General features: G+C 56.4%; 99 protein-coding genes (2 of these 99 only partly in view). 74 read left to right on the top strand and 25 right to left on the bottom strand.

Annotation, left to right across the window (positions count from 1 at the left end):
• The 7 genes from thrS to F1381_RS06560 form a co-directional block, all read left to right on the top strand.
• Positions 1-781, top strand: the end of a protein-coding gene (thrS, locus tag F1381_RS06530) for a threonine--tRNA ligase (RefSeq protein WP_151734018.1). Its footprint begins 1,133 nt before the window's first position; 781 of the gene's 1,914 nt are visible here — the last part of the coding sequence; its start codon lies beyond the left edge, outside the window; it ends in the stop codon at positions 779-781.
• A gap of 196 nt (positions 782-977) precedes the next feature.
• Complete coding sequence (locus F1381_RS06535; protein WP_246187929.1) at positions 978-1,580, top strand: GNAT family N-acetyltransferase; 603 nt, start codon at positions 978-980, stop codon at positions 1,578-1,580.
• A 240-nt stretch (positions 1,581-1,820) separates the two neighbouring features.
• The gene (locus F1381_RS06540) at positions 1,821-2,933 is read left to right on the top strand and encodes a Wadjet anti-phage system protein JetD domain-containing protein (protein ID WP_151734019.1); all 1,113 of its coding nucleotides are present in this window, start codon (positions 1,821-1,823) and stop codon (positions 2,931-2,933) included.
• On the top strand, positions 2,930-4,441 hold the full coding sequence (locus F1381_RS06545) for a hypothetical protein (RefSeq protein WP_151734020.1): 1,512 nt from the start codon (positions 2,930-2,932) through the stop codon (positions 4,439-4,441). The genes F1381_RS06540 and F1381_RS06545 overlap by 4 nt, the downstream gene beginning before the upstream one ends.
• A gap of 142 nt (positions 4,442-4,583) precedes the next feature.
• A complete protein-coding gene (locus F1381_RS06550) occupies positions 4,584-5,204 on the top strand; it encodes a DUF6063 family protein (RefSeq protein WP_187355222.1) in 621 nt (206 codons plus the stop codon).
• On the top strand, positions 5,191-9,690 hold the full coding sequence (locus tag F1381_RS06555; RefSeq protein ID WP_151734022.1) for a coiled-coil domain-containing protein: 4,500 nt from the start codon (positions 5,191-5,193) through the stop codon (positions 9,688-9,690). The genes F1381_RS06550 and F1381_RS06555 overlap by 14 nt, the downstream gene beginning before the upstream one ends.
• 30 nt (positions 9,691-9,720) lie before the next feature.
• Positions 9,721-10,545: an aldo/keto reductase gene (locus tag F1381_RS06560; RefSeq protein WP_151734023.1), complete on the top strand. Its 825-nt coding sequence runs from the start codon at positions 9,721-9,723 to the stop codon at positions 10,543-10,545.
• 362 nt (positions 10,546-10,907) lie between these two features.
• On the opposite strand, the gene F1381_RS06565 is transcribed toward F1381_RS06560, so the two are convergent.
• Positions 10,908-11,396: a cysteine hydrolase family protein gene (locus F1381_RS06565; RefSeq protein WP_151734024.1), complete on the bottom strand. Its 489-nt coding sequence runs from the start codon at positions 11,394-11,396 to the stop codon at positions 10,908-10,910.
• Between the two features lie 235 nt (positions 11,397-11,631).
• Here F1381_RS06565 and F1381_RS06570 point away from each other — a divergent pair, with 235 nt between their 5' ends.
• Complete coding sequence (locus tag F1381_RS06570) at positions 11,632-13,146, top strand: TPM domain-containing protein (protein ID WP_187355223.1); 1,515 nt, start codon at positions 11,632-11,634, stop codon at positions 13,144-13,146.
• A 92-nt stretch (positions 13,147-13,238) separates the two neighbouring features.
• Here F1381_RS06570 and F1381_RS06575 read toward each other — a convergent pair whose 3' ends face one another.
• Entirely contained in the window at positions 13,239-14,051 is an 813-nt protein-coding gene (locus F1381_RS06575) for a CPBP family glutamic-type intramembrane protease (protein ID WP_151734026.1), read from the bottom strand.
• Positions 14,052-14,283: 232 nt separating this feature from the next.
• Here F1381_RS06575 and F1381_RS06580 point away from each other — a divergent pair, with 232 nt between their 5' ends.
• The 3 genes from F1381_RS06580 (at position 14,284) to F1381_RS06590 (ending at position 17,623) form a co-directional block, all read left to right on the top strand.
• Positions 14,284-15,450 carry a phosphodiester glycosidase family protein gene (locus F1381_RS06580; RefSeq protein ID WP_425495251.1) on the top strand — a complete coding sequence of 389 codons (1,167 nt, stop codon included), beginning with the start codon at positions 14,284-14,286 and terminating at the stop codon, positions 15,448-15,450.
• Between the two features lie 106 nt (positions 15,451-15,556).
• Positions 15,557-16,489 (top strand): LysR family transcriptional regulator, encoded by a 933-nt coding sequence (locus F1381_RS06585; protein WP_151734028.1) that lies wholly within the window; start codon positions 15,557-15,559, stop codon positions 16,487-16,489.
• An 18-nt stretch (positions 16,490-16,507) separates the two neighbouring features.
• Positions 16,508-17,623, top strand: a complete 1,116-nt coding sequence (locus F1381_RS06590) for a 5-methyltetrahydropteroyltriglutamate--homocysteine S-methyltransferase (protein WP_151734029.1) — start codon at positions 16,508-16,510, stop codon at positions 17,621-17,623.
• Positions 17,624-17,722: 99 nt separating this feature from the next.
• Here F1381_RS06590 and F1381_RS06595 read toward each other — a convergent pair whose 3' ends face one another.
• Positions 17,723-17,971 carry a hypothetical protein gene (locus F1381_RS06595; RefSeq protein WP_151734030.1) on the bottom strand — a complete coding sequence of 83 codons (249 nt, stop codon included), beginning with the start codon at positions 17,969-17,971 and terminating at the stop codon, positions 17,723-17,725.
• A gap of 531 nt (positions 17,972-18,502) precedes the next feature.
• On the opposite strand from F1381_RS06595, the gene lysS reads away from it, so the two are divergent.
• From lysS to F1381_RS06610, 3 genes are all read left to right on the top strand, one after another.
• Entirely contained in the window at positions 18,503-20,056 is a 1,554-nt protein-coding gene (gene lysS, locus F1381_RS06600; protein ID WP_151734031.1) for a lysine--tRNA ligase, read from the top strand.
• 91 nt (positions 20,057-20,147) lie between these two features.
• Positions 20,148-20,867: a YebC/PmpR family DNA-binding transcriptional regulator gene (locus F1381_RS06605; protein ID WP_151734032.1), complete on the top strand. Its 720-nt coding sequence runs from the start codon at positions 20,148-20,150 to the stop codon at positions 20,865-20,867.
• Positions 20,868-21,087: 220 nt separating this feature from the next.
• A complete protein-coding gene (locus F1381_RS06610) occupies positions 21,088-21,267 on the top strand; it encodes a hypothetical protein (protein WP_151734033.1) in 180 nt (59 codons plus the stop codon).
• Positions 21,268-21,367: 100 nt separating this feature from the next.
• On the opposite strand, the gene F1381_RS06615 is transcribed toward F1381_RS06610, so the two are convergent.
• A complete protein-coding gene (locus tag F1381_RS06615; RefSeq protein ID WP_151734237.1) occupies positions 21,368-21,580 on the bottom strand; it encodes a helix-turn-helix domain-containing protein in 213 nt (70 codons plus the stop codon).
• A 10-nt stretch (positions 21,581-21,590) separates the two neighbouring features.
• On the bottom strand, positions 21,591-22,073 hold the full coding sequence (locus F1381_RS06620) for a DUF2975 domain-containing protein (RefSeq protein ID WP_151734034.1): 483 nt from the start codon (positions 22,071-22,073) through the stop codon (positions 21,591-21,593).
• A 199-nt stretch (positions 22,074-22,272) separates the two neighbouring features.
• On the opposite strand from F1381_RS06620, the gene F1381_RS06625 reads away from it, so the two are divergent.
• The 9 genes from F1381_RS06625 to F1381_RS06665 all read left to right on the top strand — a co-directional run bounded on the left by F1381_RS06625 (position 22,273) and on the right by F1381_RS06665 (position 31,190).
• Positions 22,273-22,710: an NUDIX hydrolase gene (locus F1381_RS06625; protein ID WP_246187931.1), complete on the top strand. Its 438-nt coding sequence runs from the start codon at positions 22,273-22,275 to the stop codon at positions 22,708-22,710.
• A gap of 93 nt (positions 22,711-22,803) precedes the next feature.
• Positions 22,804-23,568 carry a TSUP family transporter gene (locus tag F1381_RS06630; protein ID WP_151734035.1) on the top strand — a complete coding sequence of 255 codons (765 nt, stop codon included), beginning with the start codon at positions 22,804-22,806 and terminating at the stop codon, positions 23,566-23,568.
• 37 nt (positions 23,569-23,605) lie between these two features.
• Positions 23,606-24,049, top strand: a complete 444-nt coding sequence (locus tag F1381_RS06635) for a GNAT family N-acetyltransferase (protein ID WP_187355239.1) — start codon at positions 23,606-23,608, stop codon at positions 24,047-24,049.
• Positions 24,046-25,236, top strand: coding sequence for an alanyl-tRNA editing protein (locus F1381_RS06640; protein WP_151734036.1), 1,191 nt, complete (start codon positions 24,046-24,048; stop codon positions 25,234-25,236). Before F1381_RS06635 ends, F1381_RS06640 begins: the two co-directional genes overlap by 4 nt.
• A 158-nt stretch (positions 25,237-25,394) precedes the next feature.
• Complete coding sequence (locus tag F1381_RS06645) at positions 25,395-27,746, top strand: ABC transporter permease (protein ID WP_151734037.1); 2,352 nt, start codon at positions 25,395-25,397, stop codon at positions 27,744-27,746.
• Between the two features lie 86 nt (positions 27,747-27,832).
• Positions 27,833-28,609 carry an ABC transporter ATP-binding protein gene (locus F1381_RS06650; RefSeq protein WP_151734038.1) on the top strand — a complete coding sequence of 259 codons (777 nt, stop codon included), beginning with the start codon at positions 27,833-27,835 and terminating at the stop codon, positions 28,607-28,609.
• Positions 28,610-28,670: 61 nt separating this feature from the next.
• Positions 28,671-29,351 (top strand): response regulator transcription factor, encoded by a 681-nt coding sequence (locus F1381_RS06655; protein ID WP_151734039.1) that lies wholly within the window; start codon positions 28,671-28,673, stop codon positions 29,349-29,351.
• The gene (locus F1381_RS06660; RefSeq protein ID WP_151734040.1) at positions 29,338-30,621 is read left to right on the top strand and encodes a sensor histidine kinase; all 1,284 of its coding nucleotides are present in this window, start codon (positions 29,338-29,340) and stop codon (positions 30,619-30,621) included. Before F1381_RS06655 ends, F1381_RS06660 begins: the two co-directional genes overlap by 14 nt.
• A gap of 44 nt (positions 30,622-30,665) precedes the next feature.
• Positions 30,666-31,190 carry a cupin domain-containing protein gene (locus F1381_RS06665; RefSeq protein WP_151734041.1) on the top strand — a complete coding sequence of 175 codons (525 nt, stop codon included), beginning with the start codon at positions 30,666-30,668 and terminating at the stop codon, positions 31,188-31,190.
• 392 nt (positions 31,191-31,582) lie between these two features.
• Here F1381_RS06665 and F1381_RS06670 read toward each other — a convergent pair whose 3' ends face one another.
• Entirely contained in the window at positions 31,583-31,786 is a 204-nt protein-coding gene (locus tag F1381_RS06670; protein WP_151734042.1) for a TOBE domain-containing protein, read from the bottom strand.
• 288 nt (positions 31,787-32,074) lie between these two features.
• Here F1381_RS06670 and F1381_RS06675 point away from each other — a divergent pair, with 288 nt between their 5' ends.
• The 4 genes from F1381_RS06675 (at position 32,075) to F1381_RS06690 (ending at position 35,679) form a co-directional block, all read left to right on the top strand.
• Positions 32,075-33,058: an aldo/keto reductase gene (locus F1381_RS06675; protein ID WP_151734043.1), complete on the top strand. Its 984-nt coding sequence runs from the start codon at positions 32,075-32,077 to the stop codon at positions 33,056-33,058.
• 1,047 nt (positions 33,059-34,105) lie between these two features.
• Positions 34,106-34,507 carry an NUDIX hydrolase gene (locus tag F1381_RS06680; protein ID WP_151734044.1) on the top strand — a complete coding sequence of 134 codons (402 nt, stop codon included), beginning with the start codon at positions 34,106-34,108 and terminating at the stop codon, positions 34,505-34,507.
• Positions 34,508-34,665: 158 nt separating this feature from the next.
• Positions 34,666-35,091 carry a DMT family transporter gene (locus tag F1381_RS06685; protein ID WP_151734045.1) on the top strand — a complete coding sequence of 142 codons (426 nt, stop codon included), beginning with the start codon at positions 34,666-34,668 and terminating at the stop codon, positions 35,089-35,091.
• 84 nt (positions 35,092-35,175) lie between these two features.
• Positions 35,176-35,679: a DMT family transporter gene (locus F1381_RS06690; RefSeq protein ID WP_151734046.1), complete on the top strand. Its 504-nt coding sequence runs from the start codon at positions 35,176-35,178 to the stop codon at positions 35,677-35,679.
• Positions 35,680-36,057: 378 nt separating this feature from the next.
• Here F1381_RS06690 and F1381_RS06695 read toward each other — a convergent pair whose 3' ends face one another.
• Both F1381_RS06695 and F1381_RS06700 read right to left on the bottom strand, forming a co-directional pair.
• On the bottom strand, positions 36,058-37,104 hold the full coding sequence (locus F1381_RS06695; RefSeq protein ID WP_151734047.1) for an anthranilate phosphoribosyltransferase: 1,047 nt from the start codon (positions 37,102-37,104) through the stop codon (positions 36,058-36,060).
• Positions 37,105-37,116: 12 nt separating this feature from the next.
• On the bottom strand, positions 37,117-37,713 hold the full coding sequence (locus F1381_RS06700) for an ANTAR domain-containing response regulator (RefSeq protein ID WP_151734048.1): 597 nt from the start codon (positions 37,711-37,713) through the stop codon (positions 37,117-37,119).
• A gap of 350 nt (positions 37,714-38,063) precedes the next feature.
• On the opposite strand from F1381_RS06700, the gene nirB reads away from it, so the two are divergent.
• From nirB to F1381_RS06725, 5 genes are all read left to right on the top strand, one after another.
• Positions 38,064-40,487, top strand: coding sequence for a nitrite reductase large subunit NirB (nirB, locus tag F1381_RS06705; protein WP_151734049.1), 2,424 nt, complete (start codon positions 38,064-38,066; stop codon positions 40,485-40,487).
• Positions 40,488-40,514: 27 nt separating this feature from the next.
• On the top strand, positions 40,515-40,826 hold the full coding sequence (nirD, locus tag F1381_RS06710; RefSeq protein WP_151734240.1) for a nitrite reductase small subunit NirD: 312 nt from the start codon (positions 40,515-40,517) through the stop codon (positions 40,824-40,826).
• A 29-nt stretch (positions 40,827-40,855) separates the two neighbouring features.
• Positions 40,856-41,725 (top strand): formate/nitrite transporter family protein, encoded by an 870-nt coding sequence (locus F1381_RS06715; RefSeq protein WP_151734050.1) that lies wholly within the window; start codon positions 40,856-40,858, stop codon positions 41,723-41,725.
• The gene (gene cobA, locus F1381_RS06720) at positions 41,722-42,489 is read left to right on the top strand and encodes a uroporphyrinogen-III C-methyltransferase (RefSeq protein WP_151734051.1); all 768 of its coding nucleotides are present in this window, start codon (positions 41,722-41,724) and stop codon (positions 42,487-42,489) included. Before F1381_RS06715 ends, cobA begins: the two co-directional genes overlap by 4 nt.
• A 133-nt stretch (positions 42,490-42,622) precedes the next feature.
• Positions 42,623-42,943 (top strand): iron-sulfur cluster biosynthesis family protein, encoded by a 321-nt coding sequence (locus F1381_RS06725; RefSeq protein WP_151734052.1) that lies wholly within the window; start codon positions 42,623-42,625, stop codon positions 42,941-42,943.
• An 87-nt stretch (positions 42,944-43,030) separates the two neighbouring features.
• Here F1381_RS06725 and F1381_RS06730 read toward each other — a convergent pair whose 3' ends face one another.
• Both F1381_RS06730 and F1381_RS06735 read right to left on the bottom strand, forming a co-directional pair.
• Entirely contained in the window at positions 43,031-43,789 is a 759-nt protein-coding gene (locus F1381_RS06730; protein ID WP_151734053.1) for an SDR family oxidoreductase, read from the bottom strand.
• Positions 43,790-44,046: 257 nt separating this feature from the next.
• On the bottom strand, positions 44,047-44,805 hold the full coding sequence (locus F1381_RS06735) for an SDR family oxidoreductase (protein ID WP_151734054.1): 759 nt from the start codon (positions 44,803-44,805) through the stop codon (positions 44,047-44,049).
• A 213-nt stretch (positions 44,806-45,018) separates the two neighbouring features.
• Between F1381_RS06735 and F1381_RS06740 the strand changes: the two genes are divergently transcribed.
• The 6 genes from F1381_RS06740 (at position 45,019) to F1381_RS06765 (ending at position 51,373) form a co-directional block, all read left to right on the top strand.
• The gene (locus F1381_RS06740) at positions 45,019-45,636 is read left to right on the top strand and encodes a TetR/AcrR family transcriptional regulator (RefSeq protein ID WP_151734055.1); all 618 of its coding nucleotides are present in this window, start codon (positions 45,019-45,021) and stop codon (positions 45,634-45,636) included.
• Positions 45,637-45,669: 33 nt separating this feature from the next.
• On the top strand, positions 45,670-47,613 hold the full coding sequence (locus tag F1381_RS06745) for a sedoheptulokinase (RefSeq protein WP_246187945.1): 1,944 nt from the start codon (positions 45,670-45,672) through the stop codon (positions 47,611-47,613).
• A gap of 259 nt (positions 47,614-47,872) precedes the next feature.
• A complete protein-coding gene (locus tag F1381_RS06750) occupies positions 47,873-48,844 on the top strand; it encodes a metal ABC transporter solute-binding protein, Zn/Mn family (RefSeq protein ID WP_151734057.1) in 972 nt (323 codons plus the stop codon).
• A complete protein-coding gene (locus F1381_RS06755) occupies positions 48,837-49,565 on the top strand; it encodes a metal ABC transporter ATP-binding protein (RefSeq protein WP_151734058.1) in 729 nt (242 codons plus the stop codon). Before F1381_RS06750 ends, F1381_RS06755 begins: the two co-directional genes overlap by 8 nt.
• A 3-nt stretch (positions 49,566-49,568) precedes the next feature.
• Positions 49,569-50,489: a metal ABC transporter permease gene (locus tag F1381_RS06760; RefSeq protein ID WP_151734241.1), complete on the top strand. Its 921-nt coding sequence runs from the start codon at positions 49,569-49,571 to the stop codon at positions 50,487-50,489.
• Positions 50,486-51,373, top strand: coding sequence for a metal ABC transporter permease (locus F1381_RS06765; protein WP_151734059.1), 888 nt, complete (start codon positions 50,486-50,488; stop codon positions 51,371-51,373). Before F1381_RS06760 ends, F1381_RS06765 begins: the two co-directional genes overlap by 4 nt.
• Positions 51,374-51,500: 127 nt before the next feature.
• Here F1381_RS06765 and F1381_RS06770 read toward each other — a convergent pair whose 3' ends face one another.
• Positions 51,501-52,142 carry an acetylglutamate kinase gene (locus F1381_RS06770; protein WP_246187932.1) on the bottom strand — a complete coding sequence of 214 codons (642 nt, stop codon included), beginning with the start codon at positions 52,140-52,142 and terminating at the stop codon, positions 51,501-51,503.
• Between the two features lie 167 nt (positions 52,143-52,309).
• On the bottom strand, positions 52,310-55,411 hold the full coding sequence (gene lacZ, locus F1381_RS06775; protein ID WP_151734060.1) for a beta-galactosidase, LacZ type: 3,102 nt from the start codon (positions 55,409-55,411) through the stop codon (positions 52,310-52,312).
• An 855-nt stretch (positions 55,412-56,266) separates the two neighbouring features.
• On the opposite strand from lacZ, the gene F1381_RS06780 reads away from it, so the two are divergent.
• The 3 genes from F1381_RS06780 to F1381_RS06790 are packed head-to-tail and all read left to right on the top strand — an operon-like array spanning position 56,267 to position 58,204.
• Entirely contained in the window at positions 56,267-56,464 is a 198-nt protein-coding gene (locus F1381_RS06780) for a hypothetical protein (protein WP_151734061.1), read from the top strand.
• Positions 56,457-57,716: a DNA polymerase IV gene (locus tag F1381_RS06785; protein WP_151734062.1), complete on the top strand. Its 1,260-nt coding sequence runs from the start codon at positions 56,457-56,459 to the stop codon at positions 57,714-57,716. Before F1381_RS06780 ends, F1381_RS06785 begins: the two co-directional genes overlap by 8 nt.
• Positions 57,713-58,204 carry a YhjD family protein gene (locus F1381_RS06790; protein WP_151734063.1) on the top strand — a complete coding sequence of 164 codons (492 nt, stop codon included), beginning with the start codon at positions 57,713-57,715 and terminating at the stop codon, positions 58,202-58,204. Before F1381_RS06785 ends, F1381_RS06790 begins: the two co-directional genes overlap by 4 nt.
• A gap of 55 nt (positions 58,205-58,259) precedes the next feature.
• Here F1381_RS06790 and F1381_RS06795 read toward each other — a convergent pair whose 3' ends face one another.
• Positions 58,260-58,529 (bottom strand): hypothetical protein, encoded by a 270-nt coding sequence (locus tag F1381_RS06795; protein ID WP_151734064.1) that lies wholly within the window; start codon positions 58,527-58,529, stop codon positions 58,260-58,262.
• 258 nt (positions 58,530-58,787) lie between these two features.
• Between F1381_RS06795 and F1381_RS06800 the strand changes: the two genes are divergently transcribed.
• Together F1381_RS06800 and F1381_RS28150 are read left to right on the top strand one after the other, a co-directional pair.
• The gene (locus tag F1381_RS06800) at positions 58,788-59,519 is read left to right on the top strand and encodes a restriction endonuclease (protein ID WP_151734065.1); all 732 of its coding nucleotides are present in this window, start codon (positions 58,788-58,790) and stop codon (positions 59,517-59,519) included.
• Between the two features lie 12 nt (positions 59,520-59,531).
• A complete protein-coding gene (locus F1381_RS28150; protein WP_187355224.1) occupies positions 59,532-59,708 on the top strand; it encodes a hypothetical protein in 177 nt (58 codons plus the stop codon).
• On the opposite strand, the gene F1381_RS06805 is transcribed toward F1381_RS28150, so the two are convergent.
• Positions 59,692-60,570 (bottom strand): DMT family transporter, encoded by an 879-nt coding sequence (locus F1381_RS06805; RefSeq protein ID WP_281349886.1) that lies wholly within the window; start codon positions 60,568-60,570, stop codon positions 59,692-59,694. The genes F1381_RS28150 and F1381_RS06805 overlap by 17 nt on opposite strands.
• Positions 60,571-60,797: 227 nt before the next feature.
• Between F1381_RS06805 and F1381_RS06810 the strand changes: the two genes are divergently transcribed.
• Genes F1381_RS06810 through F1381_RS06820 form a run of 3 tightly spaced genes read left to right on the top strand, consistent with a single transcriptional unit; the run spans position 60,798 to position 63,115 of the window.
• On the top strand, positions 60,798-61,709 hold the full coding sequence (locus F1381_RS06810) for a helix-turn-helix transcriptional regulator (protein ID WP_151734067.1): 912 nt from the start codon (positions 60,798-60,800) through the stop codon (positions 61,707-61,709).
• A gap of 10 nt (positions 61,710-61,719) precedes the next feature.
• Positions 61,720-62,541, top strand: a complete 822-nt coding sequence (locus F1381_RS06815; RefSeq protein WP_151734068.1) for a helix-turn-helix transcriptional regulator — start codon at positions 61,720-61,722, stop codon at positions 62,539-62,541.
• A 58-nt stretch (positions 62,542-62,599) separates the two neighbouring features.
• Entirely contained in the window at positions 62,600-63,115 is a 516-nt protein-coding gene (locus F1381_RS06820) for a GNAT family N-acetyltransferase (protein WP_281349883.1), read from the top strand.
• On the opposite strand, the gene F1381_RS06825 is transcribed toward F1381_RS06820, so the two are convergent.
• Positions 63,103-63,690: a P-loop nucleotide/nucleoside kinase family protein gene (locus F1381_RS06825; RefSeq protein WP_151734070.1), complete on the bottom strand. Its 588-nt coding sequence runs from the start codon at positions 63,688-63,690 to the stop codon at positions 63,103-63,105. The two genes, F1381_RS06820 and F1381_RS06825, sit on opposite strands and share 13 nt — an antisense overlap.
• A gap of 126 nt (positions 63,691-63,816) precedes the next feature.
• Here F1381_RS06825 and F1381_RS06830 point away from each other — a divergent pair, with 126 nt between their 5' ends.
• Positions 63,817-64,188 (top strand): DUF488 domain-containing protein, encoded by a 372-nt coding sequence (locus F1381_RS06830; RefSeq protein ID WP_151734071.1) that lies wholly within the window; start codon positions 63,817-63,819, stop codon positions 64,186-64,188.
• Positions 64,189-64,379: 191 nt separating this feature from the next.
• On the opposite strand, the gene F1381_RS06835 is transcribed toward F1381_RS06830, so the two are convergent.
• Positions 64,380-65,165, bottom strand: a complete 786-nt coding sequence (locus F1381_RS06835; protein ID WP_151734072.1) for an MBL fold metallo-hydrolase — start codon at positions 65,163-65,165, stop codon at positions 64,380-64,382.
• Positions 65,166-65,995: 830 nt separating this feature from the next.
• Here F1381_RS06835 and F1381_RS06840 point away from each other — a divergent pair.
• From F1381_RS06840 to F1381_RS06870, 7 genes are all read left to right on the top strand, one after another.
• Complete coding sequence (locus tag F1381_RS06840; protein WP_151734073.1) at positions 65,996-68,269, top strand: amylo-alpha-1,6-glucosidase; 2,274 nt, start codon at positions 65,996-65,998, stop codon at positions 68,267-68,269.
• A complete protein-coding gene (locus F1381_RS06845) occupies positions 68,266-68,754 on the top strand; it encodes a GNAT family N-acetyltransferase (RefSeq protein ID WP_151734074.1) in 489 nt (162 codons plus the stop codon). The genes F1381_RS06840 and F1381_RS06845 overlap by 4 nt, the downstream gene beginning before the upstream one ends.
• Before the next feature lie 102 nt (positions 68,755-68,856).
• Positions 68,857-69,411 (top strand): TetR/AcrR family transcriptional regulator, encoded by a 555-nt coding sequence (locus F1381_RS06850; protein WP_151734075.1) that lies wholly within the window; start codon positions 68,857-68,859, stop codon positions 69,409-69,411.
• Entirely contained in the window at positions 69,408-69,737 is a 330-nt protein-coding gene (locus F1381_RS06855; RefSeq protein WP_151734076.1) for a DMT family transporter, read from the top strand. Before F1381_RS06850 ends, F1381_RS06855 begins: the two co-directional genes overlap by 4 nt.
• Positions 69,738-69,762: 25 nt before the next feature.
• The gene (locus tag F1381_RS06860; RefSeq protein WP_151734077.1) at positions 69,763-70,113 is read left to right on the top strand and encodes a DMT family transporter; all 351 of its coding nucleotides are present in this window, start codon (positions 69,763-69,765) and stop codon (positions 70,111-70,113) included.
• Positions 70,114-70,176: 63 nt separating this feature from the next.
• Positions 70,177-70,737 carry a 5' nucleotidase, NT5C type gene (locus tag F1381_RS06865; protein WP_151734078.1) on the top strand — a complete coding sequence of 187 codons (561 nt, stop codon included), beginning with the start codon at positions 70,177-70,179 and terminating at the stop codon, positions 70,735-70,737.
• A 91-nt stretch (positions 70,738-70,828) separates the two neighbouring features.
• The gene (locus F1381_RS06870; RefSeq protein ID WP_187355225.1) at positions 70,829-71,317 is read left to right on the top strand and encodes a phosphotransferase-like protein; all 489 of its coding nucleotides are present in this window, start codon (positions 70,829-70,831) and stop codon (positions 71,315-71,317) included.
• A 284-nt stretch (positions 71,318-71,601) separates the two neighbouring features.
• Here F1381_RS06870 and F1381_RS06875 read toward each other — a convergent pair whose 3' ends face one another.
• The gene (locus tag F1381_RS06875) at positions 71,602-72,891 is read right to left on the bottom strand and encodes a hypothetical protein (RefSeq protein ID WP_151734080.1); all 1,290 of its coding nucleotides are present in this window, start codon (positions 72,889-72,891) and stop codon (positions 71,602-71,604) included.
• Positions 72,857-75,427 (bottom strand): DUF2339 domain-containing protein, encoded by a 2,571-nt coding sequence (locus F1381_RS06880; RefSeq protein WP_151734081.1) that lies wholly within the window; start codon positions 75,425-75,427, stop codon positions 72,857-72,859. The genes F1381_RS06875 and F1381_RS06880 overlap by 35 nt, the downstream gene beginning before the upstream one ends.
• A gap of 178 nt (positions 75,428-75,605) precedes the next feature.
• Between F1381_RS06880 and F1381_RS06885 the strand changes: the two genes are divergently transcribed.
• Positions 75,606-76,163: a DEAD/DEAH box helicase family protein gene (locus tag F1381_RS06885; RefSeq protein ID WP_151734082.1), complete on the top strand. Its 558-nt coding sequence runs from the start codon at positions 75,606-75,608 to the stop codon at positions 76,161-76,163.
• 75 nt (positions 76,164-76,238) lie between these two features.
• On the opposite strand, the gene F1381_RS06890 is transcribed toward F1381_RS06885, so the two are convergent.
• Positions 76,239-77,273 (bottom strand): NADH:flavin oxidoreductase/NADH oxidase, encoded by a 1,035-nt coding sequence (locus F1381_RS06890; RefSeq protein ID WP_151734083.1) that lies wholly within the window; start codon positions 77,271-77,273, stop codon positions 76,239-76,241.
• Positions 77,274-77,462: 189 nt separating this feature from the next.
• On the opposite strand from F1381_RS06890, the gene F1381_RS06895 reads away from it, so the two are divergent.
• From F1381_RS06895 to F1381_RS06950, 12 genes are all read left to right on the top strand, one after another.
• The gene (locus F1381_RS06895) at positions 77,463-78,320 is read left to right on the top strand and encodes a helix-turn-helix domain-containing protein (protein WP_151734084.1); all 858 of its coding nucleotides are present in this window, start codon (positions 77,463-77,465) and stop codon (positions 78,318-78,320) included.
• 166 nt (positions 78,321-78,486) lie between these two features.
• A complete protein-coding gene (locus F1381_RS06900) occupies positions 78,487-78,669 on the top strand; it encodes a hypothetical protein (RefSeq protein ID WP_151734085.1) in 183 nt (60 codons plus the stop codon).
• A 632-nt stretch (positions 78,670-79,301) separates the two neighbouring features.
• On the top strand, positions 79,302-81,944 hold the full coding sequence (locus F1381_RS06905) for a beta-glucosidase (protein WP_151734086.1): 2,643 nt from the start codon (positions 79,302-79,304) through the stop codon (positions 81,942-81,944).
• A gap of 83 nt (positions 81,945-82,027) precedes the next feature.
• A complete protein-coding gene (locus F1381_RS06910) occupies positions 82,028-83,578 on the top strand; it encodes a glycoside hydrolase family 30 protein (protein ID WP_151734087.1) in 1,551 nt (516 codons plus the stop codon).
• Positions 83,579-83,769: 191 nt separating this feature from the next.
• Entirely contained in the window at positions 83,770-84,900 is a 1,131-nt protein-coding gene (locus F1381_RS06915) for a glycoside hydrolase family 88 protein (protein ID WP_151734088.1), read from the top strand.
• A complete protein-coding gene (locus F1381_RS06920) occupies positions 84,887-87,238 on the top strand; it encodes an alginate lyase family protein (protein ID WP_151734089.1) in 2,352 nt (783 codons plus the stop codon). Before F1381_RS06915 ends, F1381_RS06920 begins: the two co-directional genes overlap by 14 nt.
• 112 nt (positions 87,239-87,350) lie before the next feature.
• Entirely contained in the window at positions 87,351-89,090 is a 1,740-nt protein-coding gene (locus F1381_RS06925; RefSeq protein WP_151734090.1) for a sensor histidine kinase, read from the top strand.
• Positions 89,072-90,673 carry a response regulator transcription factor gene (locus F1381_RS06930; RefSeq protein WP_151734091.1) on the top strand — a complete coding sequence of 534 codons (1,602 nt, stop codon included), beginning with the start codon at positions 89,072-89,074 and terminating at the stop codon, positions 90,671-90,673. Before F1381_RS06925 ends, F1381_RS06930 begins: the two co-directional genes overlap by 19 nt.
• Positions 90,674-90,845: 172 nt before the next feature.
• A complete protein-coding gene (locus F1381_RS06935) occupies positions 90,846-91,787 on the top strand; it encodes a carbohydrate ABC transporter permease (RefSeq protein WP_187355241.1) in 942 nt (313 codons plus the stop codon).
• A gap of 15 nt (positions 91,788-91,802) precedes the next feature.
• Positions 91,803-92,639 (top strand): carbohydrate ABC transporter permease, encoded by an 837-nt coding sequence (locus F1381_RS06940; protein ID WP_151734093.1) that lies wholly within the window; start codon positions 91,803-91,805, stop codon positions 92,637-92,639.
• Positions 92,640-92,801: 162 nt separating this feature from the next.
• Complete coding sequence (locus tag F1381_RS06945; protein WP_151734094.1) at positions 92,802-94,202, top strand: ABC transporter substrate-binding protein; 1,401 nt, start codon at positions 92,802-92,804, stop codon at positions 94,200-94,202.
• A gap of 98 nt (positions 94,203-94,300) precedes the next feature.
• The gene (locus tag F1381_RS06950) at positions 94,301-96,463 is read left to right on the top strand and encodes a glycoside hydrolase family 35 protein (protein ID WP_246187933.1); all 2,163 of its coding nucleotides are present in this window, start codon (positions 94,301-94,303) and stop codon (positions 96,461-96,463) included.
• Positions 96,464-97,203: 740 nt separating this feature from the next.
• On the opposite strand, the gene F1381_RS06960 is transcribed toward F1381_RS06950, so the two are convergent.
• The 5 genes from F1381_RS06960 to F1381_RS06980 form a co-directional block, all read right to left on the bottom strand.
• Positions 97,204-98,235, bottom strand: coding sequence for an SGNH/GDSL hydrolase family protein (locus F1381_RS06960; protein ID WP_151734095.1), 1,032 nt, complete (start codon positions 98,233-98,235; stop codon positions 97,204-97,206).
• Between the two features lie 27 nt (positions 98,236-98,262).
• A complete protein-coding gene (locus F1381_RS06965) occupies positions 98,263-99,792 on the bottom strand; it encodes an ABC transporter substrate-binding protein (protein WP_187355226.1) in 1,530 nt (509 codons plus the stop codon).
• Positions 99,793-99,925: 133 nt separating this feature from the next.
• Positions 99,926-100,810 carry a carbohydrate ABC transporter permease gene (locus F1381_RS06970; protein WP_151734097.1) on the bottom strand — a complete coding sequence of 295 codons (885 nt, stop codon included), beginning with the start codon at positions 100,808-100,810 and terminating at the stop codon, positions 99,926-99,928.
• A 12-nt stretch (positions 100,811-100,822) separates the two neighbouring features.
• On the bottom strand, positions 100,823-101,803 hold the full coding sequence (locus F1381_RS06975; protein WP_151734098.1) for an ABC transporter permease: 981 nt from the start codon (positions 101,801-101,803) through the stop codon (positions 100,823-100,825).
• A 648-nt stretch (positions 101,804-102,451) separates the two neighbouring features.
• Positions 102,452-104,671: an AraC family transcriptional regulator gene (locus tag F1381_RS06980; RefSeq protein ID WP_151734099.1), complete on the bottom strand. Its 2,220-nt coding sequence runs from the start codon at positions 104,669-104,671 to the stop codon at positions 102,452-102,454.
• A gap of 211 nt (positions 104,672-104,882) precedes the next feature.
• On the opposite strand from F1381_RS06980, the gene F1381_RS06985 reads away from it, so the two are divergent.
• Positions 104,883-106,448 carry a glycoside hydrolase family 43 protein gene (locus F1381_RS06985; RefSeq protein WP_151734100.1) on the top strand — a complete coding sequence of 522 codons (1,566 nt, stop codon included), beginning with the start codon at positions 104,883-104,885 and terminating at the stop codon, positions 106,446-106,448.
• A gap of 16 nt (positions 106,449-106,464) precedes the next feature.
• Positions 106,465-107,937: a glycoside hydrolase family 28 protein gene (locus tag F1381_RS06990; protein ID WP_151734101.1), complete on the top strand. Its 1,473-nt coding sequence runs from the start codon at positions 106,465-106,467 to the stop codon at positions 107,935-107,937.
• Here the strand turns inward: F1381_RS06990 and F1381_RS06995 are convergent.
• Positions 107,934-108,821, bottom strand: a complete 888-nt coding sequence (locus tag F1381_RS06995) for a helix-turn-helix transcriptional regulator (protein WP_246187934.1) — start codon at positions 108,819-108,821, stop codon at positions 107,934-107,936. The genes F1381_RS06990 and F1381_RS06995 overlap by 4 nt on opposite strands.
• A gap of 74 nt (positions 108,822-108,895) precedes the next feature.
• Between F1381_RS06995 and F1381_RS07000 the strand changes: the two genes are divergently transcribed.
• The 5 genes from F1381_RS07000 to hydE all read left to right on the top strand — a co-directional run.
• Positions 108,896-109,789, top strand: coding sequence for a pectinesterase family protein (locus tag F1381_RS07000; RefSeq protein WP_151734102.1), 894 nt, complete (start codon positions 108,896-108,898; stop codon positions 109,787-109,789).
• Positions 109,790-109,822: 33 nt separating this feature from the next.
• Positions 109,823-110,926: an alpha/beta hydrolase family protein gene (locus tag F1381_RS07005; RefSeq protein ID WP_187355227.1), complete on the top strand. Its 1,104-nt coding sequence runs from the start codon at positions 109,823-109,825 to the stop codon at positions 110,924-110,926.
• Positions 110,913-112,046 (top strand): glycoside hydrolase family 88/105 protein, encoded by a 1,134-nt coding sequence (locus F1381_RS07010; protein WP_151734103.1) that lies wholly within the window; start codon positions 110,913-110,915, stop codon positions 112,044-112,046. Before F1381_RS07005 ends, F1381_RS07010 begins: the two co-directional genes overlap by 14 nt.
• The gene (locus tag F1381_RS07015) at positions 112,036-114,051 is read left to right on the top strand and encodes a GDSL-type esterase/lipase family protein (RefSeq protein WP_151734104.1); all 2,016 of its coding nucleotides are present in this window, start codon (positions 112,036-112,038) and stop codon (positions 114,049-114,051) included. The genes F1381_RS07010 and F1381_RS07015 overlap by 11 nt, the downstream gene beginning before the upstream one ends.
• Before the next feature lie 388 nt (positions 114,052-114,439).
• A protein-coding gene (hydE, locus tag F1381_RS07020; protein ID WP_151734105.1) for a [FeFe] hydrogenase H-cluster radical SAM maturase HydE crosses the window boundary here: on the top strand, positions 114,440-115,343 show its 5' portion. 152 nt of this gene lie beyond the right edge of the window; only the first 904 of its 1,056 coding nucleotides appear in the window; its start codon is at positions 114,440-114,442; its stop codon lies beyond the right edge, outside the window.

The raw sequence follows: 115,343 nt of genomic DNA on the forward strand, positions 1-115,343 counted from the left end.
CAGAACGTTCTGCCAGGATGACGCCCATCTGTTCGTGCTGCCGGAGCAGATTGAAGAGGAGATCGGCCGGGTGATCGACCTGATCGACCATATTTACCGGGTATTCGGCTTCTCCTATAAGGTCGAGCTGTCCACGCGGCCGGAAGATTTCATGGGTGCACCGGAGCTGTGGGACCGGGCGGAAGCTTCGCTGCAGCAGGTGCTGGAGAACCGCGGTCTGGAATACCGCGTCAATGCGGGCGACGGCGCGTTCTATGGGCCGAAGATCGACTTTCATATCCAGGACGCACTGAAGCGGAGCTGGCAGTGCGGGACGATCCAGCTGGATTTCCAGATGCCGGAGAAATTTGATCTGACTTACGTCGGCGCAGACGGCGGCAAGCACCGGCCGGTAGTCATTCACCGTGCCGTATACGGCTCAATCGACCGGTTCATGGGCATCCTCACTGAGCATTTCAGCGGCGCCTTTCCGCTGTGGCTGGCACCGGTGCAGGTCAAGCTGCTGCCCGTATCGGAGAATGATGTGGATTATGCGGTGCAGGTCAAGCGGGAGCTGGAACAGTCCGGCATCCGGGTGGAGCTGGATGCGCGGGGCGAGAAGCTGGGGCTGAAGATCCGGGAGGCCCGGCTGGAGCGTGTGCCTTACCTGCTGGTGCTGGGGGAACAGGAGAAGAGCTCGGCCCTGGTGTCGGTCCGCAAGCGCGGCACCGAGAAGCAGACCTCCTGCAGCGTACAGGAGCTTGCGGTTCAGCTCCGGCAGGAAGCTTCGGATAGACAGTAACAGGAAAGACATCCGCTGGAAAGTAAGCCGCCAGAGATCAGGTCGCCAAAGATCTGGGCAACCCGTATAAACAGGCCGCCCCGTTTACAAAGACGGGGCGGTATTTTAATCTTTTACGGCAGACAGCCTGGAGGCTTGTCATTTATAATCTGATAGAAACTTTATCTGTACAACAACATTTGGGAGGCCAATCTGCGTGAGTGCTACTGTAATGAGTATATTTAACGGCCAAGCCATCCGGCTGGTACCCCTGGAAGCAGAGCATAAGGCCGGTCTTGCCGCACTGCTGAACGATCCCCGGATCTGGGAATTCACCTGGCGCAAGATTAACAGCTTGCCTGAAGCCGAGCAACTGGTTGACACTGCGCTGGCCAACCGGGCCAAAGGGACGGAGCTGCCATTTGTAATGTTGGAGCAGGCAACCGGACGGATTGCCGGAACCTCGCGGATCATGCACCTGGACAGGGCACACCGGAGCGCCGAGATCGGCTGCACCTGGATATCGCCGGAGTATTGGCGGACTGCCGTGAACACCGAGGCCAAGGCCATGCTGCTGCGCCACTGTTTCGAGGAGCTGGGCCTGGTGCGGGTGAGCTTCACCATCGTCGAACACAACATCAGATCGCAACGGGCGATTGAACGGATCGGTGCCGTCCGGGAGGGCGTGCTGCGCAAGCACCGGGTGACATCGGACGGTACGAGCGTGAATAATGTGGTTTACAGTATTCTCGATGAGGAGTGGCCTGCGGTGAAGGCCAATCTGGAATACTTATTGAAGGAGAAATATTCGCAGCAGTAATAGTATAACAGTAACTCAAATCACTCCCTCTATTTCTGCAAAGCCGGACTATTGGACTTCCTCCGCAGAATTAGAGGGAGATTCCCTCCGGCTCCCCGCAAAACCACATTTTTCCTACTGATTCAAATACAAAGCGACTTTTCTCTGCTTACCAAAAAGACCCATGCAAACCGCAGCAATCATTGCTATAATAGAAACATATATTCGCCTGCCCATACCTCGCACCAGGAGCTATGGGTTATGCTATTTTTCGAGGGTGAGGCCATGAAGAAAGTTATAGTACAGCTGCTTGAAGGCAAATATGGAAGCGTCCGCAGCAGCAGAAAGAAAGTAAAGCTGAAGGATCTGGAGAAAGATCTGGAGCAATCCTATCCCAGCCGCGCGGATTATGCTGCTGAAGGACTGGGAAGGTTTGAGGACGCGGTCGCATCGCTCGTTGCCGAAGGCTATTTAACACCGCTTGCCAAGAGAACCGCCTACAAGACTACCAGCGTGGATGCGATGTACTGGCTAACGGCGAATGCTTCTGCACTCCCGCTATGGAGTGAAGCCGAAATACTGCGGATGATGGATCAGAAGCTGCTGAACTTTCGTTATTTTGTGAACCATCCTGAAGCACAGACAGCAGAGAACTGGTTATACATAACACGGGTGTACGATTTCCTGCGGACGGTTGACCGGAGAGACTGGGTTACCCGGGAAGAACGTTCGCTGGAGCTGTTCGACCGGGAGAAGTGGCTGGCCGAACCGAAGGGTAAACAGTTTCTGAGCCGGTTAGGACTTTCTTTGGAATCGCTTAAGGCTGAACATATCAGGGAGCCGTTTATCTTTTTCCGGATGCCGGAGACTGCGGTTTATTCCATCCTAATTGTAGAGAATCTGTCAATCTACACATCGGCGCGGAGAATACTGCGCAGTGGCGGTGCGGTCTGCGGTTACCGTCCGGAGATGCTCATCTACGGGGAAGGGTGGAAGATTGTACGGAGCCTTGAGTATCTGGAAGAGCTGGAAGGCGTGCATTGGGGAGCGGAGAACCCGGCAATTATTTATGCAGGCGATATGGATAAGGCCGGCTTTGATATTTACGGAAATTTGAAGCTGAGCTATCCCGGACTTAATTTGCAGCTGGGGCTGCCTTTTTACGAACAAATGGTGAATTGTGCCAAGCGGACTTACCCCTATGATGACGATAAGCGGCAGCAATGTAATCCGCAGCATCTGGAAGCCGTGCTGGAAGAAGCCGCGGGTTATCCTGATTTGAAGGCTTTCATCGGAAGATTAGTGGAAGAAGACCGGCGGCTTCCCCAAGAGGTTCTTAACTACGAAGTGATGGCGAGGTTGGCGAAGACATGAACTGGGCGGATTTTGGAGAACGCAACAAACGGCTGAATCCCTTGTGGAGTCTCGGGGCAGGAATGAATCTCGGCGAGCTGCAGCCGTACAAGGAGATGATCGCGCTCAGTGTACTGCTGCAGGTCTATTATCTGGAGCTGGAGTCCAGCGACCGGCGGACCAAGGAGGATATCACCCTGCTGGCCTGGAACTCGCTTGAGCGCTTCCGGATTTCCGGGCTGGCGCGGCCGGAGACGGTGGAGCGGCTGGTGGACGGACTGCTGTGGAGCGGTAACGGCGGTGATTTTGAAAGCTATTATTATGATGATGAGCAGCGCCGGGTGACCTCGCATAAATATAAGTATTTTACGGTGGACGAGGATGCGACGCGCACCAGCTGGGAAGAGAGCGGCAGGACGGTGTACCGCCTGTCCGAAACCGCGATGGAGCTGATCTTCATGAGCCATGAGATTATCGAGGAGTTTCAGATCAGCATCAAGCTGCTGGAAATTCAGATGCACATCAAGCATGGCCGGGTCACCCGGGCGACGCAGGATGTGAACGAGCTGATCTCGCGCGTGCGCAAGATGACCCAGCACCAGCAGGAATACCGCAGCGCGCTGCGCCGCAATCCGAAGCATCTGTTCAGCGAATACGGTGTGCTGCGGCACCGGCGGCTGGAGGAGATCCGGCGGCAGTTCGACGAAGAGCGCAAGCATTTCGACAACATCCACCGTTCGCTGGCCCGGCTGGCCAACGACGAGAGGGATGTCATCGACTTTAATGAGCTGCGCCAGCTCTCCGAACGCGTCGAGCTTTCCCGCCGGGTGCATGATGAGCTGGCGGGTGTCGTGCTCGGTATCTTCGAGCTGGAAACGAATTTGCGGCTGAACTTTCCCGAACTGTTCTGGGGAGCCGCAGGTTATAACTTCCGGAATAATGTGTGGGAGGAATGGATCAAGGCCGAAGGTCTGCCTGAAGCGACCGGGCTTGAACTCGTGATCGGCGGACTGTTTGCGCCGACCCAGGAGTTTATTTACCCGCTGGCCTGGGCCTGGGAGGAGCAGGAAGCCGGATTCCTGGTGGAAGAATACAGCGACTATCCGGAGGATGAGGCCGTGCAGGAGCCTGAGCCCTACGTACCGAAATCGGTGCCGTGGGAGACGGTCACGGCGCTCTGGCTGCCGGTATTCCGCGAGCTTGAACGTTCCGGCAGCTTTACTTTCGCAGCGGCTTCATTCTCGGCAGAGGAACAGCGGCTGTGGGCTGAGACGCCGGATGCCGTCGATCTGTGGATTCAGTTCTTCCACACAGAGGTGCTTGTTCCGGAACTGAACGAAAGCCCGGGCAGCGGAACCGACGAGTGCGGCCAACTGCTGCTGCGTCTGCTTGCCGCTGATTCCGGGCTGGAAGCCTTGCGTGGCAAACGGCTGCGCACAACCGCTGATCCTGTATCCGGCAGCGTAAAATGGCCGGGCCTGGAGATCAGCCCTTATACCATGTTAATAGTAGAAAGTGAAATGAGGTAGCATCATGAGCTATTCAATAGAGCAAGTACAGCTGGCTTCACGGCTGTTCTTCGACCTGCTGCGCCGTAAAGTGATTCATCTGGATGATCCGGCCGCAGCCGAATGCCTGTAGGATAACGGAGCCTACAGTGCCTTGGAATATATGGCCAGGGAAGGCGGGCTCCGTGTCATGAATTCCGGCCACCGCCTGCATCTGCTGGTCAATCCGCTCGGTTCCGGCTTTGCCACCAACTTCACCCAGCTGCGCAGCAAGTATTCACGCGTGGAGCGGAAGACCCATTTACATATCATCAACGTGATTATTCTGGTCTTTCTGGCTGAGATCGACCAGGACGAACAGCATTTCAAGCCGGGCGTAGACAGCATGTCCTATATCCAGCTGGCCGACCAGGTCTCCGCCCTGTTCCAGGCCTGGATCGGGATGGACAGCGAAGGATCATTCAGCAAGCAATGGCGGCTCGATGTCCAAGGCATGCACAAGGTGTGGAGCAGCCTCTATATGCAGACGAAGAGCCAGGAAGAAGGCGATACCCTCTCACGCGGCGCAGGCTCGCGGATCGGGCTGATCCACGAAGCGATGAAGCTGCTGGAGGACGAGCATCTGGCGTTTATCTCCGAGAGCGAGAAACGGGTCTTCCCGCGGGAGGAGCTGTACGAACGGATGCGGTATCTGTACCATGATGTGGACCGCTATAAGGAGCTGCGGGCGCTTGTCGCACGCACGTTAAGCGGAGAGGAGGCGGGGCAGGATGCCGCGTATTGAACGTATCCGGATCGCCGGACTCAAGTATGAGAAGATGCTGAAAAAATACGACGACATGATTCTGGACCTCTGCAATGAAGAGGGCCCGGCCAATACGCTGATTACGCTGATGAACGGCGGCGGCAAAGGCGTGCTGCTGCAGTCGATTTTTCAGCTGCTCATTCCGAAGACGCCCTGGGGCAAGGATAATGAGAACCAGGTGGAAGCTTTCTTCCATAATCATAAGAAGCAGCTCCGTCCTTATACCTTCCATGTCGCTATCGAATGGCGGCTCGATCACAGCGAGCATGCGGAGTATATGACCACGGGCATCGCTATGACCGCGCAGAGCTCGGCGGACCTGCTGGAGATCAAGGTGGATTACCTGCTGTACACACTGATGGATTACGACGAGCATGCCGAGCTGACGCTCTCGACCCTGCCGCTCTATAACCACGAGGCCGGAGCTCCCGTTGCCTTCGAAACGCTCCAGCAGTTCGTACGGGAGCGGCGCAATGAGATGGTGTATTACGGCAGCAGCAGCGCGGAACTGAACAAATATTACAGCTATCTGGCCGAGCGGGATATCCATATCGGCGAATGGCGGAATATGAAGAAGATCAACGGCGAGGAAGGCGGCATTAAGGGCTTCTTCAAGAAGCACGATGCTTTTACGAACCATAATCTGTTTGAGCGGCTGATCCTTCCGGAGATCGGTGCCAGCCTCAGCGAAGGACTGAGTAAAGACGAAGGTTCTTTGCAAAAAATGTTCGTAGATGCCGCCACCGTCGCCCAGCGCCTCCCGATGCTGGAGCAGCGGGAGAAGGCGTTTGCCGGGTTTACGGATCTTGCGGTACCCTTACACGGGCTGGTGCGTCAAGGGGTGGAGGCGGAAACGGATTTCCGGGATACCCAGCGGCTCGGCCGGCAAATCTACACGGTACTTCTGGATGAGCTGGCTGCGGCCGAGGCTGGACAAGCTGCGAAGCTGGGAGAAATGGCAGAGCTGGCTCAGGAGGGAAGGCAGCTGCGTTTTGAAAGCGACAATCTGAAATTTCTGCGCAGCAAGGAAGAGTATGACGCCAAGCAGCTGGAGTTCGACCGCGTTACCGGCGATCAGCTGCGGGCGAAGCAGCGGCTTGAAGATTCGCGGACGAAGGAGAAAAGCCTGGAAGCGGCCTTCCATCTGGCCAAGCGCAGGGGCGTTCTGCGCCACATAAGCCAGTGGCGGAAGGAGATTGAAGCCATTGAGGGGTCGCTTGAAATGCAGGAGCGCCAGCAGGTCATCCGCGCCGCCAGAGAAGAGCTGGACGGTCAATGGCCGGCAATCTCCCGGGCCTGGCAGAACAAGCAGCGGCGATTCCGTGACAGCCTCGGGGCGCTGCAGGCGGAGGAAGCTGCTGTGCGCAAGGAAAGGGAGCAGCTGCTGCTGGAGACCGGCGGTCTCGAAGGCAAAATCGGTGAGCTGACGGCGGCCATCCGGCAGTACAGCGAGGAAGCGGGTGCCTTTGCCGCGAAGTACGGCCACGAAGCGGCCGCCGCGCCTGCATCTGCCCTGCAGCGGTCCCTGCTTGCCGTCAGAAGCAATGTGGAGCGGCTTGTGGAGTGGTCCGGCAAACGAGCGGCTGCCGACGAGCGGCGGCTGGCGCTGCACAAGGCAGAAGCGGAAGGAACAGCCAAGCTCTCGGCACGCACCCAGCAGATGGAGGAGCTGGGGGCGCGGCTGGAGGCGCAGCTTGCCAGGGAATCGCAGCTGTGGTCACAGCTTGTGGTGCACCTGGAATTGTATGGGGAGCACCAGCGATACGGGGCCACCGGCTTGTTCGAAGCGAAGCAGGCCGCGGCCGAAGCGTTGATCCGCCGCAGTGAGGATGCGCTGCAGCAGGTTAAGAAGCTGCGCCGGGAGTATTATCACCAGCTGATGGACGTCGAGCTGCAGCAGGAAGCCTACTGGCTGCCGAATGCGGATCTGCTAACCGTTAAAGAGCGGCTGGAGCAGCTCAAGATTAGTGCCATGCTCGGCAGCGCCTACTTGAATGATCTGCCGTATTCCGCACGGGAAGAGGAGCTCGAGCGGCAGCCGCTGCTGCCTTACGGCTTGATTCTGACCCGCCGCGAGGCGGACAAGCTGCAGCCGGATATTCTGGCTGAATTTATCCTGAAGGCGCCGGTACCGGTCTTTGTGCGTGAGGAAATGAGCGCCTCCGCCGGAAATGCATTCCTGCTGCCGGCGGATGAAGGCCGGCAGCTGGCACTGCAGCCGGAGCGGTTCCGGGAATGGAAGCGCGGCAGCGCCGCCAGACTGCGGGAGCAGGAGGAAGAGCTGCGCGAGGCGGAGGCGTATCTTGCGAAGCTGAAAGCGGTGCAGCAGGAAGCAGAGCGGCTGTACCAGAGCGAGCACTCGCAGCAGCTTCAGAATAAGCTGCGCATACTTGAGCTTGGCCATCGGGAGCTGCTCGCGGATCAGGAGCGGCTGAATGCCGGGATCAGCAGCAATGAAGAAGAATGGAAGGCTGCACAGCAGCAATTGACGGAAGCTGAAGCCGAGAAGGCTGAGCTGGCCGGACGCATCCAGGCGCTGCGCGAATGGGAGCGGCGGGCCGTTCGCCAGGAGCGGGATTATAAAGACAAGCAGGCGGCGGTGGAGCGCAAGAACCGGCTGGCTAAAGATATCTCTGTGATGGACCAGCGGCTTGCCGTGCTGAAGATGGAGATGGAAGGTATCCACAAGCAGCGGGAGCAGTGGATGGGCGACACGCGGTACTCGCTGTTCCCGCGGCTGCAGAGCTGGCTGCCGGAGATTATTTTCCCGGCGGAGCAGGAAGCTGTGGCGGAAGAAGACATGGACCAGGAGCTGCTGGCAGCGGGTGCGCTATCTGTTGCCGACAGCCGGCTGCTGGAGCTGCTGAGCACGCTGGAGAGCCTGCAGCAATCGCTGACCCAGAACGAGCTGGAGATCCGCTTGCGCGAAGGAAATATCAAACGGGCGGGCGAGCAGCAGGCCGAGCTGGAAACGGAGCTGGCACAGCTGAACCCGGTCTGGCGTTCATTGCCGGAGCCGCAGGATTCTCCTGAAGCGATTATGGCGGCACGGAACCGCCAGAAGCATGAGAGCGGTGCGCTTGAAGAGGATTACCTGATGCTCCGGGAGAGTTATGTGCGCTGCCATACGGAGCTGGAGAATCTGGGCAAGGATAAGAATAAAGCGGAAAAAGCAATCAAAGAGAAGCATGAGCGGGCGCCCGAGCTGTGGCCGGGTCCGCTGGACGGCAAGGAGGAGGACATCCTCAGCCGCAGCAGGGATAATGAGTTCCGGCTGAACGAAGCCAAGAAGAGCCTGGTGGGATTTGAACGGCTGCTGCAAAGCCTTACCAGCCAGAGCAAAATGATGGAGCTGCATGCCGAAGGCCGGGCTGCGCTGCGCGAGGTGCCGGAGGATGTGCAGGAGCAGGTGCGCGGGAACAGCGATAGTGCCGTAGCCGGCTGGCTGCAGCGCAGCAAGGCGAGCCAGCAAGCCCGCAGCGAGATTACCCGCAGGGTGCAGGACGAGAAGAACAGTCTGCTGGAGAAGATTGCCGCCAGCGGCTGGAACCGTGAGCTGGAAAGCAAGCTGGTGGACCGGCTGGGCTCGGTTCACTGGGAAGACTTCCCGGTTGCGCTGCAGGTTCTGGAAGCCATGCTGCAAAGCTCGCACGACCAGATTGAAAGCATCCGCAACGACAAGGAAGGCATGGAGCTGTCACGGATGATGTGGACCGGCCGTGCGGCCAAGCGGGTCGTGCAGATTCTCGATATCCTGAAGCGTATGGAACGGCGGATGATCATTCATAATGAGAATGGACACGCCTTTCCGCTCGTTCGTCTGAATTACAAGCAGATGACTGTACCAAGGACGACTGAGGATATCGAACCGCTTGTCAGCGACTATTTCAACCGCTGTATCCATATGCTGCTGGAGAAATATCCGAAGATTGAACAGGTTCCGGCCGGAGCAATCAGAGAGCTGGTTAACGATGGAAAGATCGTCTACACGGCACTGCAGAACCGCTTCCCGGTGCTGCAGGTGTACAAGCCGGTGACGGAGAATTATTTCCTGTATGCCGCCCCGGAAGATTACCATTATTCGGATTGGGAGGTCATCAACCGGGGCGCACTGGATGAAGCGGTCGGCAGCGGCGGGCAGCGCCAGTCGGTGCAGCTGCTGGTAGCGATGATGATCATGACGCATAAACGCGTCAACCGTGAGAACAAGGGCTGGACGGTATTCCTCTATGATAATCCGTTCGGCGAAATGGTCTCCAACAATGTGCTGGACCCGGTATTCGAGATTTCCAGGGCGCTGCGCTTCCAGTGGCTGATCGTCACGCCGCCGGAACTGGTGAAGAACGATGTCAGCGTCCGGTTCGGTGTGTACTGGCAGCTGTATTTTGGCGGGGAAAAGGGCGAAATGCTGGAATCCACGCTTGTCAAGGGTGGACGCAAGCTGATCCCCGCCACTTTATTCTAAACAACATTTCATCTGAGGAGTGAATATCACATGAATTTGCAATCGACTGTAAAGCTGGCGAATGGGGTGGACATGCCTTGGCTGGGCCTGGGCGTATACAAGGTGAAGGAGGGGCAGGAGGTCATTGAGTCTGTGCAAGCGGCGATCCGCACCGGTTACAGAAGCATCGATACCGCCGCCCTGTACGGCAATGAAGAAGGCGTGGGCCAGGCGATCCGCGAATCCGGCGTCAGCCGTGAGGAGCTATTCATTACCACGAAGGTATGGAATTCTGACCAGGGCTACGAGTCCACATTGGCCGCCTTCGGGCAAAGTCTCAGCAAGCTGGGGCTGGACTATATCGACTTGTATCTGGTGCACTGGCCGGTAAAGGGCAAATACAAGTACACCTGGCGGGCACTGGAGAAGCTGTATGCGGACGGTAAGGTCCGGGCCATCGGTGTCTCCAACTTCCAGATCCATCATCTGGAGGACCTGCTGGGGGAAGCTACGGTCAAGCCGATGGTGAACCAGGTCGAGCTGCATCCGCTGCTGAGCCAGCTTGAGCTGCGGGAGTATTGCGCCAATCAGGGCATCCAGATTGAAGCCTGGGCACCGCTGGCGCAGGGCCAGCTTCTCGATAATGAGCTGCTGCAGCAGATTGCCGACACCCACGGCAAAAGCATCGCACAGGTGATTATCCGCTGGGATATCCAGAGCGGCATTGTGACGATCCCGAAATCGATCAAAGCGCAGCGGATCAGCGAGAATGCCGATGTGTTCGGCTTTGAGCTGTCAGCGGCGGAAATGGCGCAAATTGACGGCCTGAATATCAACCGCCGGATCGGCGCCGATCCGGACAATTTCAATTTCTAGACCGGCCGCTTGCGATAGCGCGGGACAGCAAACAAGACTCAGCCGCAGGCTGAGTCTTGTTCTTTTTGCAGAACGTCTAGATCAGTTGAACTTTTGAAATGCACATGAGGTGCTGCAACCCTGCGTTAGGGGGAAAGTTCTTTTGTTCAACCTAAATAGGTGGAAAATCGCTACCTAATTTCCCCTAAATGGAGCTTGCCGCAAATTTAGTTGGATTCCCGCCACTTAATAGGAACGACAATCGGTGATTCCGTTCAGATCGTCCAAATTAAGTTACGATAATCTACTTAGATGTATCCTAGCGGTGAAAACAGCTAAATTAGTGTGCAAAAATCAAACTAAATAAGTTGTGTTTGGGCTTTTTAGATCATACACTCGATCACATTGTACGAAACAATTTGCCGGTCGCGGTAGGCGGCGCTTACTGCTTCAGGCTGGCTGCTGCAGATTCCCTTTTGCAAAATTACTGCGTTGAACCCGCGTTCCACCGCCCCGTTCCAGGTGAAAGTCACACAATGCTCTGCCGCAAATCCGGCCACGATAACGAGTTCGGCTTGGTGTTCATGCAGCAGCTGTTCGAGGTCTGTCTTCCAGAACGCATTTGTGAACTCTTTCGTTACCCGGAGATCACCGGGGTCCGTGTTGATTTCGGGAATAATCTCTCTGGCTTCCGGCGATAAATCCTCAGAGGCGCCTTCCATGTCCTGCACATGAATAACCGGGTGGCCCTTCGAGCGGAACAGACCGGCAACATGATTGATATATTCACACGCTTCCCCGACCTTCCAGCTGTCTTTATGGTCCTGCAGAAACAAATTCTGCATATCTACTATTACTAATGCGAGTTTCATTCGCTTCCCCTCGCTTTCTCTTAAGCCGAATCCGGCTTTGTATAAGAATAGTTAATAGGACCTGGACAACTCAAGCGGCAAGTTGAATATAATATTTCTATACCTGCGTTAGGGTGGGACAAGACGTCCTGCCGAGCATGAATCACCCATCATAAATGACACAAAACTGTTGCTGCAGCTGTACCCGGAAATAACCGATATAAACGTAGGGAATCTAAGAAGCCGGAGGATGGTTATGAACAAAAAGTTTACGGTTTATGTGCTGGTTGCCTTATTGGTCTGCCTGCTGCTTCCGGCAGCGGGTGCGGCGGCGCAAGAAGGCATTCCAGAGCATACGGCATCCTTTTATGTGAACGATTTTGCGGGTGTCATCGATCTGAAGACAGAGAATGCGCTGGTCCATGAGGGCGTGCGCTTGCACAGGGATACCGGAGCTCAGGTTGTACTGGTCACGGTAGACTCGACGAACGGCCAATCCATGCAGGATTATGCGAATCTGCTGTTCAATGGCTGGGGTGTAGGCGATGCAGTGCACAACAACGGTGTTCTTCTGCTGCTGTCCGTCAAAGACGACGATTATTGGGTGGTACAGGGCAAAGGGCTGACGGAAAGCTTAAGCGATACCAAGCTGGGGCAGATCCTGGCGGCCGATCTGGAGCCTGACTTTGCCAATAAGCAGTACAGCGCCGGTGCGCGCAAGACATACAACACTTTAATCCGCAGCCTGGGCGGACAGCCGAATGCCCCGGTCAGCGGCAAAGCCTATGTAGCCGACAATGCCGGTATATTCAAGCAGGTAACCAAAGACTACCTGAACCAGGCAGCCAACCGCTACCGGGAAACTGCGGGAGGCGGAATCTATGTCGTCACAGTTCCCAATTCGGGAAGCGGGAGCCTGCAGGATTATACGTATGCGAAGTTCGCTTCGGTATACGCAGGTCCGTCCGATGTGATGATCGTGCTGGATATCGGCGGCGACAACTACCATGTGCTGCAGGGCAAAGAAATTGACAGCCTATTATCCAATGAGGTTATTTCAGGCATTTTGGAGCAGGAGATGGAGCCCTACTTCGCTGAACATAAATATGCCGAAGGCGCGACTGCGACCGCCAACGCCATCTATTCCTTCCTGCTGGCCCGCGCGGATGACCGTTTCTCCGCTGCAGAGGAAGTGAGAGCCGAGCCGGCGGCGGCTGTCAGTTCAGCGGCGGCTGCGGCGGGGACGGAGGCAGCCAAGCAGCCGGCCGCTCCCAAAGAAGCTCCGCGCGTAACCAAGGGGCAGGGGCTGCAGATCATCGCGCTGTTCCTGATCGGCGTGCTGTTCATCAGTCTGCGGGTTTCGCACCGCAACCGAAGAATCGCTCTTTATGGTATGCCGATCAATCCTTACAGTGAACGCAACATCCGGCGTTACGGAACCTGGACCGGACAGGCCGGCTACGGTTATTTCACCCGCCGGCAGCGTATGTCCGGTAACGGGAGCAGCCGGCCCCGCCACCATCATCACCAACCGTCTAGAAGTCAGAGCAGCAGCTCCTGGAGCAGCCGGGACGATAACACCAACCGCGGCGGGGGAGGGCACAGCAGCGGCGGAGGAGCCGGACGGCACAGCGAGTCCCGCGAGACCAATCGCGGCAGCGGGGGACACAGCAGCGGCGGAGACGCAGGCCGCAACAATTCCGGCGGCAGCTCAAATTCCGGCGGCGGCGGCAATGCCAGCAGCGGCGGCGGAGTGGGCCGGCACCGGTAATCCGGGAGCAGCCCTACAATTGAACAAGGCAACGGTTCTTCCGGAATTCGGGAGAACTGTTGCCTTTTTAAATGCACGGTAACCTCAGCGGGTTACATTGGCAAACCTGTGAAACAGAAACGGATGATGTCCACAATCCCGTGCCCCAGCATCGCGGAGGTGATGTCCCGTTTGCGCTGTAATATAGCGAAGGGCAGGCCGAACAGTAAGGACAGCAAAAGTGTGGCCACAATGCCCAATATAATCCCCCCGTCAATAAAGCTGTCCGGCGTGTGAATCAGCGCATGCGGAACAATCATCATAAACCAGGCGGTGAACCTTTGGGCCCTTGTTTCAATTCTGCCGTTCAGCATCGTCAGGCACAAGGCATAGAACACCGTACGCAAAGCAACTTCTTCAAAAATAGCGGGACTCAGCGCCACTCTGAAATACTGCAGCTTCATGCTGAATTCACCAATCTCATTGCTCATCAGCATCAGATTAAAGATTCCGAGCAGAAGCCCGGCCGCCACGCCGATCAGCAGACTTACAGCGACTGTCCGGCTATTCTTGGTGTTCAGAAAGACAAGCTTGCCCGCGCTGTATTTGTTAAAGGTGCTGAGCGCAGCCATGGATGCGAACAGTGTAATGATACTGTTTTCTATCATAGAGAAAAGAGAAAGATTGATGTAGGTTAATGCGACGGCAGCGGCCAGCAGAACAGAGAGCAGAATCTGCCGCTTGGACGGCAGTTTATTTTTGACCAGAAGCACTATGCTGATCAGCAGAGAGCACAAACTCAGCAGCAACCATGCTCTTCCTGTCGGCCCGGGGTTGTCCCCGGTAAGCGTGAAATTTAAAATAAACAGCAGCAGAAATGCGGTAAACATGAACCAGACTTTGGCAAGGCCCGACTTAGGTGTCAACTTTTGTTCTCCTTCCGGATAGAAGCTATATTTGATTACGAATTTGTTAAGTCTATCACGGCCTCTTACCCCACGAAATTAATAAACTCACTCCCTTATACTCTATCCTATGTTCCATGAAATGGATGAACTGTTGAAGATTCTGAAACTTTTACTAACGCGGGATCGTCTATCATGGGGTGATGCCAAGAAATTTGAAATAACAGGAAATCCGGCAAGGAGGACAACCCACTTGAGTACTTCATCATTACCAGAGCGTTCCAAGGTTCACCGGAATAAGAAGAAAGCCCAGGGCAAGAGCATCCGCAAGCGCAAAAAGAAAAATAGGCTGCGGCTGCTCGTCAAGCTGATGCTGTACACGTTGTTAGTGATGCTGGCGGGAGCCGGGTGGCTGTATCTGCTTCCTGCGGGGCAAAGCACCCGTTATCTGCTGGCGGACACCCTGATTACTACCCAGCACCGCCACTGGGCGAAATATGTCATCGGCGAGACGGAACTGCAGCGCCGGGTTGCCGCCTACAATGAACAGTTCCTGCAGATGGGCGATGAACGGGACACGCATACGATTGCAACTCCGCCGCCCGCTCCTGCAACGGATTCCTCTACAGCTTCGGCCCCCGAAGCGAAACCGCTGGTAGAAATCGAGAAAATTACAGGCTCCGGCTATGCAGGCTATATGATGACCGTGCATGATCCGACCAAGGTCCGGCTGGGCATAACGGGGACGGCCGGCTCCGGGGAGAAGGTGTCCCATATGGTGGAGCGGACCGGAGCCATCGCCGGCGTTAACGGCGGAGGCTTCGCCGACCCCAACTGGAAGGGGAACGGCTTTAAGCCGATCGGGCTGGTAATCTCGCGGGGCAAGCTATTTTATAACGGGCTGGGCGGCAAAACCTCTACACAAATTGTCGGTCTGGACAAGCAGGGCAAGATGATCGCCGGCAACTATTCGCTGGAGGAGCTCCGGGATCTGGGCGTTCAGGAGGCGGTGACGTTCCAGCCGCGGATTATCGTTAACGGCAGAGGGCTGTTTAAGAGCGACAAGGACGGCTGGGGTCTGGCCCCGCGTACGGCTATGGGACAGCGGGCCGACGGTGCTCTGCTGTTCGTGGTCATCGACGGCAGGCAGCCCGGATACAGTGTGGGTGCCACGTTGTATGATGTGCAGCAGGTTATGCTGGAGCACGGCGCGGTCATCGCCGCCAATCTGGACGGCGGCTCGTCCACGGTGCTGGTCAAGGATAACGCCATTGTGAACAAGCCGTCCTCACAGTACGGCGAACGTTATTTGCCGACGGCCTTTCTTGTCTTTGAGCATCCCGAACAGGCGGATATCGCCAACATATGGGAAGGTCTCGACCCGTCGCAAATTGACGCCGGCAAGAAGCGGTCGCAATAATTCAATCTATCTCCGCCCGTCAAGTCTGGATGGGGGCCAAGGATTATGCTACGATAGCTAACGTATACGGCAGACAAGCATCTGGCAGAGAAAAGGAGGGACGGGTTTGACCTTACAGCAGCTCCGTTATGCGATTGAAATTGCGAACAGCGGCTCCATGAACGAAGCGGCCAAACGGCTTTTCGTGTCACAGCCGAGTCTCTCCAATGCGATTAAAGAGCTGGAGAACGAGCTGGGGATTACCATATTCGAGCGGACGAACCGGGGAATCAGCATCTCGGCGGAAGGCATGGAGTTCCTGGGTTATGCGCGGCAAATTATTGAACAGGCCGATTTCATGGAACACCGGTATACCGGGAAGAAGCGCAGCGCGATCTATTTCTCCGTATCTTCCCAGCATTATGCGTTCGCGGTGGATGCCTTCGTCCAGCTGATGAACGGAAGCGGGATAGCGGAGTACCGCTTCGCCTTCCGCGAAACCCAGACCTATGAGGTAATTGAGGATGTGCGGACACTGCGCAGCGATCTTGGGATTCTCTATATCAGTGAGAGCAATTATAAAGTGATGAACAAGCTGTTCAGCGACGGCAATCTCAAGTTCACGCCGCTGTTCAACACGAATCCGCATGTCTATGTGCGCAGCGGGCATCCGCTATCCGGCAAGGAACAGATCATCGAGGAGGATATCACCCCGTTTCCGTACATCACCTTTGAACAGGGAGACAATAACTCCCTGCATTTCTCGGAGGAAATGCTCAGCTTTACGCAGATCGGGAAGAATATCCAGGTGACGGACCGGGCCACGCTGACCAACCTGCTGCTCGGCAGCGATGCTTACACCGTAGGAACCGGCATTCTCGCTTCGGCCCTGAACGGAGGCGGACTCGTGACGATCCCCTATGACAGCGGAGAGATCTTCACCGTAGGCTGGATTGCCCATAAAGACCGCAAGCCGAGCGATATTATGGCCGGATACATAGAAATACTGAATGATCTGGTAACCGGCAGCAGCTTTAGTCTCAATCAATTCTTACTATAAATGCAGCAGGAGGGAAGTATGAGTAGTCCAGTGATCGGAACCAAACGCAGAACGCCGCCGTTCCGGTATGACATCGTCGGCAGCTTTCTGCGCAGTGAGGCGCTGAAGGAGGCACGTACCCGGTTTGAAGCGGGGGAGCTTTCGCCGGCGGAGCTTACCGCCATTGAGGATGCCGAGATTGCGGAGCTGGTCCGGCAGGAGAAGGCGCTTGGCCTGCAGGCAGTGACGGACGGCGAATTCCGCCGTTCCTGGTGGCATCTTGATTTCTTCTGGGGGATTGAGGGAACAGAGAAGATCACGCTGAACGCTCCGGGCAGCGCCAAAGACGGCGCCCAGCGGGCGGAGAGCTTCCGGATCGTCTCCAAGATCGGCTTCGGCGGACATCCGATGCTTGAACACTTCCGCAAGCTGCAGGAGTTGGCCGGGGATACGCCGGCCAAGATGACCGTTCCTTCGCCGGCGCTGTTTCATTTTGTCCAGGATCATAACGGCAATGATGTGTATCCCGACCAGGAAAGCTTATTCCGCGATATTACCGCCGTATACCGGCAAGCCATACAAGCCTTCTATGATGCGGGGTGCCGTTATCTGCAGCTTGATGACACCACCTGGGGCACGCTGTGCAGCGGCCGGCACCGCGCCTATCTGCGCAGCCGCGGCACCGACCCGGATCAGCTGGCCAGCGATTATGTCAGGCTGATCAACGAAAGCATTGCCGGACGTCCGGATGATATGACTATTGCGCTGCATGTATGCCGCGGCAACTACCGCTCGACCTGGTTCGCCGCCGGCGGCTATGAACCGGTTGCCGAGACGTTGTTCGCCCGTGCAGAGGTCGATGCATTCTTCCTGGAATACGACAATGAGCGTTCGGGCGATTTTGCGCCGCTGCGGTATGTACAGGACCAGTTCGTCGTCCTCGGTCTCGTCACCACCAAGCACGGGGGACTGGAGAGCAAGGAGCTCCTTAAGGCGCGTATCGCCGAGGCTGCGGAGATAGTCCCGATCGACCAGCTCTGCTTGAGCCCGCAATGCGGCTTCGCCTCTACGGAAGAGGGCAACATGCTGACGGAAGAAGAGCAGTGGGACAAGCTGCGGCTGATTATCGAGACGGCCAATGAAATATGGATGTAAGCGGAGGCCGCCCGGCAGGGCGGCTATTCTTTATTAGGCTGACAGCTAACGGACTCCCTGGACCTTATTTCACATTACTATGGGGTTTCCGCTGCGTATTCATGAGGAAGAATCTCTCTTCCTCATAAAGGATTCCATCTCATACATCCGCTCCGCCATATATTCGAGGTTCTCCAGCACCCTTGAGAGGAACAGGAAGAACAGGCCTGACATAGCTCCCCCCACCCAGTATGCAAGCAGCAGGCTCCAGGCGAAACCGCTGACGCCATAATGGTTCCCGGCAACGATTCCCGCTATGAACGCTATGCCGAACAGCAGATAGGCAAATCCGTTGAGTGCTTTGACCATGCGTCTCACCTCCATAATTCTAGTTTACCCGCTTGTGCCCGGTCCAGAACTCTTAGGGATATTGTCCGCAGAATTAAAATACACTGCGGATTCTGCAGATAGCCCGGCATTTTGCAGTTGACAATTCCCGCCGGAACGGTTTACAATTCATTGCAAGTCACAAGCAAGAGATGACAACCGCATGAACCACAAGCGAAGACGAGAAGAGTAGTTAAGCGGCGTTGTTCCCAGAGAGCTCTAACCTTGGTGAAATAGAGCAGCAATGTGCTTAATGAATAAAGTCTCCGAGCTTCATACGGAATCGGGTAACGCAAGCTGCCCGAGGATGCTATGACGGGCTCTCCCGTTACAGAGATAGGGTATAAGCGTAGTGGCCGTACCCGAAGAGGTGCTTTCATGGCGACATGGGCACGAACAGGGGTGGTACCACGGTGCTTACATAAGCTTCCGTCCTCAAGATGACAATCTTGGGGGCGGGGGCTTTTTTGCTGTTATCTTGGCTTCAATCTACTCGAAACAGAGGTGTACTTTATGCATTGGTCCGAAAAAATAGCCGCCAGCCTGACCGCCGCCCATCCGCAGCGTGACACGTTTGTCTGCGCCTCGGGCATCAGCCCCTCCGGGCATGTCCATATCGGGAATTTCCGCGAGGTGGCGACCACCTGGTTCGTGGCGCAGTCGCTGCAGAAGCTCGGCAAGAAAGTCCGGTTTATCTTCTCCTGGGATGATTATGACCGGTTCCGCAAGGTTCCGTCTGGCCTTGATCCCGCGTTTGCTCAATATATAGGGCTGCCTTATACTGAGGTGCCTTGTCCTTACGGCTGCCATGCTTCATACGCAGAACATTATGAACGGGAGTTCGAAGATGTTCTAGCCGTATTCGGTATCACACCGGAGTTCATTTACCAGAGAAGGGAGTACCGCAGCGGAAGATACGCCGCAGGAATTCTGCGCGCACTGGCTGTGCGGCGGGAGATTTATGATATTCTGATGGATTACAAGACAGGAGAACGCAGCGATGAAGAGCGGGAAGCCTATTATCCGGTGCATGTCTATTGCGAGCGCTGCGGCAAGGACACGACGACGGTGCACGCGTATGACGATGAATCGCAGAATCTGGTGTACAGCTGCACTTGCGGCTGCTACAACACACTGCATGTGCCGCAGGCGGGCAACATCAAGCTCCAGTGGAAAGTCGACTGGCCGATGCGCTGGGGTGCGGAGGACGTGGTGTTCGAGCCCGGGGGCCGCGACCATTCCACGGCCAATGGCAGCTACTGTGTCGCTTCGGTGATTGCTGAACGGATATTTGGACGTACCCCGCCCATGTATGAGCCCTATGATTTTATCAGCATCAAAGGCAGCTACGCCAAAATGTCCAGCTCCTCGGGCCACAACTACACACCGGACGATCTGCTGCAGATCTACGCCCCCGGCAATATTTTGTTCCTGTTTGCCAAATACCAGCCAAGTGCGGCATTCAGTATAGGACTGGACGATGATGTCCTGCGCAACTACATGGAATATGAACGCTGCGTGGAGGCATACCACGGAGGTTCGCTGCAGGATAGCCTGCGGACTGCCGTGGAGCTGTCGATGACAGCCCGTGACGGCGGGCAGGCGCCGAGCTTCAATCAGACCGCAGCTTTGCTGCCGTTGGTGAACTTCGACCTGAAGCTGACCCGAGAGCTGCTGGAGCGGAGCGGGGAGCACTACAGTGATGCGGCCTTTCAGGCAGTGGTACGCCGGGCCGGCCATTGGCTGCAGAACTGGGTGCCGCATAAGCTGGTCGCCGTGAACGGTCAGCCGGACAGGGAGCGCTATGCGCAGTTGACGGCTGAAGTGCAGGGCTGGGTGCAGGCCTTCTGCAGGCTGCTGAGAGCTGAACCGCTGCCCGAAGCGGAGCTGATGGCCGCCGTCTACGATATTTGCCGGGTAGCGGATCCTAAAATTTCGAAGCAAAATCACAAGCAGTTCTTCTCCACGCTCTACCAGCTGGTCCTGGGACAGCCGGAGGGGCCGCGCATTCCGCTGCTGGTTCAGGCGGTAGGGACCAGACGGCTGTTGGCACTGCTCGATTTGTGAACGGAGTGTGCCGCCCTTTACGGGAGTTGTCCCGCAGGGGTATAATATAACAGATTGTTTATAAATCAAGTTGGAAAGCGAGCGCGAAACTATGGGTCGTAAATGGAATAATATTAAAGAAAAGAAGGCATCCAAGGACGCTAATACAAGTAAGGTATACGCCAAATTCGGCGTGGAAATTTATGTGGCCGCCAAGAAGGGTGAGCCTGATCCCGAATCCAACCGTGCGCTGAAGGTGGTGCTGGAACGCGCCAAGACCTACAACGTGCCGAAGGCGATCATTGACCGTGCACTGGAGAAGGCGAAGGGCGCCGGGGATGAGAATTATGTGGAGCTGCGCTATGAAGGCTTCGGGCCAAGCGGCTCGATGGTTGTCGTTGATGCTTTGACGAACAACGTGAACCGCACCGCACCGCTTGTCCGCTCCGCCTTCAGCAAGAACGGCGGCAATATGGGCGTCAGCGGCTCGGTAACGTATATGTTCGATCCGACCGCCGTTATCGGTCTGGAAGGCAAGAGCGCCGATGAGGTAATGGAGCTGCTGATTGAAGCCGATATCGACGTGCGCGACGTGCTGGAAGAAGAAGAAGCGGTAATCGTCTACGCTGAGCCGGATCAGTTCCATGCGGTGCAGGAAGTACTGCGCGGCGCCGGAGTCACCGACTTTACGGTGGCCGAGCTGACGCTGCTTCCGCAGAACTATGTCAGCCTGGACGGCGATGCGGCTGTACAGTTCGAGAAGCTGATTGACGCGCTGGAAGACCTGGACGACGTGCAGCAGGTGTATCACAACGTGGATTCGGAAGAGTAGGATTCACCGGATACAGAAAGACAGAATACAAACGGAATACAAGATGATAATCTCACGAGAACCCGCGCCCGCCGTGGGTTCTCTTTTTTTAGAAACCCACCGGATTATGTTTTTAAGCAACTTGCGGGTGAGGTGTTTTTGAATGAAATGTATAATCTCCTTCGTGTGCCGGCACAATAAACCGAAGAAATCCGTCATTGCGACAAGGAGGAAATATAGAGTGGACCACAATATGAATCCTGACAAGAATCTTGTCAATACAGTAGAAGAGCTTGCCCACACCCCGGTCAACAGCCAGGAAGCACAGCAGATGGAGCAAAAGAAGCTCGATGTGCGCAAAGAAGCGCTAAGCGACGACAAAACCACCTATAAGAAAACCGAAGAGAACCGCTATAAGTAAACGGTCCTTACCCGGTTGCTGTAACACAACCAAACGGCGGAAATCCGCCGTTTTTCGCATGCTGTCCTTTGCCTGTGCCCCAAAACTCGTTAATCCCCGGCTATTCTCCGTCGCTGCGGTATTCCAGCAAATCTCCGGGCTGGCAATCCAGCGCCTTGCAAATCGCCTCCAGCGTGGATAGCCGCACCGCTTTGGCTTTGCCGTTCTTGAGAATGGACAGGTTCGCCATTGTAATTCCCACCCGCTCCGAAAGCTCGGTGACACTCATCTTCCGCTTCGCCAGCATGACATCAATATTAACAATAATCGCCATCATTCTCACCTCAGACCGTCAAATCATTTTCGGATTTCAGTTCAATCGCCTGCTGCAGCAGCCGCTGGAGAACGGCGGCAAACACAGCGATTACCAGCGAAGCAAAAATAATAACCAGCCCTATGGCCACAAGCCCCGGGGCATCGTCTTTCTCGGCCATGAGAAAGTAGATCGGCATGCCGGCTGCAATTAAACCGCTGATTGCCACAGCACAATATTTAATCTTGTTGAGCGCCCGTACGGACAAATCCGAGAAAGCCTCATTCCTGTCAATGTACCCCAGCAGCTTGAACGCCTGGTATAGCGCAAAATAAAACGGCACTGCTGAGGCATATAAATCGGCCGCCACCAAAACCTTCAGATAACTGTGCTCCGGGTACAACTCGGCGGCAAATCCGGCTATCTGCGGCACAATAAAGATACACAGCGCCAGGATCGGAAGACCGATCACAATGACAGACGCCTTCAAAAAAAGTGTGGTTCCGCGTTCCATGCAAACTCCCTCGCTTATACGTGATTTTACAATCAATTTAACACAATACATATCGAAAAACAATAAATAAGTATTAATAATAAATATATAATTATTGTTGAATAAAAACCTATCTTGAGACAGGCTCATGCGGTATTATGATTATTGTACGAACGTCAGTTTGGATTCGATCTGATTTTTTTATAGGGGGCGCTAGGTTGTGAGCAAACATTTGATGAGTGTAGTGCATGTCATGCTTGTGCAGGAAGAACAGGTTCTGCTGCTTAAGCGCAGGAATACCGGTCATCATGACGGGAAATACGCACTGCCTGCAGGCCGTCTGGAGCCGGGTGAGGAGGTCCATATGGCGGCCATCCGGGAGGCGGAGGAAGAATGCGGCGTGAAAATTGCGCGGGAGGATCTGCGAATGGTCTGCGTAATGCAAATCCGGACACCGGATTCGGAACGGATCGACTTCTTCTTCACTGCCGGTCAGTGGACGGGTGAGCCCTGGAACAGAGAGCCGGAGAAATGCGGTGAGCTGGGCTGGTATCCTCTGAACGGATTGCCGGAGAATACAATCTCCTATGTAAGGAGCGCACTGGACAGGCACCGGCAGGGAGAGTGGTTCTTTAATTGCGGTTATAGTGAGGGTTAGCCGGCAATTTAGGATGGTCTGATCCGGCAAAATTGTGTATGCTTGAGAATGCGTGAAACGCGCTGAAATACATAGCAAGGAGATTTGCAAGCCATGGACCATATGAGTGTCAGCATCATCGTTATTTTGGTAGTCTGCGGCTTCCTGGCCGGGCTGATCGATTCCGTGGTCGGCGGCGGGGGCCTGATCAGTATTCCGGCGCTGCTGGCGGCAGGCATTCCCGTCCACCTGCTGCTCGGGACCAACAAGCTGGGCGGAACGCTGTGTTCGCTGACGAGTACGGCGTCTTTTCTGCGGTCGGGCAAAATCAATTTCCGCGCCGTTGGCTGGCTCATCCCTTTATCGGCCATCGGGGCCATCAGCGGCGCTTTGACGGTCCGCCAGGTGCCTTCCGAATTCCTGAAGCCGCTTGTAATTGTCATGCTTATCGTCATTACCCTGTACACCTTGTTCCGTAAATCCTGGGGCGATGTCTCCACCTACTCCGGCAGCAATAAAAAGACCCGTTATCTCGGGATGCTCGCCGCGCTCGTGATCGGATTCTACGACGGGTTCTTCGGGCCGGGCACCGGATCGTTTCTGATCTTCGCCTTTCTGATGATGGGCTTTGAATTTGTAACTGCCGCCGGAAATGCCAAGGTGCTGAATTTCGCCAGCAACATTGCCAGCCTGCTGACTTTTATTGCTGTGGGCTCTGTGAATTTCGCTTACGGCTTCCTGATCGGTATTCCGATGATCATCGGCGCCCTCGTCGGCTCGAAGCTGGCGATCCGCAAAGGTGCGGCATATATCCGGCCACTGTTCATTACGGTCACCATTGTGCTGGTCGGCAAACAGATTTGGGACACGCTGCATTAGAATAGAGAATTATATTAGCTGATGGAGTTGATTGCTGATGGAAATCCGGCTGGTACCGCAAGAGGCGGCCTGGAAGCTCAGACATGAGGTGATGTGGCCGGAGCGCGAGCCTGAGTATGTACGCATTGACGGGGACGAATCGGCGGAGCATTACGGGCTGCTTGACGGAGAGCGGCTGGTGTCCGTCGTCTCCTTGTTCCGGGAGGGAGAGGCGGCCCAATTCCGCAAGTTCGCCACCCTGGAGTCCGAGCAGGGAAAGGGCTACGGCTCACGGCTGCTTGAGCATGTGCTCGCTGCGGCAGCTGCGGCCGGAGCGCAGCGGATTTATTGCAATGCCCGCAGCAGCAAGATCGGCTTTTATAAGAAATTTGGACTGGCTGCTACAGAAGAACGGTTTCATAAGGGCGGTAAAGAGTACGTCATTATGGAACGATGGTTTAATATTGCGGACTTAACTCCGGAAGGGAGTGTCAACCCATGACTAAGAAGCTCTATTATGAATCGGCCTATATGCAGGAGTGGCAGACGACCGTTACCGGAAGTCTGCAACGGGAAGGCAAGGAATATGTGACGCTCGCGGAGACGGCGTTCTATCCGCATGGCGGAGGACAGCCCTGCGATACTGGACAGATTGGCAACATGCCTGTACTGGATGTTATTCTGGAGGGCGAAGAAGTGCTGCACCAGGTGGAAACCGCACTCCTGGCTGGTGAAACCGTAAATTGCGCCCTCGACTGGGAGCGCCGTTTCGATCATATGCAGCAGCACAGCGGTCAGCATCTGCTCTCGGCACTCTTCCGGGAGCAGTGCGGGGCGCAGACCTTAAGCTTCCATCTTGGTGTGGACTACGCCACCATCGATATCGCCCTGTCGGAGCTGGAGCCGCAGCAACTGTCAGCTGTGGAGGCGGAAGTGAACCGGCATATCTACATGAACCATGCGGTCTCAAGCTATTTCGTCAGCGAAGAGGAGCTGGCCCGGCTGCCGCTGGCCAAACAGCCCAAGGTAACGGAGAATTTCCGCATCGTTGAGATTTCCAATATAGAGTACAACGCCTGCGGCGGCACGCATGTCTCGGCCACCGGCGCAATCGGCATGATCAAGCTGCTGCGCGCTGACAAGCAGAAGGGCCATGTGCGGGTAACCTTCAAATGCGGCGGCCGCGCCCTGCGCGAATTCAATGACCAGTCGCGTATTCTCGGCGTCCTGGCCGCGAAGTACAATACCGGCAAGGATGAGATTATTGACCGGATCGAGAAGTGGGAGCAGGAGCAGAAGCGGCTGGAAACAGAGCTCGGCTGGCTCAAGGAATCCAATGATACTTATGCTGCGCAGGAAATGGTGGCGGCGCTGGAGCCGGGCGCGGGGCTAATCCGCCGCTGCTTCGAAGCGAAGCCGCTGAAGGATCTGCAGAGCCTGGCCGCGAAGCTCACGGCACTCACCGATCTGCCTGTGCTGCTGCTGTCCGCTGCGGACAATAAGGCAGTGCTTGCCCACAGCGGCCAGGCCGGCTTCTCCTGCGGAGCGTTCTTCAAAGCTGAACTCGGCGCGTTTAGCGGCAAGGGCGGCGGCAGCGACAAGCTGGCCCAAGCCGGCTTCCCCTCCCGGGAGGATGCGCTGGCGTTCTATGAGTTCGCCGGACAGAAGCTTCGTGCCGCAGAGGAATAAAGAAGATGTTTTAGGGGTGTTCCACAGCTGTTTCATGGCTGTGCGGATACCCTTTTTTTTAATAAATCCCCCTATCTTTATTCCTCCAGTTAAGGATTATTTAATAATTGTCCCGGTATAATCGCCTCAGAGCATAAGGAAAGGGGCTACTCATTATCATGTTTCTGAAGATTCTCAAGAAAGATCTGCAGCGCAAAAAAACAATGAATCTGGTGCTGCTGGTACTGGTCATCCTGGCGTCAACCCTCGTGGCAAGCGGTACTAATCTGCTGTATACGACCTCGACAGCGATCAGCAGCTTCATTGACAAGAGCAATATCGCCGATCTCATTGTCACGACAGCGGACGATCAGCAAACCAATAGTTCCGTCAGTGCATGGGCAGAGGGGCAGCAGAATATTAAAGCCGTATACTCGCAGCCGCTGATCAATGTCCAGGCGAGGCAAATCGGGCTGCCGGAAGGACGCAAGGGAATATCCACCAACGTTGGCCTGCTGTTGTCCACGGTACCGGATGAGATCAATCTGGTCTTCGGCGAAAATAACGGCAGCCTGACGCTGAAGCCCGGGGAGATCGCCCTGCCGGTCAGCCTCAAGAATGCCACCGGTCTCGAGGCCGGTGAGGTGATGGAGTTTCGCCTGGCGGGTGTGACCAGAACCTTCAAGGTGGCCGCATTCTTTAAAGATGCTTATCTGGGCTCCGATCTGCTGACCATCAAACGGATGATGATCTCCGGAGAAGATTTCGCGGCCATCCGCAGCGGTGTGGCAGCTGAAACCTTATCCAAGCTCTGGAGCTTCGTAGCTACTTCGGGAACGCCTGGCGGAACGTTGTCCGCCGAGCTTGCCAAGGCGGGCATCCAGGTCACCTTTGAAATTGATAAAAGCCTTGTCAGCGCCTCATTCATGATCGACCGGATCATTGCAGCGCTGATTGTAGCGATCAGTCTGTTCCTGATCTGCATAGCCTTTCTCACCTTGCGCTTCACCATTGTGTCGACGCTGCAGGATGAATACCGGAGCATCGGCATTATGAAGGCGATCGGCTTCCGCAATTATAGCATCAAGCAGCTGTATCTGATTAAATATCTGGCGCTCTCCGCCGTCGGCGGGGCTGTGGGCCTGATGCTCAGCCTGCCGTTGACCCGGGCGCTGTCACGCAGCATATCGCAGTATATTATCGTGCCGGAGAGCTTCGCCGGTGATGTGGTTGCCGCAGGCAGCGTCATTGTCACCGTAGTGGTCATATTGCTGTTCTGCCTGCAGTGTATGCGCGCCATCGGCAGAGCTTCAGCCATTGATGCCATCCGTCTGGGACATACGGGAGAGCGGTTCGGTAAAATGCGGATCGTCCGGCTGCACCGCAGCAGGCTGCTGCCGCCGACGGTCGTGCTGGCCCTGAGCGACGTTCTGGGCAAGCTGCGCAGCTACACGACCCTCATCATAACAGTCGTGCTCAGCACGGCCGTGATGATTATCCCGATAAACCTGATCCATACGATTTCCGAGCCCTCCTTTATTGAGTATTTCGGTACGGCGCCGGCGGATTTCTACACCAAGAGCGAGATCGCCGATGTAACGCTGTCTGAAGTCCATGCCGAAATGGACCGGATCAGCCAGGTGTTTAAGGAGCATGATTACGCAGTGTCTATGTCTGTGGATTACACCTTTGTGACGAAATACATTTCAGATGACGGTGAAGATAGCCGGAACATCGGCGGCATCAAAAGTGAACCGGCAGCGCAGCACGCCTATCTGGACGGCGTAAGCCCGAAGCTGGACAATGAGATTGCCATCACCAGCATCATGTCCGAGAATTATCACAAGCAGCCTGGAGACAGCATTATGTTCGAGATTGACGGGCAGAAGCGCACGTTTCTGATTACCGGAATTTTTCAAACGATCTCTAATGAAGGTTACATGGTGCGCGTATCTGAACAGTTCGTACCCAAGATGGTAAACAGCTATCAATTCGGCGGTAGCATTGACGTTCCGGATAAACAGAAGCCTGAGATCGTAGCTAAGATGAAAGCGGAATTGCCTGAGCTTGAAATTAAAAGCGCGGAAGATATGCTGTCTGTAGTGCTCGGCGGGTTCATGGGTCAGCTGCAGAGTGTCAAAGTGATGCTGATCGGCATTGTGTGCCTCATTGTCTTCTTCATTGCCAGCCTGTTCGTCCGGCTGCTGATTGCCAAGGAAGTGCGGGGGATTGCGGTCATGAAAAGCCTGGGCTTCACCGGCGGACAAATCCGGCAATGGCAGATGCTCCGCATTCTGCTGCTGATGCTGGGTTCGCTGGTGGTGGGGGTTCTCGCAGCCAATCTGCTGGGCGAGCGGCTGTTCGGCGTCATCTTCCGGATGTTCGGTCTAACTCATATTGAGTTCGTGATTTCTCCGCTGGAGGTCTATCTGCTCTATCCGGCGCTGCTGCTGGCGGTGGTCGTGCTCGCTGTCTACACCAGCTGCGGCCAGATTAAGCGGGTGCAGGTCTGGAATATGAACATGGAATAAAATAACCCCGCAAAGTGGAGCTTTGCTTCGAAATGGAATCAGGGGCTCCCTGCTATAAGACTAAAGAGATATTGGAGGAATTAGCTATGAACGCTGTCCTGGAAGTCAACAACCTGTGCAAGACGTACATTGTCAACAAAGCGCAAAACCATGTGCTGCGGAATATCAGCTTTAGCCTGGAGCAAGGGGAATTCGTCTCGGTTATGGGACCTTCCGGGTCAGGAAAGTCTACCCTGCTGTACACGGTAAGCGGGATGGACCGTTTGACCGCCGGCGAAGTGATTTTTGACCGGCAGAATCTGTCGGGGCTAAGCGATAAGGAAATGGCCGAAATCCGGCTGCAGCGGATGGGCTTTATTTTTCAGCAAATGGTGATGCTCGGCAATCTGTCGGTGTATGATAATATTATTCTGGCAGGCTATCAAAGTCTGCAGCATAAAGGCAACACCCGCACCCGCAGTCAGGTGAACGAGCATGCCGACCGGCTAATGCGCAAGCTGAACATTATGGATCTGGCCGGGCATGACATTACGGAGGTGTCGGGCGGACAGCTGCAGCGGGCCTGTATCTGCCGTTCCCTGATCAATGAACCGAAAATGCTGTTCGCCGACGAACCGACAGGTGCGCTTAATTCCCAGGCGGCCAAGGAAGTGCTGGAGGAGCTGAACCGGATCAACCGGGAAGGCACCAGCATTATGATGGTTACGCATGATGTGAAGGTAGCGGCCCAAACGGACAAGGTGCTGTACATGCTGGACGGAAATATCCAGGGCGAATTCTACTTGGGTAAATATAACGGTGAGGCAGAACTGCGGGAACGGGAACGCAGACTGAATGAATGGCTGATGGCAATGGGCTGGTAGACATAAGGGTTAGGCAGGCGTTGCCGTTAACGGAAGCCATGTCTGCCAAAGAGGGGGAACCATGGCGGATATATTGATGATCGAAGACAACCCGGAGCTGGCGGATGTGATCGGCGATTTTTTGCAGGCGGAGGGGTATTCCGTGCATACTGCGGCTACAGGCGAGGAAGGGCTTGCCTTTATGGAGCGGAGCCCGGTCAAGCTGCTGCTGCTGGATATTATGCTTCCCGGACTCGACGGGTTTGCCGTCTGCACCAAGGTCAGGGAACGGTATAACCTGCCGATATTGATCATGAGCGCCCGGCACGGTGACGACAACAAAATTATCGGGCTGGAGCTTGGTGCGGATGACTATCTGGAGAAGCCGTTTTCGGTGCAGCTGCTGACGGCTAAGGTGAAAGCGCAGCTGCGCCGCAGCTATGACATGAAGGCGGATAACCCGCTTCTGTCCGATGGGGATATCGTCGTTGACCGTGCCGCCTTGCAGGTATTCAAGAACGGCACGCCGCTGGCCATGACGATGAAAGAATACGAGCTGCTGGTGCTGCTGCTGGATCATCACGGCAAGGCGCTGCGCAAAGAGTGGCTGTTCCAGCAGGTGTGGGGGGCGGACAGCTTCAGCGAGCCGGCGACACTTACCGTACATATTAATAAGCTGCGCGACAAAATCGAGCATAACCCCAAGGAGCCCAAGCGAATCGTTACCGTATGGGGTGTCGGATACAAATATGAAACGGTTTAACCTACTGATTCTTTGGACGCTGATCACCGGTGTATCCTTGATAGGAGGCTTCTGGTTCTGGGCCCAGAGCGGGCTTGATTATGCTCGCAGCAAGGAATACCGGATCGAAGTTAACCGGATTCTAGGCGCAGTGCAAGAGGGGGCCGATCCGTCCGCTCTAAAGCTGCAGCAATCGGACTACCGGTACATCCGTAAGGTGAGGTGGATGGCTGAGGACAGCGGCGGCGAGCTGGAGACGTTTTTTGCCGGCGAGGGGGTGGCGGACCGGGAGGAATATACGGTGCGACCGGTTTATAACGGGGACAGACTGACCGGTTATTTGCAGTTGACCTACACCGTTCCCGAACCGGACCGCCGGGAGGTATGGGCAGCGGTTATGCTGCTGGCAGCGGCGCTGGCTGCAGTCCTGGGGCTGCTGCTGTATATCCGCGGCTCCATTATCCGGCCGTTTCATCAAATCGGCGAGCTCCCCTTTGCCTTGGCCCGCGGGCATCTTATGCCGGGTGTGAAGGAACAGAAGCACCGTTATTTCGGACGGCTGCTCTGGGGACTGGATGCACTGCGCGAAACGCTGGAGGCCCAGAAGCAAGCCAATATCCGGCTGCAGAAGGAACGGCAGACCTTGATTGCCTCGCTCTCACATGAGCTGAAGACACCTGTAGCCGCCATCAAGCTGTACGCCAGCGCGCTCTACGGCAACCTGTATAATGAGGAGGCGAAGCGTACAGAGACGGCCCGGCGGATCGGACAGCAGGCGGAGATCATTGAAGGACAGATTGCAGAGCTGATTACGGCCTCGTCTTCGCCGCTGCAGGAGATCGACGTCCGGAACCATGAGTTTTATTTGAGCGACTGGCTGCAAAAAGTCGTCCACAACCACCGGGAAAGACTGGAGCTGCGCAAAATCCGGCTGGAAACCGGCCCCTATGAGGACAAGCTGCTGCGCGGCGATGCGGATAAGCTGCAGGAGGTCCTGGACAACCTGCTCGACAATGCAGTGAAATACGGCGACGGGGGGAGGATCCGGCTTTCTTTCCGCGTGGAGGAGTACCGTCAGCTGATTGAAGTGGAGAATAGCGGAACGCCGCTTTCCCCGGCGGAGCTGCCGCATATCTTCAGCAGCTTCTGGCGCGGCTCGAATGCCGCCGGCAAGCCGGGGAACGGTCTTGGCCTGTACCTCTCCAGGCAGCTGATGCGGCAGATGGACGGGGATTTGTATGCCGAGAGCAGGGAGCAGGGCATGATCTTTGTGTTGGTTCTGCGCTTCTGAGGGTAATGATATGCGGAAGTTATTAAACCAGGAGGCTGATAGTGATGAACCCGGTCAAGCCCATCTCTGCTTCAGAGCTTGCAGTGAAGACCTTTCAGTTTCAGGATGACGGCCTAGTGCCGAATAACCCGCGGCTGCCTGTGCTAGTCTACCCCGGCGTATTGCAGGAGCAGCCGGAAGCGGCTGAAGAGCTGTTCAACCGCAGCGGCTGGGGGAACAGCTGGCAGAACGGCGTGTTCGATTACCATCACTACCACGGCAACTCGCATGAGGTGCTCGGCGTGATGTCGGGCAGCGCCCGGCTCCAGCTTGGCGGTGAGCAAGGGGCCGTTCTGGAGGTGAGCGCCGGCGATGTGCTGGTCCTGCCCGCCGGCACGGGCCATAAGCGCCTGTCGGCCAGCAGCGATTTCCGCGTGGCAGGGGCCTATCCCGGCGGGATTGACTACAACACCCGCCGGGACCATGCCGCCGATCACGCTGCGGCGCTGGCGGAGATTCCCTGCGTGCCGCTGCCGGACAGCGATCCGGTCTACGGTGAGCAGGGACCGCTGCTGGAGCGGTGGAGCTAAACAAAAACGTGTCGGATTAGTTGGAAATCCGCCACCTATTTCAGCTCAAATGAAGATATTAGCAGAAGTAGTTGGATAATCGCACCTAATGCGGATGAAAGTACGCCGTTGTCCTGATAAAGTTCAAATTAAGTGGCGATAATCGAATTAAAGTTATGCAATCCGTAAAAACGGCAAAATTAGTGTGCGAAAATCCAACTATTGCCTTGACCCATCCAACCTATGACTACCAATTGGCAGCTGAATCGACCAATATATAATAATACCGGAAAACCCAAGCCCCAAAACCGCAAGGAGCCTGAACCTTGCCGCTGACAGCGGTGGTCCAGGCTCCTTGGGCCGGTTCAGCACGCGGGTGAAGCGGCGGATTAAGGTGACGGTGATCTGCGCATTTACGCCATCAGCAGCACAGAAGAGGCTTTGATGACAGCGGTAACGCTTGAGCCTTCCTGCAGTTCCAGCTCGCGGAGCGCTTCACTGGAGATGATAGAGGTGATCTGCTGCCCACCGGTGTCAACGACGACCTTCGAGTTGACTGGCCCTTCTTCGATCGATACAACGGTCCCGGCGAACTGGTTTCTGGCACTGATCTTCATGTTCATCCATCCTTTCGTCCTGCTAAAGTAATGATCTATTTAGCGATTCTGGATGTATAATGTCTAAAAGTTCAGCAATGGCTTGGAGATTATGGTCGAACTTAAACTAATAATATCTTAAAATCACTAAATATAACAAGATTTAACTATGACTGAAAGGAGAAGCGATATGCATTCTTGTTAAAGTAAACGCTTCAAATTGTACTGGACCTTCTGTGTACATGCGTACATAATAGAAAAGAGCATTATTACTGAACTTATCTTTGAGCGTATGAGGAGGCAGCTTAGATGAAGTACCGTGAACTGGGCAATACCGGTCTTAAGGTAAGCGAAGTGAGCTTTGGCACATGGGCCATTGGCGGAGACTGGGGAACGAGCAGGGATGAAGACGGGCTGAAGGGGCTGGCCCTGGCGATGGAGCAAGGGGTCAATTTCTTCGACACCGCCGATGTGTACGGCTCCGGCCATGCCGAGGAGCTGCTTGCCAAGGCCACCAAAGGCAAAGAGGATGAAATCCATATTGCCACGAAATTTTGCCGCGCCGGCGATATCCATGATCCGGACACCTATTCGGAGCGGCACGTGCGCGAATATTGCGAGCAGAGTCTGCGGCGGCTGCAGCGGGAAGCCATTGACCTGTATCAGATTCACTGTCCGCCGATTGAGATCCTGCGTGACGGCAGTGTGTTTGGGGTGCTGGACCGCTTGAAGCAGGAGGGCAAAATCCGTCATTACGGTGTCTCCGTAGAGACCGTCGAGGAAGGATTGCTCTGTCTGGAGGCTCCGGGTGTACAGGCGCTGCAGGTGATCTTCAACCTCTTCCGCCAGCAGCCGGCGCTTGCGCTGCTGCCCCGGGCTGAGGCGCAGGGTGTGGGCATTCTGGCCAGACTGCCGCTCGCCAGCGGCCTGCTTACCGGGAAGTTCAAGGAGGACAGTACATTTGAGGCCAGCGACCACCGGAACTATAATGCCAACGGCGATGCCTTTAATGTAGGCGAGACCTTCGCCGGCCTGCCGTTCCGCAAAGGGGTGGAGCTGGCGCGCAGCCTGGAGTGGATTGCCGAAGGCCGGGGCAATATGGCCCGTGCCGCTATGCGCTGGATTCTGGACCACCCGGCCGTCAGCTGCGTCATCCCCGGCTTCAAGAATGAAGCCCAGGTCACAGACAATCTCCGGACTCTTGAAGCCCCGGCTTATACAGCGCAGGAAATGGAGCAGCTTACCATGTTTTACCGTGATGAAGTGGCGCCTCATATCCGCGGCGGGGTGTAACGGCTGAAGCAAGCCGGATGAACAAATCGAGCAGCAGGTATAACCTTTGGCTCCGCTTTGCGGGGCCTTTTGGCATGTCTGGGGAGTGGGTTTCGGGACTAATTGATATTGGCGATTGCCCACTCGCCTGCCTGATCTTTGGTGAAGAAGTAAGTGATTCCTTGATTCGGAAGACTGCGGTCCGCATGGTCATAGAACATATATTGAACCTCTTTCCCGCTGAAAAAACGCTTCCCGCAGATAGCCGCCTTTCTGTAAAAAAGTATTGAAGCCCGCTGTATCGCTGGCCGCATAAACAGTTGCGGATGAGGGCAGATTCTTCAGGGAAGACTAATCACCAAACAAATTGAAAGCGGCAGCCTCGACGGGACAGTAACATCCCAGGCTGCCACTTGTAACTGTTTCCTTCGCGACAGAAAGATCATCACTGCCCATTACTAAATACAAAATGTTCTCAAAACAATAACCAGCAGGATATAGAGCACCAGTATGGTCGTGGTAGATGTAAACATGGGATAACATCCTTTATCATAGCTCACGGCAAACACCTCCTTTGAACTACCACAATATACTCTGAAACCATCCCGAATGTATGTGTGATCACCTATAAAAAGGGGATTTCGCCGCCTTTGTTGTTAGTACAAAGTTGGAACCGGAGAGCAATTGAAGGAAACAATCTCACGAAGTGCAATGGAATAACTATTCCATCTTCCGCCAAAAAATCTGTACCCGTAAGCTCTTGATTCTCCGACAGCCGTCAAATAAAACCAGAATTGATCTCCATTTCTAAGCCACATATATGTGAAACGGTACAAACAGTTTTGGAGTCCCCAGGGATTCGCCGGTTGTGTATAGGGCATAAACCAAAATTCACTCCTTATTGGAATTAGACGTATAACCATTTTATGCTCTGAGCCGAAGCCCCGTTTGGGTGTATGCCCGGGGGCAATGCAAGGACATATTCATTCAGGACATATGTCCTTTATTCTCCGCTTCAAATGCGTTTAAATACATAGAGATGAAGGAACCGAGAAAAGAGGGATTGTGATGAGCGCAAACATCGACAAAGTAGCCTGGATTCATGTGGTGGACGGCAAGGTACTGGGCGCCCGTTCCAAGGGCAAGGATACCTGGTACTTTCCGGGCGGCAAGCGGGAGCCGGGTGAGACGGACGGACAGACGCTGATCCGGGAGATCAGCGAAGAACTGAGCGTACGTATCCGGCCGGACAGCATCCGACCGTTCGGCAAGTTCGAGGCGGCGGCGCACGGCAAGGCCGAAGGGATCAGCGTCGTCATGACCTGCCTGACTGCCGACTATGACGGCGAGCTGGTGCCGGCCGCCGAGATCGAGGAACTCGGCTGGCTCACTTCCGGCGACCGCGATAAGGTATCGGCGGTGAGCCGGCTGATTTTTGACCGGCTGCAGGAAATGAAGCTGCTCTCCTAGCACATTGGATATAAGCCCGCCTGTTGGCCGGTCCGCCGGCTGAAGGCGGGTTTTTCGCGCCGTGGCGTGCGATTTTGAAATGAAGGACATATGTCCTTTCTTAATCTGAGCCGGATGACGTTTAATAAGATCAGAGATCATAAAGGGAGAGACAGAACATGAGAGGGATTATATTCGCTATACTGGCAGGAGCCTGCATCACGCTGCAGGGGGTGGCCAATGCCCGGATCAGCCAGGATATCGGCACTTGGCAGGCTGCGACCATTACTCAATTCACCGGGTTCATTCTGGCGCTTGTCATTCTGCTGTTCGCGCGCGATGCCCGCAAGCAGGGCTTCAGGCAGGTGAAGCCGCTGTATTTGTTCGGGGGTGCTTTTGCTGCCATCATTATTTTCAGTGAAGTAACGGCGATCCGGAACATCGGGGTTACGTTTACGATATCGGCGCTGCTGATCGCCCAGCTGTTCCTGACCTTCGTCATCGACAGCCGGGGATGGTTCGGGGTTGTAAAGCAGAAGATGCGCCTGCCGCAATTCATCGGTATCGGCCTCATGATTGCAGGCGTTATTATTCTCAAGCTGTAGTCAGCACAGAAGGCTTGCCGCGTCCCGGCAAGCTTGCGGGCGCAATAGTTAGGAAGAATGGCAAACATGAAGGAGTGAAGCAATATGATTATCGGTCTGATACTGGCTCTGATCGCGGGATCGCTGGTCAGCCTGCAAAACATATTCAACACCAAGGTCAACCAGCACACGGGTTCCTGGTCAACCACTACACTGGTGCTGGGCATGGGTTTTATCGCCTCGCTGGTGATGGGACTTATCTTTGAGGGGGCGGACATGTTCACCCTCCGGCACATGGAGCTCTGGTACTGGTTCAGCGGAATCATCGGAGTGGGCGTCGTGATCTGCCTGGTACAGGCCACGAAGCTGCTCGGCGCAACCTACGCCATCTCAATCGTGCTGACTGCCCAGCTCGGCACTGCGCTGCTGTGGGATTCGCTCGGCTGGCTCGGGCTGGAGAAGGTGCCGTTCACCTGGAACCAGCTGATCGGCGTGCTCGTGATCGTCGTCGGCATCCTCGTCTTTAAGCTCGGTGGGGCAGACGCCCCGGAGCAGGAAAGCGCGGAGAGCGCCAAGCCTGAGCAGCGCAAAGCGCTGCAGGCGAAATAAGGCGCAGCAGCCAGCATAGCATGCGGGAAGAATATAGCCAGGTCAATAACGGGTCAAAGCCAGATCAGCCGCGTAACGGTATTGATCTGGCGTTTTTGCTGTTATGCAAATTGATTTTGCGGATCAACTTAATATTTAGTTGGAAAATCGCCACCTAATTTCAACTGTTTGGAGCTATCAACACACTTAGTTGGAAAATCACCACTTAATCAGGAGGTGAATGGATCATTACACTAATATCGTTGAAATTAAGTGGCGATAATCGATTTAGATGGCTGAAATCCGTAAGAACGGCAGAATTAGTGTGCGAAAATCGAACTATTTGTATGGACGCGAATAATGTGCTTCCCCTTTCAGAGCTGCTCATATCAGGGCCGTTCAAACCGGGCCCAGGCTGGGCGCCTTGCTGCCGAGCAGCGAGCTGCGCCATCTGGTGTATGCGGCCCAGGCTGCGCCGTTATCCAGCAGGTCCTTGCAGGTGTACACGCCTTCCTCGATCGAATTGACCTTGCCGGCCAGATGCAGGCGGGCCGCACCGTTCAGCAGCGTCTGGTTGTAGAAGGCCATATGGCCGCCGCCCTGCAGCACCGCTTCGGCCGTCTGCAGCTGCAGCTTCGCGTTCCACTCCAGCTCGGGCACTTCCATCTCCAGCCCGAGCGCTTCCGGGTCGATCAGATCGAGCTCGGCGCGGCCGCCGGCAATCCGGTATACCCGGTTCGGGCGGTCGATATAGAGATCCTCGGAGCCCTCGACGCCCTGCACGACAAGCGCCCGCTCGTAGCCGAGCTTCAGGATCAGCCGGGACATCCGGTCGAACACCGTGTTGTGGAAGATGCCGATCACTAGGGCAGGGGAGCAGGCATAGTCGATCAGCTTCTCAGCCGTATTAAAAATAGTGCGCATCCCGATATCTACGCGCAGCCCGCGCAAAGCATCCAGCGCCGGGCACCATACCTCGGGCCGGGCGAACAGCACGCCGCCGCTGCGTGCGGCAGCAACAGCCGCCTCCCGGTCAAGCCCGCCGGGATCAATGCTGGATTCCCGGATGAGATCCTGCAGCGTCACGCCCCATTTCGGCGGCAGCGCAGGTGCGCCGTGCAGCGTTACGGGCAGCCCGGCAGCTGCCAGCAGGAAGGCCGCCGGAAACGTGGCAATGAAGGAATGCTTCCGGCCGTCATACGGGCCGGCGCAGTCCAGCCCCCGGTGGACGGGCTCGCGGTAAGCGTAGCGCCGGCAGACGGCGACGAACGCCTCCAGTTCCTCGATGCTTTCCAGCTTCATCCGTTCGGCGATCAGGAACGCGCCGATCTGTACGGGAGAGGCGGTTCCGCCAAGGATGGCCTCCGCCGCAACTTCCGCTTCCTCATAGTTTAGATCACGGGCACCGCGTTTTCCTCTGGCCACTTCTTTCAGTATATTAATCATCGTATTATCTCCTTAAGTTTGATCCTGCAGCAGCTGATAGACCTTGACAATCGAGGTGGCGACATCGACCATCCGCTTGCGTTCATTCATCGCCTGCTTGCGCAGCAGATCATAGGCTTCCGACTCGCTGATGTTCTTGGCTTTGGACAGGATGCCTTTGGCCATATCGATCCATTTGCGTTCTTCGATGCGGGCTAGCAGCTGCTCCCGCTCCCGGTGCCACTCCTGGCGCTCCATGCTGCTTCTGGCGGCGAAATGGAGGATCCAGTGGATTTCCGGCGGCTGCATGGCGGGCGAGAGAATGCCATCCACAATAATGTTCTCGTCGCAGGCGGTAGCCGACAGATTCGCACTGTGCTTCGTACACCACCAGAGGATGGGGGGCGCCTTAAGCTGCAGCAGACTGCTGCGCCAAGCCATCAGCTCGGTCACGGGCAGATGCAGGATGGCGGCATCCGCGTCACGCAGCAGCGGCAGGGCTTCATCCACGTTAGAAGCCGTGTGCACGACATAGCCGCAGGAGCGGAGGAGCGGACCGGGCCGATCCGGCGAGCGCGCTTCTGCGGAATTCTCTGTGATAACTTGATCGATAACCAACAGGGAATGCATAGAGTAACGCTCCTTTATCGGTCTATAACGAAAGTATAATTTCGTATGATTAGCTTTGAAACAAGCCGGATAATCAAGGATGATGTTATATTATATAACACAAAAACCGCCGAATTGTCGATAAATTAATTAAATAAAAATTTATATGTCATAATTATTGACGTTTTGTTTTGACCTGTTGTATAGTCGATGTAGTTCAATAAATCATCAGACGGATACAACGGCGTATCCGGCTTGAAGCGGCAATGGCGCCTGCTTTTACATTCTTAAGCACCGGGAACAGTATGTTCTGCGGGGGATGTGAAGCGGGCTTTTTGGTTTGTTTTCGATACAGAGAGGAGAGAACCCTTATGTCAGCTGCACGCAAACAACTGGTACTCGTCGGCAACGGAATGGCGGGCGTCCGCACGATTGAGCATTTGCTGAAACTGGCTCCGGAGGCGTACGACATCACCATTATCGGCGCGGAGCCGCATCCCAACTATAACCGGATCATGCTGTCCTCCGTCCTCGCCGGCGGGGCAAACATGGAAGAAATCATCATCAATTCTTATGAATGGTACAGCAGCAACGGCATTACCCTCCATACCGGCCATATGGTGACAAGCATTGATACAGAGAACCGGAGGGTGCATACCGATCAGGGAGTGGCGGCCCACTACGATGAGCTGATCCTGGCGACCGGCTCCAATCCGTTCATGCTGCCGCTGCCGGGAGCGGATAAGGAAGGCGTGATTGCATTCCGCGATATCAACGACTGCCACATGATGCAGGAGGCTTCCCGGACGTTTAAGAAGGCCCTGGTCATCGGCGGCGGGCTGCTGGGACTGGAGGCGGCGCGGGGCCTGCTGCATTTAGGAATGGAAGTGTCCGTGGTGCACCTGCACGATTACATCATGGAGCGCCAACTGGATGAGACGGCGGCCGTGATGCTCCGCAAGGAGCTGGAAGCGCAGGGGATGAAGTTTCTGCTGAAGAAGCAATCCGAAGCGATTCTCGGCAAAAAAAGAGTCAAAGGCCTTCTGTTCGCAGACGGCGAAACGGCCGAGGCGGACCTGATTGTGATGGCGGTCGGCATCAAGCCGAATGTGGAGCTGGCCCGGCAAAGCGGCATCGCCGTGAACCGCGGAATCATAGTGGACGACTACATGAAGACGAATATTCCCGGCATTTCTGCGGTGGGGGAATGCGCGGAGCACCGCGGCATCGCCTACGGACTGGTCGCGCCGCTGTATGAGCAGGGCGCCGTGCTGGCGAAGAGGCTGGCAGGAGCGGCTACAGACGGCTACGAAGGTTCGGTGACCTCCACCAAGCTGAAGGTGTCCGGCGTCGATGTGTTCTCGGCCGGGCAGTTCACGGAGCAGCCGGGAACCCGGGCGCTGCGGGTCCAGGATGAGCTGGACGGAACGTATAAGAAGCTGGTGATCCAAGGCGACAAGCTGGTCGGGGCGGTATTGTTCGGCGACACGGGCGACGGAGCGGAGCTGTTCTCCATTATCAAGAAAGGCGAAAGCATCCAGGGCCGGGAAAAAGAACTCCTGCTCGGCATTCCCGGCGGCGTGCCCGCCAGGGGCAGCCGTCTCGCGGCCATGGCCGACGACGAGATCATCTGCGGCTGCAACGGCGTCTCCAAGGGGACGATTGCCGAAGCGATTCAGACCGGCGGCTGCACCAGCGTCGGCCAGATCAAGGCCTGCACTAAAGCGTCCGCATCCTGCGGCGGGTGCAAGCCGCTGGTGGAAGAGATGCTGCAGCTGTATGCCGGGGACAATGCGGTCACAGTCAAAGAAGGCATCTGCGGCTGCACTTCACTCACCCGCGATGAGATCGTCGCCGAGATGAAGCGGATGGAGCTGAAGACGGTCAAGGAAGTGATGCATGTGCTGGATTGGAGCAATCCGGAGGGCTGCGCCAAATGCCGTCCTTCTCTCAATTACTACCTCGGTATGCTGTGGCCGGAGGATTACATTGACGAGAAGGAATCGCGCTTCACGAACGAACGCTATCACGCCAATATTCAGAAGGATGGTACCTACTCCGTTGTGCCGCGGATCTACGGCGGGGTCACCTCTCCGGCGGAGCTGATCAAGATCGCGGAGATCGCCGCCAAATATGACGTCCCGATAGTCAAGTTCACCGGCGGACAGCGGCTCGACCTGCTCGGCGTGAAGAAGGAGGACCTTCCGAAGATGTGGGAGGAGCTGGATATGCCTTCAGGGCATGCCTACGGCAAGACGCTGCGTACGGTCAAGACCTGCGTCGGTTCGACCTTTTGCCGGTTCGGCACCCAGGATTCCATCGGCATGGGCATCCGGCTGGAGCAGACGTTCGAGCGGCTGAACACCCCGGCCAAGGTCAAGCTGGCCGTCTCCGGCTGCCCCCGCAACTGTGCGGAAGCGACGATCAAGGATTTCGGCGTCGTCGCCATCGACGGCGGCTGGGAGCTGCATGTCGGCGGCAACGGCGGTGTGCATGTGCGGGCGACAGACCTCTTGTGTGTTGTGAAGACGGATGACGAAGTGCTGGAATGGGCGTCCGCCTTCCTGCAGTATTACCGCGAGAATGCGGCCTGGAACGAACGCACGTCGCAGTGGGTGGAGCGCGTCGGCCTGGACAGCATCAAGGCGGCGCTGGAATCCCGCGAGGAGCGGCTGGCGCTGCAGGAGCGGATTCTGAAGACGCTCAGCCTGACCACCGATCCGTGGAAGCAAATCGTGAACGAGCCGGAGCTGCGCAAAAATTTCGAGCCGATTCCGCAAGCGGAAACGGTATAAACCATACAGGAGGGGTTAGCCATGACGATGACCAAGGTGCTTGTCGGCAATGTAGCGGATATCGACATCCGGGGCTCGCGCAAGGTGCAGATGGGCGGGCTGGAAATTGCGCTGTTCCGTCTCAGCAGCGGGGAAGTGCGGGCGGTGGAGAATAAATGCCCCCACAAAGGCGGGCTGTTATCGGAAGGGATGGTCTGCGGCTCTAAGGTGCACTGTCCGTTGCATGACTGGCGGATTGAGCTGGGCAGCGGCGAGGTGCAGGCCCCGGATACCGGACATGTCAAGACCTACGAGGTGGAAATTGAGCAGGGCAGCGGCCGCATCTATCTGACGCTTTAACACCAACAATGGAGCAGGGGGAGAAGTCCATGGATTATGTAAAACCAAATGAAGTGCTGTCCGCGATGATCGACGCCGGCAAAGCCAAGGCGGAATTGAGCGTCCTGCAGCTGGTCGTGCGCGGCGCCCTCGGCGGAGCGATTCTGGCCTGCGCGACAACCCTGGCTTATACCGCTACTGCCCAGACGGGTCTGCCTCTGGTGGGCGCCATCCTGTTCCCCGTCGGATTCGTGATGATTATTCTTTTGGGCCTTGAACTGGTCACAGGCAGCTTCGCGCTGGTTCCCTTGGCGGTACTGGAGAAGCGCACGACCACCCCGCGCATGCTGCGCAACTTCTTCTGGGTCATTATCGGGCACTTGCTGGGCTGCGCGGCTTACGCCGCGCTGTACGGCCTTACCTTAACCAAGATGGGCACGGATATGTCGAATCCGCTGGTTCAGACCTTGATCACAACGAGCGAGGCCAAGACTGTGGCCTACCAGGCGATGGGCGGCGACGGTATCCTGCTGGCGTTCATCAAGGCGGTGCTCTGCAACTGGATGGTAACGCTCGGCGCCGTGCTGGCGATGACCTCCAAATCGACCGCCGGCAAGATCGCGGCGATGTGGCTGCCGATCCTGACCTTTTTTGCCCAGGGCTTCGAGCATACGGTGGTCAATTTCTTCGTCATTCCGGCAGGCATGCTCCTGGGCGCTCCGGTCACTTTCTCCGACTGGTGGGTCTGGAACGGCGTGCCGGTGCTGCTGGGCAACTTCGCCGGAGGCATGCTGTTCACAGGCATGCTGCTGTATCTGTCGCATAAGGGACTGAAGCAGGGGTCACCGCTTGTGGATTTGCCGCTGCGGAGCGAAGAAGCCGTCGCCGTCAAGGCCCCGGTCCTGGAGAAAAGCCTATGAGACCAGGAATGATTTCGATTGTCGGGGCGGGCCCTGGCGATCCTGAACTGATTACGGTAAAAGCGCTGCGCCGGATCCAAAGCGCGGATGTCATTCTGTATGACCGGCTGGTGAATGAGGAGCTGCTGGAATCCGCCCGGCCCGAAGCGCTGCGCATTTATTGCGGCAAGGCGCCCGGGCGGCATTCCATGCCCCAGGAAGCGATAGAGCGCCTGATGCTGGAGCATGCAGCCATGGGCAAGCATGTGGTTCGCCTCAAGGGCGGCGACCCGCTCGTCTTCGGACGGGGCGGGGAGGAGGCGCTGGCCGCTGCCGCAGCGGGAATCGCGTATGAGCTCATCCCCGGCATTACGTCGGCCATCGGGGCGGCGGCTTCCGCCGGCATTCCGCTGACCCACCGGGGCGCTGCCGCCTCCTTCGCGGTAGTGACCGGCAGCCGCTGTCAGGAGCACAGCGCTCCGGTGAATTGGGCAGCGCTGGCCCATGGCGCCGATACGCTGGTGATTTACATGGGCATGGCGAACCTCGGCGAGATTCGCGCGCAGCTGCTTCAGCACGGCAAGAGCGCAAGCACCCCCGCCGCGCTGATTGAGAACGGCACGACCGCAAGGGAACGGACAGTGACGGGTACGCTCGGGACCATCGACAAGCTTGCGGCGGTTATGAAAATCAGCAATCCGGCGCTGATTGTGATCGGTGAAGCGGTGAAGGTGCGGGAGCAGCTGCTTAGCTTGCAGCAAGAGGTGCGCGCGCAGATTGGCTAGAGTCCAGAGTGATGATTGTCACAAATAATGTGACCATAGTCACACTGCAAAGGTTGAACTTGGGGCTATACTTGCGCCATAATAGAGATGTAGTACTAGATATGGCATCCTGTAGCTGAAGGAGCGAGTAGCTATGCATATTCAATTGGACCCGTTGACGGAAGGCCGGCTGAGAGAGAGTCTGGGCGGCAGACCGGGATATTTTAAAATCTTCTACGATACCGAGGATTGCGGCTGCAACGGTATGCTGGTCATCCGCATTGTCGATGAGCCAAGCCCGACGGACATCCGCTTCCAGGAAGAGCCGTTTGTGTTCCTGTGCGACCGCCAGCAGGAGCAGCAGTTTGACCCGGTGCTGCGGATTGAGGCTGATCCCGGTTATCCTTCCTTTAAAGTGACCAGTGACGCTGCGCTGTACGGCAGCAACATCCGCATCCAGGATAAGCGTAAATAAGCACGTGTTAACCAAAGAGCCGTTGTCCCGGATAAAGGGAACAACGGCTCTGCCTGCATTTGGGGCCGGGTGCTCACGCCGGCTTGCTCAGTAGGCCGACCAGCCGCCGTCGGCGGTGACGACCGTGCCGTTAATGAAGCTGGACGCATCCGAGGCGAGGAATAAGGCCAGCGCCGCGATCTGCTCCGGCTTGCCGGTCGCCGGATTGAGCGCCAGTCCGGGCTGCGTGCGGCCCATGCCGAATTCATTGATCCCGGTCATCGACGCGCCGATATTGGTCTCGACGCCGCCCGGAGCGATGGCATTGCAGCGGATGCCCGACTTGGCATACATAAACCCGGTGTTCTTGGTGAAGCCGACCACCGCATGTTTGGTTGCGGTATAGGTGGCCCCGGCCCGCGCGCCGTACAGCCCGCCGACCGAAGCCACGTTGATGATGACGCCGTACTGCTTCTCCAGGAAGACCGGCAGCGCCTTGCGGGTGGCCCGCATCACCGAAGTTGTGTTCACCGCAAAGATCCGTTCCCAGTTCTCATCCTTGATGTCCCCGGCCGGCTCGAAATTGTCCATGATGCCGGCATTGTTGACCAGAATGTCGAGCGTGCCGTATGTGCTGACCGCCGTATCAATCAGACGCCCGATATCGGCCTCGGCCGCCACATCGGTTTTGACGGCCAATGCGTCTCCGCCGTCCGCCTTGATGGCCTCCGCCACCGCACCGGCCGCTTCTTCGTGAATATCGGAGACGACCACCTTGGCCCCTTCTTTGGCATACAGCACCGCAATGGCTTTGCCCATGCCGGACGCCGCACCTGTAACGATCGCCACTTTACCCTTAAGCTGCATAAGGAACTCCTCCATTGAATCGAATTTGCAATGATCTTCCAGCTATCAGTATCTATAGATTCTATTTCTTTTATTCCGTCTATTGCTGACCGGGTGTGACGGATATGGGGATTTATCAGGTGGTCAACCCCGGTGCAAGGGAGGTGATTCATAGCTGTCTTGAATGTTTGCTGACAAGCGGACGCGAAAGAGCGATTGGAACCGCAAATAAGCCGCCAATATCCACGGGCGGCCCAAGTTCTGCAGAATCTATAAGATCAATAAGCGCTCCAGCCGCCGTCGGCGGTGATTACGGTGCCGTTCACAAAGCTTCCCTCGTCGGAAGCGAGGAACAGTGCGACCTTGGCGATTTCCTCCGGCTTGCCAAGCCGCGGGTTAAGGCCTAAGCCCGGCTGGGTTCTGGCCATGCCGAATTCGCTGATGCGGGTCATCGACGCGCTGATGTTGGTTTCCACGCTGCCCGGCGCAATGGCATTGCAGCGGATGCCCTGCTGGGCATACATAAATCCGGTGTTCCGGGTAAAGCCGACGACCGCATGCTTGGACGCGGTGTAGGTGGCTCCGGCGCGTGCGCCGTTCAGCCCGCCGGCGGAAGCGACATTGACGATGACGCCGCTTTGCCGTTCCAGGAAGATCGGCAGCACTTTGCGGGTGGCCCGCATCACGGAGGTGGTGTTCACGGCGAAGATCCGCTCCCAGTTCGCGTCCTCAATCTCGCCGGCCGGCTCGAAATTGTCCATGATCCCGGCGTTGTTGACCAGAATATCCACGGTGCCGTAGGTGCTGACAGCGCTGTCAATCAAGTGCTGGATATCTTCTTCGACGGCGACGTTGGTCTTGACGGCAACCGCTTCGCCGCCTGAGGCCTTAATTTGCTCCGCAGTGTTCTCAGCCGCCTCCAGGTTGATATCGGATACGATTACTTTGGCGCCTTCCTGCGCATACAGAATGGCAATGGCTTTACCCATGCCCGAAGCGGCTCCTGTTACCACGGCTACTTTGTCCTGAAGCTTCATCTATAATACCCTCCATCTCTTAGTAGGGGTTCCGGTACAAATCTGCCTGAGTGCTGCACTCCCCGGCTTGCATCCCCTAGTCTCAAATTTAGTATAATTAATTTTAATTAATATCTTCAATATGCAAAATTGAGTATGATTGTTTGTTAACGAACAGATTTTTGCTTTTTGTTGATTTTCTATCCAGAAGCTTGCGGAGGAGGCAAGGGCGCGATGACTACAGCTCCGGTCCAGGACAGACGGATTCACAAATCCAAGGCGGCCCTCAAGGAAGCTTTGATTCATCTGTTGCAGCAGAAGGAATTCCGGATGATTTCCATTACGGACATTGTGCAGGAGGCGGATTTGAACCGCGGAACTTTTTATAAGCATTATCAATATAAGGAAGAGCTGTTGGAGGACATCTCCCGCGATGTGCTGGCGGATTTGATTCATTCTTACCGTGAGCCTTACGAGGGCAGCGATACCTTTGAAATCGGCAAAATGGGTGCAAGCGGCATCAAAATCTTTGACCATGTGCAAAGGCACGCCTATTTCTATACACTCAGCATCCGCTCCAGTGCGCTGGCCGCATTCCGGGAACAGATGATTCTTGTGCTGAAAAAGCTCTCGCTGCAGGATCTCGGCGATTCGCCGCGCCGGCCCGAGCAACTCGACCGCGGGCTGCTGGCCGGCTATCATGCCTATGCCATTCTTGGTATGATAATGGAATGGGTCAATGACGGGTTTAGACACAGTCCGGCTTATATGGCGGAGCAGCTGGCACAGATTGTGCAGCTGGATACAACGGATGTCATTATCAGGCCCCACATTGCCGAGCTGCGCGGCTAAAGCCGGCTGGAACAGGGAGAGTATGCGGTGAAGATGATTGGAGTGGATATTGGTACAACCTCGATTACGGGGCTGGTCTATAATTGCAAGCACAAGTCTGTGCTTGTTTCCGGTACAGTAACGGGGGAAACGGAAATCGGCAGCGGTCAGGCGTGGGAACGTCTGCAGGACCCGGAGATCATTCTCCGCCGGGTGCTGCAGCTGCTCGGACAATTGCAGCTGCAATATCCCGATATTGCCGGCATCGGGCTCACCGGCCAAATGCACGGTATTGTTTATACGGATAAGGAAGGGCAGCATGTCAGTCCGCTTTATACTTGGCAGGACGGCCGGGGAGGGCTGGCCTATGACGATGCCCGCAGCTATGCCGGGCACCTAAGTGCCGTGACCGGGACCATCGTGGCTCCTGGCTACGGGCTGGCGACGCATTACTACAACGAGCGGCAGGGACTCGTTCCGCCTGAGGCGGTCAGCTTCTGCACCATCGCGGATTATGTGTCGATGCGGCTGACCGGCCGGAAGTCACCGCTGATCGAAGCGACCCAGGCCGCCGGCATCGGCGGCTTCGACCTGCAGCTCGGGGATTTCCAGCGGAGCGGGCTGGAGCAAGCCGGCATTCGGCTGGAGCTTCTGCCGGAGATTGCTCCTTCCGGATCGCTGATCGGGCATACGCCGCGGGGAGTTCCGGTGTTCACATCCGTGGGCGATAATCAGGCCAGCTTCATGGGCAGCGTCCGCCGGCCCGCTGACACGGCGCTGGTCAATATCGGTACAGGCAGCCAGCTGTCGGTGTGGCTGGAGGACGCCGCCGCTGCCGCTGCAATTTCTGCGGAGGGGATGGAGCTGCGCCCGTATCCCGGCGGCGGAGCGCTGCTGGTCGGTGCCGCACTAAGCGGCGGAAAGTCTTATGCGCTGCTGGAGAGCTTCTTCCGTCAGGTGATCGGGGCGTATACAGGCCATGCACCGGGAGAGCTGTACAGCTTCATGGAATGGCTGGCGCACAGTGAGCCGGGGCCTGCGGGCGGGCTTACGGTGAACACGCAGTTCCTGGGCACCCGGCGCGACCCCGGAGCCCGCGGCAGCATCTCGGGAATTTCCCCGGACAACTTTACGCCCGGCAGCTTCATTCATGGTTTTCAGCAGGGAATGGTCGATGAGCTGTATAGCTTCTACGAACAGATCCGGAAGAGTACGGATCTGGAATTCACAGCCGTGACCGGCTCCGGCAACGCCCTGCGGGCCAACCCGGCGTTATGCGCCAAGGTGCAGGCGACCTTCGGATTGCCGCTCCTGATGAGCGCGGCCAAGGAGGAGGCCGCAGTGGGGGCTGCGCTGTATGCGGCTGTGGCTGCGGGCGGGATTCCGGGCTTCATCGAAGCCGGGCGCCGCCTGCCTTCCGCAGCCGCCGCCGGAGCTTCAGGGCCTGTGCATCCGCCATTCAGCCGTCCGGAAGCGCCCGTGAGCCCGCAGCATCCGCCGCTGGATGCAGAGACCCGGGCGCGGCTCATGCGGACCTACGGTTTAACTCCCCGGGAGCAGATCATCCGGATCCAACCGGGAGCTTCCATCGGTCCGCTGATTCTCGGCCTGACCCGGGCGGAGCTTGAGGCGGCCGCCGAAGCTTATCCAGGCTTCTATAAGGCGGAGTTTGACGAAGACGGCCGGGCGGTCTTTATTGAGATTGCCGATCCCGGTGAAGGGTACATTTGCCGTCTGCCGGACTGTGAAGCCGATCTGTTCCACACCAAGGCCGAGGAGCTGATCCCGCTGCTGGACGACCTGTCGCCGTATGACCGGGAGGATCCTGAATTGGGATATACCTACCGCTTTCCGGATCTCGGGGTAACCTTTTGGCGGCCTATTGCTCTTACTGAGGCGGATTTATTGACTGAGGAATACCTGGCGCTGCCGCCTGATATTTTGGAGGACGAGAAGCGTCAGCTATATTTTGAGAGCATTTCGGTCTGGAAGGTGTAGCTGTTCCATATCCCGGAATTCACCCTGCACGCAGTTAGCGGCGCAGGGTTTTTGGCGTGCGGATCTCCTTGCCAGCAGCAGTGTGCGGGACCGGGTCTGGTTTTATATGACATTAATCTTTCCTGAGGGAAAAACAGTTTGACATCAGAAACAATAGGCAGTATTTTAATATATATAAAATAAGTTTCTCCAAGGAAACATTATTAGCGCAATGCACATTATTTCACTTTGGACAATTTATGATTCTGGAGGAGAGAAGATGAGAAGCCATGGATTGAAGCGTGTAAGGACGATCGGAGCGGCTGTGCTGACCTTGATGCTGTTAACTACGGCATGCGCACAGGGAAACGGCGGCAACAGCGCAGCAGGCGGCGGTGAGGGGCGGATTCAAGTCGTAACCACCATCGCGCAAATTGCTGAGCCGGTCAGTGTGATCGGCGGAGATAAAGTGCAGGTGGATAGTTTAATGGGTCCCGGCGTCGATCCGCATCTGTATACGGCGACCCAAGGTGATATCGCCAAGCTGAGCGGTGCCGACCTCATTCTCTACAGCGGCCTGCATCTGGAAGGGCAGATGAGCGAGGTGTTCACCGAAATCGGCAAGACGCGGCCCGCAGTGGCCATCTCGGAGCAAATCCCCGAAGACCAGCTCCTGAAGGACGGGGAAGGAGCGACTGATCCGCATGTCTGGTTTGACATTGAGCTGTGGAAGCAGGCGCTTGCTCATGCCACCGAAGAGCTGAAGAAGCTGTCGCCGGAGAATGCGGAAGCTTTTGAAGACAACAAGAACGCTTATTTTACCGAGCTGGACACCTTAAACGAAGCCTCAAAAAGCAAATTGGCCGAAATTCCCGAAGCGCGGCGGACGCTGATTACGGCCCACGATGCTTTCGGCTACTTCGGACGTGCCAATGGAGTTGAGGTCGTGGGGCTGCAGGGCCTCAGTACGGAAGATGAATTCGGCGTTTCCGACATAGACGATACGATTGACCTGCTGCTGGAGAACGGAATCCCGGCCGTGTTCGTGGAGAGCAGCATCAATCCCAAATCCATCGAAGCGGTCATTGAGGGCGCCAAGAGCCGGGGGCATGAGGTCGTTCTGGGCGGTGAGCTGTTCTCGGACGCGATGGGCGAAGCTGGGACTTCCGAGGGCACTTATTTAGGGATGTACAAACATAATGTAGACACCATCTACGAAGCGTTAAGCGGAGGGGGCGGGGGCAATGAGTGATCTTGCAGTTGAAGGCTTAAGCGCCTCTTACCGGCAAAATAAAGTGCTGCACGACGTCTCCTTTCAGGTGCAGCCCGGAACGCTGACGGCCATTGTCGGACCCAACGGGGCCGGCAAATCGACACTGCTGAAGGTGATGCTGGGGCTGCACCCCAAGCTGTCCGGCCAGGTGACGTTCTGGGGCAGGCCGCTGACAGAGGTCAAGACGCGGATCGGCTATGTGCCGCAGCGAGGCTCGGTGGACTGGGATTTCCCGACGGATGCGCTCGATGTGGTGACGATGGGGCTTTACGGCAAAGTCGGCTGGCTGAAACGGCCTAAGGCCGCTCACCGCGAGCAGGCGATGGCTGCGCTGGAGAAGATGGGCATGGCCGGCTATGCCCGCCGCCAGATCAGCCAGTTATCCGGCGGACAGCAGCAGCGGGTCTTTCTCGCGAGGGCCCTGGTGCAGAATTCCGACCTGTACTTCCTGGATGAGCCGCTGGCCGGCGTCGACGCAGCCACCGAGACGGCGATTATGACGACGCTGCGGCTCCTGAAGGAGCAGGGCAAGACGGTGATGGTTGTCCACCATGATCTGCATACGGTCGAAGCGTATTTCGACCATGTGCTGCTGCTGAACCGGACGGTGGTTGCCCATGGCGGCACGGCGGAGGCTTTTACCAAAGATCAGGTGTACCGTGCTTACGGCGGGGCACTGCGCTGGACCGGAGGTGCATGATTGATGCTTGCCGGACTCTCACCGAATACACAGTGGGTATTGATCAGCACCTTGATTCTAGGGATGGCTTCCGGATTGACCGGCTGTCTGGCTTACTGGAAAAGACAAAGCCTGATGAGCGACGCACTCTCGCATGCCGCCCTGCCGGGCGTTGTCATCGCCTTTGCGCTGCTGGGCTTCAAGAGCATTCCCGGCATGATCGCCGGGGCGGCCGTGAGTGCGCTGCTCGGCTTCCTGTTCATCCAGTGGATCCAGTCCTCGTCCAAAATCAAAGAGGATACGGCGATGGGGATCATCCTGTCGATCTTCTTCGGACTCGGCATGATGCTCCTGTCCATCGTGAACCGTACGGCCGGCGGCGGACAGAGCGGGCTGGACTCCTTTATCTTCGGGCAGGCGGCCTCGATGACCGGCAAGGATGTAAGGACGATGTCGGCGCTGGCGCTGGCCGTCATTGCCGTAGTCGCGGCAGGCTTCAAGGAATGGAAGCTGTTTCTGTTCGACAGCGATTTTGCCAGAGGCCTCGGACTCCCCGGAAGGCTGATGAACGGCATTTACATGTCCATGCTGATACTGGTCATCGTTATCGGCATTCAGGCAGTCGGCGTCATCCTGATGTCCGCCCTGCTGATTATTCCGCCGGTGAGCGCCAGATACTGGACGCAGTCCTTTAAGCGGATGCTCATGCTTTCCGCGCTGTTCGGCGGAGGGGCAGGGGCTGCCGGAACCTGGATCAGCACGCTGGGCAAAGGGTGGCCTACGGGACCTTTTATCGTTGTGGCGTCGTCCTCGCTGTTCCTGGTTTCGCTGGTCTTCGGCTCCCAGAAGGGCTGGCTGGCGAAATGGCGCCATGTGCAGGCGCATAAACGGCAGGCTGCGGAACCGCTGCGGCAGACGGCCCGGAAGGAGGGGGAGGCTATATGAGCTACACCGGCTGGATTCTGCTTACGGCTTCACTGGTCGGGTTAACCTGCGGACTTGTCGGCACCTTTCTGATACTGCGGCGGATGGCGATGATGGCCGATGCCATCAGCCACAGCGTACTGCTCGGCATCGTCGTCGCGTATCTGATTACCAGACAGCTGAGCGGCGGGCATATGCTGATCGGCTCCATCGTCGCCGGGCTGCTCACCGCGCTGCTGGTCCAGTTCCTGCAATCGCGCGGCGTGGCCCATGATGCCTCCATCGGGGTGGTGTTCACGACCCTCTTCGCCGCAGGAGTGATTCTGATTGCCACACAGGTTGGCAATGCCCATCTGGATGTGAAGCATGCGCTTATGGGCGAGATCACCTTCGTCCCTTGGAACACGGTGGAGGTGCCGTGGCTTGGGGCGGTTCCCCAGGCAACGCTGCTGCTCTTCATCGTGCTGGTCATTGTCCTTACCGTAATCATCGCCTTGTATAAAGAGTGGAAGATCACCTCCTTTGACCCGGCGCTGGCCGCCAGCCTCGGATTGCCCGTAGCTTTGCTGCATTACCTGTTCATGACACTGGTATCCGTGACCACCGTTGCTTCCTTCGATGCGGTCGGCGCGATCATGGTCGTGGCGATGCTGATTACTCCGGCTGCAGCCGCCTATCTGTGGACGGAGCGGCTGTCCGTAATGCTGCTGCTCAGCTGCGGCTTCGGCGTTCTGGCGGCGGTCGCGGGCTACTATATCGCGGTGCTGCTCGACACTTCGATCTCCGGCTCGATGGCCTTTGCCGCAGGGCTGGTGTTCATTGTCAGCTTCCTGGCTTCGCCGGTGAACGGTGTGCTTGCCAGGCATTTCCGGGCACCGTCCATGGCGGAGGAGCAGGGGCGGTAGCCCGGTTCAGGCGGGAGGATTCCCGTTCCAATATGAAGAAGCATAAACACACAGAGCAGCGATCCTCCGTTAAGGAGAATGGCTGCTCTGTTCATTTTTCCTTTTTCGTGGGATTCCGCTTTGTCTGCTATCTTCTGAACATCCGGGGGAACTGTCTGACGACCGCTTCGCTGAGGGCATCGGCCATCATTAAAGCCCCTTGCTCAATACGCTCAAAGATATCCACGCTCTCCTTGTACTGCCCGTTTAGGATAGCCAAGGCTTCCGCTTTGGTCATCTCCAGATGTGAATAGAAAAGCTTCTTAAAAGCGCCTTTCGGTAAATAGGGATTGATACGGTTAAGAAAATCGATAATCTGATCGGCGTTGGCATACCATTTATTCTCCGCCTCCGCTGCGGCAACGGTATCGCCTTTTTTGGCTGCTTTAATCAGATCGGCAGCAATCGTCAGATGCTCTGTGATCAGCTTGCTATAAGCCTCGGCGATCTTCGGTCCGTAAAAGGGCTGGAGCGCCGCTCCCATATCGGGGGCGTTGCGCAGCAGCCGGGCCAGCACCACATCGATGTCGGGCAGGGTGAAGGCGAGGCTGTTAATCGCAAGGCGCGTCCAATAGACATGCTGCTCCCACAGCAGGCGCATGTGATTGCGGAAAGCCAGCTCAGACGGGGTGATGAACCTGGCTTGCGGTCCAGGATAAGCAGAACGGAACATAGATGCAGGGTGAGGCCCTGCAGATTCGGGAGCGCGGACTCCCCAGTAAGTGTACATGCCTATAGCCTCCTTAATCTACTTGTGCCATCATATGCCGGAGCGCCCATGGCGTTCTGAAAAAGGTGCCTGCCGCTCAAAAAAGACCCGTTCAGGAGCGTCTCAAAAAAGCAGAGCAGCGATCCGCTGGTAAAGGGGACCGCTGCTCTGTTCTTGTATTATGCCATTTACAACGGAGTAATCGTAAAGCGGAAGACGTACGGACGGTTGGCCGGAAGTGTGAATTCCGGATGCACCGGAGCGCCCCAGCTGTCGTCGCCGCCGACGCCCATCTGCTTGTAGTTGACTCTCAGCACGGTTTTGCTTGAAGGCGGCAGCTTGTAGCCGTGATCGCTCGCCTCCAGCTCTTCCGGTGTCCACGGCAGGGCATTGACCTCAAACGGCATGCTACCGTCGAGGCGCAGTCCGGAGCCGCCGGCACCCGCTGTCAGGCTGGCTGTTCTGACATCCGTCTTGTTGCCGCATTCCTGCGGACGGAGATACGGCACGAACTGTTCGGCGACCTTGCCGCTGTAGCGGCCCAGCTTCGCCCCGGTCTGACGGTCCCAGTGATTCTCATGCGGACCGCGGCCGTACCAGCCGATGGTGTCGAGTTCCCCGTCCAGCACCAGCAGCATGCCGATCTCCGGAATTTCCGGCAGCGCTGCGCTGCCTGGCGTCAGCTCCTGGGTAACGCCGATGGAGCCGTCCGGGCGCACCTCATACGAGACGTGAAGAAGAGAGTCCGGTCCGGTCGGCAGAAGGTAGCTGGCTGCAATCCGCAATACATTTCCTTCCATTTGATGCGACATGCGTACCAGCTGCCGGTTATGCGAGGCTTTCTGCCACACCGCGCAGCGTTCCGGATGATGGTTGCCCCGGTCATTGTCGGTTGCCGCCCGCCAGAAATTCGGTCTGACCGGCTCCAGGAGCCGCTCTTTACCGGAAGTCCGGTAGGAGGTCAACAATCCGGTCGCCGTGCTAAAGCTTGCTGTGAAGTCTGCACCGCTGATCTTCACGGATTCTTCATCCGTGTCAACCTGCAAGGAGGCTCCCTGCGCCAGCGGAGCGGCTTCAGGAAGATATGGCGCCAGAATGAATTGCTCCCAGGCCATCTCATGCCCGGCCTGTGACCAGAGTGTAGCTTCCTGCTGTACAAAGGAAATGGTGAGCACGGCTTCCTGTCCAGCCGGAAGCGCCGCAAGATCGTACGGCAGGGTAAACTGGACGGTCTCGCCCGGAGCGGCGGCAATGTTCAGTCTGTCTTCCTGGGACGGTTCGCCGTTTACGGCAATGGTCCATTGCAGCTCATAGCCGGCGGTGTCGGTGAACAGGTAGCTGTTGCGCAAATGGAACTGTCCGGCTTGAAGATCGGCTGCGGTAACCTTGATGCTCTGGTAGCATTTCTTGACTTCAGCCAGCTTCGGCGTCACCGTGCGGTCGGCAAACAGCAGGCCGTTGCCGCTGAAGTTGCCGTCATGCGGCGATTCGCCGAAATCCCCGCCGTAGGCCAAATATTCGATGCCCTCGGATGTCTTGGTACGGATGGCCTGATCGACCCAATCCCAGATGAAGGCGCCCTGCAGAATATCGTATTTGTCGAACAGCTCGGTGTACAGATGCAGACCGCCGCAGGAATTGCCCATGGCATGGCTGTATTCACACAGGATATACGGCTTCTGCGGGTTGTTCTTGGCATAGCTCTCTACCTCATGGGGCCGGATATACATGGTTGACTCGATATCGCTGGCGGCTTCGGAAGGGCGGTAATGGAAGATGCCCTCGTAATGGACCGGACGCGACGGATCGGCTTCCCGCAGATAGTCATGCATCGCCAGGAAATTGTCGCCGCCGAAGGATTCATTGCCGAGCGACCAGATGACAACGGACGGATGGTTCTTGTCGCGCTGCATCATCGAGTTGCAGCGGTCGATGACATTCGCCCGCCACTCCGGCCAGCCGGCCGGAACGTTGAACCGGTTCAATTCGGTCTGGCCGTATTTCCAGCTGCCGTGGGTCTCCAGGTTGGTCTCGTCGATGACATACAGGCCGTACTGGTCGCAGAGCTCATACCATACCGATTGGTTCGGATAATGGGAGGTGCGTACGGCGTTGACATTATGGGATTTCATCAGCTCGATATCGCGGATCATGTCAGCCTTCCCGAGCGCGCGTCCCGTGTCGCAGGAGAATTCATGGCGGTTGACGCCCTTGAAGACCACCCGCTTGCCGTTAATCCGCATGAGACCGTCCTTGATCTCGAAGGTGCGGAAGCCAACCTTGCAGCTGACGGCTTCCTGCAGCACGCCTTGGCCGTCTGTGAGCGTCAGCGCCAAGGTATAAAGGTGCGGCTTCTCGGCGCTCCAGAGCTGCGGCGCCTTCACGGCGGCGCCTAGCGTCACTTGTGCTGCGGCTCCGGGAGTAAGGGTTACCGGCGCCGGCCACACCAGCGCGCCCTTGGCGTCGTACAGGTGCAGCTGCAGCTCATATCCGTCCTGGGCGCGGTTATCATCATTGTACAGCTGGATATCTACGGAGAGCTCCGCATCCGTGAACGATTCATCCAGCCGGGTGTGCACGAAGAAGTCGGCAATGTGCACCGGCGGCACCGTATACAGGTACACGTCGCGGAAGATGCCGGAGAGGCGCCAGAAGTCCTGGTCTTCCAGCCAGCTGGCATCGCACCAGCGGTAGACCTCTACGGCCAGCTTGTTCTCGCCGGATTTCAGGTACGCCGTGATGTCGAACTCGGAAGGGGTAAAGGTGTCTTCGGAATAGCCGGCCAGTTCACCGTTGACCCAGACGTAGAAAGCGGATTCAACGCCCTGGAAGCTTAGAATAACCGGCTGGCCCGCCCACTCCTCAGGTACGGTAAAGGTGCGGATGTAAGAGCCTACCGGATTGTAGCGCGTAGGCGCAAACGGCGGTGCCAGCTCGGGCTCCGACTCGGCCCAGGGATAACGGACGTTGGTATATTGCGGGTAATCATACCCGTGGAATTGCCAATGGGAAGGAACCGGAATTTCCGCCCAGCTGCTGCTGTCGTAATCCGGGCTGTAAAATTCCTTGATCCGCTGCTCCGGCGTTTCGGCGAAGGCAAACTGCCAGCTGCCATTCAGCGACTGATAGCGGGAGGAAGCATCGCGGTCGCCCTGCAAAGCCTGCTCCAGCGTAGGGAAGGACATCATCGACGCGCGGGCGGGCAAGCGGTTTAGTTGAAAGATCTCGGGATTATTGTTCCATTCGGGATAACCGTTTACAGGTGGCGTATAAACCAACTTAGGGCGCACATGAACATCTCCTTATGTTTAGATATTCATATTATAAACGCGCCTCTGCGTCCGGTATATATAAGGATATTATGCAGATATATAAGAATATGAAACCATGGTGCTTTTCGGTGTACAGCTGAAACCGAGATGCGGCGGAACAGAGGACCCGATCATCCGTAAACAGGATCGTGAAGGGCCGATGCGTAGACTCCCTGTCCTCAGAGTGCGGGGGGACTTAAACCGAAGGAGCGGTAGCTTTCTGCTGTCGAAAGTCCAAACATTTCCGGCTGCACCCCCCATGTGTTTCAAAAGTTTAACTATATAGTTTGATTTTGGCACACTAATTTTGCTGTCTTTACTGATTTCAGACATCTAAGTGGATTATCGCATCTTAATTTGGACGATATTAGCGTCATCATGGATTGTCGTACCTATTCAGTGGCGGATATCCAACTAGATTTGCGGTAAGCTCCATACAGGTGAAATTAGGTGGCGATTTTCCAACTATATAAGTGAACAAAAGTACTCTACAAAAAAGCTGGAGTGCGAGGTGGGAGTATAGTTAGATTGCCGCCGCTTGCTTTTCGCATACACTTGGCTCCAAATTTAATAACGTCCGGGGTGAAGAGGGATGTTTTCGATTTTGGAAATAGAAAGAACCCGGCGGGCATTAGTCTGGCGGGTAATTGCCTGAAAATTTGCGCATGATAAGTCAAAGCTGCATAGAATAAGTCAAATATTGTGAGTCATTCGGATGGCTGTCATCATTTATACATAATCATTCCAGTTGAGGAATATACTCATGATTGATTAACGAACATCTGTTTGGTTATAATACAAACAAATGTTCTTATTTTATGGAGGCGATCAGTCATGAGAATGGCTATTGGTCAAATCGTTGAAATCATATATCAAGACAAGGCGGGCAAGATCACGCAGCGGAAGATCGAGGTTCTGGGCATCCGCGACGGCAGGATCCGGGCGAATTGCCTCACTACCGGTTCGCCGCGGGTATTCCTGGCAACGGGCATTCTGGCATGGTATCCGGAACGGGGGCGGCGGCATGCCTAAGGAACGGCTGATTCTGCTTTCGGACTGCCAGTCCTTTTACGCGAGCGTCGAGAAGGCGGCTCATCCCGAATACAAAGATAAGCCTGTGGCCGTAGGCGACCCGGCGCGGATGAACGGAATTGTGCTGGCGGCCTGTCCCATGGCCAAAGCCCGCGGGGTGACCACGGCTTCCCGCGTAGGCGAAGCGCTGGCTAAATGCCCCGAGCTTATCGTCATCCGGCCGCGGATGGGCACGTACATTAAGGTCTCGCTGCTGATCTCGCAGATTTACCACAGCTATACGGATCTGGTCGAGCCGTTCAGCATTGATGAGCAGTTTCTCGATGTGACAGGCTCGCTCAGCTGTTTCGGGGAAGATGTGCCGGGAATCATCCGCTCCATCCAGGAGCATGTCCTATTGTCCACCGGCGTCTGGACCCGGGTCGGAATCGGGCCAACCAAAATTCTGGCCAAAATGGCCAACAACTTCGCCAAGAAGCAGAAAGACGGCATTTTTCGGCTGGATTATGACAACATCGGTCAGGTGCTCTGGCCGTTGCCTGTCCATGACATGTTTATGGTGGCTAACCGGATGGCCCGGAATTTTTACCATATGGGGATTACCACGATCGGCGATATCGCCCGGATGGAGCTGGGTGAATTTAAGCAGAGAATGCGGACCACGATGGGTAAGCAAAGCGACATTCAGGCGGAGTATTATTGGCAGACGGCGCGCGGCATCGATCCGAGCCCCGTCGTCACCGGGATGCGGCACCAGGTTAAATCGGTCGGTCATGGAAAAGCGCTGCGCTGGAACCTGTACACCCGGCTGCCGGAGATCGAGGTCGTGCTGCTGGAGCTGGTGATCGAAGTATGCCAGCGGGCGCGGCGGTACCGGTATATGGGAGCTGTGGTATCTATTGCGGTGTCCGAGACGGACGGCCATAAATCGAACTCGTATACCCGGCAAATGACGCTGCCCGAGCCTTCGGCTTTGACGCATGAGGTGGCTGCCGCAGCTTACCGCCTTTTTGTGGACAATTGGACCGGAATGCCTTTAAGCCGTCTGGCCATCTCCATCTCCCAGCTGAGCGATGACCGCGTCATGCAGCTCACGTTGTTCGAAGACCGTGTCCGCACGTACAACAGGGAACGGGCCGTTGACCAGATCAAGACGCGGTACGGCAGCCGGGCGCTGATCCGGGCGTCCTCGCTTCTGGAATCGGCGGTTGCCCTGGAGCGGGCGGAACAGATCGGGGGACATTACAAATGAGCAAATTAAGCGGCAATGAGCGCTGGAAGACCAAGATGGTCCTGACCGATCATGTGGACCAGTACGAACAGAAAGAACAGCAGGAACGGAAGCCGGACGGCGGGGGAGCCCTGCTCTCCAATGCCGAACGGACGATGGTCCGGGATTTGATTCTACTGCCTTACATAGATGAGATCGTCAGTAAGAGCATTAAAGAAATTGAACGCTCGGGCAACGTGCTTGCGCGCCTGTACTTAATGGCCGGCTGGTACATCCAGAACCGTATCTCCAGGGACACCTGGGAGCTGCAGAAGGAGCTGAAGCAGCGCAATATCCGTTTCTGGGCGGATGAGCAGGACGACTTCATATCGTATTATAAAATCTTCTTCCGGGGCTACGAGGAGCAATTCGGGCTGACCCGCGACGTAATGCGCACGGAAATCAGCTTGCGGCTGACCCGGTATACCTCCGAGCTGGGGGCGGCGCTGAAAGAGCTGGTAAAGAAGTAAGCGAAGCTTTCGGTGAAGCCACAAACTTTTGTCCAGGGAGCAAGCAAGCCTGCTCTCAACGCACCAGCTCTGTCATCCAGGGAAAAAGAACATCCAAAATATCCATCCCATAGTATATGGTGAGCGCCCCTAAGAATAGCCCGAACACACCGCCAACCCGGAACAGATTTCTGGGCCTTGGCGTGCTGTCATCAAGCGTAACCGTTTCCCGGGAATACCTTTTCTGCAGCACAATTTTCCTTCCAAACAAGAACCGGATGGACTGAAAGATGATCCCCGCTCCAATAAGACGGACGAATATATCTTTGATTACTTCAATGTCCATGGGACCACTCCTACTTCAAAAGTTGAATAATCAGCACAGTAATGAGGAAAACAAGCAGATACAGCAGATATCCCTTGATGGATTTGGGTTTGGGACCCAAATTGAAACTTCTTCTCATCAGGATCACCTCCGGGGTTTAACCAATATTACCCATGGGGAGGACGGTTACGCAGCAGTTTTTCTATAATTTTGCAGGAATATAGTCCCAGACGTCGAAAATATCCGCTGATCTGATAAATCGATTACGGAGGGCTTAAAGTGGCAAGAAGAAGAAGCAAAGAAAAGCGGGAAGAGGAATTTTTTCAAGGATTAGCCGGGATATCGGCAATGATTTTCGCGCTTGGCGGTTATTTTATTACCCGTTCGATTTATGGTTTAGTCGCAGGGGTAGCTATTGCATTTGCCATTGTGATTTTGATTATGCGGTTTATTGATAACAAACGGGCTGAACGCCTGAAACGATCGGGAATAGCCGACATTGATAACATGGAAGGTATTCAGTTTGAGAGGTATCTGGGCCACTTGTTTCGGGCGCAAGGGTATAAGAGTGAGGTTACGAAGGCGGCAGGGGATTATGGTGCAGACCTACTGATCCAGAAAGACGGCAAGAAGATTGTGGTCCAGGCCAAACGTTACAACAAGAATGTCGGGATCAAAGCGGTACAGGAGGCGCAGGCAGCGATCGCCCATTATGGAGCGTCTGAAGCCTGGGTTGTTTCTAATAGTGATTATACGGCTGCCGCTTATGAACTCGCACAGTCAAATCGTGTTCAATTAATCAACCGTGAAGCTTTAATTGAAATGGTGCTGGCCATGAATCCTGATGCCGCCCCAACGCCGAAGGCTGTCATAGCTGAGGTTCCGGTCGATGAATTCACTTGCCCGCGATGCGGCAGCAGGCTGGTTCTCCGCAATGGCCCGAGAGGCCAGTTCTACGGCTGCAGCAGCTTTCCGAAGTGCCGGCATACTAAGCCGATGAAGGCGATTTAAGGATACAGTAATTTGTATAGATTGTTTCTGCTCTACCTGGCTTATAAAGCGATAAAGCACCGCAAAGAAGAAATCAATCTTCACGGTGCTTCTAATGATGAACATCCTCAATCCCAAGGTGGCGATCTTCTTGCTATTGCCGGGATGATCTTTACCCTATTGGCCGTCAAGATTATGATGATGCATTAACCGGCTTCTTGGCTTTGGCCAGGATCGTGATGGTGACAATTATGCACAGCGCACCGAGCCATTCTGCAGGGCCGAACCGTACATGGAGCCAAGCGACGGAGATGACCGCAGCGGACAGGGGCTCGACCGAAGCCAGCAGACTGACCTCGGAGACGGGCAGGCTTTTGGTGCTCTCCATGTAGCAGTAGAAGGCGATGATCGTTCCGAAGATCACAACGAAGGCTGCGGCGGCCAGGGAGCCCAGGGACCATTCACCTGAAAAATGCCAAGGGGGATGAATCAGGCTGGAGAAGACCCCGCCGATCAGCATACCCCAGCCGACGACAATCAGGGAGCCCCACTTGGCCAGCAGCTTTAGCGGTTGTAAGGTATAAAATGCGAGGGCGAACGCGGAAGCAATGCCCCAGAATACCGCCTGGCCCGAGATGGAGAGGGAGCCGACTTTCCCCCCGGTAGCCAGCAAAAATGTGCCCAGCACGGCAATCCCGACCGACACGATTACGGCCGGTCCCGGAAGCCGCTTGGCGCGCAGCGCCAGGTAGCAGGTAATCAGCGCGGGAGCCAAATATTGCAGCACCGTCGCGGTGGCGGCGTTGCCGTGCTGAATGGCCGCGAAATAAGTATACTGGGTCGCCAGCATGCCCGGTATGCCGAACAAGAGGATGCGGAAACCATCGGTTTTATTAGTCCAGATGCCCCAAATCCGGGAGCGGTCCTTTTTATAGGCGATTCCCAGCAGGACCAGACCACCCAGCAATAAACGGACGACGGTGAGCCACCCGGTGCTGAACCCCCGTTCCTGAAAAAGATATTGGGCGGCTGTACCCGATACTCCCCATAACGCGGCCCCTGTAAGCACCAGAGCGATTCCTTTCCTTCTGGACGATGAGGCGGTTGATGATGATTTTAAGGATGCTGTGCTTGAAACGGATACGCTTGATGATGGTACAGCTGATGGACCGGCGTTCAATGTACTCCCCACTTCCCGATAACTATAAATATTGTGATATATTAAGTCATATTAAGGGCAAATCCGGCTCAAGAATATCAGAATCGGATGCAAAAATAACAATATATTGAGGGTAGAGCATGCAGGTTACAGATTTTAGAAGGGACCGGAATTTAAAGGAACTGACGGAGCACCGGACCGTTGTTCTGCCGGTAGCCTGTTACGAAACAACGATTACGGACAATATCCACCGCTATATCCCGCTGCATTGGCACGACGAAGTCCAGTTTGTACTGGTGACCCAGGGCGAAGCCTTTTTCCAGGTCAATGAAGAGAAGACGATGGTTAAGGCGGGCGAAGGACTCTTTATCAACAGCGGCTGTCTGCATTTGGCAGAAGATCTCCACGACACCGGATGTGTATACATTTGCCTGAATGTGGCTCCCGAATTTGTGCTGCCGCGGGAGCTTTATACCGCTTATGTCTATCCCTATATCCAGGCCACCAGCCTGCCGTACATTTTTGTGAACCCGCAGAAGGAATGGGGGGCGAATATTGCGGACGCCATGCGGAGTATTCACCGTCTGATCTCCGGGCAGCCGCCCCTGTACGAGATCGATATTACGCTGCAGCTGGCACTCCTCTGGAAGAACCTGATCGCGGGCGGCTTTCCGCTGGAGTATAAGCAGGAAGAAAGACTGAAGAGCGAACGGATGAAGCGCATGCTGAGCTATATTCATCTGCATTATGCCGAGAAGGTGAGTCTGGAGGATATTGCGCGGGCGGGGCAGCTGAGCCGCTCGGAGTGCTGCCGCTATTTCAAGCGTCTGCTTCATCAGTCGCCCCTGAGTTATATGATTGATTACCGGATTCAGCAGAGCCTGCTGCTGCTGCGGCAGCCGGGCGCGGGTGTGACGGAGGTGGCTTACCGGGTGGGCTTCAACAGCACCAGCTATTTTATTGATGTATTCCGCAAGTCGCGGGGAATGACGCCCCTGGCCTACAAAAAAAGCTGCAGCAGCCGGGAAAGCATCCGCTATAATCAGTCTTAAGGGGTGGCGAATGAACAGCAAAATGATTTTTTGCGATACGGAAGAGACGGCGATGCTGCCGCTGTATGCCACGACGATCGGGTACTGGGAGCATCAGGAGGAGACGGAGCGGCCGGAGGGCTTTCCGGATTACCAGATCCATCAGATCCATTCAGGCAAGGGCGAGCTGAGCATCAGGGACCAGCGGTATGTAGTCGGTCCGGGCGAAATCTTTGTGACGTTTCCGCATGTGCCGCATGCTTATACGCCGCTCAGCCGGGCATGGGAGCTGTCCTGGATTTCGTTCGACGGGCGTGAGGCGGGCGGGATGCTGGCCTTCTCCGGAATCCGTGAGTCCGGCACAGCAACGCTGCGCGGCGGGCAACTGCTCGGCGCGCTGCTGGAGATGCTGAACCTGCCGGACGGCAATGAAGCGGGGGTGAATCTGGAGCGTTCCCGTCTGCTGTATGCGATGCTGCTGGAGCTGAAGCGGAGCCTGCCGCCGGCGGCGAGCGGGGAGGATGATCTGGAGCGGCTGCGTCCGGTGCTGGAATACATCGATGCCCATCTGCACCGGCCGCTGCAGCTGAAGGAGCTGGCGGAGGTTGGGGGCGTATCCCCCCAATACCTGTGCCGCCAGTTCAGCAGAACCATTCATGAGCGGCCGGTTACTTACATCAACAAGCAGCGGATCAACCGGAGCAAGCAGCTGCTGTACAACGAACGCGGCAAAAAAATCCACGAAATCTCCCGGCTGGCCGGTTTCGAGAACGTCAGCTATTTCTGTGCCGTCTTCAAGCGGGTCACCGGGATGACGCCCGAGCAGTTCAAGCGGCTGCACGGGCTGGAGTAAGAGAGGAGGGCTAGTCATACATACAGGGACACAGAGACTCGAAACACAGCGGCTGATTTTGCGGCCGTTCATGCAGCAGGATGCCGGAAGCATGTATGCCAACTGGATCAGCGATCCGCTCGTGCAGGAGGATTACGGCGAGCCGGCTTACCGCTCGGTCGCTGAAGTGGAAGCCCTGCTGGAGAAGTGGACAGCGGCCTACAGCAGGGAAGATGTTTACCGCTGGGCAATTGAACGGAAAGACGGAGAGGGGTGCATCGGGCAGATCGCTTTTTGCAGTGTGGATACCCTCCATCACTATGCGGATATTGAATACTGTATCGGCGCCGCCTACCAGAATAAAGGCTATGCCGGTGAAGCGCTGGAGGCGGTTATTCGTTTCACCTTTACTGCTACCGGCCTGCAGCGGCTGCAGGCTTTTCACCGGGGCAGAAATATAGGCTCCGGCCGGGTGCTCCGTAAATCTTCTATGAAATATGAAGGCACGCAGCGGCAAAGCTTCTACTATGTGGACAGCGGAGAATACGATGACCGGATTCATTACGGGATTGTAAAAGGCGATTATTCCCCGTAAATAAAGCGCTCCACCTGAGCGGCGGCGCCGGCGAGGTCGGGGGAAGAATTGTCGAACCGGAGGATGTGGGCCGGCGGCAGCGGCCAATTCAGCTCCCGGTCCGCGAACGCGCTGCGGAACTTCGCCCAGTTGCGGAATTTCCAGTCGTCGAGCGGCGATTGCCGGTGCGAGATACGCTCGCGGTACAGCTCTTCGCTGTCCAGCCCGACCAGGACGACCTTGACCTCGGTATCGGAGAGAGACCGTCCGCGCCGGGAGAGCTCACGGCCGATCCACTCGGGATCGGCGGCTTCCTTGGTGAACGGGCCGACGATATACATATCGCTGGCCAGCCCGAGATTGTCGAGCGCGGCGTCCATCGTAATCCGGTAGCCCAGATCGCGGCACAGCGCTTTGTACTCTGCGGAATCGCGGTCGGTGGGGTCAAGACCGTGCATCGTCATGATGACATCTGCAGCGGGACGCAGCAGAATGTCCATGTCGAGGACAGCGGCGGGCCGGCGGGCGGCGATGGCCTTGGCCAGGGTGGTTTTGCCGGCTCCGGCCGGTCCCAGAAAGAAAACAAATCGGTTCATCTCGTGCACTCCTTGTTAGAGAACGGATAGATTGCATCTCTCCCATCGTAACACGGATTGACCGCCGGGGAAATTAAGCGGATACTATTAGTGATATAATGGCGGCTGCATAAGGAGGCGTACAGCATGGACGGCATATCCCGGTCAATCGGGATCAAACGGATTTATGAAGAAGCCTCCGCCGGAGACGGCTGCCGGATTCTGGTGGACCGGCTGTGGCCGCGCGGCGTATCGCGGGAAGCGGCGGCAGTCGGCGAATGGATGAAGGAGATCGCCCCCAGTCCGGAGCTGCGCAAGTGGTTCGGCCACGTGCCGGAACGGTTTCCCGGATTCCGTGAGCGGTATAGAGCTGAGCTCGAAGATGATCCGGTCCGCCAGGAGCTGGCCGGGCGGATTCAGGAGCTGGCCGCGCAGCAGCCGGTAACCCTGCTGTACGGGGCGAAGGACCCGGTACATAATCACGCGGCCCTGCTGCGGGAGTGGCTGCTGAGCGGATAGCAGGGGGAGAACAGATAGGAGGCGGGACAGATAGCGGGGCGGAACGGTTAGCTCGGGATGGATAGCATGGCAGAACAGATAGCAGGGCAGGGTGGATAGCAAGTCAGGGCGGTTACCCGGGCAAAAAAGATAGCAAGTCAGGGCGGTTACCCGGGCAAAAAAAGATAGCAAGTCAGGGCGGTTACCCGGGGTCAGAACTGGATGCTGAAACCGTTGAACTGGTGGATACCTGTCCCGAAACGGACCAGCCCATTATCCCGGAGATAGATAACGGCGTTCCTTACTTCATGTAGAATAGCCGGATCAAGGCCAAGGCTGTAATGTGAGCCGTACACTTTCCGGATGTGAGGGAGATGGGCGATCCGCTCAAGCGAGCTTACCAGATCGGCTGGATTTGTCGAAGGGTAAAAGGCATAGACAGGCATGGTGTCATAAAGCAAATCACCGGTAAATAAATAGCCTGAGGTCTCGTCGAGAATGCATACATGACCGGGTGAATGCCCGGGCGTATGCAGAATTCTGAGTTTCCGGCCGCCCAGTTCCCAGCTTTCTCCGTCCCGCAGCAAGCCCGCAGGCTCACCTTGAAACGGCCGGTAAGCTGCCGGATCGAAGGCTTCCGGCAGTGGCAGCATAATGTCTCTGATGATATTTCTGCGGATTTCCTCGATGGACAAGCCTTGGATTCCGTTAATTAACCAGTCCTGATCCTGTTCATGGACATATATGGCGTCATAAGCTCCATGGCTGCCGATATGATCCGTATGAACATGGGTGGTGAAGACCTTCAGGGGCAGGTCGGTAAGCTGGTCGGTAACCCGTTTGATATTCGCAATGCCGAGCCCGGTATCGATGAGGACGGCCAGCTCCGTACCCAGCAGCAGGTAGGAATGAACCTTCTCCCAATGCCCGTATTCACTGATCGCGTAGGTACGGCTGTCGATTTGCTGAACGGTAAACCATGGATCCTGGACGGTCATGAACTCGCTCCTTACGGGGGATGTTTTAATATACTTATTATAGTCAGCATCTGGCTTGCGAGAAAGGGCGGGCTGGAGGTCTGCGCGTATGAAATTTATAGATCATTTGGTCGGGTCAAGATATTAATTGGGTTTTCGCCACTTAAATTGCCCCATGAGGCTGGGTTTCTGTAATTTAATTCGATAATCGCCACTTAATCATAGTGCTGAAGCTGATGGGAGCGAACTTTCGTTGAAATAGATGGCGGAAATCCAACTAAAGTTGGAATATGGGACGGTCGGCGGGAAATAGATGGCGGAAATCCAACTAGAGCTGGAATATGGGACTGGCGGCGGGAAATAAGTGGCGGAAATCCAACTAGAGCCGCAATAGGACAACGTTGGCGGAAAATTGGTGGCGGAAAACCGGCTAGAGTCGGAATATGGGACTGCCAGCTGGAAATAGGTGGTGGAAATCAGCCGAAAGCCAATTAAACTGTAATCAGGTTAGCGTGCCTGTGGAATGGAATCACCGATATAAGTGCCCTGGCTGCCTCCAAGCACGGCCATTTGGCAAAACGTTTGCACAACTTTGAATAACTATTGTCAGCCATCTTAGCGTAGCTATACACTTCCATTTTTAAGTAACTACACATGCCGTTTTCAAGTAACTATATAATGCATTTTCAAGTAACTATAAACTTCAATTTTCATGTAACTATCAACTTCAATTTTCAAGTAAACATAAGCTATTCTTAAGTAACTATAATCGGCCTATATTATGGTCTGCATATTACAGCACATTAAGGAGAAAGCCGCCCAGCTGCGGCAATAGAGGAGGAATTTTAATAATGAATTCTTATGAGACTGCGAATAACGCCGGGGAATCTCCGCTGCTGGATGCCATGGCGATCGGCGTGACGGCGGAGGAGAACCGGGCTGTCTCGTTCACGAATAAAGAAGCGGCGTTCTATTATACGCAATCGCATGTGAACAACCATATCGAGCATGCCTATTTCGCCGGGCTCAACATTGCCAAGAACCGGATCTTCGGCGGGTACAAGCTCTATTTGGACGGCGTGCAGGTGGACCATAAGGCCTCTGAAGTATGGGTCTATCCTTATAAAATGCTCCGCAAGCACGGTCTCCTGACCGAGGAGCTACGGATGTTCGATTACCGCAATGCACTGGAGGTCAGCCTTGCGGGGGCAGAGGGGAAGATCGGCCTCGCCCTGGAAGGCGAGCAGGTTGAAGTGATTGACCGCACAAGCACGGTGCTGTTCTTCTCTGCCACCGAAGGCGGCTGGATCATCGCGGTCAGCGCAAGGGACGATTCGCCGCTGGCGCTGGATGGCGCCGTAATCGCGGCGGATGCCGCAGCGGGAGGCTTCCTCATCGGCGCCGGCCGAACCGCCGCGGAAGCGGCCGCAGTGCTTGCCGACATCCGCGGGAACGGCGGCCGTTACCGGGCGGAACGCACCGGCCGGATGGAACGGCTGCTGCAGCAGCATGTTCCGCTGGAGAGCAGCGACCCGGAGCTTGTGCTGGCGCTGAATTGGCTGAACCTCACCATGGACCAGCTGGTGACGCGCCAGCAGGGCGACGGCATTTATGCCGGACTGCCGTGGTTCAATGAATATTGGGGCCGCGACCAGTTCATCTCCATGCCCGGCGCGGTGCTGGTCAGCGGCCGGTTCGCCACGGCGCGCAGCATCCTGCTGTCGTTTGCGGAATATCAGAATACGGATGAGAGCTCCAGGTTCTTCGGCCGGGTTCCGAATATTCTCGCTCCCGAGAATATTGACTATCATACGACCGACGGGACGCCCCGTTTTGTAATCCAGCTGCAGGATTATGTGAAATATTCAGGTGACACCGGGATCATTGAGCAGCTGTACCCTGCAGTCAAGAATAGCATTGAAGGCTCGGTCCGCTACTGGATGGATGACAACGGGTATCTTACCCATGATGACAATGAGACCTGGATGGATGCGCGCGATGCGGAGCTGAATTCGTATTCGCCGCGCGATACGCGCGCCAATGATATTCAGGCCTTGTGGTATAATCAGCTGCGGGCCGGTGTATACTTCGCCGAGTATATGCAGGATACGGCCAATGCAGAGAAGTGGGGCGGGATTGCCGACCGTCTGGCCCGGAGCTTCTCCGCCGACTTCACGGATGCGGCTCATCCGTATCTGGCGGACCGGCTGGATGCGGACGGGGCAGCCGAATATTCGCTGCGTCCGAACCAGCTGTTCGCCTTCGATCTGCTGGCGGACGGCGAGTTTAAATGGCAGGCGCTGCGCACGGCATGGGAGGAGCTGGTCTACCCATGGGGCACCGCATCGCTGGACCGGCGGCATCCGTTCTTTCATCCGTATCATTTGACGGAGCACTACCATAAGGATGAGGCTTACCACAACGGAACAGTCTGGACGTGGCTGAACGGCATAGCCATGCAGCGGATGATTGAAGCCGGACAGGCGGAGACGGCATTTGGCCTGTTCCGCAACATGAACCGGCAGGCGCTGCAGCTCGGGGTAGTCGGTGGATTATGCGAGAATATGGATGCTTATCCGCATGAAGGGGCAGCGTGGGCGACATTGACCGGCGCCTATCTGCAGGCCTGGTCGAACGCCGAGCAGCTGCGGACCTGGTATCAGTATGTGCTGGGTATCCGCCCGGATATGATTATGCGGGAGCTGACGCTTGCGCCCAGAATACCGGGCAGTATCAAGGATGTGCGGGCAGAGGCAATCATCGGGGAAGGAAGCGTAGAATTCGCCTACAGTGCCGGACCCGAAGCTTCCTACACGTACACCTTCCGCGGCTTGACGCTGACCGCAGCCGTTGACCTGGCACCGTTCGATGCTTATGAAGTGGAGGCGGTTCCGGATTCCGTACTGCAGATCAAGCGGAATGGACAGTCCTTGGAGACCAGGTTAACGGACAGCACCGGCCGGCTGCTCTATGAATCCGTTGCCGCACCGGCCGATGAGCGTCTGCAGCGGCAGGCCGCCAGCGACCGGATCTTTGACGGCGTAGAATTCGCGCAGCCGCTGAAGACGGAGAGCCATCCGGTCATGACAACAACGAAGCACAGAAAGAAGGACGCCAGTGAATGAAGATCAGACCGATTGAAATTAAAGACAATGCCGGGATTGAGCGGGTAATCCGGGAGACCCTGATTGAATTCGGCGGCAACCGGGAAGGACTGGCCTGGGCCGACCCGAGCATGCACGACTTGTACAGCTATTATAATGAGGCGCCGGGACGGGCCTACTGGATTGTCGAGGCGGACGGGCAGGTAGCCGGAGGCTGCGGAATTGCCGAGTTTGCCGGCGCCGGTCCAGTCTGCGAGCTGCAAAAAATGTATCTGACCGCAGATGCCCGGGGCACCGGAATCGCAGCCAAGCTGCTGGAAACGGCGCTCGAATTCGCCCGCCGGCACTACGGCAGCTGCTATCTGGAGACGCTGCAGAGCATGCAGGCGGCCAACCGCTTTTACCTGAAGCACGGCTTTAAGCCGCTGGACGCACCGCTTTCCGGATCGGAGCATTTCGCCTGCGATGCCTGGTACATCAAGGCTTTGAGCGCCAAAGCCGAATAGAATTGATCGCAAACGGCCCTTGGCTGCAGCACATGCAGAGGGGGCCGTTTGATTTGACTTTAAAACCGTCCAGACGGTATAGTAAATGCGGGGGTGAGACCAATGAACAGCAATTCCAAACGCAATCAGCTGCTGGAAGCGGCGGCCGCCGTTATCCGCACGCAGGGCGTCGAGAAGCTGACGCTGGAAGCGGTGGCCAGAGAGGCCGGGGTCAGCAAGGGCGGGCTGCTGCACCATTTTCCGAATAAAGCGGCACTGGTCAGCGGAATGTTCGGCAAGCTGTGCCACGATTTCTCGGCAGAGGTCGAGACTAAGGCCAGCCATGATCCGGCCGCCGGCAATTGGAGCAGAGCGTATCTGGAAGCCACGGGCGAGGATCTGCAGGGAGACAAGTGGATCGGAACGGCTCTTTCAGCCGCCCTGTTCAGCGATCCGGAGCTGCTCAAAGATATTCAGGCGGATTATTCGCACTGGCAGCGGCAGATCGAGCAGGACAGCAATGATCCCGTTCTGTCCACAGTGATCCGGCTGGCCGCCGACGGCCTGTGGTTTGCCGAAATGTTCGGATTGGGCAGGCTCGATCCGGGGCTCCGCGATCAGGTGCTGCAGCGTCTTCTGGAAATGTCCCGACAAGAGGAAGGAGGGAGCCGGCCATGAATTCATATCTTTTGTTATCCATTGCCATTATCAGCGAGGTGTTCGGCAGTTCCATGCTGAAAGCGTCGGAGGGGTTCCGCAGGCTGCTGCCTTCTCTGGGTGTTGCTGCAGGGTTAGGACTTGCTTTCTATTGCCTGTCATTATCTCTGCAGAATATCCCCCTGGGAACGGCTTATGCCATTTGGTCCGGGGCGGGTACAGCGCTTACGGCAACGGTAGGTATTGTCTTTTACAAAGAAAGCATAAATGCCAAGAAGCTGCTGGGGCTGCTGCTGGTCATCGCGGGTGTGGCCGTTATGAAGCTGGCGACGGACGGCGCCCACTAATCACATACCGGAGGAGGTCAGTACAATGAAAGGATATGCTGCACTTGCGGTTGCCATCGTCAGCGAAATTTTTGGAACGTCGATGCTCAAGCTTTCGGACAGCTTCACTAATTTGTGGCCGTCGCTTGGGGTTGCTGCAGGGTTCGGACTGGCGTTCTATTCTTTATCCTTATGTTTAAGAACAGTCCCGTTAAGCCTGGCTTATGCCATCTGGTCAGGTGTAGGTACCGTAATCACTGCACTCATCGGCGTCCTGGTCTGGGGAGATCACTTTACCTTCTTCAGCTTCATCGGCATTGTGCTGATTGTCGGCGGAGTGGTGTTGCTCAATACGTCCGACCGTGCAGAGGCGGCTCCCGGCTCACATCAGCCTTGACAATAAAAGGCCCCGCCGTTAGTATATTAGACCATAACAATACAGAGTTCCGGGAGGAAGGATATGAGAAAGCCGATTATCGCCGTCGATATGGACGATACGATCTGTCATCTGGTCAAACGCGCCATTTACCACAACAATATGGAATTTCCCACGCACCCGCTGCGGTATGAGGATATGCTCGACTGGAACACGGATCACTTGCGGCACCCGGAGAGCACGTATGAGAGGTTTTTTCTGCGGAAGGGACTTTATGAAGAGCTTGAAGTGTTCGATGAGTATGTAATCGAGGAAATGGAGAAGCTGCACAACGCCTATGACGTCATCATCATAACTGCGGCAATGCCCAGCACCGTCCCGGAGAAATGGAACTGGCTTCAGCAGCATATGCCGTTCATTCCGCTCGATAATTTCTTCAGCGGCAAGCGCAAAAGCCTGATCGGCTACGATCTGCTGATCGACGACGGTCCGCATAATCTGGTGCCGGCGCTGCAGGCCGGACGTAAAGTGCTGTGCATTCCCCATCCGTGGAACCTGAAGGACCGGGAGCTGTATCAGTTTCCGCTGATGACCTCCTGGAAAGGGGCAAAGGAGCGGGTGGACGAGATTCTGGGGATGCAGTAAGAGACGGGCGGTATACATAACGATCGGAGCAAGATCCCCGGCATCATAACATAAGGAGGAGTATGCGCTGAACACAAGCGGAAGGATCATCTTGTTAAACGGCGTGTCCAGCTCCGGCAAAAGCACCCTGGCCAAGGCTTTGGCGGCCAAGCTTCCTGATTATTTCCATTATAGCCTGGATGACTTCGATCTGGTCATTGAGCGGATGGAGGACAGGGAGCATAACCGGCTGATTCCGGTGGAGACGGCGTATTTCTATCATCGTTCCATCGCCATGTTCGCGGACAAGGGCGTCAATCTGATTATCGACCATGTCATTCACGATGAATATACACGGGACGATTGGGCTGTCAGCCTCAGTGACTATCCGGTGCTGCGGGTGGGCGTACACTGTCCGCCGGAGGAATTGGCGCGCAGAGAGCGGGAACGCGGGGACCGGAGGCCCGGACAGGCTGCAGAGCAGCTGGAGTTTGTACATAAGAATGAACAATATGACATCGAAGTCGATACCTTTGCGGACAGCGGCGAGGCGTGTGCGGCGGCAATCGTTCAGGCGCTGGGGATAAAGTTTAACGGCTAAGCCCTGCGTATGGCGCCGGTTGTATCAATAGCCAAGCATGTGCAAGAGCGCTTGCACGAAATACATCAGAACGCAATTTACAGCCTGTTTGCTGTTCATCTACGGTATGAAATACAATAGATTTGCAAAAGTAGTTGCTACGCAACACAAAGGAGCCATCCCGATAGTAACGTTTATCGGGATGGCTCCTTTTTTGAGGACGGAGGGACTCCGTAAGCCGGCGGATGAAACGAAAGCCAGCATCTTCCTGACCGACGCTATCAAGCCAGCCCCGGCGGCCCCGCCTATTTCCGGCCCAGCTTACGGGCCAGAAGGAGGATTAGCAGCAGGGATACGGCAATCATGACCATATTGAAGCCCGTTCTGCCCCGGGCGGGAGGGTCCGGTGCGGCGCCGGGCTCCGGCGCCTGCAGGGATGCCGCCGCTCCAAGCCGGGCGGGGGTCTTCGCTTCTGCCGCAATATAGGCCTTGAATTGGACGATATCGTACTGCGGTGCCGCCGCTTCCGGATTTCCGTAGAGCAGCCGGTAAGGGCCAGACTCTCCGGCAGCAAAGACAATTCTGTCCACCAGGTATTCCAGCCTGATTCCCGTCAGCGGAATCGGGGCGTCATCCTGATTATGGATGACAACCCGCAGCGTAGATGCAGACGCGGCTTCAGCGGGGAGGATGGTGGTGGAGACGATCTCCGTATCCTTGAAATCCAGCCGGTACAGTTCGCCGCTGCCCGTTACCGGAATCCGTCCGCCTGCGCCGTCGTAGAGCTCGAACCGGCGGGCGAAGCTGCCGCCGCTCTCCAGCAGCAGCGCGGAGATTCTCAGCCGGTCCGGATTATGCACGGTAATTACCGTCTGTCGCTCCGCCTCCTCAATCTCAAACTGCGCTTCCTGGCGCCGCCGGAAATACTCGGCACCGCTCAACCGGCTGCTCTGCAGCAGCGTCATTACCGGAAACGGTAATGACGCCGCATTCTTCTCCGCTACCAGCCGGTAGTAAGCGAATTTATAGCTGCCGCCGAGCTCCAGACTGTTCTGCTCACGGCCGCCCGCACGGTATAAATCCCCGTTTGTGACAGGCTCCCAGGCCAAGCCGTCATAGCTGCCAAACAGCTGCACATGCAGCAGGAAATCCTCGCCCGGAAGCTCGAACTCCACCCGGTTGCCCTGGATATCGACATGCTCCGCCAGCGGAGTAACTTCGTAATCGAAAGTGGTATCCCCGTTCTTCTGTGCCTGGTGGATCAGTGTGGAAGAATAGGTTGTTGTCTGTTCTTCCGAGGTCTCCACAAGGCTCTCTATATAGAAGGGGATGAACTTGCCGGAGCTATCGGCGATCCGCAAATCGCGCAAGTCAGCGGCAGCCGCGGCGTAGACCTGTTCATCCAGATAGAATTCGGCATAGGCGGCTCCGTCCGTAGATTCAACCGGCTTGGTGTAGCTCCATTCCGCTGCTGCTGAGCCGTCCGCAACCGGAGGCGCGGCAGATATGATCCGGGCGGGAGAGAGCATACAGAGCATGGCGAGCAGCAGAGTTAAGGCACTAATCCTGGCCGTCATCCTGTCCGGTCTCGGCATGAATCTCCTCCATTCTGGCCGACACCCGCTGATACAGATAGGAAATGCCCAGCAGGCAGAGGCCGAAGCTGAAATACGCGATGATTTTGCTGCCGGTATTCATCAGTGTCAGATCATAGAGCAGCAGCTTGCCAGTGGCGAGAAGCGACAGCCCCAGACCGAACCGCCGGATGTATACATACCTCCGCCGGAAGCCGTACGCGATAAACAGTACCGCCAGCAGCAGGTAAACAAGACTGAACAGCACCCCGCCGTCACTCTGCCGCAGCTGCACTCCAAGGAATGCTGTAACGATAACGAGCAGATACGCTCCCATGATGACCGGGTACAGCTCAGCATTGTTGTTCCCGCGCCGGATCAGCTCCTTCACCAGGCGCCCGCCGCTGTACCAGACGAACAGATTGAACAGGAGCAGCAGCGCAAAGGCGGCGTAATCCGCAGCCGAATTGGCGGAGAATTCGGCCTGCAGGCTGGGCTGCGAAACCGTCAGCCCGATGCAGATGATATAGCTGATGGCATGCAGCGAATGAACCATATGCATAACAATGGGGTCGAACAGCACCTTGATTCTCGGCAAGGCATAAGCCACTCCCAGCGTCAGCACAGCCGCCATCAGCAGCTTGAAGAAGTCGGATCGGTGGAAGCCGTCAGGCACATACATATTGTACAGATGAAGCGCCTCATAGAGGATATAAATATAGGTATTCACCAGCGCCGCATATTTAAACTGGATCGCAGCCTGCACCTCAACCGGAGAACTGTCCAGCACAATTTCCCTTCTGGAATGGCGGATGGCATAGAACAGGGCCACCAGGAGCATCCCGGCCGTGATGAAGGTATATTTTAAAGCGAAATACGCATTGTCATAGATCAGCAAAGGACTCACCGAGGAGGACTGGACAAGCACATCGCCGAGGAAGAATATTCCCAAAGACAGCAGCAGAATCCCCCATCCGATGCGCTCGATGACCTTGGAGCGCTGCAGGTGTCCGTACACCGTCAGCACCACAGCTTCCGTCAGCCAGCCGATCGACCACCAGACTGTTCCGAGCTGGAACGGCACCATCAGCACCGCGAAGGTCAGCGACGTGGCATAGAAGAGCAGCATGCTCTCTTTCTCCGAGGGCATCCGCTTCTCCAGCAGCCGGCCGAGTCCCAGATACACCAGACAGAAGAGAAGGGCCAGCGCCCCGCGATAGGCTTCAAGTCCCGCATCCAGAAGCAGCACGTACAGGATAAAACAGCCGGTCACGGTATTGCAGGCCAGCAGGGCGAAATCCCACCAGGACAGCTTGGTGCGGAAGCGGAACGGATACCACAAAGTAATCCCCAGGTACATGGCAAACGTCAGCACCGAATAGAACATGCTGATGCCGTTGCTGTCCGACAGCTCGATAAGCAGCAGCATCGAAGGCATGTTGAACAGAAAGCTGATGTAATTGACGACCACCCACCGTTTGCGCAGCGAGATCAGCAGAATGAGCAGATTCAGCAGGAACAGGTAACCCATCGCGGCATAGACGGCACCCCCTTCCAGTCCGAAAGCGCCGAGGTAAGAATACAGAGGGAGATAACCTCCGACAAGCCCCAGCGAGCAGATCGTCCGCGACTCATACCTGAGCGACAGCAGCACGGCCGTTAAGGTAACAAGTACCGAAAGAGCCAGGCCGGTATAGATTCCGATAATCTCGAGCAGAAAATAGCTGTAAAAGATAGAGCCGTACAGTACGGAAATCCCGCCTCCGAGCAGACCCAGCGCAAAGGTGCCTCTTCCTCTGCGGAACAGCCATTCCCCGGCGCCCAGCATCAGTGCGCCAAGCAGAAAAAACGCGCTGCCCTTCATGTAACCGGTAAACCAGTTGGAGTAACTGTATTTGAAGCCCGCACCGACGGCCAGGATCAGCAGCAGAATGCCCAGCCGGTTAACCCAGTTCAGTCCGATCTTCATCTCGATGAGGTTCTGTCTGCGCCGCCGCCGGATCGTCTCTTCGCTGACCCCTTCGGCGGCCAGCTCGTCCAGCCGGTGGTCCAGCTCTGCGGCAAGGGGCTGCTCCGCTGCCCGCAGTGCCTCCCTGCGCAGGAGTACCGTCTCGTTCAACCGGCCCGACAGCTCCTCCAGTATCGCGCGGATCTGCGTACCGTCTTCTGCAAGCAGACGGTCGGCATTGCGGTACAGCTCGGCGATACGCTGCCTCGTCCGCAGCTCAAAAGCCGTGAGCCGGTCGTGGTAGGCGGCGCTCTGCGAGGCGAAATACGTATGCAGCTTCTTGCGGGAAAGCTTCAGAATGTTCAGCTTCTCATCCAGAATCTGCTCGGTAAGCGCAGCCCGCAGATCGGCGTTCTCCCGTCTCAGCCTGTCCCGCTGCGCCTGCGTCTCGGCCAGAGCCTGTTTATCCTCCTCCGCACGCTTCTTGAGCGTTTCATTTTCGTGTACCAAATCGCTGTCTTCATAGGCTTTGACCAGCTCCTGGACTTCGGCCAGTAGGTCGTTCTGCTGATTCTTGATCGACCTTAGACGCTCTTTGAATGGCTCCATAAAGCTCCCCCAGTGGCTTTTTATATATTGTTAATATTTACATTTTACTATAAACCTTCAAACCGTAACTTCCTTTTTTTGTGCGGCAATTGGATGGGAAGACGGGGCAAAGAAGTTCTGGCTGCCCTGCTCCTGGCCGTGTTAGAATGATGGGAATATCTGCTGGGAGATGAAGCCAATGAAATTTGTAATGATATTCGGTCCGCAGGCTGTCGGAAAGATGACGGTAGGGCATGAACTGGAGAAGCTCACCGGGCTCAAGCTGTTTCACAACCATATGACGATTGAATTGCTGGCTCCGCTGTTCGGCTTCAATCCGGAGATGTGGAGGCTGGTGAACAAATTCCGCCAGGATATTTTTGAAACCGCCGCCGCAAGCGGGATGTACGGAATGATCTTTACATATGTGTGGGCATTCGATCTGCAGAGCGATTGGGATTATGTCGAACAGGTCTGTAAGATCATTGAGGACAACCATGGTGAAGTGTATTTTGTCGAGCTGGAAGCGGAGCTCGGGGAGAGAATTGAGCGGAACCGTACCCCGCACCGGCTTGAACACAAGCCGACCAAGCGGGATATTGCCAGATCCGAGGAGGACCTGAAGCAGACGATGGAGAAATACCGGCTAAACTCGCTTGAAGGGGAGATCCAAAGAGCGAACTACCTCCAGATCAACAATACGGATTTGAGCGCTAGTGAAGTGGCGGAGCTCATTAAGAACAGATTCGATTTATAGGGGCCTGCAGTTAAAAAAAGGGGATGTTTCTTGCGCCGGTTAAAGGCGCAGGAGACATCCCCTTTGCTGCAAGGTTTAGCGCACGTATATGCCACGGGCATATTGTACAGGCGGCTCAACCTTGCGGGCAATGGTCTTGGCCGCATGCAGGGCCCAGTACGGGTCATCGAGCATGGCACGGCCCACCGCCACCAGGTCGGCGTCGCCGTTGGCCAGCACCGCCTCAGCCACATGGGCATCGTCAAGCTTGCCGACGGCAATGACAGGCACGTTCAGCGCTTCGCGGTACGCGCGCGCGAACGGCACCTGGTAAGCGGGGTGGTTGCCGGGCTTCACCGCTCCCGGAGGCGCCTCGCCGCCGCTGGAGACATGGAAGATATCGACACCGGCTTCTTTATAAGCCTTGGCAATCTCCAGCGAATGCTCCAGTCCGTAGCCGCCGTCCATATATTCGACAGCCGAGATGCGCATGATCAGCGGCATGCCTTCCGGCATGACGGAGCGGGCCGCCCGGATCACCTCGACGCCAAAGCGGGAGAGGTCCTGCCCGTATTCATCCGTCCGGTTATTGATGGCCGGCGAGTGAAACTGGTGGATCAGATAGCCGTGGGCGCCGTGCAGCTCAATGACATCGACGCCTGCGGCTACGGCCCGGCGCACAGCTTCTCTGAATTTCACCACCATGTCTTTTGTTTCCTGCGTGGTCAGCGCTCTCGGCGGGTGGAGGCCTTCGTCTGCGGACGCTGTGAAATCCGATGCGCCTACAGGGTGCGCGGCATCCTCCGCTTTCCGCCCGGCGTGGGCGATTTGAATGCCGATTTTGGAGCCGTATTTGTGTACTTCCGAGATAATCCGCGCAAACGCCGGAACCTGCTCATCCGACCACAGGCCAAGGTCGCGGTTCGTGATCCGGCCGTCCGGCTCCACATCGGTCATCTCCATAATGATCAGACCGGCTCCGCCTACCGCGCGGGAGACGTAATGCACATAATGCCATTCGTTCGGAATACCGTCCTCCGCATCCACCGAGTATTGGCACATGGGGGGCATCACAATTTTATTCTTCAGCTGCAGCCCGCTGAGGGTCACTGGAGTATCTAAATAAGCCATAATCGCTATCTCCTTGTCGTTAAATAGTTGTTGGTAAATCGTAAGTTAATAATAAAAGGTATTACGGGCTTACACAATCCAATATCTTGGTTTGTTGCAGCTCTAATGTTATAGATCTTGCTTTTTGGGCCGGGGAGGCTCTATAGTAGCGGTAAATAGAAATCTGATTCAGAATAAGAGGGTGAAGCCTTGTCGACCATAGAAAAGACCTTGCCGGATGCGGGTCCCGTACTGGCCTACATCGGAAGAGCGGGCGGCAAGCCCGACTGGAAATTCCCTGCGCATCAGCATGAGGATGTCAGCGAAATTGTGTTTGTCTCCCATGGGGAAGGGGTCATCAAGATTAACGGCCAGCCGTTCGCCGTGCAAGCGGGCGATATGCTGATCTATAATCAGGGCATCATTCACGAGGAGTGCTCCTCGCCGATTTGTCCGCTGGATATGTACTATTGCGGGCTGGTCCACGCGGGGAATACAGGAAGCGGGCCGGAGCTGCTGATTCCCGCAGATGCCAGCCCTTATATCCGTACACGTGAGAAGGCTGAACATATCCGGTTTTTGTTCGATATGCTGTATGCCGAATCCGGGGAACAGGCGGAAGGATATGAGGCAGTCTGTTCCAGTCTTCTTGCCGCGCTGATTGGCTTGATCCGCAGGATGGCGGAATCTCAGGCTAAACCATGCAAGAAGGACCCCGACGCGCTTGCCGTTTCCCTTAAGGAGTATCTGGATGAGCATTATTTATGTCATCTCAGCCTGAACGATATCGCTGCATTTTTCCATATGAACGCCTACTATCTTGCGCATGTCTTTAAGAAAAAATACAATGATTCCCCCATCAACTACATGCTGCGCCGCAGAATGGGGGAGGCCAAACGCCTGCTGGTCAACACCGATATGAAGATCCGGGAGATTGCTGATTTTCTCGGCTATGAGAACGCCAACTACTTCTCCATCCTGTTCACGAAGACAATGGGCGAATCGCCCACGCAATTTAAGCGCAGCGAGCGGAAAGTAAGAATTGACCTGCCGCAGCGGAGAAGTTAACGGGTGGGGGAATGCAGAGTTTTGCATTGTAAGCTGACATGAATTGCGATATGATCGTATAGTTAGTAAACAGAGATGGGATTGGACATAGGATGTGAGGAAGATGCGTTACTGGCGGAGTAGTAAACGGGGGAGAAGACGGACGGTATACATAAGAAGACGTTACGTGCAAGGCTGGAAAGAGCTGCGGGAAGCGTTCAGCATGTTAATGCTGTTGACTGCGCTGATGGGCTGGCCGGTATTTAGCGTCATCTTCTGGCTGAGCGGACATAACGCACTTGGCCCGATCTCCTTGCTTCTGTCGCTCATCAGCGCAATGGTGCTGTACCGGGCATTGAACGACGACTGAACAAGGAATCATTTGGTTTCCGCGCGCTGCGCGGTTTTTTTTTGCAAAAAATAATTAATAAACTAACAGATTTGGCTGGAATCAAGCTGCTGAAACCGGTCTTTGCCGGTTGGCGGAGTGGAAAAACAGCATATTCAGTGTGTTAATATAGGGAAAAAATTTTAGTTTATTTTTACAAATGATCCACATTTAATCTCTTATTGATATTTATGAGGGACTCATTTTTCTGATACTTCTGTCTTAAAAGTTACAAAAAGGTTACATTTGGGTTACGGTAATGCAAGGGAATAAAGACCTGTTTTTCATGTTCTTTCAGCTAACTTTCAGGAAATTTTCAGGAAAAATTCAGTTAAACAGGATATGGGCTTATTCCCGTTACCAGAAAATAACGGATGCAAAGAGCGGAAAACTGCGCTACGGTTATACCCGGCAATTCACAAGCTGCCTGTGCCGAGCTTAGCAGCCGGCGCATCCAGAGGTGAAGCCTGCCTATACATATTCCAGTAATGAGAGATGGAAGGGGGAATCGCACACCGCGAATTGCCGCTCGAAGATGACTGCCAAGCAGCTGGAGAGACTGGAATGTGAGGACGGGCAATCAGAGAGAGACATCAGGAGGGATATCAGAACTTATGACAATTTCGTTAAGAATTAACGCGGTGATCGCCACTGCGGCGCTAGGCCTATCCATACTGGCTCCGCTGCAGACGGCCGGAGCGTATAGTGCCAGCCCATGGCTGGACTCATCGCGTTCCCCGGAACAGCGGACGAAGCTGCTGCTGCAGCAAATGACGACGGAGGAAAAGGTAGATTTCGTCACAGGCAACGTAAATAATTACTATGGCTTTTATAATGCATCGCTGGAACGGCTGGGGATTCCAGCATTGACGATGGCCGACGGGCCGACAGGCGTGCGTATTGCCAATCCGGATATTCAGAATAAGAAATCTACCGCTTTCCCGACGCCGATCGCGCTGGCTGCAACCTGGGATACCAAGGCCGCAGCTCTTTACGGTGATCTGATCGGAGAAGAAGCGTTCAATACAACTCATAATGTGCTTCTGGGACCGGGTCTCGACATTGCCCGCCTGCCATGGGGCTCACGCAACTTCGAGTCTCTCGGAGAGGATCCGCTGCTGCAGTCCAAGATGGGCGTGGCCTATATCAATGCTGTACAGAGCCATCCGGTCATGGCGACAGCCAAGCACTACCTGCTTAATAACCAGGAGACAGAACGCTTCACGGTTGATTCCGAAGCCAGTGAACGGGCGATTATGGAGATCTACTCCCGACCTTTCGCAGCGGCGGTCAAGGATGCGGACCTCGCATCCGTCATGTGCTCATTCAACCAAATTAATGGTACTCCCGCCTGCGAGAGCGAGTTTGCTTTGACTGATGTGCTGAGAGACAAACTGAACTTTAAGGGCTTTGTGATGAGCGATTACGGCGCCAATCTCAGTACAGCCAAATCGGCGCTGGCCGGGCTTGATCTTGAAACGCCGGGCGAGCCGTACGGCAAGTGGGGAGATCAGCTGCTGAACGCTGTGCAGAGCGGAGAGGTCAGTGAAGGGCAGCTTGACCTTATGGCTGGAAGAACGTTGACGCAGATGTTCGACAAAGGCCTGTTCGACAGCAAGCCGGTCAATGTCCAGATTCTGGCGGAGGAGCATGGCAAGGCGGCGCTTGACATTGCCGAGGACAGTCTGGTGCTGCTCCAGAATAAGGACAAGGCGCTGCCGCTGAATGAGGACAAGCTGAAGTCGATTGCCGTCATCGGTCCCGATGCCGACAACTACGCTACGGTCGGGGGAAGCTCCCTGGTGACTCCGACGTACACGGTCACCCCGCTGGATGCTATCCGTGACCGCGCCGGCAGCGGCGTTAAAGTCAGCTATGCACCCGGCACGGATCCGGTATCGACCGGCGATATTGTTAACGGTCCTTCCGCGATCCCATCCTCGGTTCTGACTCCTGCAGGAGACGGACAAGGCACCGGTCTTACCGGGGAATACTGGCCTAACAACAAAATGGAGGGCGAACCTACGCTCACCCGTACAGATGGCCAGGTCAATGTGAATCTCGGCTTTTATAACTTTGACGGACTGAATGGACAGTCCTCCAAGCTGCCGCAGACGCCGGGCAATCTGAACAGCATGATGTCTGCCCGCTGGAACGGTTACTTGACCGCTCCTAAGACAGGCGAATACAAGCTTAGCCTGACCAGTGTCGGCAACGGCAAGCTGTATCTGGACGGCAAGCTGCTGATCGACAGCGACGGAACGACGCTGAAGACGGAGAAGGCCGCTGTAACCCTGACCAAGGGCGAACGTCATGAGGTCAAAATCGAATACAAGACGTACTACAAGGAAGGTGCATCTACGGACTTCGGCGGTACGGTCCGGCTCGGCTGGGAGCCGCCGTCAGGTGCCGTTGATACCAAGATGCAGCAAGCTGTTAATCTGGCGAAGAAATCCGATGTCGCTATAGTTGTTGTCCGCACTTATGAAAGTGAAGGCTACTTCGACCGTTCGGACCTCGATCTGCCCAATAATCAGGACCGCCTGATCTCCGAGGTGGCCGCTGCCAACCCGAATACGGTCGTGGTGTCCATGAGCGGAAGAGCGGTTGAGATGGACGGATGGCAGAACAAGGTCAAGTCGATCGTCCAGGCTTGGTACACCGGACAAGAGCAGGGCAACGCGATTGCGCGGGTGCTGTTCGGGGATGTGAACCCGTCCGGCAAGCTGCCGGTCACGTTCCCGGTCAACGAGGACAGCACGCCTGTATCGTCTGCTGAGCAATTCCCTGGAGTGAACGGCAAGGCCGAGTACAGCGAAGGCGTTATGGTTGGCTACCGTGGTTACGAGAATTCCGGAATCGAACCGGCGTTCGCTTTCGGACACGGCTTGTCCTACACAACCTTTGACTACCGCAACGTTCATGCGAACGTAAGCGGCAAGGGCACGGGCCGCAAGATGACAGTATCCCTGAATCTGCGCAACACTGGTAAGGTTACCGGTGCAGAAGTGGTTCAGGTGTATGTCGGTCAGCTGCCGACCCAGGTTGCGACTGCACCGAAACAGCTGGCCGGATGGGCCAAGGTAGAGCTGAAGCCCGGCAAGCAGCAGCGCGTTCAGATCGAGCTGGATGCCACAGCGCTGTCCTACTGGGATGAGAAAGCCGGCAAGTGGGTAATGCCTTCCGGCAATGTGCCGATCTATGTCGGCAGCTCCTCGGAGGATATCCGCCTGAAGACCAGCCTGACGATTAAATAGAGAAGATATTATTGACGTAGATTCGCGGAGCCGGGGGTATAGCCCCCGGCTTCTTTTTAATAACACTAAGGAGGTATCAAGACATGCGCAAACGTAACCTGCTGCTGCCGATCGCAGCTGTAGCGGCTGTGCTGGCGGCCTGGGCCGCGGCCGAGTTCAACGGCTTCACCCGTGATCCGGGAAAGACGGAAGTGACAAAGCTGCCGCCGCTGCAAGTGAATGCCTGGGTAACCACGGCGGATCAATCCAGTCTGCTTGCGCCTCAGGACCCGTTCTTTTTCGGTGATTTACCTCTGAAGGACGGCGATTCAGGGGACACAGGCGGCGAACCGGCACCGTCTTCATCAGATCTTTCCGTTATTATGGTAAATCCCGGCCGGGAGTACCAGACGATGGACGGTTTTGGCGCATCCGTTACCGGGTCTTCCGCCTTTCTGATCAACAAGCGGTTGTCCGGCGAGCAGCGCGATGCCCTGGTAAAGGATCTGTTCACGCCGGAGGGCATCCGCCTGACCTTTGTCCGCCACTCTATTGGCGCTTCCGACTTCTCGGTCGATGCAGAGGGGCATCCGGCAAGCTATACCTATGATGATTCTGAATCTGGAGAAGATTACGGGCTGGAGCAGTTCTCGGTAGCCCGAGATGAGGATGTGACGAAGCTGCTGCAGCATATTATCGGCGTGAATGAATCGGTTAAGGTGATGGGGACCCCCTGGACCGCCCCGCGCTGGATGAAATACGGCGAGCAAATTTATAACGGATGGTATCTCAACTATACCGAGCCGCGCGTATATACCGCTTATGCGCAGTATTTAACGCGCTACATTCAGGCATATGAGGCATTGGGGATTCCCGTCTATGCGATAACCGTGCAGAACGAGCCGGAATTCACGACGCCGGATTATCCCAGCATGAGCATGGGGGCGGCGGAGCAGGCCCGGTTCATCGGAGAATACCTGGGGCCAGAGTTCCGCGAGAACGGGATCACGTCCCGAATTGTGGCGTTCGACCATAATTGGGACATCGCTAAGAGCTATACGGACAGTGTGCTGGCCGATGCACAAGCGAATGCGTACACCAGCGGCACGGCTTATCATTGCTATGCCGGCTCTCCGGAAGCGATGAGCGGGGTGCATGATGCTTATCCGGACAAAGATATATATGTAACCGAGTGCAGCGGAGGGGCATGGAGCGAGGATTTCAGCGACAACCTGGGCTGGCTGATGACCAAGCTTATCATCGGCAGTCCTCGCAACTGGGCGAAGACCGTGCTGATGTGGAACCTGGCCCTCGATCCGGAAGGCGGGCCGGCTAACGGCGGATGTGCTGATTGCCGAGGGGTTGTGACGGTAGACGGCCAAGAAGAGGAAGGGTACTCCCGGAATGTGGAGTATTACGCCTTGGGGCATGCCAGCCGCTTCGTCGATCCCGGAGCGGTCCGCATCGAATCGTCGCAGGGTGACGGGATTGAGAACGTCGCCTTCCGCAATCCGGATGGCTCGATTGTCCTGATTGCGTTCAATTCCATGAGCGAGAACCGGACCTTCAAGGTGCAGTGGGGAGAGCGCAGGTTTACATTCACGCTCCCTTCCCGTTCGGCCGCAACCTTCAAATGGGGCCCGAGTGCTGAATGACGAGGAAAGGATTGGCTGTCCGGCATATAACCACCTCTCTTTTTACTCAAGCATATTTACCGGAAAATCCGGCTTCCTCATGAAAAAAAGGTCAAAATTATACACGCTCCCGGCAAAAGTTCTCCCCATGCGGCCTGTCTCCATCCTATACGATTAGGCAAACAGCAGGCATTGTTAAGGGGGAATCAGAGATGTGGAAGGCCGCCATTGAAGATGCGGTTCAGAAGGTGCAGCGCAATATTGCGCAGTTTGACGGACGATATCCGCATGTAGGCGAGGGAAAGAAATATGCCTTAATCGGCAACGACGACTGGACGAACGGGTTCTGGAGCGGGATGCTCTGGCTATCCTATGAATACACAGGCGATCCGCAGCTCCGGGAGGCTGCGCGCCATACGGTGGAGAGCTTCCGCCGCAGAATGGAAGAAGACACGGTGCTGGATCATCATGATATCGGGTTTCTGTATTCGCTGTCGGCGAAGGCACAGTGGATTATAGAGCGCGATGAAGAGGCAAGGCGGTTAACGCTGCGCGCTGCGGACAAGCTGATGGAGCGCTGGCGGGAGCAGGGCGGATACCTGCAGGCCTGGGGCCGGAAGGACGATGCGGCGGAGAACGGACGCATTATAATCGACTGTCTGCTCAATCTGCCGCTGCTCTACTGGGCGTCGGAGCAGACAGGCAACCCGGCTTACCGGAAAGCTGCGGAGCTGCAGGCCTATAAGAGCAGAAGATATTTGGTCAGAGGCGATGACAGCTCTTATCATACCTTCTTCTTCAATCCGGAGACAGGAGAGCCGATTGGCGGAGCGACGCACCAGGGATATACGAACGGTTCAACATGGGCGAGAGGGCAGGCCTGGGGTATTTACGGGTTCGCTCTTTCCTTCCGGTACACCGGAGACCCGGCGTTTCTGGAGACGGCGAAACGGATGGCCCTGTACTTTGTGCAGCACTTGCCTGCAGACCATGTCGCTTACTGGGACTTCGCCCTGCCGCCCGAAATGGAGCAGCCTTACCGTGACAGCTCGGCGTCGGCCATTGCCGCTGCGGGGCTGGCCGAATTGCTGGGCCATCTGAAGGAGGAAGATCCTGAGTACGCGTACCTTCAGGAAGGCCTGAACCAATCCATGGAATCGCTTGTGCGTAATTATTCCACGACCGGCGATGACAGTGCCGAAGGGCTGCTGCGGCACGGCTCCTATCATGTGCGGGGCGGACTGGCTCCCGATGAGTATATGATCTGGGGCGATTATTTCTATCTGGAGGCGCTGCTGCGGCTGGAACGCGGAATCGGAGGCTACTGGTATGAGCGGGAATAGGGATAGTGGTGCTGCAGTGAATGAGGGTAGTGCCGGAGGAAGTGAGGACTGCGCTACAGGAAATGCGGGTAATGCCGTAGGAAGTGAGGGCAGCGCTGCAACTACTGCAACTACTGCACCTACTGCAACTACTGCACCTACTGCAACTACTGCACCTACTGCAACTACTGCACCTACTGCAACTACTGCACCTACTGCACCTACTGCAATCGAAGCTTTAGTACCGCTGCTGGACCTGGAATATCCGGGTCTGGAGAAGGTGAAGGAAGCGCTGCACCGGAATCAGCACGAACATGCCGCTGCCGAATTAATGGCCTACTTTGCCGGCCGGAAGGTGACGGCTGGTTATCCTATTTCAGGCGATTGGGAAGCGGTAGCCGCGCATGTCCGTGCATATTGTGCAGATGAGCTTGCGCTTAACAGGACTACGGCCGATGAAGTACTGAAGCAGACCTTTCGCTTCCGGTTTCCGATGGATATGGAGCGTACGCAAATACCGGTGACTTTCACCGGACCCATCGACTGGAATTACGTGCCGGCTGGCGATGTGGAGTGGGCGTATATGCTGAACCGCCACCGCTATTGGGTCGCTCTGGGACAAATGTATGTCCTGGCAGGCGAAGAGCGGTATGCCGAGGGTCTGTGCGGCCAGATGGAGGATTGGATCGACCGCAATCTGCTGTCGTCCGATCCGGGGGAGGTGCTGACCTGGCGCAGCATTGAAGCCGGGCTTCGCGGCACCAACTGGACCAAGGCCCTGTCCTATGTAATGCACAGCCCAAGCTTTACCGCCGGCTTGCTGGTAAAATGCCTGCATGCGCTTTACGTGCATGCGGAGCATTTGGCAGCCCCTTATAGCGGCTGGAAGAACATCAGCAATTGGGGCGTGCTGGAGTGCTGCGGCTTGCTCCATATCGCGCGCTTTCTGCCGGAGTTCCGCCTCTCGGAGCACTGGACCGCCCTGGCGCTGGAACGGATGCGCACAACATCTTCACTGCAAATATTGCCGGACGGTCTGCACTGGGAGCAGTCGCCGACCTATCACCATGAGGTGCTGTCCAGCTATCTGGAGATGATTCATCTGGTCCGTTCGGGAGGACTCTGCCTGGAACCGGCAGTGATGGATAAGGTTCAGGCGGCGGCGCATGCCTCGCTCGGCATCGTACAGCCGGACGGCAGCCAGCCGATGACCGGAGACAGCGACCGGCTGGCGATTGCGCCGCTTATGGCGGCGGCGGCGCTGCTCTTCAATGATCCTGTCCTTCGGTTCGGAGGCGGAGAGCAACCGGATTACGACAATGCGTGGCTGTTCGGAGGGGCAGGTCTGCGGCAATATGCGGAGATGCCTGCCAAGCCGCCGCAGGAATTGTCCCGGGCTTACCCGCATTCCGGCAACTATATTATGCGCTCAGGCTGGGACCGGCAAGCCTTATATCTGCTGCTGCGCTGTGCGCCGCTTGGCGGCGGGCACGGACATGCCGATTCGCTGCACATCGATATTCATGCCCATGGCCGCAGCCTGCTGACCGATCTGGGCCGGTACAATTACAGCGATGCCGAGCCGCTGCGCCAGGCCCTGAAACGGCCTTCCGCCCACAATACGTTTGTGGTGGACGATACGGATTTCACGGAAGTGATCGACACCTGGCAATACGGAGCCGTTGCTGCTCCGTCTGGCATTCACTGGGTATCGTTGCCGGATTATGATTATGCCGAAGCCGGACATGACGGCTACCGCCGTCTGGAAGATCCCGTCTATCCGCGCAGGCGCATTCTGTTCATCAAGCCATACGGCTGGCTGCTGGTGGACAGTGCGGAGGGAAGGGGGCAGCACAGGCTCAAGCAGCGGTTTCATTTCCCGCCCGGAGCGGTCCAGCTTTCCCCGGAGAGCGGGATGGTCCGCAGCCGGTCGGAAGGTGCCGCCAATCTGTGTATTGTTCCTGCTCCGCAGCACGGCCTGAAGTTGTCGCTGGAAGAGAGCTGTATATCCTACGAATATAATCTTGAGGAGCCGTGCAGCTGCGCCGTGTATGAGGCGGAAGGCAGCATCCATGTCTCGGTTGCCCAGTGGCTGTATCCGCAGCCGGTGGGAGAAACGGAACTTCCTTCGCTGCAAAGGGTCCCGGTGTCCCGTTACAACGGTGAGCCGGTAGAGGCTTCGCAGGCAGAAGCCTTCCGCATTATGCTGCCGGATGCCTCCGAGCGGCTCGTGCTGATCAGTCACCGGCCTCCGGCGGTGCATGCCGACTCGTATATCGTCGCGGGCCATCAGGTGTTCGGTGAGATTGTGGTCATTGAACCGGGGCCGGGCGGGACAAAGATTAAGGTGATTAAATAAAAAAGTTAATGTGCTGAAATTTAGCCGCTGCAGGGATGTCCAACCTGCAGCGGCACCTGTTACAATGGGAGAAAAGCTGCTTTAGCCCCATCCAGGAAGGCGCGGTGCATCCATGTTCAAACTTACGTACTACCGGAGAATACAGCTGTCCTTTCTGCTGTTCATCATCCTGCCGATCCTGGCGGTTTCGATATTCTCATACACGCTGCTGAAGCAAAACATGATCGAGAAATTCCGGCTCAGCACCAGCAATATGCTGAATGTAATTGTCGGGGAAATGGAGCGGACGATCGACGACGTCACCTTCGCCTCTCATTATTTGGTCAACGACGCAGGCCTGAAGGCTTCGCTGGACAATTTTGCCGATACGGGCCGGATCAGCACTTATCCTGACTATACCCGGTTTATGCAGATCAAGGACAGCTTCTCGCTGATTACCTCGAAACCGCTTAACAACAGCATCCGCATGTATCTGGTCAACCGGGCCGGATTCATCATCTCGCCGGATTCCGAGAATCTGAGCGCTATCAACGAACAGATGGGCCCGCTGCTGGAGCGGGTGGATCCCTCCAGTCCCGCTGTCCTGCAGTGGCTGGGGGTACTGGAGGACGGGAAGAGCGGGGAAGCGACCTATTATATGGCCAGAGTGATCGGCGGGGGCGGCGGCCGGCCGTACTCCTCGGTGCTGCTGATCGGTATCCGGACGGCTTATTTCGAGCAGGTGCTCAGCCGGGTGGAGTTCGGAACGCCGGCTTTATTCGACAGCACTGGGCAGCGGATTGCCGGCGGCGAAGCGGTTCTGCTCCATCCTGGGCGGGCCGCGGACTCCGTACTCCGGAGCGAGGTGGCGCTGGAGAAGACGGACTGGACTCTCGTCTACGAGACCTCCGAGGAAGCGCTGACGGGTCAAATGTCCAGAGCCTTCTATACCGGCATTGCGCTGGTGCTTGTCTTCACGCTGATCTTCTCGGTGATCTCACTGCTGTTCGCCCAGCGCCTGCACAGCCCGATCCGTAAGCTGCAGCGCGTAGCCCGGCAGTTCACGATGGGCAACCGCGATATGCGGCTGGAGGTCACCGGCAAGGATGACATTGCCGAGCTCGGCCACTCCTTCAACCAGATGCTCGATGAAATCGAGGTGCTGATCGCCAATATCGAGCAGGAACAGGAGCAGAAGCGGGTGCTGGAATTGGAAGCGCTCTTTATGCAGATCCGCCCGCACTTCCTGATCAATACGCTCAATTCCATTAAATGCAGTCTGATTCTGAATAACGATGAGCTGCACAGCGGCGTCATCGACTCCCTGATGGGCCTGCTGCGCGCCTACCTGAAGGTCAACGAGCCGGCCACCCTGGAAGAAGAATGCCGGCTGCTGCGCTACTACGCCGATATTATGCAGGTGCGCAGCGAGATGCTGCTGGATATGAAGTTCTTCATTGAACCGGAGCTTGCACGGCTGATCGTTCCGAAGCTGGTGCTGCAGCCGCTGGTGGAGAATGCCATTGTGCACGGACTCGCGGATCAGGAGCAGCCCCGGATTACAGTTAATGCCCGAAGAGAGCAGGGGATGATTGTGATTGATATCGCCGACAACGGTGACGGTATCGGCGAGGAGCAGCGCTTACGGTTAAACCGGCAGCTGAACGAACCGGATTCCGGGGATTATGCCGCTTATCCGCGGGTCGGGCTGCGCAATGTCATTCAGCGGCTGCGGCTGACGTTCGGCCCGGCAGCCAGCCTGGAGCTACGTCCGGGTGAAGGCGCCGGCACCATAGTTCACTTACGGTTTCCTGCGCCGGAACGCCAGGACAGACTTACAGAGGAGGTGCAGGCATGTACAGAGTCATGCTGATCGACGACGATATCCCGATGCTGAAGGTATTGCAGCAGATGGTGGAATGGGAGCGGCTGGATTTGCATGTGGCCGGGAGCACGTATTCCAGCGCCAAGGCGCTGCTGATGTTCAAGGAGACGCTGCCCGATGTTGTTATTACGGACATCGGACTGCCCAAGAAATCCGGTCTGGAGCTGGCCGCCGAGTTTACGGCGATCAAGCCGGAGGTGCGGATTATCTTTCTGACCTGCCATGAGGATTTCCACTATGCCCAGTCGGCCCTCAAGCTGGATGCTGACGATTATCTACTGAAGGACAGGCTCTCGGCGGAGCAGCTCGAAGAAAGCCTGCGCAAGTCGGTGGCCCGGCTCAAGGCCAGGGATGCCGGCAACCGGATTGAAGCTGCAGCGGGCGTCCATGCCGGACTGCTGCGCCGGGCGCTGATGCAGATGCTTATGGACGGAACCCACCCGGAGCAGACCCGCGCCCATGCCGCTCAGCTCGGCATTGCCTGGAGCTATCCCTGGTTCATGCTGGGCATTGTTAATCTGCATTATTCCGCCTATGAGCCGTTATACAACCGCAGCAATCTGCAGCTGATCCGCTATGCGGTATTTAATATTGCCCTGGAAATTGCCGAGAGCTATGAAGGGATCACTCCGTTCATTGAACAGGAGCATTTCTTCGTGCTGTACAACTACCGGGACAATCTGGCTGGCAACGCCGCGGCATATCTCCAGTCGTATCTGGAAGAATTGCAGCGGCAATGCGCTGCCTTCCTGAAGCTGACGCTGGTCTCGGCAGCGGTGGCGGACAAGCTGGCGCTGCAGGCAATCGGGGCTGTATACCAGCAGGTCCGGCAAGGCCGCCCTGAATTCTACGGCGGCAGTCCGCTGATGGTCGCGGCCATGGGACAGCTGCTGGACCGTGTCTATTACCCGGCGCCGCAGGGCTTCGGAGAATCGTTCCGCAGCAGGCTGGAGCAGCACATTCTGGACAAGGACGCGGCTACTCTCCGCGAGGTTCTGGAGCAATTCGGCAGCGAGGCGCGGAGCCGGAAGATTGAACCCGGAGAGTTCATTGAGGAACTGGTGCTGCTGCTGCGCAGTGCAGAAATGCTGTTCGCCCGGCGGAAGCCGGAAGAGGACATTTACTACTACATGGGTGAAGCGCGGACGATGGAGGATGCGCTGGAGCTGGCGGCTGCCCGTCTGGAGCATCTGCTGCGGGAGCAGCAGTCGGCGGCCGGAAACGGCGCTCATGCCCGGGAGCCCCGGCTGCAGGTGATCCAGGCGTTTATCGACCAGCATCTGGCCGAGAACATTACGTCCATCGATATCGCACAGTTCCTGTATTTGAATCCGAGCTATTTCTCCCGCTATTTCAAGCGGCTGACCGGACTCAGCTTCACCGATTATGTCCATCAATACAAAATGAAAATCGCCGCCAACATGCTCAAGAACTCAGGGCAGACCCTCGAAACGCTGGCCATGGCGCTCGGCTATTCCGACCGGGCCTATTTCTCCAAGGTATTCAAGAAATATACCGGGATGACGCCGAGTGACTACAAGAGCCGCAAGCAGTTGCGGCGTACACCGTAAGCTGCTTCATAATGCCCGCCGCCGCACCTTGAGAGTGCGGCTGTTTTTTGCCTCCGGCCGCAGATTTCCGCCCTGCCCAACAAGTCAAAATCGTCCTCTTTACGGGTCAGAATCCGGCCCTTAAAGCCGCAGCTATTCCATTATGATGATCTCAACAAATCAGTTAGAGGTGATGGAAGTGGAAGCTGTAAAAAACATGGCGGCAGCGGTACCGGAGACCGGGAAGCGGAAATTCTGGACACCGAAGCGGAAGGAAGCACTCGTCGGCTGGCTGTTTCTGGCTCCCGAGATTATCGGCATGCTGCTGCTGAACGTATTCGCACTCGGATTTTCGCTGTACCTCAGCTTTTCCAAATGGGATATGCTCTCCGGCGTATCCGGCATCGAATGGATTGGCCTGGGCAATTATGCCGAGCTGTTCCGGGATCCTGCCGTGCTGGAGGCGCTGAAGAACAATCTGCTGTATACCGTAATGACGGTGCCTATACCGATTGCCATTGCCCTGGTGCTGGCGGTCATTATCAACAACAGTGTTTTTCTCAAAAGCTATTTCAAGGTCGTCTTCTTCATTCCTTACATTTCGTCGATTATCGCCATTGCGGCCGTCTGGAGCGCTTTGCTGCATCCGTCGCTCGGACCGGTCAACCAGTTCCTGCTGCAGCTGGGAATCGATTCGCCGCCAAAATGGCTGGTCGACCCGGATACCTCGCTCCTGTCCATCGCTATTATCAGTACCTGGGCCAGTCTGGGGTACACCATTATCATTTATACCGCCGGGCTGACCAATATCTCCAGCGAGATTTATGAAGCCGCTGATATTGACGGCGCGACGCCGCTGCGGAAGTTCCTGCGGATTACAGTGCCGCTGCTGCGTCCCACAACCTTTTTCCTGCTCATTACGATGCTGATCGGCTCCTTCAAGGTGTTCGATATCATCTCCTATCTGACCGAGGGGGGTCCGAACAATTCTTCTACGGTGCTGGTGTACCGCATCTATGAAGAGGGCTTCAGCAACTATGATATGGGATATGCATCGGCGATTTCCTGGCTGCTGTTCGCCATCATCGGCGTCATTACCGCGGCAACCTGGAAAATGCGCAACGAAGAAGCTTAAGGGGAGGGGTTCAACATGCAATTACTCGGCAAACATTTATCCAAAAGCATCCTGACGCTGATCATGGGCGCGGTTTCAATTGTTTTCCTGATTCCGCTGATCTGGATGGTCTCGGCGGCGTTCAAATTCGAAAAGGATGTCATGCGCTTCCCGATTCAGTGGATTCCGGACAATATCAACTTTATGTATAATTTCAAGGCGGTATGGATGGGCCGCGTGCCCTTCTACGACTTCTATTTCAACTCGCTGAAGGTAGCGATCATTACGACGGTGCTGACGCTGGTGATTTCCTCCATGTCGGCTTATGCGCTGACGAAGCTGCATTTCCGCGGACGCAACCTGATCTTTCTGGCGCTGCTGTCCTTCATGATCATCCCGGATCAGGCCACCCTGATTCCGCGCTTCCTGATCATCCGCTGGCTGGGGCTGTACGATACGCATGCGGCGATTATCCTGATGAGCATGTTCTCGATTTACTTCACGTTTCTGCTGCGGCAGTTCATGATGGACATCAGTGATGAATACCTCGAAGCGGCCAGAATCGACGGGGCGGGGCATCTGCGCTCCTTCGCTTCAATCATGCTGCCTTTATGCAAGCCCGTACTGGCGACGGTGGCGATCATCAAATTCATCTGGACGTGGAATGATTACCAGAATCCGCTGATCTTCCTGATGAGTAAGGAGCTCTACACGATTCCGCTCGGAATCACGCTGTTCCGCGACGACTACACCAACAACTACGCCATTATGATGATGGCGGCGCTGTCGGCCATTATTCCGCTGCTTGCGGTCTTCATTATTATGCAGAAGCAGGTTATCAACGGCATCGCACTGGGCGGAGTCAAAGGCTAAAGAGCGCCTTCATCAGGCGGACGAAGTATTTTGGTACCCGAAGCAGATAGTCAAAAATAACCTCTTTCCCCCTCAAAATTGTACACTTGGCTGTCCGCGGCGGCGGCTATACTGAGGGGGAATCAGCAGCATCATCCATTTAAGGTACAAGGGGGAAGCAGGATGAAACACACAACCAAACGCAAGATGACGGCGGCAATGACCTTGCTGCTGACCGGAGCCATCGCCCTAGGCGGCTGCGGCAACGGCGGTTCCGCAAATTCGGACACTGCGGCAAATCCAGGAACGGGGGGCAATGCTGCGGCAGGCTCCGGCGAGCCGGTGACCATCAAGTATTACAACTGGGACAATGAAGCCCAGTCCGTCGCCACCGAAGGCATGCTGAACGACTTCATGAAGGAGAATCCGGAGATCAAGGTGGAGCACGTGGTGCTGGTGCCGGGGGATTCGGTCGAAATGCTAAAGAAGCTCGATTTCCTCATCTCCTCGGGCGAAGCGGTTGACGTCATCGCACTGCCCAACCTGGGCTCGGTCTATGAGCGGGCTACCCGGGGCGCACTTGCTCCGCTGGATGAGTATTACGAACAGGCAGGCCTTGTTCCTGAGGACGAGTATTATGTCAATCCCAAGATTGACAATCAAATTTACGGCATGCAGCTGACCTCCAGCTTCAACTATGTGCTGCTGAACAAGGATGCGCTGGATGAAGTGGGGCTGCCGGTGCCGACCTACGGCTGGACCTGGGACGACTACCGGGAATATGCGCAAAAGCTGACCAAAGGCGAAGGCGTCGACAAACGGTACGGCTCGTACTTCCACACCTGGGAGCTGTACATGAATGCTCCGGCGCAGACGGTGATGAAGGACCCGTTCCGCTATGATGACGGAAGCACGATCCTTGCCGATCCGACCTATAAATACTTCTTCCAGCTCCGCAAGGATATGGAGACGGTGGACCAGTCGGCGAAGCCGTATGCCGATGTGCTAGCGGCCAAGCTGAACTACCGGACCGAGTTCTTCAACGAAGAAGCGGCCATGGTGCTGACCGGCAGCTGGACGATTCCAGACCCGGCCAATCTGGAGCAGTACCCGCATGACTTCAAGACCGCCTTTGCACCGGTTCCGCTGCCGCCGGCAGGCGCCGAGCCGAAGGATTATGAGGGCGGCAAGTACTTCACCAGCGGCAATCAGGTGGTAATGGGGGCAACCTCGAAGAATAAGGAAGCTTCCTTTAAACTGATGCGTTACATGACAACAGCGGATTCCGAGGCCAGAACCGAATTCTCCGGCTGGAAAAAAGCGGACAACCAGGCCGTCCTGGACCGCCTGATCGGCGACAACGCCGAGCTGTACGATGTGGAATCGCTGCAGTCTACGCTCTTCGGCGAGGACATCGAATATCTGGATGCTTCCAGTGTCATCACCGTATCGACCTCGGAGCTGACCAAGATTGTCGGCGACGGCTTCAGCAAGTTTATGCTGAGCAATGAATCGATCGACGATGTGCAGAAGTGGATGGTCGATGAAGCGACTAAGGTTATCAATGAGAAAGAAAGCAAATAAAGAGGTCACGAGACGCGCCTAACCCGGAGAGCTTCGAAGAGTGCCATGCGGCTTCCTTCGGAGCTCTTCGGCTGTGCGGACAGATGGGAGGAACAGCCATGGCCCGATTGGCCTGGAAGGATCAGAAGTATTGGCTGGATGGCAGGGAGCTGCGCATCCTGGCCGGAGCGTTGCATTATTTCCGGGTGGTCCCGGAGTATTGGGAGGACCGGCTGCTGAAGCTGAAGGCTTGCGGCTTCAATACGGTAGAGACCTATATCCCGTGGAACTTCCATGAGCCGGAGGAAGGCGTCTTCCGGTTCGGCGGAATGGCGGATGTGGAAAGGTTCGTCCGGCTGGCCGGGCAGCTGGGGCTGCATGTCATTCTGCGGCCCAGCCCGTACATTTGCGCAGAGTGGGAATTCGGCGGTCTGCCGGCCTGGCTGCTGAAGTCAGAGATGGCGCTGCGCTGCATGGACCCGGCTTATCTGGAGAAGGTCGACCGTTATTACGATGAGCTAATTCCGCGTCTCGTGCCACTGCTCGGAACGAACGGCGGGCCGGTGATCGCCGTGCAGGTGGAGAACGAATACGGCAGCTACGGCAACGATACGGCCTATCTGGCATATTTGCGGGATGGGCTAATCCGCAGAGGCGTAGATTGTTTGTTGTTCACTTCGGACGGGCCGACCGACGAAATGCTGATCGGTGGGACAGTGGAGGGGCTGCATGCGACCGTCAATTTCGGCTCACGCGTCTCCGAGTCCTTCGCGAAGTACCGCGAATACCGTCAGGATGAACCTTTAATGGTCATGGAATACTGGCTGGGCTGGTTCGACCATTGGCGGGAACCGCATCATGTGCGTGAGGCGGCTGACGTTGCCGCCGTCCTGGACGAAATGCTGGAGCAGGGCTCATCGGTCAATCTGTACATGTTCCACGGCGGCACCAACTTCGGTTTCTACAGCGGGGCCAATCATATCGCAGGCTATGAGCCGACCGTAACCAGCTATGACTATGATGCGCCCTTGACGGAATGGGGCGACATTACAGAGAAATATCAGGCGATCCGGGCCGTGCTGGACAAGCACGGGGTGTCGCCGGGCGGGGAGCTGCCCGCGCCGCAGCCGAAACAGGCAATCGGTGTGGTGAAGCTGACGGAGACCGCCGATCTGCTGTCACAGGCTGAACATTTAGCCGTGCTGAACGCAGAATCGGTCACTACCCGGACGATGGAGGAGCTGGGCCAGAATTACGGCTTCATCCTGTATTCCACCTGGATCAAAGGCCCGCGCACCGGGCAGCAGCTGCATCTGCGCAAGGTGCGCGACCGGGCCCAGGTGTTCCTGAATGGCGCGCTGCTCGGCGTGGTGGAGCGCTGGAACCCGCAGCCGCTCGACCTGACAGTTCCTCCCGAAGGGGCAAGGCTCGATATCCTGGTCGAGAATATGGGCCGGGTCAATTACGGACCGTGGCTAAGGGACCGCAAAGGCATAACGGAAGGCGTACTGATCGACAACCAGTATCAGTTCAACTGGACGATCTCTACGCTGCCGATGGAGCCGGAGCTGCTGGAGCGGGTATGTTACAGCGGGGTTGGCGAGGTTGGAGGGGAGGATGTAGCAGTAGAAGTAGGCTTAGAACCAAGCGCAGGGTTAAAGGCAGAACCAGGAGCAGAACAATACGCAGAATCAGGCACCGTGCAAAACAACCTAAGCATAGAATCAAAGGCCGGACCAACCACCACCAAACTAGACAAACCAGGCATTGAATTAAGCTTTGAGCCAAACACCGGTATAGACAAACTAAGCAACGGACCCAGCACTGAACCAGACAGTGACCGAAATGAAACAGATGCTGATTCAACCGTTCAATCGGGTGCTGGTGCAAGCGCTGAATCCAGTGCTGAAGCAAGCAACGGACCCGGCACAAACCCAGGTGCACAGGTAACCGTGCACGATCAATTGCACGCCGGCCGGCCGGCGTTCTACCGCGGATCTTTCACGGCTGCCGCGCGCGAGGATACGTTCCTGCGGTTCGACGGCTGGGGGAAGGGGGTAGCCTGGATTAACGGCTTTAATCTGGGACGGTATTGGAGTGCCGGGCCACAGCGCGCCCTGTATATTCCCGGCCCGCTGCTGCGCGAAGGCGGCAATGAGCTGGTTCTGCTGGAGCTGCACAGCTGTCCTGAAGAGCCTGCGGTTGAATTGACGGCGGAGCCGGATCTTGGAGCGGCGGCCGTAGTGGATGAGCGGGTGCTGAATTTTGTGCAGGAGGAATAGGTCCTGCCGAAGGCATTTCCGGGCCAGGAACTGTCGTCCGCAACACCACGGATCACTGCCTCGCGTGAACCTGGAATAAGAGTTCTTAAGCTGGACCTTATGACGAAGGAAGAGGCGCTCCGGCTAACCGCGCCAACAGCTCTATTGTAGTTTGTGCAATAGATCGCCCGTATACATCTCCTAATCTTAGTTCTGCTGCAGTTTGTGCGTCAGATGGAGGAGGAGATGGCTTTTTAGGGGCGATTTGCAGAATTCTGTTGCACGAAATGCATTAGAACAGCTATAACTGCCCGTAATCGGCTAATCTAATGTATGAAATGCAACAGATTGAAAAACCGGATACCCGTCCGCAAAAAGAAGCTGCTCCTCAAGTCATGAAAAGACTGAGGAGCAGCTTCTTTTACTAGATAAGTTGAACAAAAGAGTAATATCCGATGGGTGAGGGTTGAAACTGGGAGCAGCGTTTGATAGTATGCCTCAAACACAGCCCCCATTGCAAATAGGTGGATAAACGCCCACTAGTTTTGCCTTTTTTGCGGATTTCAGCCATTTAATTCGATTATTGCTGCTTAATTGGGACGATATTGGTTCAATTGCTAATTGTCATCCATATTAAGTGGCGTTAATCCACCAAGCTTGAGAACATCCTCCACACAGGTGAAATTAAGTGGCGAATTTCTAACTATAGTTTGCGAAAAGGGAACGTGCAGCGAGAGGAAAGGCCATGTTGGCGCTTAAGCTCAGGCCCCCGCCTGCCACGCAATCGCCGTAATCCGGCGGTGCAGCTGCTCCGCAATCTCGGCGAAACCGCTGTCCGACGGATGCAGACCGTCGGAAGAGAGGCCGCTCCCTGTGGTCAGCAGGTCGTAGCCGTTCAGATAGATCAGCTTTGGCCGGTTCAGCCTCTGCACAACCTCGCGGACTGTATCCCGGAAGCCGTCATTGATGCTCTCTGCCTTGTAGTCATTGTAATTGCGGAAGATATCCGTACAGAAGATCCACTGGTCCGGATGGGCATCGGCGATGCGGCTGACGAAGGCTTCGGTGGCTGCCCGGAACCGGTCGAGCGGCCAGCCGGTCACATTGACGCCCATTTCCAGCGTGGCAATGTCCCAATCGTTCCGTCCGGCAATGTACTCCGCCATAGCCGCATCCATCTGCGCGCTGCCGGCCATGCCGAGGTTGATCAGATCCAGGCCGAGCTTGCGGGCCAACTGGCTGGCATAAGCTGCCGAGTGGACGGAGGCGCTGCCGCCGTGTGTGATCGATGAGCCGTAAGCGAGATAGCGCCGCTTCGGAACTTGTCCGGGGAGCGGCGGGGCGACGTCGCCCTCGATGTCAACCAGCCGGTTGGCCCAGTCGTAGGGCAGCAGCACCCGGATTAGCTCCGGATCATACGGATACTGCTCCTTGTCCTGGATTGGAAGCAGGGACTCCAGGCTTTGCCGGGTAATCGTTACCCGGGTGGGCTCAGTCGTTATGACCTTGGGCGATAAATGGTATGAGCCCTGGAATCCGCCCTGATACACTTCACAGATACCGGCGGGGGAGACGGCATCCGGTACGGCATCGCGGGCCAGGACGAGCGTTACCTGTTCGCCCACCAGCCGGAAGCGCAGCTCAACGCCGCTGCCGGACAGGCAGGCGTATTGCGCTCCGCTGTTGACTGCGGAGCGCACCCCGGCCGGAAGGCGGCTGAGCAGAAAGCCGCCGCGTTCCGGGTCCTCAATCATGTCCTGCACATTGTACAGCTCCACATTGTTATAAATCATATCTGACTCCGCACTCCCCGTGAATTATTACTGCTGGCCCGCGTACCATTCCGAGAATTGCTTCTGGTATTCGGCAATGTATTTATCGATGCCTGCCGCTTTGAGGCGGTCCAGCGCCTTCGGATAAGCGGTCTCATAATCGACGAAGCCACTGCCGATCGGTGCCATATACTCGGTCAGCACGCCGTTCAGCTTCGTTTCTTCGTTCTTGACCGGTGTGTTATCGAAGTTGAAGCCGGCGCCTTTGGAGATAATCGCACCCTCGTCCCAAGCCTTGTATTCGGCGATGAACTCATCCGGCACGGTATTGTCGAAGCGGATAAAATTCTTGTTCATCAGCAGCCAGTCGGGAATCAGCGCATCGGTGGTCAGCTTGGTCAGACGACCATTCTCATCCAAAGTGAAATCGGTACCTTCAATGCCGTAAGCGAACAGGTCATACAGCTCCTGATTCTTCTGCAGCAGGTTGAAGAACATGACATAGCGTTCCGGGTCCTTGGCTGCCGCCGAGACGAAGAAGGCAGTGCTGTAGGTGCCGCGGCTGATTTTCGGACGGCCTTCGCCCAGGAAGTAGTTGACCAGCTTCGCATCCGGAACCGCCTGTGAAATCGTGGCCGCGCCTTCAAACGGCCGGGCGGCGGTACCTGCCCAGAACATCGCCTTGCCGGAGTTCCAGTCGGATTGCAGCTGCGGTGTATTGGTGGCGGCATATTTAGGAATGATGCCCTTCTCATACCAGCCGTGCATCAAATTGGCGTAATTCTTGAATTCCTCCGTTTCGAACCAACTGATAATCTGATCGTCCTGCTTGGCTTCGTCGAGGGCGATGAATTCATTTTGCCAATACAGGTTCTTGTCGGTGTAATCGTACAGTAACATGCGGCGGGCATCTACTCCGGCATAGCCGACCAGCTCCGGATGAGCGGCATGGGCTTTATCGTAGAACTGTTCAAGCTGGGCCAGCGAGGTGACCTCGGTCATGCCGACTTCTTCCAGCAAATCCTGGCGTACGAGCACGCTGTAGAATTCCGCCGAGTTCGGCTTGTTGCCGACCGGAACGGCATACTGCTTGCCGTCCAACTGGAAGGCTTTGAAGGAGGCCTCGTCCACATTACTGCTGAGGTCGGCCGCCGCATCCACATAAGGGGTAAGGTCGGTGTAAAGGCCCTTGGCCACGGATTTGACCATGTAGTTGGCATCTGTGTAGGTGGCGAAGTCTTCGCCGGTGGACAGCATCAGGTCGGTCTTACCGCCGGCGTATTCGGTCCAAGGCAGGAATTGAAACTCTACCTCGGCATTGATTTCTTCCTTAACAACATCATAGAATTCAGTCTTGGCCAGCTCTTTCATCCGGTTCGACTCGTCACCGTACAGTACGATCTTCAGCTTGGCAGGAGCGAGCCCGCCACCTGCCTCTATGCCGCTTTCTGCGGACGGGCTGGCAGCACCCGCATTTCCGTTGCCGCCGTTAGCGCTTTCATTGTTGCCCTGCGAGCAGGCGCTGAGCAGGAATGAGGCCGTGAGGAGCAGACTGAACCAACCTTTTTTCTTTGTCATGATGAACCCTCCTGAAATGGAATCGATATCTATTGCAAAGGCTGGCTCCCTTACTGCCATTGTACTACAGGAACGCCGGCGGCAGGGAGTCTTTAGCCTGGTGCAACCATAAAGCGGTTGATGTTACCTGTGATCAGCCCTTAACGGAGCCGACGATAATTCCCTTGACGAAGAAACGCTGCAGAAACGGATACAGAATTGCGATCGGCAGGACGGTCAGACAGGTCATGGCCATCTTGGCCGTCTCCAGCGGCGGTGCGATGATGGCGCCTCCCACCTGGGCAGCATTGCCGGAGGCGAGGAACTGGATATTGGCCATCATGTTGTACATCAGGTACTGAATCGTATAGAGCTCCTGATCGGTAACCAGCATCAGCGGCAGATAGAAGTCATTCCAGAACTGCAGCGCGTAGAACAGGGAGATGGTCACCAGCCCCACCCGGCCGAGCGGAATCATAATACTGAAAAAGATGCGCAAATGCCCGGCACCGTCAATCTCCGCTGACTCGACAATTTCATGCGGGATGCTGCGGAAATAGTTCGTCATCAGAAACATCAGGAACACACTGAGCAGATACGGGACGAAGAGGCCGATCAGCTTATCGTCGAGATGATAGTATTTGGTGCTGAGCAGGTACCAAGGGAGCGTACCGCCGCTGAACAGCATGGTGAAATAGGCGAAGAAGGCGAAGACGTTTCGGAAGCGGAAGCTTTTGACGGAAACCACATAGGCATATGCGGTGGTCACCAGGACAGCTGAGGCCGTACCGAGCACGGTCACGAGCACCGACATGGAATAAGCTCTGACAATCTGCTCCGCCTTGGAGCCGAACAGGAACTGGTAAGTCTCCAGCGTAAAGCCGCGGGGCCAGAAGGAGTAGCCTTCCGCCGCGATCCGCGATTCCGTGGACAGCGAGCCGGAGACCGCCAGCACGAACGGTACCAGGCACACGATGGAGAACACGGCGATACAGAAATAGAATAGAATCAGTAAACCTTTGTTTTCGGTAGTTTGCATGCTTTTCGTCTCCTAGAATAGTTTGCTGTCTTTGTCATACCAGCCGGCCAGCTTGTTGGCGACCAGCACCAGAATGAAGCCGAAGACGGACTGATAGAGCGTAATGGCGGATGCGAACCCGAATTCCCCCGAGCGGATGGCCGTACGATAGACATACACGTCGATAATGTCGGTGGTCGGCAGCAGCAGCGGATTGAGGAAGGTAACGCCCATGACCATACTGAGATCGCCCTTGAGCATCCCGCCGATATTGAGCAGCGACATCAGGATGATGGAAGGGATCAGCATAGGCACCGTGATCTTGGTAATGATCTGCCACCGGGAAGCGCCGTCGATCCTCGCAGCTTCATAGAAGGAGGTATCAATCCCCTGCAGCACGGAGTAATAGATGATCGCGCCGTAGCCCGCGCTTTTCCAGATATTCGCCAGCACCATCACGATGACGAACAGCCATGGACTGGAGTACCAGTCGACCTGTCCAAGGCCCAGCGCAGTGAACATCTGGTTCATAATTCCCTTGTCGTAATCCAGCAGCGAGAAGAGGATGGCCCCGATAATAATCCAGGAAATGAAATACGGGAAGAACATGACGCTTTGGGTGATTTTGACGAACCATTTACTGCGCAGCTCGTTCAGAATAATGGCGATAGCCACGGAGAAAAAAGTGCCGGTAGCCATATACAGCACGTTCAGCATGACCGTGTTGCGCGTCGCCCGCATGGCGTCCTCCATACTGGAGAAGAAAAATTCGAAGTTGGAGAAGCCCGCCCAGGGACTGCCGAAGATTCCGTCGTTGAAATTGTAGTTCTTGAAAACGAGGATCAGGCCGCTCATCGGCAGATAAGCAAACAAGATCAGGATAACGATTCCCGGCAAGGCGAGCAGGTACAGCGATCCGTCCCTTTGTAAGGACTTTTCGAAGCTGCGTGTCTTGGACACCCGCGTCTTCGCGATCCGCCCGTCCGGCTTCACCGGCGTAGCCTCTTGCATCATTGGTGTTCCACTCCTTTAATGTTAGCGTGTTCATTTGTGTGCGTTCCCTTGAACTGAGCAAATCCGGGGAACCGCTTCTACATGGCAAAGCATACTGCCGCAAACCTTGAAAACGCTATCAAAATAAACGGGAAAAGTTTAAAAAAACCGTAATTGCGGAGCTTAAAAAAACGTAAAAGGCATCATATTTCTGTGGTGACTGCTGATAACAAAGAGGTTAGTGAATTTAGTGAGCGCTTAAGAGAGGGTGTGGAGAAGGGCAGTGGTGGTGTTGGTGGCAGATAGAACTATGGGATGGAACTGAAGGAGATACAAGATTGGTCACCCCCAGTAACCCCCAAATCGATTGCGGGGAAAATGCATTTTACCCTGTCGGCAGCGGATGAGCGCAGCTGTGTCCGTTGCCGGCTAATAACAGCGTTATTCGGTAAAATAGCGGCTGCGATTTGTTAGCAGTCACAAGCTTCTGCAGACATCGGCTAGCACTAACCACAGGAGGGTTATTCGCACACGCTGGGACAAGTATCTGACAATGGAGCAGTGTCCATTCCAACCACAAACACAAACAGGATGCTCCGCCGCATGACGCGGCGGTAAGCATCCCCGGAGCTTCATTATCGTGTTAAGCAACTTCATAATGGCAGACCACTACTCCTGCTGCTGCAAAATATGGTTCATCCGCCACTTGGACGGCGTAACGCCGTATCGCTTCTTGAACTGGGTGGTGAAGTAGGTGCTGCTGTTGTAGCCCACCTGCTCGGCAATCTCGCGGATATCCAGCGCGAGCTCGGTCACAAGCAGGGTCTGCGCCTGCTCCAGGCGCTGCAGATTAACCAGGTCGGGAAAGCTGCTGCCGGTCTCGTCGGCAATCAGCCGGCTGAGATAGGCCGGGCTGATCGCCAGCTTCTCGGCGAGCGCATTGAGCGACAGCTTCGGATCGTTGTAATGCTGGCTGATATAGTGAATGGCTTCGCCGGCCAGGCTGCGGGTCTGGACCGTGTCCATATGAACGAGCCGTTCGCGGGCCGCATAGCAGCAAGACTCCAGCCAGCTTCGCAGCTCTGTATAGCTCTTGATGCGCTCGATGTGCTGGTAATAATCCAGGAAGCCAAAGTCGCGCATGTCCGCCTTGACCTCTGCTGTCCGGCTTAGCTCCAAGGCCAGCTTCGCCACAAGCACGGCAGCGGGCTCGGCGCGGTAGCTGCAGGCGACCGCGAGCAGGCGCTCCACCGCCTGGCGGATGTGGTCGCTCTGGTGCTGCAGCCTGACCGCCTGCAGCACCGGCTCCATGGTGCTGGCCTGCACCGGGCTGCTGTTGAGATGGATGATATCATCGGCAAAGATCACTTGCCGGTGCTGATGAAACTTCACGTAACGCTGGCATTCGGCAGCTTCGTCATATTTCTGCTTCAACAGCGCGGAATCGTCCGTAAGCGTGCTGATGCCAAGGGCATATTGCAGGCTGGAAGCGGAAGAGGCCAGCTCCAGCTTCTCCCAGTGGCTGCAGAACAGCGCATAATCGCCTAAGCAGCCCGGGTTCAGCTCGCTGACGATGAGAACGGCCGTATGCTGATGGGGCCGGAAGGTACGAATTTCGGCCCACTCCGCAAAGGCCAGATCAATGCGTCCGAGCAGCTCCTCACAGGCGGCCTGCAAATCGCCGCCGGGCTCCCCGGCATGCATGGACAGCACGCAGACGCAATAGGAGCCGCCCGCTACAGGCAGCTGGACAGGCTCGCCGCTGTGCCCGGAGCTGCCCCGCGGGGCCAGCAGCCAGCGCATCAGGGCGCTGTCGCTGTTCTCTTTGCGCAGCTGGGCGAGCCGCTCCCCGATGGACTCCAGCTCCTGGCTGACCGTGTTGTAATCGCCGCCTTTCAGCGCATTCTCATTGCCGGAGATATTGGCGATGTTGCCGAAGATCCGGCCAATCGGCTGGTAAATCCGGCGGGAGATTAAATAGGCGGTAGCTGCAGCGGCAACGGTCAGCGCCAGGCATAAGGCGATCATCAGGTTCCGGGCGCTGGAAATGTCGCGGATGCTGTCTTGATAAGGCGTTTCCGATAAGAACCACAGGTTGTCCTTAGCCGAATGCACATACGTAATCAGCTGAGGCTCGCCGCTTCCTTTCAAGACGAAGGAGCCCTGCTCCTTCCCGGGCGCCACGATCTGTTCCAGCAAATCCGTCTCCAGCGCGCCGCCGCCGGGGCTGTGCATCAGTACGGCGCCGCCGGCATCTAGCACCTTGTAGTGCGTGGAGTCGCTGTCCTCCTGTGAGAACAGGTTGTTCTGAAGCTTGGATAAATTGACGGTAATCGCTACCGCACCATAGTACCCGCTGCTGTCAAAAGCGCGGTCGTTATAAAACACAGTCATCAAAGTGACCGGGGTCCCGTTGTTTTGCTTCGCATGCCACAGGAAGGGGGATTCCACAATGCGGCTATCCCGGACCCGCCGGAACAGCTCTTCCTTGGAAGCAGGGCTCAGCGGCATATTCTCGAACATCGCTACAGGCTTGTCGATACCGAAGATATACGCGTTCTCCAGATACTGATTGACGACGAGTGCACCGCGGATCTGGCTGAGGGCGCTGTACAGCTGATCGCTCCACCCGTTGTCGCCGCTCATCATCAGCGCATTGATGTTAGGGTTGGCATAGAAGTCCATCGTGTAGTTCTGAACAATCTCTTTATAGTTCATAAAAACGGTTTCAGTATTGAGCAGCACGCTCTGGTTGGCTTTGTTGACATTATTAATCGTAATATTCCGGTACCAGAAAAAGATCGCCACCGCCAGCACCAGAACGCTGCAGACCGCAATCGTGGTCAGACTCAAAAAAAAGTGGGTATACAGGTTCTTTCTCTTTCTCATGATGATCGCCCCTTTGAATCAATCCTACTATACCTATTCTAGAGCGACAAGCCAGACACTGACAAGCAGCTAATTACTCGCAATAGAGCATGAAAGTATAAAAAAGGAGAAACCGAACATGAAAAATACAAGAAAGTTGTATTTATACGAACTATAATTGGTGGTGCTTACATATTAATCGCGTTATTCGCGCCCAAGGAGGCTACACATTTTGAGAACGTTCCGCAATCCGGTCCTGCCAGGCTTCTATCCCGATCCGTCGGCCATCCGTGTCGGCGAGGATTACTATCTGGTCACATCGAGCTTTGAATTCTTCCCCGGTGTACCCATCTTCCACAGTAAGGACCTGGTGAACTGGCGCCAGCTTGGACATATTCTGGACCGGCCATCGCAGCTGAATCTGGACGGGACCATCCCGTCCATGGGAATCTGGGCGCCGACGCTCCGTTACCATGACGGCGTATTCTATATGATTACGACCTTCGTCGACAACAACAAGGACCAGCACAATTTCTACGTTACGGCGGCCGATCCGGCCGGAGACTGGTCCGACCCGGTATGGCTGGAGGATGCCCCGGGCATCGACCCGTCGCTGTTCTTCGACGAAGACGGCAAGGTCTACTACACCGGAAACCGCGTTCCTCCGGAAGGGCAGGATTATCCGAAGCATATGGATATCTGGCTGCAGGAGATCGATCTTAAGTCCGGCAAGCTGTTAGGCGAGAAGCTCAGCATCTGGCAGGGCGCCCTCAAGGTGGGCCATGCCCAGGAAGGACCGCATGTCTACAAAATCGGCGACTGGTACTATGTGCTGATCGCCGAAGGCGGCACCGGGCATACCCATGCCATTACCATCGCCCGCAGCAAGAATGTTACCGGCCCTTATGAAGGCCATAAATCAAACCCGATTCTGACGCACCGTCATCTGGGCCGCGAATTCCCGATCGTCAACGTCGGCCACGGGGAACTGCTGGAGACTCAGCATGGAGACTGGTGGATGTTCTGCCTTGCATCACGGACCAGCGGCGGTTATTACCGCAACCTGGGACGTGAAACCTTCCTCACACCGGTAAAGTGGGAGAATGAATGGCCGGTGGTCAATCCCGGCAAAGGAATGCTGGAATTTGAAACGCCGGCTCCCGATCTGCCGGAGACGCCGTGGCCGCCGCTTCCCGTCCGCGACGACTTCGACGGTCCAGAGCTGTCCATGGTCTGGAATTTCCTGCGGACACCGCGCGGCGACTTCTGGAGCCTGAGTGAACAGCCGGGCAGCCTGCGGCTGCGCCTGAAGCCCGAGCGGCTGACGGACATTGCCAATCCTTCGCTGATCGCCAGACGCCAGCAGCATCTCAGCTTCCGGGCAACGGCCGACATGACCTTCTCGCCCGCAGCGGAAGGCGAGGTTGCAGGTGTGGTATTGTTCCAGAATGCTGACAACCATTTCCGGCTGGAGCTGGGGCTGCTGGAAGGCGAAGCTACATTGTCGCTGTCGGTGCGCCGCCGCGGCGATGAAGAGGTGCTCACAACCGTACCATGGGCGAAAGGCCAAGTTCAGTTCAAGGTTGAAGCCTCCGGACAGGATTACAGCTTCTACTATAGAGAGAACGAAAGCGGCAAATGGACGGAGCTGTACGCAAATGCGGACGGCAGAGTGCTCAGTACCGATCTGGCCGGCGGTTTCACAGGTGCCTATATCGGCCTGTATGCCAGCTCGCAGGGTGCCGAGAGCGGGAACCACGCCGATTTCGGCTGGTTCAGCTATGAAGGGCTGGAGTAGAAAGGGGAGACAGCAGATGAGCATAGATTTGCCTTCGGAAAAATATCCGGTACCACAGCTTCCCGACATTCCCGAATATACAGTGAATGTTAGAGACTACGGCGCGGCAGGCGACGGCATGTCGCTCTGCACGCCGGCCATTCAGGCGGCGCTGGACGCGTGCGCTGCGGCGGGCGGCGGCAAGGTAGTCATCCCAGCCGGCATCTGGCGCACCGGACCGCTCACGCTCCGCAGCCGGATCAACCTGCATCTGGAGCGCGGAGCCCTGGTGCAATTCGATTCCGATTACCGGCTCTATCCGCTGGTCCCCTCCCATTTCGAAGGCAATGCCGGATGGCGCTGCCAGGCGCCGCTGGATGGCGACGGGCTCAGCGATGTGGCAATTACAGGTGAGGGCATCTTCGACGGCGGCGGCGAAGGCTGGCGTCCGGTCAAGCGCTTTAAAATGACTGCACAGCAGTGGAAGGCATTGATTGATTCCGGCGGCGCATTGGACGAAGCCGGCGAAATCTGGTGGCCTAGCCGCGATGCCTTGGAAGGAGAGGCGTACTGCCAGGCGCTGCGTGCCAAGGGGGAAACCGCGCGGGAGGCATACCTTCCGGCCCGTCCGTACCTGCGTCCTACACTGCTGAGCCTGAGAAGCTGCGTCCGCGTCCTGCTGGAGGGGCCGACCTTCCAGAACTCGCCGGCCTGGTGCCTGCATCCGCTGGCCTGCGAAGAGGTGACGATCCGGAAGGTCCAGGTGCGCAACCCCTGGTATTCGCAGAACGGGGACGGCCTGGACCTGGAATCGTGTACGAACGCGCTGGTCGAGCACTGCACCTTCGACGTCGGGGACGACGCCATCTGCCTGAAATCGGGCAAGGATGAGGAGGGCCGCAGAGTAGGGTTGCCGTGCCGGTATGTTACGGTCCGGCACTGTACGGTATACCACGGGCACGGCGGCGTGGTCATCGGTAGCGAAATGTCCGGCGGCGTGAATGCCGTACGGGTCAGCGATTGTGTGTTTAACGGCACCGATATCGGCCTGCGCTTCAAGAGCGCGCGCGGCCGCGGCGGCGTAGTGGAGGATATTGTAATGGAGAACATCCTGATGAAGGATATTGTCCATGAGGGCGTCTCTTTTCACCTGTTCTATGCAGGTGTGGAAGGCTCGGAAGGCAGTGACGAAGAAGTTTATCCGGTCACGGAGGAGACACCGTGCTTCCGGAATATCACGCTCAAGAACATAGTCGTAAGCGGAGCTGCCACAGCGCTGCTCGTCAATGGCCTGCCGGAACTGCCGCTTGCGGATCTGGCCGTCTACGGCCTCCGTGCGGTAAGCCGCCGCGGAATCCTGCTGCGGCATGCCGACGGGATCCTGCTGGATGACATTGCGCTTAAAGCGCAGGAAACACCGGCGCTTATGACGCATAAGTGTCATAACGTTAAGATCCGCAATTCGGAAGGGCTGGCAGGTATGGCAGGTTTGGCAGGTATGGACGCCTAGTCCTGTACAGTTTCATCTTCCGCATAAACCGGAGGCAGGCTCTTTACTTGCTTCCGGTATTGGAGCGGAGTTACGCCCGTCGCTTTCTTGAAGGTTTTGTTGAAATGCGACAGATGCTCGAAGCCGACAGCGGAAGCGATTTCCTGAATCTTGACGGCAGATCCGGCCAGCAGGCGCTCCGCTTCCCTGACCCGGATGTGGACGATGTACTCGCGGAAGTGAAAGCCGGTCAGCCTGTGAAACACGCGGCTTAAGTAAGACGGACTGATGAAGAAGGCTCCGGCCGTTTCCTCCAGCGTCAGCGCTTCGCGGTAATGCTCCCGGATGTAAGTCGCCACATCCGTCACCAGATTGTGCAGCGGATGCTTCGGCGTCCCGGACTGCTGGAGGCCCTCCGAGCGCTGCAGCAGAATCATCAGCTCGCTGAAGAGGGCGATGACGCAAGCTTCATGAAAGGCACGGCCGGCGCGGCATTCCTCCAGCATCCGGTTCAGGAGCTGCTGCGCTTCGTTCTGCTCGCGCAGCGTCAGGCGGAACAGCCGGTAGCCGCGCCTGTGGAACCACAACGGCTCATCCCGCAGCGGCGGCGGCAGAAGCAGCGGGTCATAATTGATCAGAATCCGTTCAAATTCGGCCATCTCCGAGCTTGCCGTGGCATGCAGCTGCCGAGCGGGAATCAGGATCAGTTCGCCCTTGTGCACCGTAACGACACGGTCATCCACGAAGTAAACGCGTTCCCCTTCGCACAGGAAATACAGCTCGACCAACTCATGGCTGTGGGGACGCGGCATGGCGGTCATTCCCTTGCGCTTCATGTGCTGGATGCTGAACCGGCCATCCTCCAGAAAGTATTTCGGGTTGGGGCTGCTAATGCTGGACATCATTTCGTTCCTCTTCTCCTACAGACAGTTGATATAATTATAGAATAAATACAGGTAGTCCGAAAAGGAGACTATTCATGATGCTGATTACCGTGTCCAAACAGGATAATGAAGGCTGCAGCAGCCTGCAGCAAGCGATTGACTCAATTCCGGCAGGAGATTCTTCTCCTGTCACGATCCGCATCAAACCGGGGGTCTACGAGGAAAAGATTACGGTCGGCCCCGACGCGCCGCCGATTCTGCTGCTGGGGGACGATGCTGCTTCGACGATCATCAGCTGGTCGGATAATGCCCACACGCTGGGTCCGGACGGCACACCGCTGGGAACGTTCCGTACCGGGACACTGAATGTGTTCGCAGAGAACTTTACGGCGGAGAACGTAACGATCCGCAACGCTTCCGGTCCGGGAACCGGGCAGGCGGTAGCCGCGTTTGTCGACGCCGGATACGCCGTATTCCGGCGCGTGCGGCTGCTCGGCGACCAGGATACGCTCTACACCGGTAAAGGCAAGCAATATTATAATGATTGCTACATCGAAGGGGATGTCGACTATATCTTTGGTCCCGCAACCGCACTGTTCGACCGGTGCCGGCTGCATACCAAGCGTTCGCGGAGTTATATCACAGCGGCCTCGACACCGGAGGGTACGCCGTTCGGTTATGTGTTCCTCGATTGTGAGATCACAAGCGGAGAGGGCGTGGGCGAAGTGTTCCTCGGCCGTCCTTGGCGCCCTTACGCCCATGTAGCGTTTATCCGCACTGTAATGGACGGTTCGATTCTTGCCGAGGGCTGGCACAATTGGGGCCAGCCGGACCGGGAGGCGACCAGCCGCTATGAGGAATTCGGCAGCAGCGGTCCCGGTGCGAACCCGGCGGCGCGGGTACCGTGGTCGCGCCAGCTGGCTGCTGAGGAAGCCGCGGATTACCGGGTCATCCGGGTGCTGGACGGCTGGCATCCCGAAGGCTACTAAGCGCAGGCGTGCTACATAAGGAGGCGGAGAGGCATGGATACTTTGGAACCAGCTTCGTTGGAGCAATACATGAGCCGGCTGACCGGATCGGCGCCGCGCCGGTCGGCTTTTCAGGCGGAGACTACATTCGCGGCGTGGCGCGCTGCGCTCGGGGCCCGCTTCAGGGAACGGCTGGGCGGGTTCCCGGCTGTCCCGGCGGCACTTGAACCGAAGCTGCTGGAGCGGACGGAATGCGCCGGATACTTCCGCGAGCGCATTGAGATTACAACATACGAAGGGCTGCGGATGCCGTTATATCTGCTCATTCCGCAGCAACCCTTGCCAAGGCCCGCGCCTGGCGTACTGGCGATCCATGGACACGGCTACGGCAGCCGCGAGATTGTGGGGCTGGAGCCGGACGGCTCGGAGCGGCAGGGGGAGCCGGGACTGCATAAGGACTTTGCCGTCTCGCTCGTCCGGCAGGGCTTCATTGTCGCCGCACCGGAGGTGCTTGGCTTCGGCGACCGGCGGCTGCAGGAAGACCTGGCCTCAGGTGAACACGGCAGAAACTCCTGCTTCCGGCTGTCCTCGGCTCTGCTGATGGCCGGGCAGACGATGGCCGGCTACCGGATCTATGAAACGATGCGCACGCTGGATTATCTGCAGTCGCGGGAGGAGGCCGACAGTGCACGGATCGGCATAATGGGCATCTCCGGCGGCGGACTAGTCGCCGGGTTCACGGCTGCGCTCGATGAACGCATCGCCTGTGCCGTCGTCAGCGGCTATGCCAATACCTTTGCCGCCAGCATCCTCTCGCGGAACCATTGCCTGGATAATTACATTCCCGGCATTCTGCTGGAGGCGGAAATGCCGGATTTGCTCGGGCTCATCGCCCCGCGCGGCCTGTTTGTGGAATCGGGCGCCAAGGACCATCTGTTCGGCCAGGCGGGTGTGCGTGAAGCCCTGGACCGGCTAACGCAAATCTACAGGGCGGCGGGACAACCGGATGGGGTGGAGGCCGACTTTTTCGAGGGGGGCCATGAAATTCACGGGGGACCGGCATTTGCCTGGCTGCGGCAACAGCTGGCCGCAGACACTGGCACGGTACCTGAGATTCCAACAACCAAGGAGGCGGAACACAAACATGACGGCCATTGACAAGACAGTAACGAACGGGCTCGACCTCGCCCGCAGGATAGCGGACACGGTGTTGTCTCAGTCGAGCGCACAGGGACAGCATGCATGGATTCTGGAGCGCTGGGCTTATGTGCCGGGGATGCTGCTGCTGGCCATGTCCCGGGCCGGAGAGCAGCTCGGTGTCCCGGAATACTCGGCTTTTATGCAGCGGCATATGGAAGCCTTTGTTCAGGAAGACGGCTCCATCCGGACCTACCGGCTGGAGGAATACAACCTTGACCAGATTAATCAGGGGAAGAATCTGTTCCCGCTCTACCGGGCAACCGGGGAAGAGCGGTACGCCGAAGCAGCGCATCTGCTCGCCTCCCAGCTCATCTCTCACCCCCGCACCTCGGAAGGGGGCTTCTGGCACAAGAAGGTGTACCCGTTCCAGATGTGGCTGGACGGCCTCTACATGGCCTCACCGTTCCTCGCGGAATACGGCAAGGTGTTTGCGCGTCCCGAGCTGATCGATGAGGCTGCCCATCAGCTGCTGCTGATCGAGCGCATGACCCGCGACCCGCGCACCGGTCTGCTGTATCACGGATGGGATGAGTCGAAGGAGCAGGAGTGGGCCGATTCACAGAGCGGTCTGTCCGCCCATTTCTGGAGCCGGGCCATGGGGTGGTATGCCATGGCTGCGGTGGACTGTCTGGAGCATTTCCCGGTTACCCATCCGAAACGAGGAACGGTGATCGGCATCTTCCAGCGGATGATCGGCGCGCTGGTTAAAGTGCAGGATGCAGAGACCGGCTTGTGGTATCAGGTACTCGACCAAGGCGGACGTAAAGGCAATTACCTGGAAGCCTCAGGCTCCAATATGTTTGTCTACGCCATGGCCAAGGGACTCAGGCTGGGTTATCTGGAGCCGTCTTTCGCGGCGGCGATGTGGAAGGGGTACGAAGGCATCCTGCAGCATCTCGTGTCAGAAGATGAAGCAGGCGTTCACCTGCACAGTATCTGTCACGGGGCGGGACTCAGCATCGACCGCAACGGCTCGTATGACTATTATATTTCTGAAGCGGTGGTTACCGACGCGCCAATGGGGATGGCGCCGCTGCTGATGGCCCTGCTGGAAGCGGAGAAATACCGTGCCGGATAATCCTTTCTCCCAAACACCCGGAGAGGGCATCCGTCCTTACCGCTTCAATTTTGCAGTAAACCCGAAAGAAGGCTATATCCAGGTTCCGTTCGACCCGGTCCACGGTGCGGTGCCGTACGATCCCGAAAGAGGCTACGGCTTCGCCCGGCATACCCTGGCCTTGCCGCCGCGCAGGGTTCATACCTCAGCCATTGTCAGGGAAGCGGACGGCTTCACCATCACGGAGCCGGCGACAGAGGAAGATGACAGCGTCAAGAAAGACCATTATAACCGCTTCGGTATGGCATTCCGGGTCAAGGCTCCGCCGGGAGCCTACCGAATTCAGGTTACACTAACACCGGCGTCCGCCGAAGCGACGATTGCAGTATCCGGAATGAATACGGCCCAGTTGTCGTCTATATCGTTTTGGGATGCAGCAAAGCTGGTACCGAACCGGACGCAGATGAGGCGGGAAGGCCGGATGTGGTGCTATGATTATGTGAACGGCCGGGAGGTTGTCGATATCGAGCTGGAGCCGGATGCACCGGGCGAAACGGTCGGACTGGCCGAAATTGTGCTGACTCCGCTGCCGCCGCTGTCACGACCGGCGCCGGGCTTGCCGACCATTTTCACCCTGGGCGATTCCACGGTGAAATCTTATATTTTCGCCGAGGCGCCGATGAGCGGGTGGGGGCAGGTGCTGCCGGGCCTCTTTGATCTAAACCGGGTGAAGGTTATTAATTATGCCATGGGCGGACGCTCATTCAAGAGTGCTTACAGCGAAGGCCGGCTGAACGATATTCTGATGACCGGCTGCAGCGGTGATTATGTGCTGATCCAATTCGGCCATAACGATGAATCGGAGGATGAGGCGCGGAGATTCGGCCGCGGGGCGACAGAAGCCATGTACCGCACGTATCTGGAAGAGGTGTATTTGCCGGCGATCCGGGCGAGAGGCCTGATCCCCGTACTGGTTACGCCGATGTCCAGAGTGGATGGGGGCGCCGGACCCGGCCGGATCTACACGGATTCGTTCCGCACCCGCCGGTTTCCGCAAATCATGCGCGAGCTGGCAGGTAAACACGGCATTACACTGGTCGATCTGAACCGGGCGAGTATTGATTATTACAACGAAATCGGTGTGGAAGCGACTACGGCCGGGTTCATGTCGATTGAGGCCGGGGAGACGCCGGGAAAGACCAATGACGGCAGCTATGCGGGAGGGCATCCGGCCCGGAAGAACGACGGCACCCACTTCAAGGAATGCCTGTCCAAGCAGTTCGCCCGGATGATCGTCTCCGGCTTCGTACAGCTGGCTGCGGAGGGAGACCCGGCAGCGGCGGAGCTTGCAGGCTATCTGAGGCCTGACGTTCATGAGGCCTTCCAATTGAACGACTGGTCGGCAACTTATCCCGAAATCGCCCGGGACATCGTATCCGGGCCGGGTGCTTATTACCGCAACCAGATTGAAAAGCTGCTGCAGCTCGGTGTCCTCCTCTGCGATGCGGAAGGGTGGTTCCATCCGGAGCAGCCGGTGTCCGGCAGTGAGTTTGCGCAGGCGCTTTCGAATATTATGGGCACAGCCTCTGAGGCGCTTAAAGCTTACGGGGAGCCTGCAGCTCTAACAAGAGAAACGATGGGCGCAATGCTGTTGGATGCTTACCAGATGCGGTTCACGGAGAAGCCGGGTTATATGACTGACTACAATGGCGAAGCCTTGGGGCCGGATGATCCGGGCTACGATCCATACCTTGCTCCTGAAGCGCGGGGCATTATGTATTATCCGCTGGTCTCATTCGCCCAACTGACCGATACGGCGCAGATTGCGCCTGTACTCATGCCGAAGATCCGGCGGGCCTACGAGCTAGGACTGCTTCGTGCGGAGCGGGGGATCAGGCGCGGCGAACTGGCCGTGTCGACGGAGCTTGCGCCCAGAATGGCGGTAACACGCGGCGCAGCCTCCAAAGCTTTGTATTATATGTGGGTGCTGGTGCATCCCGCAGATATGGAGAACCATCTTACGTAAGCTGGAGGGTCATAAGAAACTGTAAGGCTTTTTATATGAAACAATGACAAAATATGTGATTCCCTCTATTGACAGGCTTCGGCGGCTATGACACAATTTATGACAAATACACCTCCTACATGCTAAGGCAATAGGCATCCCACTACGTTAATATTATTAGCGGCCCGGGTTGCCTATTTTTTTCGCCAAAATCACTGTAAGCGGTTAACTACAGCATTGCGCAAAGGAGGAGCTGCCTATTTAACCGGAAATTCAGCGGATAATTCCAATTCGGATGCCGTGGGAGTGCTCTGATCTCTCCATATGGCACCGTCATCGAAGGCAAGGGTACAGCATAATCTAAAGTAATTCATATCATGGTGGCCGGAAAGGGGGGATACATCACCCAATGGAAGCGGAAGCATTGCTGAACCGGTTGAATGAGGAGCACTCCCTGACGGCTGAAGAACTGGTCACTTTGCTCAAGGAAATGACGCCCGTCCTCAAGAAGAGACTGTTTCAGCTGGCAGACGAAACCCGCAGGAAGTATTACGGTACCCAGGTTTACGTCCGCGGGCTGATTGAATTCTCCAGCTTCTGCAAGCAGAACTGCAAATATTGCGGACTGCGCCGGGGGAATGTGAAGGCGGAGCGCTACCGGCTGACGGAGAAAGAAATTGTAGACTGCGCGGCTGAAGGCTACAAGCTGGGGTATCGTTCGTTTGTCCTGCAGAGCGGCGAAGACTTCGGGTTCACCGAGGAGCTGATGATCAGCATTGTGCGGAGACTGAAATCACGTTTCCCAGATGCGGCGGTTACGCTGTCTATCGGCGAGCGGAGTGAAGCTTTTTACCGGGCACTGTATGAGGCGGGAGCAGAGCGGTATCTGCTCAGGCATGAGGCGGCTTCACGTCCGCTGTACGAATCGCTGCATCCCGGGATGTCCTATGAGAACCGTCTCCGTTCGCTGGCACTGCTCAAGAGCATTGGCTATCAGATCGGTGCCGGGTTTATGGTAGGCCTTCCGGGACAAAGCTACGGGCATTTAGCCGAGGATCTGCTGTTCCTGAAGGAGCTCCAGCCTGAAATGATCGGCATCGGCCCGTTCATCCCGCATAGCTCCACGCCGCTTAAGCATGCAGTAGGCGGGACTGTCGACGAAACGCTGGTGCTTATTGCGCTGGCCCGGCTGCTAGTTCCCAAGGCGCTGATGCCGGCGACAACAGCCATGGGCAGTCTGGACCCGGGGGGAAGGGAGAAGGCTTTGGCTGCCGGCGCCAATGTCGTCATGCCCAATCTGTCACCGCTGCGGG

Origin of the sequence: Paenibacillus tengchongensis (assembly GCF_008973665.1) — a bacterium.
Lineage (GTDB): Bacteria > Bacillota > Bacilli > Paenibacillales > Paenibacillaceae > Paenibacillus_AQ > Paenibacillus_AQ tengchongensis.

Coding starts and splice junctions, on each gene's coding strand:
- F1381_RS06540 (WP_151734019.1), top strand. CDS start 1,821: ATGCTATTTTTCGAGGGTGAGGCCATGAAGAAAGTTATAGTACAGCTG.
- F1381_RS06545 (WP_151734020.1), top strand. CDS start 2,930: ATGAACTGGGCGGATTTTGGAGAACGCAACAAACGGCTGAATCCCTTG.
- F1381_RS06550 (WP_187355222.1), top strand. CDS start 4,584: ATGGCCAGGGAAGGCGGGCTCCGTGTCATGAATTCCGGCCACCGCCTG.
- F1381_RS06555 (WP_151734022.1), top strand. CDS start 5,191: ATGCCGCGTATTGAACGTATCCGGATCGCCGGACTCAAGTATGAGAAG.
- F1381_RS06560 (WP_151734023.1), top strand. CDS start 9,721: ATGAATTTGCAATCGACTGTAAAGCTGGCGAATGGGGTGGACATGCCT.
- F1381_RS06565 (WP_151734024.1), bottom strand. CDS start 11,396: ATGAAACTCGCATTAGTAATAGTAGATATGCAGAATTTGTTTCTGCAG.
- F1381_RS06570 (WP_187355223.1), top strand. CDS start 11,632: ATGAACAAAAAGTTTACGGTTTATGTGCTGGTTGCCTTATTGGTCTGC.
- F1381_RS06590 (WP_151734029.1), top strand. CDS start 16,508: ATGAGTAGTCCAGTGATCGGAACCAAACGCAGAACGCCGCCGTTCCGG.
- F1381_RS06595 (WP_151734030.1), bottom strand. CDS start 17,971: ATGGTCAAAGCACTCAACGGATTTGCCTATCTGCTGTTCGGCATAGCG.
- lysS (WP_151734031.1), top strand. CDS start 18,503: ATGCATTGGTCCGAAAAAATAGCCGCCAGCCTGACCGCCGCCCATCCG.
- F1381_RS06605 (WP_151734032.1), top strand. CDS start 20,148: ATGGGTCGTAAATGGAATAATATTAAAGAAAAGAAGGCATCCAAGGAC.
- F1381_RS06615 (WP_151734237.1), bottom strand. CDS start 21,580: ATGGCGATTATTGTTAATATTGATGTCATGCTGGCGAAGCGGAAGATG.
- F1381_RS06620 (WP_151734034.1), bottom strand. CDS start 22,073: ATGGAACGCGGAACCACACTTTTTTTGAAGGCGTCTGTCATTGTGATC.
- F1381_RS06630 (WP_151734035.1), top strand. CDS start 22,804: ATGGACCATATGAGTGTCAGCATCATCGTTATTTTGGTAGTCTGCGGC.
- F1381_RS06635 (WP_187355239.1), top strand. CDS start 23,606: ATGGAAATCCGGCTGGTACCGCAAGAGGCGGCCTGGAAGCTCAGACAT.
- F1381_RS06640 (WP_151734036.1), top strand. CDS start 24,046: ATGACTAAGAAGCTCTATTATGAATCGGCCTATATGCAGGAGTGGCAG.
- F1381_RS06645 (WP_151734037.1), top strand. CDS start 25,395: ATGTTTCTGAAGATTCTCAAGAAAGATCTGCAGCGCAAAAAAACAATG.
- F1381_RS06650 (WP_151734038.1), top strand. CDS start 27,833: ATGAACGCTGTCCTGGAAGTCAACAACCTGTGCAAGACGTACATTGTC.
- F1381_RS06655 (WP_151734039.1), top strand. CDS start 28,671: ATGGCGGATATATTGATGATCGAAGACAACCCGGAGCTGGCGGATGTG.
- F1381_RS06660 (WP_151734040.1), top strand. CDS start 29,338: ATGAAACGGTTTAACCTACTGATTCTTTGGACGCTGATCACCGGTGTA.
- F1381_RS06665 (WP_151734041.1), top strand. CDS start 30,666: ATGAACCCGGTCAAGCCCATCTCTGCTTCAGAGCTTGCAGTGAAGACC.
- F1381_RS06670 (WP_151734042.1), bottom strand. CDS start 31,786: ATGAAGATCAGTGCCAGAAACCAGTTCGCCGGGACCGTTGTATCGATC.
- F1381_RS06675 (WP_151734043.1), top strand. CDS start 32,075: ATGAAGTACCGTGAACTGGGCAATACCGGTCTTAAGGTAAGCGAAGTG.
- F1381_RS06680 (WP_151734044.1), top strand. CDS start 34,106: ATGAGCGCAAACATCGACAAAGTAGCCTGGATTCATGTGGTGGACGGC.
- F1381_RS06685 (WP_151734045.1), top strand. CDS start 34,666: ATGAGAGGGATTATATTCGCTATACTGGCAGGAGCCTGCATCACGCTG.
- F1381_RS06690 (WP_151734046.1), top strand. CDS start 35,176: ATGATTATCGGTCTGATACTGGCTCTGATCGCGGGATCGCTGGTCAGC.
- F1381_RS06695 (WP_151734047.1), bottom strand. CDS start 37,104: ATGATTAATATACTGAAAGAAGTGGCCAGAGGAAAACGCGGTGCCCGT.
- F1381_RS06700 (WP_151734048.1), bottom strand. CDS start 37,713: ATGCATTCCCTGTTGGTTATCGATCAAGTTATCACAGAGAATTCCGCA.
- nirB (WP_151734049.1), top strand. CDS start 38,064: ATGTCAGCTGCACGCAAACAACTGGTACTCGTCGGCAACGGAATGGCG.
- nirD (WP_151734240.1), top strand. CDS start 40,515: ATGACCAAGGTGCTTGTCGGCAATGTAGCGGATATCGACATCCGGGGC.
- F1381_RS06715 (WP_151734050.1), top strand. CDS start 40,856: ATGGATTATGTAAAACCAAATGAAGTGCTGTCCGCGATGATCGACGCC.
- cobA (WP_151734051.1), top strand. CDS start 41,722: ATGAGACCAGGAATGATTTCGATTGTCGGGGCGGGCCCTGGCGATCCT.
- F1381_RS06725 (WP_151734052.1), top strand. CDS start 42,623: ATGCATATTCAATTGGACCCGTTGACGGAAGGCCGGCTGAGAGAGAGT.
- F1381_RS06730 (WP_151734053.1), bottom strand. CDS start 43,789: ATGCAGCTTAAGGGTAAAGTGGCGATCGTTACAGGTGCGGCGTCCGGC.
- F1381_RS06735 (WP_151734054.1), bottom strand. CDS start 44,805: ATGAAGCTTCAGGACAAAGTAGCCGTGGTAACAGGAGCCGCTTCGGGC.
- F1381_RS06740 (WP_151734055.1), top strand. CDS start 45,019: ATGACTACAGCTCCGGTCCAGGACAGACGGATTCACAAATCCAAGGCG.
- F1381_RS06745 (WP_246187945.1), top strand. CDS start 45,670: ATGATTGGAGTGGATATTGGTACAACCTCGATTACGGGGCTGGTCTAT.
- F1381_RS06750 (WP_151734057.1), top strand. CDS start 47,873: ATGAGAAGCCATGGATTGAAGCGTGTAAGGACGATCGGAGCGGCTGTG.
- F1381_RS06755 (WP_151734058.1), top strand. CDS start 48,837: ATGAGTGATCTTGCAGTTGAAGGCTTAAGCGCCTCTTACCGGCAAAAT.
- F1381_RS06760 (WP_151734241.1), top strand. CDS start 49,569: ATGCTTGCCGGACTCTCACCGAATACACAGTGGGTATTGATCAGCACC.
- F1381_RS06765 (WP_151734059.1), top strand. CDS start 50,486: ATGAGCTACACCGGCTGGATTCTGCTTACGGCTTCACTGGTCGGGTTA.
- F1381_RS06770 (WP_246187932.1), bottom strand. CDS start 52,142: ATGTACACTTACTGGGGAGTCCGCGCTCCCGAATCTGCAGGGCCTCAC.
- F1381_RS06780 (WP_151734061.1), top strand. CDS start 56,267: ATGAGAATGGCTATTGGTCAAATCGTTGAAATCATATATCAAGACAAG.
- F1381_RS06785 (WP_151734062.1), top strand. CDS start 56,457: ATGCCTAAGGAACGGCTGATTCTGCTTTCGGACTGCCAGTCCTTTTAC.
- F1381_RS06790 (WP_151734063.1), top strand. CDS start 57,713: ATGAGCAAATTAAGCGGCAATGAGCGCTGGAAGACCAAGATGGTCCTG.
- F1381_RS06795 (WP_151734064.1), bottom strand. CDS start 58,529: ATGGACATTGAAGTAATCAAAGATATATTCGTCCGTCTTATTGGAGCG.
- F1381_RS06810 (WP_151734067.1), top strand. CDS start 60,798: ATGCAGGTTACAGATTTTAGAAGGGACCGGAATTTAAAGGAACTGACG.
- F1381_RS06815 (WP_151734068.1), top strand. CDS start 61,720: ATGAACAGCAAAATGATTTTTTGCGATACGGAAGAGACGGCGATGCTG.
- F1381_RS06825 (WP_151734070.1), bottom strand. CDS start 63,690: ATGAACCGATTTGTTTTCTTTCTGGGACCGGCCGGAGCCGGCAAAACC.
- F1381_RS06830 (WP_151734071.1), top strand. CDS start 63,817: ATGGACGGCATATCCCGGTCAATCGGGATCAAACGGATTTATGAAGAA.
- F1381_RS06835 (WP_151734072.1), bottom strand. CDS start 65,165: ATGACCGTCCAGGATCCATGGTTTACCGTTCAGCAAATCGACAGCCGT.
- F1381_RS06840 (WP_151734073.1), top strand. CDS start 65,996: ATGAATTCTTATGAGACTGCGAATAACGCCGGGGAATCTCCGCTGCTG.
- F1381_RS06845 (WP_151734074.1), top strand. CDS start 68,266: ATGAAGATCAGACCGATTGAAATTAAAGACAATGCCGGGATTGAGCGG.
- F1381_RS06850 (WP_151734075.1), top strand. CDS start 68,857: ATGAACAGCAATTCCAAACGCAATCAGCTGCTGGAAGCGGCGGCCGCC.
- F1381_RS06855 (WP_151734076.1), top strand. CDS start 69,408: ATGAATTCATATCTTTTGTTATCCATTGCCATTATCAGCGAGGTGTTC.
- F1381_RS06860 (WP_151734077.1), top strand. CDS start 69,763: ATGAAAGGATATGCTGCACTTGCGGTTGCCATCGTCAGCGAAATTTTT.
- F1381_RS06865 (WP_151734078.1), top strand. CDS start 70,177: ATGAGAAAGCCGATTATCGCCGTCGATATGGACGATACGATCTGTCAT.
- F1381_RS06875 (WP_151734080.1), bottom strand. CDS start 72,891: ATGCCGAGACCGGACAGGATGACGGCCAGGATTAGTGCCTTAACTCTG.
- F1381_RS06880 (WP_151734081.1), bottom strand. CDS start 75,427: ATGGAGCCATTCAAAGAGCGTCTAAGGTCGATCAAGAATCAGCAGAAC.
- F1381_RS06885 (WP_151734082.1), top strand. CDS start 75,606: ATGAAATTTGTAATGATATTCGGTCCGCAGGCTGTCGGAAAGATGACG.
- F1381_RS06890 (WP_151734083.1), bottom strand. CDS start 77,273: ATGGCTTATTTAGATACTCCAGTGACCCTCAGCGGGCTGCAGCTGAAG.
- F1381_RS06905 (WP_151734086.1), top strand. CDS start 79,302: ATGACAATTTCGTTAAGAATTAACGCGGTGATCGCCACTGCGGCGCTA.
- F1381_RS06910 (WP_151734087.1), top strand. CDS start 82,028: ATGCGCAAACGTAACCTGCTGCTGCCGATCGCAGCTGTAGCGGCTGTG.
- F1381_RS06915 (WP_151734088.1), top strand. CDS start 83,770: ATGTGGAAGGCCGCCATTGAAGATGCGGTTCAGAAGGTGCAGCGCAAT.
- F1381_RS06920 (WP_151734089.1), top strand. CDS start 84,887: ATGAGCGGGAATAGGGATAGTGGTGCTGCAGTGAATGAGGGTAGTGCC.
- F1381_RS06925 (WP_151734090.1), top strand. CDS start 87,351: ATGTTCAAACTTACGTACTACCGGAGAATACAGCTGTCCTTTCTGCTG.
- F1381_RS06930 (WP_151734091.1), top strand. CDS start 89,072: ATGTACAGAGTCATGCTGATCGACGACGATATCCCGATGCTGAAGGTA.
- F1381_RS06935 (WP_187355241.1), top strand. CDS start 90,846: ATGGAAGTGGAAGCTGTAAAAAACATGGCGGCAGCGGTACCGGAGACC.
- F1381_RS06940 (WP_151734093.1), top strand. CDS start 91,803: ATGCAATTACTCGGCAAACATTTATCCAAAAGCATCCTGACGCTGATC.
- F1381_RS06945 (WP_151734094.1), top strand. CDS start 92,802: ATGAAACACACAACCAAACGCAAGATGACGGCGGCAATGACCTTGCTG.
- F1381_RS06950 (WP_246187933.1), top strand. CDS start 94,301: ATGGCCCGATTGGCCTGGAAGGATCAGAAGTATTGGCTGGATGGCAGG.
- F1381_RS06960 (WP_151734095.1), bottom strand. CDS start 98,235: ATGATTTATAACAATGTGGAGCTGTACAATGTGCAGGACATGATTGAG.
- F1381_RS06965 (WP_187355226.1), bottom strand. CDS start 99,792: ATGACAAAGAAAAAAGGTTGGTTCAGTCTGCTCCTCACGGCCTCATTC.
- F1381_RS06970 (WP_151734097.1), bottom strand. CDS start 100,810: ATGCAAACTACCGAAAACAAAGGTTTACTGATTCTATTCTATTTCTGT.
- F1381_RS06975 (WP_151734098.1), bottom strand. CDS start 101,803: ATGATGCAAGAGGCTACGCCGGTGAAGCCGGACGGGCGGATCGCGAAG.
- F1381_RS06980 (WP_151734099.1), bottom strand. CDS start 104,671: ATGAGAAAGAGAAAGAACCTGTATACCCACTTTTTTTTGAGTCTGACC.
- F1381_RS06990 (WP_151734101.1), top strand. CDS start 106,465: ATGAGCATAGATTTGCCTTCGGAAAAATATCCGGTACCACAGCTTCCC.
- F1381_RS06995 (WP_246187934.1), bottom strand. CDS start 108,821: ATGATGTCCAGCATTAGCAGCCCCAACCCGAAATACTTTCTGGAGGAT.
- F1381_RS07000 (WP_151734102.1), top strand. CDS start 108,896: ATGATGCTGATTACCGTGTCCAAACAGGATAATGAAGGCTGCAGCAGC.
- F1381_RS07005 (WP_187355227.1), top strand. CDS start 109,823: ATGGATACTTTGGAACCAGCTTCGTTGGAGCAATACATGAGCCGGCTG.
- F1381_RS07010 (WP_151734103.1), top strand. CDS start 110,913: ATGACGGCCATTGACAAGACAGTAACGAACGGGCTCGACCTCGCCCGC.